General features: G+C 39.4%; 88 protein-coding genes, 8 tRNA genes and 1 pseudogene. 73 read left to right on the top strand and 24 right to left on the bottom strand.

What is annotated here, in order from left to right:
• Positions 1–609: 609 nt before the first annotated feature.
• Entirely contained in the window at positions 610–1755 is a 1146-nt protein-coding gene (locus A6E06_RS04945) for a Na/Pi symporter (RefSeq protein WP_065594265.1), read from the bottom strand.
• Between the two features lie 409 nt (positions 1756–2164).
• Between A6E06_RS04945 and nhaR the strand changes: the two genes are divergently transcribed.
• On the top strand, positions 2165–3064 hold the full coding sequence (nhaR, locus tag A6E06_RS04940) for a transcriptional activator NhaR (RefSeq protein WP_065594266.1): 900 nt from the start codon (positions 2165–2167) through the stop codon (positions 3062–3064).
• 48 nt (positions 3065–3112) lie between these two features.
• The gene (locus A6E06_RS04935; protein ID WP_065594267.1) at positions 3113–3409 is read left to right on the top strand and encodes a helix-turn-helix transcriptional regulator; all 297 of its coding nucleotides are present in this window, start codon (positions 3113–3115) and stop codon (positions 3407–3409) included.
• 112 nt (positions 3410–3521) lie between these two features.
• Here A6E06_RS04935 and rpsT read toward each other — a convergent pair whose 3' ends face one another.
• Positions 3522–3782, bottom strand: coding sequence for a 30S ribosomal protein S20 (gene rpsT / locus A6E06_RS04930; protein WP_065594268.1), 261 nt, complete (start codon positions 3780–3782; stop codon positions 3522–3524).
• A 221-nt stretch (positions 3783–4003) separates the two neighbouring features.
• Between rpsT and murJ the strand changes: the two genes are divergently transcribed.
• The 9 genes from murJ to carB all read left to right on the top strand — a co-directional run bounded on the left by murJ (position 4004) and on the right by carB (position 17328).
• Positions 4004–5563 (top strand): murein biosynthesis integral membrane protein MurJ, encoded by a 1560-nt coding sequence (murJ, locus tag A6E06_RS04925; protein WP_065594269.1) that lies wholly within the window; start codon positions 4004–4006, stop codon positions 5561–5563.
• A 90-nt stretch (positions 5564–5653) separates the two neighbouring features.
• Positions 5654–6586 (top strand): bifunctional riboflavin kinase/FAD synthetase, encoded by a 933-nt coding sequence (ribF, locus tag A6E06_RS04920; RefSeq protein ID WP_065594270.1) that lies wholly within the window; start codon positions 5654–5656, stop codon positions 6584–6586.
• Between the two features lie 36 nt (positions 6587–6622).
• Positions 6623–9487: an isoleucine--tRNA ligase gene (ileS, locus tag A6E06_RS04915; RefSeq protein WP_065594271.1), complete on the top strand. Its 2865-nt coding sequence runs from the start codon at positions 6623–6625 to the stop codon at positions 9485–9487.
• Complete coding sequence (gene lspA, locus A6E06_RS04910; RefSeq protein WP_065594272.1) at positions 9487–10002, top strand: signal peptidase II; 516 nt, start codon at positions 9487–9489, stop codon at positions 10000–10002. The genes ileS and lspA overlap by 1 nt, the downstream gene beginning before the upstream one ends.
• 96 nt (positions 10003–10098) lie before the next feature.
• Positions 10099–10530, top strand: a complete 432-nt coding sequence (fkpB, locus tag A6E06_RS04905) for an FKBP-type peptidyl-prolyl cis-trans isomerase (protein WP_065594273.1) — start codon at positions 10099–10101, stop codon at positions 10528–10530.
• Positions 10531–10554: 24 nt separating this feature from the next.
• Positions 10555–11499 (top strand): 4-hydroxy-3-methylbut-2-enyl diphosphate reductase, encoded by a 945-nt coding sequence (gene ispH, locus A6E06_RS04900; RefSeq protein WP_065594274.1) that lies wholly within the window; start codon positions 10555–10557, stop codon positions 11497–11499.
• 70 nt (positions 11500–11569) lie between these two features.
• Positions 11570–12379, top strand: a complete 810-nt coding sequence (dapB, locus tag A6E06_RS04895; RefSeq protein WP_065594275.1) for a 4-hydroxy-tetrahydrodipicolinate reductase — start codon at positions 11570–11572, stop codon at positions 12377–12379.
• Between the two features lie 546 nt (positions 12380–12925).
• A complete protein-coding gene (gene carA / locus A6E06_RS04890; RefSeq protein ID WP_023604107.1) occupies positions 12926–14080 on the top strand; it encodes a glutamine-hydrolyzing carbamoyl-phosphate synthase small subunit in 1155 nt (384 codons plus the stop codon).
• 17 nt (positions 14081–14097) lie between these two features.
• Positions 14098–17328: a carbamoyl-phosphate synthase large subunit gene (carB, locus tag A6E06_RS04885; protein ID WP_065594276.1), complete on the top strand. Its 3231-nt coding sequence runs from the start codon at positions 14098–14100 to the stop codon at positions 17326–17328.
• Between the two features lie 141 nt (positions 17329–17469).
• Here the strand turns inward: carB and dacB are convergent, their stop codons facing one another.
• Together dacB and A6E06_RS04875 are read right to left on the bottom strand one after the other, a co-directional pair.
• Entirely contained in the window at positions 17470–18876 is a 1407-nt protein-coding gene (dacB, locus tag A6E06_RS04880; protein WP_065594277.1) for a serine-type D-Ala-D-Ala carboxypeptidase, read from the bottom strand.
• Positions 18877–19020: 144 nt separating this feature from the next.
• Entirely contained in the window at positions 19021–20007 is a 987-nt protein-coding gene (locus tag A6E06_RS04875; RefSeq protein WP_176713273.1) for a porin, read from the bottom strand.
• Between the two features lie 592 nt (positions 20008–20599).
• Between A6E06_RS04875 and greA the strand changes: the two genes are divergently transcribed.
• Entirely contained in the window at positions 20600–21073 is a 474-nt protein-coding gene (greA, locus tag A6E06_RS04870) for a transcription elongation factor GreA (RefSeq protein WP_065594346.1), read from the top strand.
• Positions 21074–21168: 95 nt separating this feature from the next.
• Here the strand turns inward: greA and yhbY are convergent, their stop codons facing one another.
• On the bottom strand, positions 21169–21465 hold the full coding sequence (gene yhbY, locus A6E06_RS04865) for a ribosome assembly RNA-binding protein YhbY (protein WP_065594279.1): 297 nt from the start codon (positions 21463–21465) through the stop codon (positions 21169–21171).
• Between the two features lie 118 nt (positions 21466–21583).
• Here yhbY and rlmE point away from each other — a divergent pair, with 118 nt between their 5' ends.
• From rlmE to nlpI, 15 genes and pseudogenes are all read left to right on the top strand, one after another.
• Entirely contained in the window at positions 21584–22213 is a 630-nt protein-coding gene (rlmE, locus tag A6E06_RS04860) for a 23S rRNA (uridine(2552)-2'-O)-methyltransferase RlmE (RefSeq protein ID WP_065594280.1), read from the top strand.
• Between the two features lie 85 nt (positions 22214–22298).
• Complete coding sequence (gene ftsH / locus A6E06_RS04855; protein ID WP_065594281.1) at positions 22299–24281, top strand: ATP-dependent zinc metalloprotease FtsH; 1983 nt, start codon at positions 22299–22301, stop codon at positions 24279–24281.
• Between the two features lie 64 nt (positions 24282–24345).
• Positions 24346–25179: a dihydropteroate synthase gene (gene folP, locus A6E06_RS04850; RefSeq protein WP_065594282.1), complete on the top strand. Its 834-nt coding sequence runs from the start codon at positions 24346–24348 to the stop codon at positions 25177–25179.
• 56 nt (positions 25180–25235) lie between these two features.
• Positions 25236–26573, top strand: coding sequence for a phosphoglucosamine mutase (glmM, locus tag A6E06_RS04845; RefSeq protein WP_065594283.1), 1338 nt, complete (start codon positions 25236–25238; stop codon positions 26571–26573).
• 151 nt (positions 26574–26724) lie between these two features.
• Positions 26725–26961, top strand: a pseudogene (gene secG / locus A6E06_RS04840) (preprotein translocase subunit SecG); the annotation flags it as partial.
• A 105-nt stretch (positions 26962–27066) separates the two neighbouring features.
• Positions 27067–27151, top strand: a tRNA-Leu gene (locus A6E06_RS04835).
• Positions 27152–27220: 69 nt separating this feature from the next.
• A tRNA-Met gene (locus A6E06_RS04830) sits at positions 27221–27297 on the top strand.
• 166 nt (positions 27298–27463) lie between these two features.
• Positions 27464–27919: a ribosome maturation factor RimP gene (gene rimP / locus A6E06_RS04825; RefSeq protein WP_012549404.1), complete on the top strand. Its 456-nt coding sequence runs from the start codon at positions 27464–27466 to the stop codon at positions 27917–27919.
• 17 nt (positions 27920–27936) lie between these two features.
• Positions 27937–29424: a transcription termination factor NusA gene (gene nusA, locus A6E06_RS04820; protein ID WP_065594285.1), complete on the top strand. Its 1488-nt coding sequence runs from the start codon at positions 27937–27939 to the stop codon at positions 29422–29424.
• Positions 29425–29447: 23 nt separating this feature from the next.
• Positions 29448–32126, top strand: a complete 2679-nt coding sequence (gene infB, locus A6E06_RS04815) for a translation initiation factor IF-2 (protein WP_065594286.1) — start codon at positions 29448–29450, stop codon at positions 32124–32126.
• A 112-nt stretch (positions 32127–32238) separates the two neighbouring features.
• A complete protein-coding gene (gene rbfA, locus A6E06_RS04810; protein ID WP_065594287.1) occupies positions 32239–32646 on the top strand; it encodes a 30S ribosome-binding factor RbfA in 408 nt (135 codons plus the stop codon).
• On the top strand, positions 32646–33602 hold the full coding sequence (gene truB, locus A6E06_RS04805; RefSeq protein WP_065594288.1) for a tRNA pseudouridine(55) synthase TruB: 957 nt from the start codon (positions 32646–32648) through the stop codon (positions 33600–33602). The genes rbfA and truB overlap by 1 nt, the downstream gene beginning before the upstream one ends.
• Positions 33603–33764: 162 nt before the next feature.
• A complete protein-coding gene (gene rpsO / locus A6E06_RS04800; protein WP_065594289.1) occupies positions 33765–34034 on the top strand; it encodes a 30S ribosomal protein S15 in 270 nt (89 codons plus the stop codon).
• Between the two features lie 351 nt (positions 34035–34385).
• Entirely contained in the window at positions 34386–36515 is a 2130-nt protein-coding gene (pnp, locus tag A6E06_RS04795; protein ID WP_065594290.1) for a polyribonucleotide nucleotidyltransferase, read from the top strand.
• 110 nt (positions 36516–36625) lie between these two features.
• A complete protein-coding gene (nlpI, locus tag A6E06_RS04790; RefSeq protein ID WP_065594291.1) occupies positions 36626–37600 on the top strand; it encodes a lipoprotein NlpI in 975 nt (324 codons plus the stop codon).
• 76 nt (positions 37601–37676) lie between these two features.
• Here nlpI and A6E06_RS04785 read toward each other — a convergent pair whose 3' ends face one another.
• From A6E06_RS04785 to A6E06_RS04775, 3 genes are all read right to left on the bottom strand, one after another.
• Positions 37677–38555 carry a U32 family peptidase gene (locus A6E06_RS04785; protein ID WP_065594292.1) on the bottom strand — a complete coding sequence of 293 codons (879 nt, stop codon included), beginning with the start codon at positions 38553–38555 and terminating at the stop codon, positions 37677–37679.
• Between the two features lie 9 nt (positions 38556–38564).
• Complete coding sequence (locus tag A6E06_RS04780; protein WP_065594293.1) at positions 38565–39566, bottom strand: peptidase U32 family protein; 1002 nt, start codon at positions 39564–39566, stop codon at positions 38565–38567.
• A 218-nt stretch (positions 39567–39784) separates the two neighbouring features.
• Positions 39785–41812, bottom strand: a complete 2028-nt coding sequence (locus A6E06_RS04775) for a GGDEF and EAL domain-containing protein (protein ID WP_065594294.1) — start codon at positions 41810–41812, stop codon at positions 39785–39787.
• A gap of 206 nt (positions 41813–42018) precedes the next feature.
• Between A6E06_RS04775 and A6E06_RS04770 the strand changes: the two genes are divergently transcribed.
• The 12 genes from A6E06_RS04770 (at position 42019) to deoD (ending at position 53118) form a co-directional block, all read left to right on the top strand.
• Positions 42019–42537, top strand: coding sequence for an SCP2 domain-containing protein (locus A6E06_RS04770; RefSeq protein ID WP_065594295.1), 519 nt, complete (start codon positions 42019–42021; stop codon positions 42535–42537).
• Positions 42527–43030 carry a GNAT family N-acetyltransferase gene (locus tag A6E06_RS04765; RefSeq protein WP_065594296.1) on the top strand — a complete coding sequence of 168 codons (504 nt, stop codon included), beginning with the start codon at positions 42527–42529 and terminating at the stop codon, positions 43028–43030. The genes A6E06_RS04770 and A6E06_RS04765 overlap by 11 nt, the downstream gene beginning before the upstream one ends.
• A gap of 179 nt (positions 43031–43209) precedes the next feature.
• The gene (locus tag A6E06_RS04760) at positions 43210–43611 is read left to right on the top strand and encodes a DNA polymerase III subunit psi (RefSeq protein ID WP_065594297.1); all 402 of its coding nucleotides are present in this window, start codon (positions 43210–43212) and stop codon (positions 43609–43611) included.
• Positions 43601–44047 carry a ribosomal protein S18-alanine N-acetyltransferase gene (gene rimI, locus A6E06_RS04755; protein WP_065594298.1) on the top strand — a complete coding sequence of 149 codons (447 nt, stop codon included), beginning with the start codon at positions 43601–43603 and terminating at the stop codon, positions 44045–44047. The genes A6E06_RS04760 and rimI overlap by 11 nt, the downstream gene beginning before the upstream one ends.
• Before the next feature lie 84 nt (positions 44048–44131).
• Positions 44132–45712, top strand: coding sequence for a peptide chain release factor 3 (prfC, locus tag A6E06_RS04750; RefSeq protein ID WP_065594299.1), 1581 nt, complete (start codon positions 44132–44134; stop codon positions 45710–45712).
• A gap of 228 nt (positions 45713–45940) precedes the next feature.
• Positions 45941–46717, top strand: a complete 777-nt coding sequence (locus tag A6E06_RS04745) for a TatD family hydrolase (RefSeq protein ID WP_065594300.1) — start codon at positions 45941–45943, stop codon at positions 46715–46717.
• 199 nt (positions 46718–46916) lie between these two features.
• The gene (locus tag A6E06_RS04740) at positions 46917–48173 is read left to right on the top strand and encodes a NupC/NupG family nucleoside CNT transporter (RefSeq protein ID WP_065594301.1); all 1257 of its coding nucleotides are present in this window, start codon (positions 46917–46919) and stop codon (positions 48171–48173) included.
• Positions 48174–48444: 271 nt separating this feature from the next.
• Positions 48445–48615 (top strand): XapX domain-containing protein, encoded by a 171-nt coding sequence (locus tag A6E06_RS04735; RefSeq protein ID WP_065594347.1) that lies wholly within the window; start codon positions 48445–48447, stop codon positions 48613–48615.
• A gap of 260 nt (positions 48616–48875) precedes the next feature.
• Positions 48876–49652, top strand: a complete 777-nt coding sequence (gene deoC / locus A6E06_RS04730; RefSeq protein WP_065594302.1) for a deoxyribose-phosphate aldolase — start codon at positions 48876–48878, stop codon at positions 49650–49652.
• A 115-nt stretch (positions 49653–49767) separates the two neighbouring features.
• Entirely contained in the window at positions 49768–51099 is a 1332-nt protein-coding gene (gene deoA, locus A6E06_RS04725; protein WP_065594303.1) for a thymidine phosphorylase, read from the top strand.
• Between the two features lie 10 nt (positions 51100–51109).
• Complete coding sequence (gene deoB, locus A6E06_RS04720) at positions 51110–52330, top strand: phosphopentomutase (RefSeq protein WP_065594304.1); 1221 nt, start codon at positions 51110–51112, stop codon at positions 52328–52330.
• A 71-nt stretch (positions 52331–52401) separates the two neighbouring features.
• Positions 52402–53118, top strand: a complete 717-nt coding sequence (deoD, locus tag A6E06_RS04715) for a purine-nucleoside phosphorylase (protein ID WP_065594305.1) — start codon at positions 52402–52404, stop codon at positions 53116–53118.
• A gap of 64 nt (positions 53119–53182) precedes the next feature.
• Here deoD and A6E06_RS04710 read toward each other — a convergent pair whose 3' ends face one another.
• Positions 53183–53779: a YtjB family periplasmic protein gene (locus A6E06_RS04710; RefSeq protein ID WP_065594306.1), complete on the bottom strand. Its 597-nt coding sequence runs from the start codon at positions 53777–53779 to the stop codon at positions 53183–53185.
• Between the two features lie 133 nt (positions 53780–53912).
• Between A6E06_RS04710 and serB the strand changes: the two genes are divergently transcribed.
• The gene (gene serB, locus A6E06_RS04705; RefSeq protein ID WP_065594307.1) at positions 53913–54881 is read left to right on the top strand and encodes a phosphoserine phosphatase; all 969 of its coding nucleotides are present in this window, start codon (positions 53913–53915) and stop codon (positions 54879–54881) included.
• A 224-nt stretch (positions 54882–55105) separates the two neighbouring features.
• On the opposite strand, the gene A6E06_RS04700 is transcribed toward serB, so the two are convergent.
• Positions 55106–57451: a PilZ domain-containing protein gene (locus A6E06_RS04700; protein WP_065594308.1), complete on the bottom strand. Its 2346-nt coding sequence runs from the start codon at positions 57449–57451 to the stop codon at positions 55106–55108.
• A gap of 117 nt (positions 57452–57568) precedes the next feature.
• Here A6E06_RS04700 and radA point away from each other — a divergent pair, with 117 nt between their 5' ends.
• Both radA and fusA read left to right on the top strand, forming a co-directional pair.
• Positions 57569–58948 (top strand): DNA repair protein RadA, encoded by a 1380-nt coding sequence (gene radA / locus A6E06_RS04695; RefSeq protein WP_065594309.1) that lies wholly within the window; start codon positions 57569–57571, stop codon positions 58946–58948.
• Between the two features lie 193 nt (positions 58949–59141).
• Entirely contained in the window at positions 59142–61226 is a 2085-nt protein-coding gene (gene fusA, locus A6E06_RS04690; protein WP_065594310.1) for an elongation factor G, read from the top strand.
• Between the two features lie 98 nt (positions 61227–61324).
• On the opposite strand, the gene A6E06_RS04685 is transcribed toward fusA, so the two are convergent.
• From A6E06_RS04685 to mutS, 5 genes are all read right to left on the bottom strand, one after another.
• Positions 61325–61564 (bottom strand): VF530 family DNA-binding protein, encoded by a 240-nt coding sequence (locus A6E06_RS04685; protein WP_065594311.1) that lies wholly within the window; start codon positions 61562–61564, stop codon positions 61325–61327.
• Positions 61565–61674: 110 nt separating this feature from the next.
• Positions 61675–62952, bottom strand: coding sequence for a cytosine deaminase (locus A6E06_RS04680; RefSeq protein WP_065594312.1), 1278 nt, complete (start codon positions 62950–62952; stop codon positions 61675–61677).
• A gap of 10 nt (positions 62953–62962) precedes the next feature.
• Positions 62963–64204: a cytosine permease gene (codB, locus tag A6E06_RS04675; RefSeq protein WP_065594313.1), complete on the bottom strand. Its 1242-nt coding sequence runs from the start codon at positions 64202–64204 to the stop codon at positions 62963–62965.
• 437 nt (positions 64205–64641) lie between these two features.
• Positions 64642–66318, bottom strand: coding sequence for an AMP-binding protein (locus A6E06_RS04670; RefSeq protein WP_065594314.1), 1677 nt, complete (start codon positions 66316–66318; stop codon positions 64642–64644).
• Between the two features lie 244 nt (positions 66319–66562).
• Positions 66563–69124 carry a DNA mismatch repair protein MutS gene (gene mutS / locus A6E06_RS04665; protein WP_065594348.1) on the bottom strand — a complete coding sequence of 854 codons (2562 nt, stop codon included), beginning with the start codon at positions 69122–69124 and terminating at the stop codon, positions 66563–66565.
• A 113-nt stretch (positions 69125–69237) separates the two neighbouring features.
• On the opposite strand from mutS, the gene A6E06_RS04660 reads away from it, so the two are divergent.
• From A6E06_RS04660 to luxS, 19 genes are all read left to right on the top strand, one after another.
• Complete coding sequence (locus tag A6E06_RS04660; protein ID WP_065594315.1) at positions 69238–69747, top strand: CinA family protein; 510 nt, start codon at positions 69238–69240, stop codon at positions 69745–69747.
• Positions 69748–69873: 126 nt separating this feature from the next.
• The gene (recA, locus tag A6E06_RS04655) at positions 69874–70917 is read left to right on the top strand and encodes a recombinase RecA (protein ID WP_065594316.1); all 1044 of its coding nucleotides are present in this window, start codon (positions 69874–69876) and stop codon (positions 70915–70917) included.
• A 243-nt stretch (positions 70918–71160) separates the two neighbouring features.
• Positions 71161–73740 carry an alanine--tRNA ligase gene (alaS, locus tag A6E06_RS04650; protein WP_065594317.1) on the top strand — a complete coding sequence of 860 codons (2580 nt, stop codon included), beginning with the start codon at positions 71161–71163 and terminating at the stop codon, positions 73738–73740.
• Between the two features lie 12 nt (positions 73741–73752).
• Positions 73753–74922, top strand: coding sequence for an aspartate kinase (locus tag A6E06_RS04645; RefSeq protein WP_065594318.1), 1170 nt, complete (start codon positions 73753–73755; stop codon positions 74920–74922).
• Positions 74923–75003: 81 nt separating this feature from the next.
• Entirely contained in the window at positions 75004–75201 is a 198-nt protein-coding gene (csrA, locus tag A6E06_RS04640) for a carbon storage regulator CsrA (RefSeq protein ID WP_065594319.1), read from the top strand.
• 213 nt (positions 75202–75414) lie between these two features.
• Positions 75415–75507: transfer RNA gene (locus tag A6E06_RS04635), tRNA-Ser, on the top strand.
• A 53-nt stretch (positions 75508–75560) separates the two neighbouring features.
• Positions 75561–75637 (top strand) — tRNA-Arg (locus A6E06_RS04630).
• Positions 75638–75711: 74 nt separating this feature from the next.
• Positions 75712–75804 (top strand) — tRNA-Ser (locus A6E06_RS04625).
• 50 nt (positions 75805–75854) lie between these two features.
• Positions 75855–75931: transfer RNA gene (locus tag A6E06_RS04620), tRNA-Arg, on the top strand.
• A 66-nt stretch (positions 75932–75997) separates the two neighbouring features.
• A tRNA-Arg gene (locus A6E06_RS04615) sits at positions 75998–76074 on the top strand.
• Between the two features lie 65 nt (positions 76075–76139).
• Positions 76140–76216 (top strand) — tRNA-Arg (locus tag A6E06_RS04610).
• A 331-nt stretch (positions 76217–76547) separates the two neighbouring features.
• Complete coding sequence (locus A6E06_RS04605) at positions 76548–76799, top strand: oxaloacetate decarboxylase subunit gamma (protein ID WP_065594320.1); 252 nt, start codon at positions 76548–76550, stop codon at positions 76797–76799.
• Between the two features lie 37 nt (positions 76800–76836).
• Entirely contained in the window at positions 76837–78615 is a 1779-nt protein-coding gene (oadA, locus tag A6E06_RS04600) for a sodium-extruding oxaloacetate decarboxylase subunit alpha (RefSeq protein ID WP_065594321.1), read from the top strand.
• A gap of 11 nt (positions 78616–78626) precedes the next feature.
• Positions 78627–79757, top strand: coding sequence for a sodium ion-translocating decarboxylase subunit beta (locus A6E06_RS04595; protein ID WP_065594322.1), 1131 nt, complete (start codon positions 78627–78629; stop codon positions 79755–79757).
• Between the two features lie 96 nt (positions 79758–79853).
• The gene (locus A6E06_RS04590) at positions 79854–80285 is read left to right on the top strand and encodes a YqaA family protein (protein WP_065594323.1); all 432 of its coding nucleotides are present in this window, start codon (positions 79854–79856) and stop codon (positions 80283–80285) included.
• A gap of 8 nt (positions 80286–80293) precedes the next feature.
• Positions 80294–83146, top strand: a complete 2853-nt coding sequence (locus A6E06_RS04585) for a pitrilysin family protein (RefSeq protein ID WP_065594324.1) — start codon at positions 80294–80296, stop codon at positions 83144–83146.
• Between the two features lie 132 nt (positions 83147–83278).
• A complete protein-coding gene (gene gshA / locus A6E06_RS04580; protein ID WP_065594325.1) occupies positions 83279–84844 on the top strand; it encodes a glutamate--cysteine ligase in 1566 nt (521 codons plus the stop codon).
• Positions 84845–84911: 67 nt separating this feature from the next.
• Positions 84912–85511, top strand: coding sequence for a hypothetical protein (locus A6E06_RS04575; RefSeq protein ID WP_065594326.1), 600 nt, complete (start codon positions 84912–84914; stop codon positions 85509–85511).
• A gap of 30 nt (positions 85512–85541) precedes the next feature.
• Entirely contained in the window at positions 85542–86060 is a 519-nt protein-coding gene (gene luxS, locus A6E06_RS04570; protein ID WP_065594327.1) for an S-ribosylhomocysteine lyase, read from the top strand.
• A 70-nt stretch (positions 86061–86130) separates the two neighbouring features.
• Here luxS and A6E06_RS04565 read toward each other — a convergent pair whose 3' ends face one another.
• Positions 86131–87399, bottom strand: a complete 1269-nt coding sequence (locus A6E06_RS04565) for an HlyC/CorC family transporter (protein ID WP_065594328.1) — start codon at positions 87397–87399, stop codon at positions 86131–86133.
• Positions 87400–87500: 101 nt separating this feature from the next.
• On the bottom strand, positions 87501–88295 hold the full coding sequence (locus tag A6E06_RS04560) for an inner membrane protein YpjD (RefSeq protein WP_065594329.1): 795 nt from the start codon (positions 88293–88295) through the stop codon (positions 87501–87503).
• Between the two features lie 151 nt (positions 88296–88446).
• On the opposite strand from A6E06_RS04560, the gene ffh reads away from it, so the two are divergent.
• The 7 genes from ffh (at position 88447) to tyrA (ending at position 94479) form a co-directional block, all read left to right on the top strand.
• Complete coding sequence (ffh, locus tag A6E06_RS04555) at positions 88447–89823, top strand: signal recognition particle protein (protein WP_065594330.1); 1377 nt, start codon at positions 88447–88449, stop codon at positions 89821–89823.
• Between the two features lie 260 nt (positions 89824–90083).
• On the top strand, positions 90084–90332 hold the full coding sequence (gene rpsP, locus A6E06_RS04550; RefSeq protein ID WP_026025303.1) for a 30S ribosomal protein S16: 249 nt from the start codon (positions 90084–90086) through the stop codon (positions 90330–90332).
• Positions 90333–90358: 26 nt separating this feature from the next.
• The gene (gene rimM / locus A6E06_RS04545; RefSeq protein WP_065594331.1) at positions 90359–90886 is read left to right on the top strand and encodes a ribosome maturation factor RimM; all 528 of its coding nucleotides are present in this window, start codon (positions 90359–90361) and stop codon (positions 90884–90886) included.
• Between the two features lie 22 nt (positions 90887–90908).
• Positions 90909–91658: a tRNA (guanosine(37)-N1)-methyltransferase TrmD gene (gene trmD / locus A6E06_RS04540; RefSeq protein ID WP_065594332.1), complete on the top strand. Its 750-nt coding sequence runs from the start codon at positions 90909–90911 to the stop codon at positions 91656–91658.
• 40 nt (positions 91659–91698) lie between these two features.
• Positions 91699–92052 (top strand): 50S ribosomal protein L19, encoded by a 354-nt coding sequence (gene rplS, locus A6E06_RS04535; RefSeq protein WP_065594333.1) that lies wholly within the window; start codon positions 91699–91701, stop codon positions 92050–92052.
• 213 nt (positions 92053–92265) lie between these two features.
• Complete coding sequence (locus A6E06_RS04530) at positions 92266–93339, top strand: 3-deoxy-7-phosphoheptulonate synthase (RefSeq protein ID WP_065594334.1); 1074 nt, start codon at positions 92266–92268, stop codon at positions 93337–93339.
• Positions 93340–93345: 6 nt separating this feature from the next.
• Positions 93346–94479: a bifunctional chorismate mutase/prephenate dehydrogenase gene (tyrA, locus tag A6E06_RS04525; RefSeq protein WP_065594335.1), complete on the top strand. Its 1134-nt coding sequence runs from the start codon at positions 93346–93348 to the stop codon at positions 94477–94479.
• Between the two features lie 70 nt (positions 94480–94549).
• Here tyrA and A6E06_RS04520 read toward each other — a convergent pair whose 3' ends face one another.
• From A6E06_RS04520 to ettA, 3 genes are all read right to left on the bottom strand, one after another.
• Complete coding sequence (locus A6E06_RS04520) at positions 94550–95563, bottom strand: M23 family metallopeptidase (RefSeq protein WP_065594336.1); 1014 nt, start codon at positions 95561–95563, stop codon at positions 94550–94552.
• Between the two features lie 20 nt (positions 95564–95583).
• On the bottom strand, positions 95584–95946 hold the full coding sequence (locus A6E06_RS04515) for a PilZ domain-containing protein (RefSeq protein WP_065594337.1): 363 nt from the start codon (positions 95944–95946) through the stop codon (positions 95584–95586).
• A gap of 124 nt (positions 95947–96070) precedes the next feature.
• Positions 96071–97738 (bottom strand): energy-dependent translational throttle protein EttA, encoded by a 1668-nt coding sequence (gene ettA / locus A6E06_RS04510; RefSeq protein WP_065594338.1) that lies wholly within the window; start codon positions 97736–97738, stop codon positions 96071–96073.
• Positions 97739–97908: 170 nt separating this feature from the next.
• Here ettA and sltY point away from each other — a divergent pair, with 170 nt between their 5' ends.
• Both sltY and trpR read left to right on the top strand, forming a co-directional pair.
• The gene (gene sltY / locus A6E06_RS04505) at positions 97909–99858 is read left to right on the top strand and encodes a murein transglycosylase (protein WP_255312055.1); all 1950 of its coding nucleotides are present in this window, start codon (positions 97909–97911) and stop codon (positions 99856–99858) included.
• A 68-nt stretch (positions 99859–99926) separates the two neighbouring features.
• Positions 99927–100265 (top strand): trp operon repressor, encoded by a 339-nt coding sequence (trpR, locus tag A6E06_RS04500; RefSeq protein ID WP_065594339.1) that lies wholly within the window; start codon positions 99927–99929, stop codon positions 100263–100265.
• On the opposite strand, the gene yjjX is transcribed toward trpR, so the two are convergent.
• The 4 genes from yjjX to bamD all read right to left on the bottom strand — a co-directional run bounded on the left by yjjX (position 100222) and on the right by bamD (position 103571).
• Positions 100222–100740 carry an inosine/xanthosine triphosphatase gene (yjjX, locus tag A6E06_RS04495; RefSeq protein ID WP_065594340.1) on the bottom strand — a complete coding sequence of 173 codons (519 nt, stop codon included), beginning with the start codon at positions 100738–100740 and terminating at the stop codon, positions 100222–100224. The two genes, trpR and yjjX, sit on opposite strands and share 44 nt — an antisense overlap.
• Positions 100741–100814: 74 nt before the next feature.
• A complete protein-coding gene (pheA, locus tag A6E06_RS04490) occupies positions 100815–101993 on the bottom strand; it encodes a prephenate dehydratase (RefSeq protein WP_065594341.1) in 1179 nt (392 codons plus the stop codon).
• A 118-nt stretch (positions 101994–102111) separates the two neighbouring features.
• Positions 102112–102483, bottom strand: a complete 372-nt coding sequence (raiA, locus tag A6E06_RS04485) for a ribosome hibernation-promoting factor, HPF/YfiA family (RefSeq protein WP_065594342.1) — start codon at positions 102481–102483, stop codon at positions 102112–102114.
• Between the two features lie 362 nt (positions 102484–102845).
• Positions 102846–103571 carry an outer membrane protein assembly factor BamD gene (gene bamD, locus A6E06_RS04480; protein WP_065594350.1) on the bottom strand — a complete coding sequence of 242 codons (726 nt, stop codon included), beginning with the start codon at positions 103569–103571 and terminating at the stop codon, positions 102846–102848.
• 161 nt (positions 103572–103732) lie between these two features.
• On the opposite strand from bamD, the gene rluD reads away from it, so the two are divergent.
• From rluD to clpB, 3 genes are all read left to right on the top strand, one after another.
• Positions 103733–104707 carry a 23S rRNA pseudouridine(1911/1915/1917) synthase RluD gene (gene rluD / locus A6E06_RS04475; protein ID WP_065594343.1) on the top strand — a complete coding sequence of 325 codons (975 nt, stop codon included), beginning with the start codon at positions 103733–103735 and terminating at the stop codon, positions 104705–104707.
• Complete coding sequence (gene pgeF / locus A6E06_RS04470) at positions 104708–105439, top strand: peptidoglycan editing factor PgeF (RefSeq protein WP_065594344.1); 732 nt, start codon at positions 104708–104710, stop codon at positions 105437–105439.
• A 95-nt stretch (positions 105440–105534) separates the two neighbouring features.
• Complete coding sequence (clpB, locus tag A6E06_RS04465) at positions 105535–108120, top strand: ATP-dependent chaperone ClpB (RefSeq protein ID WP_065594345.1); 2586 nt, start codon at positions 105535–105537, stop codon at positions 108118–108120.
• Positions 108121–108461 lie beyond the last annotated feature (341 nt).

Genomic DNA, 108461 nt, shown 5'->3' with positions numbered 1-108461 from the left:
GCCCTAATCGAAAGATTAGGTTTTTTTACGCCTGTCTAAAAGTAAAATGATGCTGAATAGACACTGCGGAGTGGTAGTTCAGTTGGTTAGGCTTTTTATTGGAGAGCTTAGCGGCCAGTCACGCCGGGGGACGTGTCGCTCTTAATGTTGCTAGGGTAATCTAAGTACGCCTTAGGTGTTAGAAGGCTTAATTAAGCAAACTTTAGTTTCTTAATATACTTTCCTTACTTTAAGAAAAGGAATACTCAATCAATTACAACGATTCTAAAGTGATACTTAAATTATAGAAATTTATGTTGTATACATCCCTAACAGTATTGAATTAAAGGGTGTTGATTTATTTTTAAACCACAAAGATTAGCTTGTAATGAGCTTTGGGATTAAATAAGGATCGGACTTTAGCTGTAACATCACAGCAAGCTGAATATATTTGTTGATTTAGTCACATATGGAAGATGAGTTAGAGGTTCGGTCGGAACGTTGGTTTTATCATCAAAATGAAGGTTATTCTGTTTTTGAAATTCAATATAAATATTTAAAATTGATGTACAAAAAAAGCCCCAGAGTAATGTTTTCTCTGGGGCTTTTTTGTATGTGCTTATTTTACGATTAAACAGTTAATGCCAACACGCTACCAGGGAGTATGATAAAGACAAAGCTTAAATATCCAGCCACTACACCTTTGTTACGGTTAGCCATCTCAGCTATCCATTCAGCGCCTTTTAGCGGTATCTCACGTAAGAAAGGAGTGCCGTAAATAACCAAGGTAGCAATAACATTAAAGCATAGGTGAACTAATGCAATTTGTAGAGCAAAGACAGCGTATTCGCCAGATACCGCTGTTGCTGCAAGTAAGGCTGTAACACATGTACCAATGTTTGCACCAAGAGTAAAAGGATATACATCGCGAACTTTAAGAACCCCTGTACCTACAAGTGGAACCATTAAGCTAGTTGTTGTTGAAGATGATTGAACAAGAACGGTTACGACTGTACCTGATGCAATACCGTGTAGCGGTCCGCGGCCAATTGCGCTTTTAAGTATGTCACGAGCACGGCCAACCATTAAGCTCTTCATTAACTTACCCATTAATGTAATAGCAAGGACCAGAATAACAATGCCTAAAGCAATCATCATTAGGCCACCAGTCATGCTGCCAAAGTTAGATAGAGGCTCTTTGATTGCACTGATAACAGGTTTGGTTATTGGTTTTATGAAATCAAAGCCTTTAATGCTCATGTCACCAGCATTCATTAATGGAGATACTAACCATGCTGATAGTTTTTGGAAAATGCCAAACATCATCTCTAATGGTAGGAAGATAGCTACCGCAAGAAGGTTAAAGAAATCATGAACGGTTGCACAAGCAAATGCTCGTCTAAATTCAGTCTTACAACGAGCGTGACCAAGACTTACAAGCGTATTGGTTACTGTAGTACCAATGTTTGCACCCATAACCATAGGAATTGCGGTTTCTACCGGTAAACCACCAGCCACTAATCCAACAATAATAGAGGTTACTGTAGAAGATGATTGAATTAATGCTGTTGCAACTAGGCCGATCATTAAGCCTGCAACTGGATGAGAAGCGAATTCAAAAAGAACTTTAGCTTCTTCACCAACAGACCATTTAAAGCCTGTGCCAACCATAGCTACAGCTAAAAGAAGAAGATAAAGCATAAATGCTAAGTTTGCCCAACGCAGCATGCGCGAGGTATTGCTCATTGTTGCTGCAGAAATTGATTGGGTATTCATAGTAAAGCTCCGTACCGAGATAATATGTGTCGGTTTATTTAATCTGAAGCGATAGTAGATAAGGAATATTTCAGAAATATTACAGTGAGAGTTAAAACTGTAATAAATTCGTCATATTTACTTTTTGCGTTTTTTTATGTAATAAGTTGCATTCTAATTTATTGTTTTATAATGTTTTTTATTCTTTATTTGAAAGGGGAATATAAAAACTTTTTTTAAACTTTTTTGTTCTATATTGCGGATTAATGACATTAGTAATAATTTTAATTCGGAAAATTCGACATATAATCAAGTTTTCCAAGGTTTTTACGAAATGTTTGTTATTAGTGTAATAAATGACGTATCTTCTTTTTTGTATATTGAACATATGACTGTTCATGTAATAAACAGCTGAATTCTAAGGAGTGTTATGTCTCATTTAAACTATAACCATTTGTACTATTTTTGGATGGTGTGCAAACAAGGTTCTGTTACTAAGGGAGCAGAAGCATTATTCCTTACGCCTCAAACGGTGACAGGACAAATAAAGGCATTAGAAGAACGAGTAAATGGTAAGTTGACTAAACGTAATGGACGAAATGTAGAGCCAACAGAATTAGGTCAACTAATTTATAAATACGCCGATCGTATGTTTGGTTTAAGTTATGAGATGTTGGATATCGTAAATTATAGCCAGCAATCTAATGTGTTATTTGATGTTGGTGTTGCAGATGCTCTTTCTAAGCGATTAGTCAGTAAGGTTCTTTCGACTACGATCCCTGAAGATGCCTCAATTCATCTCCGCTGCTTTGAATCAACGCATGAGTTGCTACTTGAACAATTATCACAACATAAATTAGATATGATTTTATCAGACTGCCCTGTTGATTCTGGTCAGAATTCTGGTCTTTTCAGTAGAAAGTTAGGTGAATGCGGTATGAGCTTCTTCTATTCTAAAGAAATGACAGATATTCAGTTTCCTGAAATATTAGAGAAGAAAAAAGTACTCATTCCAGGCAGTAGAACATCAATGGGTAGAAAAGTAATTCAATGGTGTGATCAGCAAGGTATTACACCTAATATTTTAGGTGAGTTTGATGACGTTGCTTTAATGAAGGCTTTTGCTCGTGAAAATGATTCAGTGTTTTTGGCCCCGACTATATATATGAATGAGATAGATTCAGATCTTTCTTTACATAGGATTGCAGATGTTAAAGATTTAAAAGAAGAATATTACGTTATTTTTGCAGAACGGATGATCCAACACCCAGCGGTAAAAAGTATCTGTGCTGCTGACTTTTCAAATTTATTTGATTTTGATTTGCAATAGTGAGGTAGAATCAACTAAATTAGCACTGGCTAAATTAGAGGTTTTGTTATGAATTTACAAATGATGGAAGAAAACGCCCCTCAAGCGGTGGCATTATTAAAAGCGATGGCGAATGAACGTCGTTTATTTATTTTATGTTTATTGCTTGAAGGTGAGTTATCTGTAGGACAGATCGCACAAAAACTAGAACTGAGTCAATCCGCTTTATCCCAGCATCTTGGGTGGCTGCGTAAAGATGAGTTAGTTTCAACGAGAAAAGAATCTCAGACGGTGTTTTATTCATTAAATAGCGATGACGTAAAATCAGTTATCCAATTATTACATAATTTATATTGTTCGAAATAAATTGCCAATGAGGGCTGGGGATATTCTCTTTTTGTGTATTCTCAAATTACAGGCATAAAAAAACCGACCTAAGTCGGTTTTTTCTTATTTCTAACTGAGAATCAAATTTCTATTAAAGAGCTTTGATTGCTGCAGTGAAACGCGCTTTATGACGTGCAGCTTTATTCTTATGAATAAGGCCTTTAGTCGCCATGCGGTCTAGAAGTGGAGTTGCAATTGCTAGTGCAGCAGCTGCAGCTTCTTTATCACCAGCTTCAATAGCTGCGATAGTTTTTTTCATGTAAGTGCGCATCATTGAACGACGGCTAGCGTTGTGCTGGCGACGTCTTTCAGCTTGAGTTGCGCGCTTCTTAGCAGATTTACTATTTGCCAAGGGTCTAACTCCCAAAAACGTAGTTCGGTGACAATTTAAGGTCGGGAAATATGCACCCATTGAGCTTAAATGTCAAATGATTTGTGTAAAAACCAAGCTGTCTCAAACAAAAGTTTGATGAGAATGGCAAAACACGGTTAAGATGGCGTGCATTCTAACAGCATTTTTTCCAGTTAGTAAGCTCTTTATCGCCATCATTGGCATCTTTGTGAGGTTTTTTTGTGAGTAAACGACTTTTACGTTCTGGCTTAATCGTCAGTATCATGACTTTAGTGTCCAGAGTACTTGGTTTGGTCCGTGATGTAGTAGTAGCAAATTTAATGGGAGCCGGCGCATCAGCCGATGTTTTCTTCTTTGCTAATAAAATCCCCAACTTCCTGCGACGTTTATTTGCTGAAGGGGCTTTTTCACAAGCATTTGTCCCTGTATTGACTGAATATCATGCGAGTGGGGACGATAATAAGACAAGAGAATTAATAGCGAAAGCGTCGGGAACGCTTGGTGTTCTAGTGACCATTGTGACTTTTTTCGGAATTTTAGGCTCTGGTGTAGTCACGGCATTGTTTGGTGCCGGCTGGTTTATGGATTGGTTGAATGATGGGCCTAATGCGCCTAAATTTGAATTGGCTAGTTTCTTATTAAAAATAACCTTCCCCTATCTCTGGTTTATTACCTTTGTTGCTCTCTCTGGTGCAATTTTAAATACGTTAGGGAAATTTGCTGTTTCCTCTTTTACGCCTGTTTTTTTAAATATCGCTATTATTGCCTGTGCTTATTTTATTTCTCCAAATTTAGAACAGCCTGAAATTGGCTTAGCGATAGGTGTTTTCCTTGGTGGTTTAATTCAATTTATATTTCAGCTTCCATTTCTCTATAAAGCGAAAATGTTAGTTCGTCCACAGTGGGGATGGCATGATCCTGGTGTTGTGAAAATTAGAACCTTAATGATCCCTGCATTATTTGGGGTATCGGTAAGTCAAATTAACTTATTATTTGATACTTTTATCGCAAGTTTCTTAGCTACGGGATCTATTAGTTGGCTTTACTATTCGGATCGTTTATTAGAGTTTCCATTGGGGTTATTTGGGATTGCGATTGCTACTGTGATCCTACCGGCACTCTCTCGTCAGCATGTTGATGCAAAAGGGGCTGGGTTCTCTAATACGATGGATTGGGGCGTCAGAATGGTTATTTTACTTGGGATCCCTGCAATGTTAGGTTTAATGGTATTAGCAAAACCCATGCTAATGGTACTGTTCATGCGTGGTGAATTTTCGCCAAATGATGTCCATAACGCCTCATTGTCTTTACTTGCTTATGCGTCAGGTTTATTAAACTTTATGCTAATTAAGGTATTAGCTCCTGGTTACTACGCAAGACAAGATACGAAAACTCCGGTTCGTTATGGCATTATAGCGATGGTTACGAATATGTTTTTTAATGCTATTTTTGCCTATTTCTATGGGTATGTCGGTCTAGCGATGGCAACGGCATTGTCTGCATTCGTGAATATGGCATTATTATATCGCGGATTACATTTAGCGAATGTTTATAAACTATCGAAAGACACCATTATATTTATTGTGAAACTGGTTTTATCTGGTGCCATTATGGTTGGTGTTTTATTGTGGTTAATGCCAGCAATGAGCGTATGGCTTGAGTGGGATCTAGCAAAAAGAATGATCATGTTATTAAGCTTTATTGCTCTAGGTGCGATAAGTTATTTAATTCCTGCTGTGATATTGGGTTTGCGCCCACGTCAATTACGAGTTAATGCATAATCTTGTTATTCACTGAGTTGAGTGGTTTGGCTAGTAAGATTAGTATATAATTCGTCAGTTTTTTTGAGCAAATAAATTGATATTGAGATAATGGAATTAATCCGAGGCATTCATAATATTACGCCAAACCATCAAGGTTGCGTAATGACTATTGGTAATTTTGATGGTGTTCACTTAGGACATCAACAAGTATTACAACAAGTTAAGGTTAAAGCTAAGCAATTAGGTTTACCTTCTGTTGTAATGACATTTGATCCTCAACCAATGGAATTTTTTGCTAAAGAAAAAGCGCCAGCTCGACTGACTCGTTTACGAGATAAATTTGTTCAGCTTAATAAGTTGGACATAGATCGCCTGCTTTGTATTAATTTTAATCATAAATTTGCACAGCAAACGGCAGATGAATTTGTTGAACACTTGTTGGTTAAGCTATTGGGTGTTAAGTTTCTGGTTATTGGTGATGATTTTTGTTTTGGAAAACATCGCTTAGGCAATTTCGATATGCTACAAAAAGCAGGTAAGAAATACGGCTTTGAAGTAGTGAATACAAAAAGTTTTTGTATTGAGAAACAGAGAGTCAGCAGTACTGCAATTCGTAATGCGCTTGCTGAAAACAGATTAAAAAATGTCGCCACAATGTTGGGGCGTAATTACAGTATTACAGGTCGTGTATCACATGGTCGAAAATTAGGGAGAACAATTGGTTTCCCTACGGCTAATATCCCATTAAAGCGTTGTGTTTCTCCGGTGTCTGGCGTTTATGTTGTTCAAGCCAAAGACAGCAATGGTAAGCAATTAGGTGGAGTGGCCAATATTGGTCATCGCCCAACGGTAGATGGCGTTCGTCAACAACTTGAAGTTCACTTCTTTGACTATAAAGGTAATTTATATGGTCAACAATTGGATGTAGAGCTACTTTGTAAGTTGCGTAGCGAGCACAAATTTGAGTCATTTGACGCATTAAAACAACAAATAGAATTAGATTCTCAGGCAGCGCGGGTGTGGCTGTCTGAAAACAAATAACATTTCATTTCGCCCAAGTAACGGAATTAAGAATCGATGAGTGACTATAAAGAAACCTTGAACCTGCCTGAAACAGGATTCCCAATGCGTGGTAACTTGGCTAATCGTGAGCCAGAAATGCTGAAGCGTTGGTATGATGAAGATCTTTACGGTGAAATCCGTAAAGCAAAAAAAGGTAAGAAATCGTTCGTATTACACGACGGTCCTCCTTATGCAAATGGTGACATCCATATTGGTCACGCATTAAACAAGATTCTTAAAGACATTATTATTAAGTCAAAGACACTTTCTGGCTTTGATGCACCGTACATTCCTGGTTGGGACTGTCACGGTCTACCAATTGAATTAATGGTAGAAAAGAAAAAAGGCAAACCTGGCCAAAAAATCTCTGCGGCTGAATTCCGTGAAGAATGTCGTAAATACGCGGCGGTTCAAGTTGAAGGCCAAAAAGAAAGCTTTAAGCGTTTAGGTATCATGGGCGAGTGGGAAAAACCATATCGCACTATGGATTTTGGTACTGAAGCAAACATTATCCGTTCATTAGGTAAAATTGCAGACCAAGGTCACCTACTTAAAGGTTTTAAACCGGTTCACTGGTGTACGGATTGTGGTTCAGCACTTGCTGAAGCAGAAGTAGAATACCAAGATAAATTCTCTCCATCTATTGATGTGCGTTTTATTGCAGCAGACGAAATTGCAACATTAGCTAAATTCAGTACGCCTGAAGGTCATCAAGGTGAAGGTGAGGTATCTGTTGTTATCTGGACAACGACGCCTTGGACTCTTCCTGCTAACCGTGCGGTAGCATTGCATGCTGATCTTGAATACGTATTAGTTCAAGTTGAAGCACATGGCGAGCAAAAAGCAGAACGTTTAATTCTTGCATCTGAACTAGCAAAATCTGTAATGGATCGCGCAGGTATCGAACATTTCCATAACTTAGGTTTTGCGAAAGGGTCTGATTTAGAGCTTCTTCAATTTAACCATCCATTCTATGGTTTTACGGTTCCTGCTATTTTAGGTGAACACGTAACGGTTGATTCAGGTACGGGTATCGTTCATACGGCACCAGGCCACGGTCAAGAAGATTTCGTTGTTGGTAAAAAATACGATTTAGAAATTGCAAACCCAGTTGGTTCAAATGGTGTATACCTTCCTGATACTGAACTGTTTGCTGGTCAACACGTATTTAAAGCGAACGATTCAGTACTTGACGTATTGAAAGAAAAAGGTGCATTACTGCATCATCACGCGTTTGAGCACAGCTACCCACATTGTTGGAGACACAAAACGCCAATCATCTTCCGTGCAACACCGCAATGGTTCATCTCAATGGATCAAGCGGGTCTTCGTGCAAAAGCATTAGAAGAAGTGAAGAGTGTTGAGTGGATGCCAGAGTGGGGTCAAAACCGCATCGAAGGTATGATCGAAGGACGCCCAGAGTGGTGTATCTCTCGTCAACGTACGTGGGGTGTTCCAATTGCCTTATTCGTTCATAAAGAAACGTCTGAACTGCACCCTAATTCACTAGAGCTAATTGAAAAAGTAGCTAAGCTAGTTGAAGAGAAAGGCATTCAAGCGTGGTGGGATCTTGATGCTGCTGATCTTATGGGCGAAGAAGACGCGACTAAATACGAAAAAGTATTAGATACATTAGATGTATGGTTCGATTCAGGTGTTACTCACTTCTCTGTTGTTGACTCACGTGAAGAGTATGACTTCCCAGAAGAAAAAGAAGAAAGAACACACAGTGCTGACCTTTACTTAGAAGGTTCAGATCAACACCGTGGTTGGTTCCAATCATCACTGATCTCTTCTGTTGCAATGAAAGGTAAAGCTCCTTACCGCCAAGTACTAACACATGGTTTCGTAGTAGATGGTAATGGCCGTAAGATGTCTAAATCTATCGGTAACGTAGTTGCACCAAAAGATGTAACGAACAAGCTAGGCGCAGATATTCTTCGTCTATGGGTTGCTTCAACGGATTACACTAACGAAGTTGCGGTTTCTGATGAAATCCTAAAACGTTCAGCTGATGCATACCGTCGTATTCGTAACACAGCACGTTTCTTCTTAGCTAACTTAAACGGTTTTAATCCAGAAACGGACATCGTTCCTGCTGAAGAAATGGTTGCGCTGGATCGCTGGGCTGTTGGCCGTGCATTTGCTGCACAAGAAGAGATCATTAAGTCTTTTGATGAATATAATATTCATGAAGTTACTCAGCGTTTGATGCACTTCTGTTCAATTGAAATGGGTTCTTTCTACCTAGACGTAATTAAAGATCGCCAATACACTGCGAAGCAAAGTGGTCACGCTCAACGTAGCTGTCAAACTGCGCTTTACTACATTGTAGAAGCTCTTGTTCGTTGGATGGCACCAATCATGTCGTTCACTGCAGATGAAATCTGGAACGAAATGCCTGGTGAGCGCGAGAAATTCGTATTCACAGGTGAGTGGTACCAAGGTCTATTTGATCTTGCTGAAGGTGAAGAGTTCAATAATGAATTCTGGACTGAAATCCAATCAGTTCGTGCATCAGTAAACAAACTTCTAGAAATGGCACGTAGTGAGAAAGTTATCGGTGGTTCACTTCAAGCTGAAGTAACGTTATACGCAGATGATGCACTTGCTGCACAAATTAATAAACTTGAAGATGAATTACGTTTTGTTCTTCTAACATCAAGCGCAACAGTGAAACCGTTAAGCGAAAAACCAGAATCAGCAAAAGCTACAGAACTTGCTGGTCTGTTTGTTGATGTTGCAGCTTCTGAAGCGGCGAAGTGTGAGCGTTGTTGGCACCATGTTGCTGATGTAGGTACTATCGAAGGCCACGAAGAAGTATGTGGTCGTTGTGTATCTAACGTGAGCGGCGAAGGCGAAGAGCGTAAATTTGCATAATGACTAGCGATAATAAGACATTACCGCTGCTTAAAGAATCTGGACTTCGCTGGCTATGGCTAGCGGGGATCATCTTTATGGCAGACATTAGCATCAAGTTATTTGTGATGAAAGAGATGAGTTATGGTTGGGCAAACCGCATTGAGGTATTGCCATTCTTTAACTTTCTTTATGTTCACAACTATGGCGCTGCATTTAGTTTTTTAAGTGATCAAGCAGGTTGGCAACGTTGGTTCTTTACCGGTATTGCTATCGCTGTGTGTGGGTTGTTAGGATATTGGATGCGTAAAGCGCCTCAAACTGACAAACTAAACAACATGGCTTATGCACTGATCATTGGTGGTGCAATCGGTAATGTGTTTGATCGCTTAGTTCATGGGTTTGTAGTGGATTATCTTGATTTCTATTGGGGTAATTATCACTGGCCGGCTTTCAATTTAGCGGATGCTGCCATTTGTATTGGTGCGGGATTGATCATCTTGGATGGTTTCCGTTCTAATAAAAAAGAACAGTAAGCAAAAAGCAAAATAAATTAGCGCTGCCCGTGAATTCGAGGTGGCGTTTTTTTTAAATTCGATATTAAAAAAATTAGTATTATCTAAGGAAAGAAGATGTCTAAAATCGAAAATAACAGTGAAGTAACCCTACATTTTACCATTAAGTTAAAAGATGGTTCGGTGGCTGATAGCACTCATACTTCAGGTAAAGCAGCAAAATTTACTATGGGTGATGGTAGCCTTAGTGAAAACTTTGAAAAATGCTTATTGGGTTTAGAGTCTGAACAATCAAAAAGTATTGAGTTGAATGCAGTGGATGCATTTGGTTTACCAAACCCTGATAATATTCATCATATGGATCGTAATCGCTTCGTGGGTGATGCCGCTGCTGAAATTGGTACTATCATGGCGTTTAGTGGACCTGATGGTATGGATATCCCAGGTATTATTACAGAGATCGCTGGTGATTCAGTGACGGTTGATTTTAATCACCCATTAGCCGGTCAAGATGTTATCTTTGACGTAGAAATTGTAGCGGTTGGTTAAACCAACACTAAATAGAGATAAAAAATGAAAATAGTATTAGCGAACCCTCGTGGATTTTGTGCCGGTGTTGATCGTGCCATTAGCATTGTTGAACGAGCTCTTGAATTGTATGAAGCCCCTATTTATGTTCGCCATGAAGTGGTGCATAACCGTTTTGTTGTTGAGGGTTTAAAGCAGCGCGGTGCTATTTTTGTTGAAGAGTTAAGTGAAGTTCCTGACGATAATATCGTGATATTCTCAGCTCACGGAGTATCTCAAGCAGTACGTCTAGAGGCAAAAGAACGTGCATTAACCGTATTTGATGCCACTTGCCCATTAGTTACTAAAGTTCACATGGAAGTTGCTCGTGCAAGTAAGAAAAATATCGAAGTGGTATTGATCGGTCATGCAGGTCATCCAGAAGTTGAAGGGACAATGGGGCAATATGCAAGTGACGCTGGGGGGATGTATTTAGTTGAAACCCCTGCTGATGTTGAGAAACTAGCGGTTCGTGATTCAAGCAATTTGCATTATGTCAGTCAAACGACCTTATCGGTTGATGAAACCGCAGATGTTATTGACGAATTGCGCCGAGTATTCCCAGAGATCCAAGGGCCGCGTAAAGATGATATTTGCTATGCGACGCAAAATCGTCAAGATGCGGTGCGAGATATGGCAAGCCAAGTTGATGTGATGATAGTGGTTGGTTCTAAAAATTCATCTAACTCAAATAGACTTCGTGAATTATCAGAAAAATTAGGCACAACAAGTTACCTAATTGATTGCCCTGAAGAGTTAAAAGAAGAGTGGTTATCAAACCAAGCTAAAGTAGGTGTCACTGCTGGTGCTTCTGCACCAGAAGAGTTGGTAAATCAAATTATTGAGCAGGTTAAAGCTTTTGGTGGCACGACAGTTGATGAATTGTCTGGCCGTGAAGAAAACATGTTCTTTGAAGTTCCTAAAGAGTTACAAATTAAAACAGTGTCTTAAATCTTCACATAGCCGAAGTAAAAAAATTAAGATAGAGTGCAAGGATACGCATTTAAAGGAGTGATTTAATATGGTAAGAGTAGCAATTGCTGGCGCAGCAGGAAGAATGGGCCGTAATTTAATTAAAGCGGTAAATGGCTCTCAGTTTGCGGTACTAGCCGCGGCAAGTGAGCATCCTGAATCAAGCTTAATTGGTGTTGATGTTGGCGAGATGGCTGGTTTAGGTAAGTCTGGTATCTTAATTGTAGATGACCTAGCTAAAGCCGTTGATGACTTTGATGTCATTATCGATTTTACTCTTCCTATTTCGACGCTTAAAAATGTTGAACTTTGCCAAGAACATAAGAAAGCGATTGTTATTGGTACTACTGGGTTTAGTGAGCCTGGCAAAGAGTTAATTGATCAAGCTGCGAAAAGTATCCCTATCGTGATGGCTCCAAATTACAGTGTTGGCGTAAACGTAGTATTTAAATTACTAGAGAAAGCGGCAAAAGTGATGGGTGATTATTGTGATATTGAAATCATAGAAGCCCACCATCGTTATAAAGTCGATGCGCCTTCAGGCACTGCCATTGGGATGGGAGAAGCGATTGCAGGAGCTATGGGGAATAAATTAGATGATGTTGCCGTATATGCTCGAGAAGGCATTACTGGTGAAAGAACTAAGGATGAGATTGGATTCGCAACCATTCGTGCTGGAGACATTGTTGGTGAACATACTGCAATGTTTGCTGATATTGGTGAACGTGTCGAAATCACCCATAAAGCAACCGATCGAATGACGTTTGCAAATGGAGCGGTGAGGGCTTCTCATTGGCTACATCAAAAGTCCCCTGGATTTTATACCATGAATGATGTTTTAGAATTAGATAAGCTTTAATTTTTTAATTAAGCCCGAATCATTATTGATTTGGGCTTTTTTTTATAAGAAATAAGTCATTAATCATTTTTTATTCACTTACATTGTACTGTAAGTATGACTTTGAGACGGTTTTATAAATTATATTTGTTATGTTTATTGAGATTTAGATATTAGAATCGTGTTGTTTTTCCGGCTTATGGCTTGGTATTTGTTTTAGTTGTTCATTTTCATGTGTTTTCTTTGCGTTTTAACGTTTGCTTAATTTTAATATGTATTTTTTTTAAAATTAAAAAGTTTCAATATTAAATAAGTTACGCAAAGGTCAAATTCTAATCATATAAGCCTTATTAGTCTTTGTTATTGACTTTGAAAGTGCGTTTTAAGTATGAAGCGTCTAAAAAGGTTACTTATTGTTGTGTTTTTTGTTGACAGGTATCTCATAGATCTCTAAAATTTCGCCAATTTGTCAAAATTCGACCTTGAAATTCGAGTTTTGGGTTTAAAAAAAACAATTTTGCATTATCATGTTGTAAAGTTGAATATTTATTATGTTTGGAGGTTGTCTTGAGTAAATCAGCGCTGTTAGTCCTAGAAGATGGGACAGTGTTCCGCGGTCAATCGATTGGAGCAGATGGCTCGGCCGTTGGTGAAGTCGTTTTTAATACCTCGATGACGGGGTACCAAGAAATTCTCACTGATCCTTCCTATTCTCAACAAATCGTTACTCTTACTTATCCTCACATTGGCAACACCGGAATTAATTCCGAAGATGAAGAATCTTCTTCTATCCACGCTCAAGGCCTTGTGATTCGCGATCTTCCCCTCCTAGCTTCAAACTTCCGCAGTGAACAAACTCTTTCTGAATATCTTAAATCCCAAAATATTGTCGGCATTGCTGATATCGATACGCGTAAGCTGACTCGTATTTTGCGTGAGAAGGGTGCTCAAAACGGTTGTATCATTGCTTGCTCTTCTAAAAAAGAAAGCAACTTAGATGAAGCATTTGCTCTTGCTCAAGCAAAAGCATTCCCAGGACTGAAAGGGATGGATTTAGCGAAGGAAGTTACTACGTCTGAAGCTTACCAATGGAAGCAAGGTTCTTGGACACTGACTGGCGGTCTGCCAGAAGAAAAAGCGGACAGTGAATTACCATTCCACGTTGTCGCTTACGATTTCGGTGCCAAACGTAATATTCTACGTATGTTAGTAGACCGTGGTTGTCGTTTAACTGTTGTTCCTGCACAAACTTCAGCTGAAGAAGTGCTGGCAATGAACCCTGATGGCGTATTCCTATCGAATGGCCCTGGTGATCCGGCACCATGTACTTACGCAATCGAAGCAACGAAAGTGTTCCTAGAAAAAGGGTTACCAATCTTTGGTATCTGTCTTGGTCACCAGATTCTTGCTCTAGCATCAGGTGCACAAACAGTAAAAATGAAGTTTGGTCATCATGGCGCAAACCACCCAGTTAAAGACTTGGATCGTGATGTTGTAATGATTACTGCACAGAACCACGGTTTTGCGGCCGATGAAGAGACGCTACCTGAAAATCTTCGAGCAACACACAAATCACTGTTTGATGGCACGCTACAAGGTATTCATCGTACAGACAAACCAGCATTCAGCTTCCAAGGTCACCCAGAAGCAAGTCCTGGTCCACATGATGCAGCGCCATTATTTGACCATTTCATTGAATTGATTCAGCAGCATAAAGCTTAATTCGGAGTAGTAATAAGATGCCAAAACGTACTGACATTAAAAGCGTTCTAATTCTAGGTGCAGGCCCAATCGTAATCGGCCAAGCATGTGAATTTGACTACTCTGGTGCACAAGCGTGTAAAGCTCTTCGTGAAGAAGGCTATCGCGTTATTCTTGTGAACTCTAATCCTGCGACAATCATGACTGACCCAGACATGGCTGATGCAACTTACATTGAACCAATCCATTGGGAAGTGGTTCGTAACATCATCGAAAAAGAACGTCCAGATGCAGTACTGCCTACGATGGGTGGTCAAACGGCATTGAACTGTGCGCTTGATTTAGAGAGACACGGTGTTCTTGCTGAATTCGGTGTTGAGATGATTGGTGCAACGGCGGATGCGATTGATAAAGCAGAAGACCGTTCACGCTTTGATAAAGCAATGAAGTCGATTGGCCTTGAATGTCCAAACGCTGATACCGCAAAAACAATGGAAGAAGCTTACAAAGTTTTAGACATGGTTGGTTTCCCTTGTATCATTCGTCCATCATTTACGATGGGTGGTACCGGTGGTGGCATCGCGTATAACAAAGAAGAGTTTGAAGAAATTTGTCGTGGCGGTTTGGATCTTTCTCCAACCAACGAACTTCTAATCGATGAGTCATTAATTGGTTGGAAAGAGTACGAGATGGAAGTGGTTCGTGATAAAAACGACAACTGTATCATCGTATGTACAATTGAAAACTTTGATGCGATGGGCATTCATACGGGTGATTCAATCACCGTGGCTCCAGCGCAAACGCTAACAGATAAAGAATTTCAACTAATGCGTAACGCATCTCTAGCTGTACTGCGTGAGATTGGTGTTGAAACGGGCGGATCAAACGTACAGTTTGGTATCAACCCGAAAGACGGCCGCATGGTTGTTATTGAAATGAACCCACGTGTATCACGTTCATCAGCTCTAGCGTCTAAAGCGACTGGTTTCCCGATTGCTAAAATTGCAGCGAAACTTGCGATTGGTTATACGCTTGATGAGTTAATGAATGATATTACAGGTGGCGCAACACCAGCATCATTTGAACCAACAATTGATTATGTTGTTACTAAGATCCCTCGTTTCAACTTCGAAAAATTCGCAGGTGCTAACGATCGTCTGACAACACAGATGAAATCAGTTGGTGAAGTAATGGCGATTGGCCGTAACCAACAAGAATCACTGCAAAAAGCACTTCGTGGCTTAGAAGTTGGCGCGGATGGTTTTGATGAAATGGTTGATCTTGATGCACCTGATGCATTAACTAAGATCCGTCATGAATTAAAAGACGCAGGTGCTGAGCGTATTTGGTATATCGCCGATGCGTTCCGTGCTGGTATGTCTGTTGATGGTGTATTTAACCTAACAAATGTTGACCGTTGGTTCTTAGTTCAAATCGAAGATTTAGTTAAGATGGAAGCAGAAGTTAAAGCGGGCGGGTTCGCTAGCTTAACAGCGGATAGCCTTCGCCAACTTAAGCGTAAAGGTTTTGCAGATGCGCGTTTATCTAAATTATTAGGTGTGGCAGAAAGCGAGATCCGTCGTCTTCGTGACCAATATGATATTCATCCTGTCTACAAGCGTGTAGATACATGTGCGGCTGAGTTCTCTTCAGATACGGCTTATATGTACTCATCTTACGATGAAGAATGTGAAGCGAATCCAACCGATAATGATAAGATCATGATCTTAGGTGGCGGTCCAAACCGTATCGGCCAAGGTATTGAATTTGATTACTGTTGTGTACATGCCTCATTAGCACTTCGTGAGGATGGCTACGAAACTATCATGGTTAACTGTAACCCTGAGACCGTTTCTACTGATTACGATACGTCTGACCGCCTGTACTTTGAACCAGTAACTTTGGAAGATGTACTAGAAATCGTTCGTATTGAAAAACCAAAAGGCGTTATCGTTCAGTACGGTGGTCAAACACCACTTAAACTGGCTCGTGCGCTTGAAGCGGCTGGAGTTCCAATTATTGGTACAAGCCCAGATGCTATCGACCGTGCAGAAGATCGTGAACGTTTCCAAGTTGCAGTAGACCGTTTAGGCCTTTTACAACCAGAAAATGCAACCGTAACGGCAATGGAACAAGCGATTGAGAAATCAAGAGAAATTGGTTTTCCATTAGTTGTTCGTCCTTCTTATGTTCTTGGTGGCCGTGCGATGGAAATCGTATATGACGAGCAAGACTTACGTCGTTACTTCAACGAAGCGGTAAGCGTTTCAAATGAATCTCCAGTACTTCTTGATAGCTTCCTTGATGATGCAATCGAAGTCGATGTAGATGCTATCTGCGACGGTGAGCAAGTAGTTATCGCAGGTATCATGGAGCACATCGAGCAAGCAGGTGTTCACTCTGGTGACTCGGCATGTTCTCTTCCTGCTTATACTTTAAGCGAAGAAATCCAAGATGTAATGCGTGATCAAGTACGTAAACTAGCATTCGAGCTAGGTGTACGTGGTTTAATGAATACACAATTTGCTGTTAAAGATAACAAAGTGTATCTAATTGAAGTGAACCCTCGTGCCGCACGTACGATTCCATTCGTATCTAAAGCGACAGGTGCGCCAATCGCTAAGATTGCAGCGCGTGTAATGGCGGGTCAATCATTAGAATCTCAAGGCTTTACTAAAGAGATAATCCCACCTTATTTCTCTGTTAAAGAAGTGGTATTACCATTTAATAAATTCCCTGGTGTTGACCCACTGTTAGGCCCTGAAATGCGCTCAACAGGTGAAGTGATGGGTGTTGGTGCAACATTTGCTGAAGCATTCGCTAAGGCAGAATTAGGATGCAGCAAAGAATACCCAGAAGGCGGGCGAGCATTGCTTTCTGTTCGTGAAGGCGATAAGAAGCGTGTTGTTGATTTAGCAAAACACCTTATTAAAATCGGTTACCAACTTGATGCTACGCACGGTACTGCGGTTATTCTTGGCGAAGCGGGTATTAACCCACGTCTAGTAAACAAGGTACATGAAGGCCGCCCTCACATTCTTGACCGTATCAAGAATGGTGAATACACCTACATTGTAAATACAGCATCTGGTCGCCAAGCGATTGAAGACTCTAAACTTCTTCGTCGTGGTGCACTTGCCGCGAAAGTGAACTATACAACAACGCTAAATGCAGCATTTGCTAGCTGTCTAGCGCATGAAGCAGATGACCGTAACACGGTTAACTCTGTTCAAGAGCTACACGCTAAAGTGACCGCTAAATACGCTTAATAGCGAAACAGACTAAGTAACAATATTAGTTAAGTAATAATAAAAATCCCGAAGAATGAGAGTTCTTCGGGATTTTTTTATTTATCTTTTCTAGTTAACAAGCAAGAATGATCAAATACTTATGTAGATTGGTATAAGATCCTAATCTTTTGAGAGTTCAATTAACTCTTGGTAGAAGCTTTTCTCAAAGATATCAATAGGGCGTTCAATCGGTGTCGCTCCTTTCTTTGCTGCGACAGGGTGATAATCTGCAACAAATTGAACAAACAGTAGAGGCTCCTTGTTTTCTAAACCGACAAACCCCGCCATATTATAACTACCAAACAGTGAACCACTTTTAGATTTCATACCGCCTTTAACTGGCTCTTTACGCATGCTGTTACGATATTTTAATGTGCCATCAATACCTGATGTCGGTAATAGTTCGATCAGCCCTAATTCTTTATCGTATTTATAGAGATATTGCAGAATTGATTTCATTTGATTTGCGGTCATGCGGTTATTACGTGACAAACCGGAGCCATCAACCAGTACCGCATTACTCAAATCAATATTAGCTTGTTTTAATAAGATATCTTTAATTGCCGCAGTGCCATTAGTGAAGCTGCCTGCTTGTTGGTAATTCAAATGACCTAGCATCTTGGTCAAGTTATCAGCGTAATGGTTATCGGACTTTTTAAGCATGTGGTCCAACAATTCCATTAATTGCTTTGAGCTGTGTATTACTAATTTATTATCAGCAAGAAGAGGGGTATCTGGTTTTCCAAAGCGTACTTCGCCATTAAGTTTAATATTGTGTTCATTTAAAATCTTAAGCACCGTTTGCTCGGTGAAATCTTGTGTGTCTTGTACTGCAAACTTTAAAGGAAGCGGTTTATTACGCTTAACCAAACAGCCGTTCAGTTCATAGTGGTTGCCTTGAGTGGTTAGCTCTAGATCGCAGAAGGTCGATTCTTGTTCTTCTCTACTGACACTCTTAGCGTAGCTAGAAAAAGAAATGGGCTGATGAATAGGAACAAAGACACGTGTTGTGCCGTCATCATGGGTTGTGATCGATGCTTGCACGCAGTTTTCATCAATACTTAAGGCACTTGATGGTGCACTGTAGCACACACCTAGAATATCCCATGGCCAACCGACCGCTCGTTCATAACCTGTGAAAATAGTGCCATCTATCCATAAATCGCCTTGAATAGTTTTGATATCACTTTCATCGAACAGAGAAGAGAGCTGCTTACGTGATAGAGACGGATCACCAGTGAAAGTCAGCACGACATCGTTATCGGCTTTATATAAAGAGGTTGTAAAGGTGAACTCTTTACCAAGCGCGAGTCGAGCTGCTAATGCGGTAGCAATTTTTAAGGTACTCGCAGGGGGGAGAAGCTCATTTTGTTTTTGTTGATATTCAATATCCTGTGAAGATATCTCTTCAACCACAATTGCAGCTCGACTTCCAGCAGGGAGCACATTAAGCGTATGTTGAATGCTAGCAAAGCTTGAGCATGAAAATAGGGCAAGGCCCAATAGAGTAAAACGAGAAAAAGACATGATGCACTCATATAAAGATAATTGAGGGTATCTTAGCGTTTGCGGCGTGTGAAGTGTAATGAATAGGAAAAAATTAATGGAATGTCACAAATAAAAAACGCCCACCGAGGTGAGCGCTTTATTTAAGTAGGAGTTAGGACTGGATTAGAAGTCGTAACGCATACCTAGAGCTACAGAATCTTCAGTCATTGACTTAGTGATACCATTCTTAGCATCAGCATCAAGTAGGTTGAAGTTGTATGATGCGTAAGTACGGAAGTTAGCATTGAAGTAGTAAGTTGCATCAAACGCTAGGTTATCGGCACTTAAGTTATCAACACCAGCAACAGAACCAATAGCGTTTACATCATGATCAGCATTGTTGTACGTTGATGTAAATACTGTTTTACCCATTGTATATGCAGCTGCAACTTCGTAACCAGTGTAATCATAATCAGATACTTCACCAGTTGTTACTGTACCAGCAAAGTATAGGTCGCCCATTGCCATAGATGCAGCTAGCATTGCTTCGTTGCTGTCAGCTTGGTCTGCGTAACCGCCACCTAGTTTGAAGCCAGAATCGCCAAATGCGTAGATACCAGATAGAGCGTAACCATCGTTAGACTCAGTACCTTGAGCTGCATCATCAAAACGGTAGTTTACTTTAGCAGAGAAGTCACCAAATGTGCCTTTGTAGCCAAGGTTGTTGTTTGTACGGTCAGCTACAGAGATTTTAGTCGCTGCTGAGTTACCGTGGTATGCCATGATATCGGTAAAGTCAGTGATAACGCCTAGAGCACCATCGTTTTTACCGTAAGAAACTTCACCGAAGTTACCACCGATTCCAGCATATGCGTAACGGTTTTCAAGTCCATCAGTACCTGAATCAGTTACAAGACCATCGTCATTAGTTGTGAATTCGCCTTCCCAGAAACCAACACCGTATAGACCGTCAGAAATTTGAGTCGTACCTTTAAAGTTTAGACGGATACGAGAATTATCAGAAACATCACCATCTTGAGCGAATAGACGAGCTTCAGCACGGCCACCCATTTCTAGAGTTTGGTCTGCGCCTTTGTAGATTTCTGCTGCGTTTACTGCGCCAGCTGAAGTAATGGCTGCTACTGCTAAAGCTAATACTTTTTTGTTCATCATTATTCTAATTCCTATAAGGGTGGAAGAGATTATCTATATTTTTTGTGAATAATATTAAGGGTAACATCTTATATGGTCAGAATGATTACCGTCGCCTATCACTGTTTCAATAAGGTTATTTTCAGTGTTATTGCGGGTAAAAGGTTAGTAAAACAATCTAAAAATTACAATTGAACGCTGTTTTTAATTATTTTTTTGTGAACCTTATCATTAAAAAACAGATGTTTATAAAATATGACTAAAGTTTGTTTAATTTTTGAATTTAAGCTTGTTTTATGTTTTTTTTAGTTTTAACTATAAATATAATGTGATGGCTATCCCACTTTATATTTTCTTCTATGTTGTTTTATAGACTTGATTTTATTTTTGAGACGAACTTCTGACTTATATTGAAGTCATTACTTAAAAACAAATGCGAGAAACAAACAATAGATAGGTGATAAAAGGCACTTCTTTGTTTACACTAGAGCAAATTAAATTTAAACAGATACACTTAGGGCGTTTTTATTTAGCAAGGTTTGCTTTATAGGTACTCTAGGTGGGATTTTTATTTGCTGAATTTGTAATTTCAGCTTTAGAGGTAGAAAATATGGATAAGGTACCAATGACGGTACGTGGTGAGAAACTACTGCGTGATGAGCTAGACGTATTACTAAAGCGTCGTCCTGTGATTTCAAAAGCAATTGGCGAAGCGCGTGAGCTTGGCGATTTGAAAGAAAATGCGGAATATCATGCAGCTCGTGAAGAGCAAGGTATTTGTGAAGCACAGATCCGTGACATCGAATATAAACTATCAGTGGCGCAAGTTATTGATGTAACCAAAATGACTAATACTGGTAAGATTATTTTTGGTACAACAGTAACGTTGATCGATTCTAATACTGATCATGAAGTTAAATACCAAATCGTTGCTGATGATGAAGCCAGTATCAAAGAAGGTCGAATTTCAGTTACGTCACCTATTGCTCGTGGTTTAATTGGTAAAATGGCTGGGGATGAAGTGAATATTCAAACTCCAGGCGGTGTCAAAGAGTTTGAGATTGAAAAAGTAGAGTACATTTAATTGTAACTACGGTATAAAATATAAAGGCCGCGTAGTTATCTTTAAAAAGAGAACTAAGACGGCCTTTTTAGTTTCTTACAAAATAGATGCAGAAATTATTTTCTAGGGATCTCAATTTTACGAGCTTCGCTAGCGCGGTATAATACCAGTGTTTTCCCGATAACTTGTACTTTTTCAGCTTTAGTTTCGCGAATGATTGCGTCAACAATCAATTGCTTAGTATCACGATCTTCAGAAGCAATTTTAACTTTGATTAGCTCGTGGTGATTAAGCGCAATCTCAATTTCAGCTACTACAGCTTCAGTAAGACCATTTGAGCCCATCATAACAACGGGTTTTAAATTGTGAGCAAGGCCTTTAAGGTGTTGCTTCTGTTTTGTGCTTAGGTTCATATATACCCGATTATTTCTATATTAAGGGTTGAAAACAGCCTATTCTAACGCAATCTATCCCTGAAGACTATTTTTTGTTTCAGTCTTCTAATTTAAATTAAGTATTTTTAGGTAATGCATGAGTAAGAATAAACTTTCAGCAAGCTCTGGCCGCTGGTTAAAAGAACACTTTGATGATAAATACGTTCTTGAAGCGCAGAAAAGAGGCTATCGCTCTCGTGCTATTTTTAAGATTGAAGAAATTCAAAAGAAAGACAAGCTATTAAAGCCAGGAATGACAGTGGTCGACCTTGGTGCTGCTCCTGGTGGGTGGTCACAATACGCGGTTGAGCAAGTCGGTGATTCAGGGCAAGTTATTGCTTGTGATATTTTAGCAATGGATTCAATCGCTGGTGTAAGCTTTTTGCAGGGGGACTTTAGGGAAGAAGCAGTACTAGATGCATTGCTTGAACGCATACAACCAGATATGGTAGATGTAGTAATGTCTGATATGGCACCAAACATGAGCGGTAACCCAGCAGTTGATCAACCAAGAGCGATGTATCTTGTTGAGCTCGCGTTGGATATGTGCCGCCAAGTATTGGCTCCAAACGGTAGTTTTACAGTTAAAGTATTCCAAGGCGAAAGTTTTGATCAATACTTGCAAGAAGTTCGTAAAATTTTTAAAGTCGTTAAGATTAGAAAACCAGATTCATCACGTGCACGTTCTCGTGAAGTGTATATTGTAGCCACTGGTTACAAAGGTTAAGTCGTACGTAGTAGCTACAGGTTATAAACTGTAGTACTCTATCTTTCATCTATTTAGTTAACGCGGGGTTAACACCTTGAGTGACATGGCAAAAAATCTAATATTATGGCTTGTTATCGCAGTTGTTCTAATGTCGGTATTTCAAAGCTTTGGACCGAGTGATAGCTCTGGTCGTTCAATTGACTACACTACTTTTGTTAAAGAAGTTGGTAATAGTCAAGTTCAAGAAGCAACGTTTAATAATCGTGAAATAAAGGTAACAAAGCGTGACGGTAGCCGTTATGTGACGTACATGCCTGTATTCCAAGATCCTAAATTGCTTGATGATCTTATTAACCAAAATGTAATCGTTAAAGGTACACCACCTGAAGAACAGAGCTTACTTGAGTCTATCTTTATTTCGTGGTTCCCAATGATTCTTCTTATTGGTGTTTGGATCTTCTTTATGCGTCAAATGCAAGGCGGCGGCGGCAAAGGGGCTATGTCCTTTGGCAAGAGCAAAGCTAAGATGATGACGGAAGAACAGATCAACACAACATTTGACGATGTTGCTGGTTGTGATGAAGCAAAAGAAGACGTTAAAGAATTAGTTGATTACTTACGTGAGCCGAGTCGTTTCCAGAAATTAGGTGGTAAAATCCCAACAGGTGTTTTATTAGTTGGTCCTCCTGGTACTGGTAAAACGTTAATTGCAAAAGCAATTGCAGGTGAAGCAAAGGTACCATTCTTCTCAATTTCAGGTTCTGATTTCGTTGAAATGTTTGTCGGTGTTGGTGCTTCTCGTGTACGAGATATGTTTGAGCAAGCAAAAAAATCATCACCTTGTATCATCTTTATCGATGAAATCGATGCTGTAGGTCGTCAACGTGGCGCAGGTGTTGGTGGTGGTAATGATGAACGTGAGCAAACATTGAACCAAATGCTGGTTGAAATGGATGGTTTTGAAGGTAACGAAGGCGTCATCGTTGTTGCTGCAACTAACCGTCCAGATGTACTTGATGCTGCATTATTACGTCCGGGTCGTTTTGACCGCCAAGTTGTTGTTGGTTTACCTGACATCCGTGGGCGTGAGCAAATTCTTCAAGTACACATGCGTAAAGTGCCATTGGCTGGTGGTGTTGAACCATCATTAATTGCACGTGGTACACCAGGCTTCTCTGGTGCAGACCTTGCTAACTTAGTTAACGAAGCTGCATTATTTGCTGCTCGTACTAATAAGCGTGTTGTGTCAATGGTTGAGTTTGAGCTTGCTAAAGACAAAATAATGATGGGTGCAGAGCGCAAATCAATGGTAATGACGGAAGAGACTAAAACCTCAACGGCTTACCATGAAGCTGGTCACGCCATTGTTGGTCGTTTAGTGCCTGAACATGATCCTGTTTATAAGGTATCGATTATTCCACGTGGCCGTGCGCTAGGTGTAACAATGTATTTACCAGAACAAGATCGCGTAAGCATGAATCGTCAGCACTTAGAATCTATGATTTCAAGTTTGTATGGTGGTCGATTGGCTGAAGAGCTAATTTACGGTGTTGATAAAGTATCTACGGGTGCTTCAAACGACATTGAAAGAGCCACTGATATTGCACGTAAGATGGTAACTCAATGGGGCTTCTCTGAAGCGCTTGGGCCATTATTATACGCAGAAGATCAAGGTGACCCATTCTCAGGTCACGGCGGTTCTCACCAATCGAAACACGTATCACCTGAAACGTTGAAACTGATTGACGCAGAAATCCGTACTATCATTGATCGCAACTACGCTCGAGCTAGACAGATCCTTGAAGATAATATGGATGTGTTGCATTCAATGAAAGATGCATTGATGACGTTTGAAACCATTGATGCGGGTCAAATTGATGACTTGATGGAGCGTAAAACTGAAATTCGTGAACCTCAAGGGTGGGGAGATGATAATCAAACCAAACCTGAAGAGAAAAGCGAAAAATCAGCTGAAGCAGACGTTGAGAATAAAACTGAAGAATCTAAAGTAGAAGAAAGTACTGAGGAAGAAAAACCTCAAGTTGCTGAAGATACGAAAAAAGATTCAGATTCATCAGAAAAATAAGATGAGTTGAGTAAAAATAAACCCCGAGCTCTGCTCGGGGTTTTTGTATTTTAAGGGACTAGTCATGAAATTGAGAAGTAAAAATAAGACATTGATATTAGATCGATCTCATGTGATGGCTATTCTTAATGTTACGCCAGATTCTTTTTCTGATGGTGGTAAATTTACAAATTTAGACGTTGCCTTAAAGCAAGTTGAAAAAATGGTAAATGCCGGAGTTAGTATTATTGATGTTGGTGGTGAATCAACAAGGCCTGGCGCCCCTGAAGTTGCTCTTCAGCAAGAATTAGACCGTGTTATTCCAATTATAGAAGCGATACATCAACGATTTGATACCTGGATCTCTATTGATACAAGTAAAGCGACAGTAATGGATGAAGCCGTAAAGGTTGGCGCAGATTTAATTAACGATGTTCGCGCTCTACAAGAGCCAAATGCGCTTGAAGTTGCGGCTAAAGCTGATGTACCTATTTGTTTAATGCACATGCAAGGGCAGCCACGCACAATGCAATCGGATCCTACTTATAATGAACTGTTTGCAGACGTAACCGGTTTTTTAGAAGAAAGAATCTCAGCATGCCAATCGGTTGGTATCTCAAAAGATAAGTTAATTCTTGATCCAGGGTTTGGATTTGGTAAAACCTTAGCGCATAATTATCAGTTACTTGCAAAACTAGAACATTTTCATCAATTAGGCTTACCGATACTTGCTGGAATGTCTCGTAAATCAATGATTTTTAAATTACTTGATGTAGAGCCTCAATTAGCTACTTCTGGTAGCTTAGCGTGTGCGACTATTGCTGTTATGAAAGGTGCACAAATTATCCGAGTGCATGATTTTGAGCAAACGATGGATATAGTGAAAGTTTGCCAAGCAACATTGAATCAAACTTTTTAGTAGAAAGTGTGTTCATTTAAAAAATAAATTATTAAAAATAAAACATGGAGTAGAACATGGCTGAGCGTAAATATTTTGGAACCGATGGGGTTCGAGGCTTGGTAGGTCAAGCGCCTATTACCCCTGATTTTGTTATGAAATTAGGTTGGGCTGCTGGGCAAGTATTGGCTAAACAAGGTACAAAAAAAGTTATTATAGGTAAGGATACGCGTATTTCTGGTTATATGCTGGAGTCTGCACTAGAAGCTGGTTTAGCTGCTGCTGGTTTGCAAGCAAAATTCACCGGTCCAATGCCAACACCTGCCGTTGCCTATTTAACTCAAACTTTCCGTGCTGAAGCCGGAATCGTTATTTCAGCCTCTCATAATCCTTATTATGATAATGGTATTAAATTTTTCTCTTCAGAAGGCACAAAGCTTCCTGATGATATTGAAATGGCAATTGAAGCTGAATTAGATAAACCAATGACGTGTGTTGAATCAGCTCTGCTAGGTAAAGCATCTCGTTTAAACGATGCCGCTGGTCGCTATATTGAATTTTGCAAAAGTACCTTCCCTAAAGAACTGAGCCTAACTGGCGTTAAAATGGTGATCGATTGTGCTCATGGAGCAACGTATCATATAGCCCCTAATGTTTTTAAAGAACTTGGCGCAGAGATCGTTACTATCGGTTGTGAGCCAAATGGCACCAATATTAACCATGAAGTAGGGGCGACAGATGTTCGCGCTTTACAAGCTAAAGTACTAGAAGAAAAAGCGGATTTTGGTGTCGCTTTTGATGGCGATGGTGACCGTATTATTATGGTCGATGAGCTTGGAAATAAAGTAGATGGTGACCAAATTGCTTATATTATCGCCCGTGATGCATTGCGTCGTGGCGAGTTAAAAGGCGGTGTTGTTGGTACATTAATGACTAATATGGGCATGGAAGTTGCGTTACGTAACTTAGGTATTCCATTTGTTCGTTCTAATGTAGGTGACCGCTATGTTATGGAAAAATTATTAGAAAACAATTGGTTGATCGGTGCTGAAAATTCAGGTCATGTCATCCTTCTAGACAAAGTAACAACAGGTGATGCGATTGTTGCTGCATTGCAAGTGATAGCTTCTATTGTGGGTAGCAAAATGACATTACAAGAATTATGTAATGGCATGAGCATGTTCCCTCAAGTATTAGAAAATATTCGCTTTATTGGTGATAGCAATCCTCTTGACTCTGATGCAGTGAAGGCAGCTCAAGCTGATGTTGAATCAAAATTAGGTGATAACGGTCGAGTTTTATTACGTAAATCAGGAACTGAGCCATTAATTCGAGTTATGGTTGAAGGTGAGAATGCAGAGCTTGTTCAGCAATATGCGCTTCAAATCGCAGATGCTGTAAAAGAAAGCTGTTAATTTGAGCAATTAAATGAAATTGAACGTTTTTTGTTAATTTTAACTTGTCATAGTAGCCTAGTTTGGTTAATATCCCTCGGCCTCTTAATTGAGAGGGCGCTGGTGTTGCCAATAGGCTACCGGTACATTAATTAGATACATGGGTGACAGAATGCATACGATTCTACTTGTGATTTATCTGATTGCCGCAGTCGGTGTAATTGGCCTAGTATTGGTACAACACGGTAAAGGCGCAGATATGGGAGCCTCATTTGGGGCTGGAGCATCAAATACAGTATTTGGCTCTGGTGGCTCTGGAAACTTTTTAACTCGAATGACCGCACTTTGTGCAACAGTATTTTTTATTATCAGCCTAGCGTTAGGCAATATGTCTACGCATAAAACTGAAGGTTTTGATCTTAAATTAGATCAACAAGCGACAGAGCAAACAACTGATAATACGAGTGACGTTCCTGCTACTGAAAACAGCGACGTACCTCTTTAAACGACTTTAGCCGAGATGGTGAAATTGGTAGACACGCTAGCATGAGGTGCTAGTGCCTTAGGGTATGAGGGTTCAAGTCCCTCTCTCGGCACCATATTCAGACAAGAATCTGATTCTTGTAATAAAAGGATAAAGAAACTATACTTTCTTTGTTCTTTTCGGACGCGGGATGGAGCAGTTTGGTAGCTCGTCGGGCTCATAACCCGAAGGTCGTCGGTTCAAATCCGGCTCCCGCAACCAATTATCTAATAAAAGTAATTGCTCTTATTAGATAAGTCACGCAAGTGGCATTCAGGGTCCAGCAGTACTAAACCCCGCAATTATCGGGGTTTTTTGCTATCTGAAACAGACTGTTTTTTAAGAATTGGGCCTTTTAGTGCCCTTTTTTTGTTTTCAGGGGATATCAATGACAGGATTAGAAAGACAACTAACAGAAATGCTTGAGGCTCCTGTTGGTGCTTTAGGTTATGAATTGGTCGGTTTAGAGTTTATTCGTGCGGGTGAACATTCAACGTTACGTGTATTTATCGATCATGAAAATGGCATCTTTGTGGAGGACTGTGCGGAAGCCAGTCGTCAAATCAGTGCAGTAATGGATGTAGAAGATCCAATTACAGTAGCATATAACCTAGAGGTTTCGTCTCCAGGTCTTGAACGTCCACTGTTTAAAGCAGCACATTATCAACAATTTGTTGGTCATGAAGTCAGCCTTGTATTAAAGATGCCGATGAATAACCGTCGCAAATGGAAAGGAGATATCCTAGACATTAACGGTGAGATTGTTACGGTTACAGTTGATGGTAACAATGAAGAATTTGCGTTAAGCAACATTTCAAAGGCGAACTTAGTTCCTAAATTTTAAGGCTGATAGAGGCTAAAATGAACAAAGAAATCTTAGCTGTTGTAGAAGCAGTATCAAATGAAAAAGCTGTTCCTCGTGAGCGAATTTTTGAAGCATTAGAAATCGCGCTAGCAACGGCAACAAAGAAAAAATCTACGCTGGAAATTGAAGTACGTGTAGCGATTGATCGCAAAACAGGTGCAGTTGAAACTTTCCGTCGTTGGGTTGCGGTTGCTCAAGTTGAGCAACCTACATTAGAAATTTCTATTGAAGCGGCACAATTTGAAGATGAAACAATCGAAATCGGTGGTTTTATTGAAGATGATATCGAATCAGTAACGTTTGACCGTATTACGACACAAACAGCGAAGCAAGTTATCGTACAAAAAGTACGTGAAGCTGAACGTGCGATGATCGTTGAGCAGTTTATTGATAACGAAGGTGAGCTAATCACGGGTATCGTTAAAAAAGTAAACCGCGATGCAATTATCGTTGATTTAGGTAGCAATGCTGAAGCGGTTATTTTACGTGAAGATCAACTTCCACGTGAAAATTTCCGTCCAGGTGACCGTGTTCGTGGTCTGCTATATGCAGTTAAACCAGAAGCTCGCGGTTTCCAGTTATTCATGACTCGCTCAAAAGGCGTAATGTTAACTGAATTGTTCCGCGTTGAAGTGCCTGAAATTGGTGAAGAACTGATTGAAATTAAAGCGGCTGCTCGCGATCCAGGTTCTCGTGCTAAAATCGCTGTGAAAACAAACGATAAACGTATTGACCCTGTTGGTGCGTGTGTTGGTATGCGTGGCGCTCGTGTTCAAGCTGTATCAAATGATCTTGGTGGCGAACGCATTGATATCGTGCTTTGGGATGATAATCCTGCACAGTTTGTTATCAATTCTATGGCTCCAGCAGAAGTCGCTTCTATTATTGTAGATGAAGACAACAATACTATGGATATTGCTGTTGAAGCTGATAATCTAGCACAAGCAATTGGCCGTAGTGGTCAAAACGTACGTTTAGCATCTCAACTGACTGGTTGGGAACTAAATGTAATGACAGTTGCAGATCTTAACAAGAAGCACCAAGAAGAAGCTCAAGGTTCTATTGATGCATTTGTTAAGCATTTAGAAATCGATGAAGATTTTGCTCAACTATTAGTTGAAGAAGGCTTTACTACGCTTGAAGAAATCGCTTACGTTCCTGTAAACGAACTACTAGAAGTAGAAGCTTTGGACGAAGAAACAGTTGATCTTCTGCGTACTCGCGCTAAAGAAGCATTAACAACATTAGCACTAGCACAAGAAGAATCTCTTGATGGTATTGAGCCAGCAGAAGACCTACTTGCACTTGACGGTTTAGAGCGCGAACTAGCGTTTAAACTTGCAGCTAAAGGTGTTGTTACTCTTGAAGACCTTGCGGATCAAGGTGTTGATGAGTTGACTGATATTGAAGACCTAACAGAAGCTCGTGCTGGTGAGTTAATCATGGCAGCGCGTAATATTTGTTGGTTCAGCGACGAAGCATAATTATTTCAGCAAGGAGAAGCGGTATGACAAAGCTTACGGTAAAAGCACTTAGTGATGAAATTGGAACTCCAGTTGACCGCTTACTTCAGCAATTTTCGGATGCTGGTATTAATAAAAAAGATGGCGATTCTGTTTCTGAAGGTGAAAAGCAATCATTGCTAGTTCACCTAAAGAAAGAGCATGGTAGTGCTGATGAAGGTGCGTCACCAACCCGTCTCACTCTTCAACGCAAAACTCGCAGCACGTTAAGTGTTGCTGGTTCAGGCGGTAAAAGTAAAGATGTGCAAGTAGAAGTGCGTAAAAAACGTACTTATGTAAAAGCAAGCACACTTGAAGAAGAGAAAAAAACTGAGCAAATGAAAGTAGAGGCTGAAGACAAGGCCAAACGTGATGCAGAGGATGCTGCAATTCGCGAAATTGAACAGAAAGCACAACGTGAAGCGGAAGAAAAAGCTAAGCGTGATGCTGAAGCAGAAGTCAAAGTAAAGCGTGACGCAGAACAAAAAGCGAAACGTACTGAGACTGAAAAGGCTAAAAAACAAATGACTACTAAAAACGATCAAGCAAAAAAAGAAGCTGATGAACTAAAACTTCGTCAAGAACAAGAAGCGACTCGTAAAGCAGAAGCAGAAGCTGCAAAACTAGTTGAAGATGCTCGTAAACTAGCTGAAGAAAATGAAGCTCGTTGGAAAGAAGAAGAGCAGAAAAAATCAGCAGCTGAAAAAACTGCAGATTACCACGTGACAACTTCATCTCACGCTCGTGAAGCAGAAGATGCAGCTGACCGTAAAGATGAGCAACAGCCTCGTCGTCGTAAGAAGAAAGCAAAACCTGCAGAAGCAGCACCTCGCGGTGGTCGTAACCAACGTGGCGGTCGCAACAAGAAGCCTCAAGTAAACAAACCAACGTCTATGCAGCACGGCTTTGATAAGTCAGCAACTGTTGCTAAACAAGATGTTGCGATTGGTGAGACAATTGTTGTTTCTGAACTGGCAAGCAAAATGTCAGTAAAAGCAACTGAAGTAATTAAAGTTATGATGAAGATGGGCGCTATGGCGACTATCAACCAAGTTATCGACCAAGAAACAGCAGCACTAGTTGCTGAAGAAATGGGTCATAAAGTGGTTCTTCGTAAAGAAAACGAATTAGAAGAAGCAGTACTGTCTGATCGTGATAACAGCGCTGATGTTGAAGCTCGCGCACCTGTTGTTACTATCATGGGTCACGTTGACCACGGTAAAACTTCTACACTGGATTACATCCGTCGTGCACACGTTGCTGATGCGGAAGCTGGTGGTATTACACAACACATCGGTGCATACCACGTTGAAACTGACAACGGTATGATCACTTTCCTTGATACTCCTGGACACGCAGCGTTTACCGCTATGCGTGCTCGTGGTGCTCAAGCGACAGATATCGTTGTACTTGTTGTTGCTGCAGATGATGGCGTTATGCCACAAACAATCGAAGCTATCCAACACGCAAAAGCGGCTGGTGTACCTCTGATTGTTGCAGTAAACAAAATCGATAAAGAAGGCGCTAACCCAGATAACGTTAAAAATGAGCTTGCTCAATATGACGTTATTCCTGAGGAGTGGGGCGGCGAGAACATCTTCGTTCATATCTCTGCTAAGCAAGGTACGAACATCGAAGGTCTTCTAGAAGCTATCCTTCTTCAATCTGAAGTACTTGAATTAACTGCGGTTAAAGAAGGTATGGCGTCAGGTGTTGTTGTTGAATCTCGTCTAGATAAAGGCCGTGGCCCAGTAGCTACTGTTCTTGTTCAATCAGGTACTCTAAATAAAGGCGATATCGTTCTTTGTGGTCAAGAGTATGGCCGTGTTCGTGCAATGCGCGATGAAAACGGTAAAGACATCGAATCTGCGGGTCCATCTATTCCTGTAGAAATTCTAGGTCTTTCTGGCGTTCCTGCGTCAGGTGACGAAGCGACAGTTGTGCGTGATGAGCGTAAAGCTCGTGAAGTTGCTAACTACCGTCAAGGTAAATTCCGTGATGTTAAACTAGCTCGTCAACAAAAAGCGAAACTAGAAAACATGTTTGCAAACATGGAAGCTGGTGTTGTCGCTGAATGTAACGTAGTACTTAAAGCTGACGTTCAAGGTTCTGTTGAAGCAATCGCTGATTCACTCCTTAAACTGTCTACTGATGAAGTTAAAGTTAACATCATCGGTTCTGGTGTTGGTGGTATTACTGAAACTGATGCAACACTTGCAGCGGCGTCTAATGCAATCCTTCTTGGCTTCAACGTTCGTGCTGATACGACTGCTCGTCGTACCATCGAAAATGAAAACCTAGACCTTCGTTACTACTCGATCATCTACCAGTTGATTGACGAAGTTAAACAAGCGATGGGCGGTATGCTTGCACCTGAGTTCCGTCAAGAAATCATTGGTCTTGCACAAGTACGTGAAGTATTTAAGTCACCTAAACTTGGCGCTATCGCTGGTTGTATGGTAACTGAAGGTACTATCAAGCGTAATAACCCAATTCGTGTTCTACGTGACAACGTAGTTATTTACGAAGGTGAGTTAGAGTCACTACGTCGCTTTAAAGATGATATGCCAGAAGTTAAGAATGGCTACGAATGTGGTATCGGCGTTAAGAATTACAATGATGTTCGCGTTGGTGACCAAATCGAAGTATTCGAAATCATTGAGATTCAACGTACTCTTGATTAATTGACTATAATTACTCCTATTATTCAATACGGTAATAGGGTAATCGGTTGTTAAATACACCATGGGGGGCTGGTTATTACCACGCCCCCCATCTTTCTAAGTGAGAAATGATATGTCAAAAGAATTTAGCCGCGCACAACGTGTGTCGCAACAACTGCAAAAAGAATTAGCAGTAATCCTACAGCGTGAAGTTCGTGATTCACGTATTGGTATGGTTACTATTTCAGATGTTGAAGTATCGCGTGACCTTGCCTACGCAAAGGTATTCGTTACTTTCTTCTGTATCGGTGAGCAAACGCCTGAAACATGTCTAGCGGCATTGAAAGAACATGAAGTTCCTGTTCGTATGCTTCTTGGTAAGCGTATCCGTCACCGTTTGACTCCAGAAGTACGTTTTACTTACGACAACACATTAGTTGAAGGTATGCGTATGTCTAACCTAGTAACAGACGTGATGAATACCGATAAACGTAAAATGGCAGAATCTGGCCGTACTGAATCTGACGAAGGGGAAGAGTAATGGCTCGTCGTCGTAAGGGTCGTCCTATTGATGGTGTTATCTTAATTGATAAACCGGCAGGAATTACGTCGAACGATACATTGCAAAAAGTAAAACGCATCTACTTTGCAGAGAAAGCAGGCCATACTGGTGCGCTTGATCCTCTTGCTACAGGTATGTTGCCTCTTTGTTTTGGTGAAGCGACGAAGTTTTCTCAGTTCTTATTAGATTCTGATAAACGCTATCGTGTGGTTGCGAAGCTTGGTGAACGTACTAACACGTCAGATTCTGATGGTGAAGTGGTTCAAACTCGTGAAGTGAAGGTTGACCGTGGTCAGCTTGAGCGTTGTATTGCTAAATTTCGTGGCACAACAGATCAAATTCCATCAATGTTTTCAGCGTTAAAGCACGAAGGTCGCCCTTTGTATGAATACGCACGAGAAGGCATTGAAGTTCCTCGTAAGTCTCGTAAAATCACGGTTTATTCAATTGAATTAATTCGTTTTGAAGGCCATGAGGTTGAAATGGAAGTGCACTGCTCTAAAGGCACTTACATTCGTACAATTACTGATGATCTTGGTGAAATGCTAGGTTGTGGTGCTCACGTTACGTATTTACGTCGTACTGGTGTATCAAATTACCCATATGAAAATATGGTAACGATTGAACACCTTGAAGCACTACTAGAAAAAGCGCATCGTGAAGAAATTGCACCTCGTGAGTTACTTGATCCGTTACTAATGCCTATGGATTCTGCCGTTCAAGATTTACCTGAAGTAAATATGATCCCAGAATTGGCAGATCATGTTTTACATGGACAACCGGTTCAAGTATTTGGTGCTCCTCAAGAGGGTATCGTGCGAATGACTTCGGGTGAAGAGCGTTTATTTATTGGTATTGGACATATTGATAATGACGGTCGTGTTGCACCAAAGCGTTTAGTTGTATTTAGAGATGAAATCGAAGAAGACAAATAAGTCGCATTGAAGCAATATAATTAAGAAAGAGTAAAGGCCTTGGTGTTTTTACTCTTTTTTATTGCTTTATTATTGTTCATCCGTATAATTCGCTCTTCGCGTAGTGGCTGAATCAGAGATTGGCTGCTGCAAATATTAAACACTCTTACTCAGGAGAGATTTATGTCTCTGAATGCAGAAACTAAAGCAGCAATCGTTGCTGAATACGCACAATGTGAAAACGATACTGGTTCACCAGAAGTACAAGTAGCACTACTTACTGCTTCTATCAACCACCTTCAAGGTCACTTTGCTGATCACAAGCACGATCACCACAGCCGTCGTGGTCTATTACGTATGGTTTCAAGCCGTCGTAAGCTTCTTGATTACCTTAAAGGTAAAAACAGCGAGCGTTACCAAGATCTAATCAAACGTCTAGGCCTACGTCGCTAATTTGCGATGTCTGTAAAGACAGTTTGACAAAAAGGAGCGATTATCGCTCCTTTTTTTATGCCCGTCATATATGTAGCCTCGTATTACTCTCCTTTTTCATTTCTGAACCTCGCATCTTGTCCTAATTGGGGTATACTATGGCCGTTGAAATCGCAGTGTGCGCTTTTGATAATATAATCTTATTCACCGTATTACAGTCACCGAAGTCGGCCACTAGGTCGCGACTATTACAAGTTATCTTACACTGAGTAAACTTGTACTAGTCGCGACTGGTAATATGTTGAACCATCTATGTAAAGTGTTTTAATTTCAGATAGACATATCTTGTATATTGAGACCAAAGGAAAAAAAATGTTCGAGAAACCAGTCGTAAAATCATTTCAGTATGGTAACCATACTGTAACACTAGAAACAGGCGTAATGGCTCGTCAAGCAACTGCAGCAGTAATGGCAAGCATGGACGATACATCTGTATTCGTTTCTGTTGTTGCTAAAAAAGAAGCAGTAGCAGGTCAAGATTTCTTCCCACTAACAGTTAACTACCAAGAGCGTACATATGCTGCTGGTAAAATCCCAGGTGGTTTCTTTAAGCGTGAAGGTCGTCCTTCTGAAGGCGAAACACTAACGGCTCGTCTAATTGACCGTCCTATTCGTCCACTTTTCCCAAGTGCGTTTAAAAACGAAGTTCAAATTATCGCTACGGTTGTTTCTATCAATCCTGACGTAAACCCAGACATGATCACTATGATCGCAACGTCTGCAGCACTTTCTATCGCTGGTGTACCATTCAATGGCCCTATCGGTGCTGCACGTGTTGGTCACATCAATGGTGAGCTAGTTCTTAACCCATCAAACACTGAGCTTGAAAACTCTAAACTAGACCTAGTTGTGTCTGGTACAGAAGGCGCAGTATTAATGGTTGAATCAGAAGCAGATAACCTATCTGAAGAAGAAATGCTTTCTGCTGTTGTATTTGGTCACGACCAACAACAAGTAGTAATCAAAGCGATCAACGAATTCGCTGCTGAAGTTGCAACTCCGTCTTGGAACTGGGAAGCACCTGTAGTAAACGCAGAGCTTAAAGCTCAAGTCGCTGAACTTGCAGAAACTCGTCTTTCTGAAGCGTACCAAATTACTGAAAAAATGGCGCGTTACGAGCAAGTTGGCTCAATCAAAAACGAAGTTGTTGCCGTTCTTTTAGCTCAAAATGAAGCACTAGATGAACGCGAAATCCGTGGCATGCTTGGTTCTCTAGAGAAAAAAGTAGTACGTAGCCGCATTATTGCTGGTCACCCACGTATCGATGGTCGTGAAAAAGACATGGTTCGTGCGCTAGACGTACGTACTGGTGTTCTTCCTCGTACTCATGGTTCAGCTCTATTCACTCGTGGTGAAACTCAAGCACTTGTTACTGCAACGCTTGGTACACAACGTGACGCTCAAATCATCGACAGCCTAATGGGTGAGAAGAAAGATCACTTCCTTCTACACTACAACTTCCCTCCATACTGTGTAGGTGAAACTGGTTTTGTTGGTTCTCCTAAGCGTCGTGAAATCGGTCACGGTAAACTAGCTAAACGCGGTATTGCTGCAGTTATGCCTTCTGTTGAAGAATTCCCATACACAGTTCGTGTAGTATCGGAAATCACTGAATCTAACGGTTCATCTTCAATGGCTTCTGTATGTGGTACATCTCTAGCACTTATGGATGCTGGTGTTCCAATTAAAGCGTCTGTTGCTGGTATCGCAATGGGTCTTGTTAAAGAAGGCGACGATTTCGTTGTTCTTTCTGACATCCTTGGCGACGAAGATCACCTAGGCGACATGGACTTTAAAGTAGCGGGTACTAATGAAGGTATTACTGCGCTTCAAATGGACATCAAAATTGAAGGTATCACTAAAGAGATCATGCAGATCGCTCTAAACCAAGCACAAGGTGCGCGTAAGCACATCCTTACTGTTATGGATGAAGCAATCTCTGGCGCTCGTGAAGATATCTCACAATACGCTCCACGTATTCACACAATGAAAATCAGCTCTGATAAGATCAAAGATGTTATCGGTAAAGGCGGCGCAGTTATTCGTGCTCTTTGTGAAGAAACGGGTACAACTATCGAAATCGAAGATGACGGTACAATTAAAATCGCTGCGACTGAAGGTGCTGCTGCTAAAGAAGCTATCCGTCGTATCGAAGAAATTACTGCTGAAGTTGAAGTTGGTAAAATCTACCCAGGTAAAGTTATGCGTATCGTTGATTTCGGTGCATTCGTAACGGTTCTAGGTCCTAAAGAAGGTCTAGTTCATATTTCTCAAATCGCTGAAGAGCGTATTGAGAAAGTGGCAGATCACCTACAAGTTGGTCAAGAAGTGCAAACTAAAGTACTAGAGATAGACCGTCAAGGTCGTATCCGTCTAAGTATTAAAGAAGCAACTGCTGAGCTAAACCCAACAGCTTCTGCTGAAGTAAAAGACGCAGAATAATCTGATTGATTACAGTCTTTTAATATAAAGCATGTTATAAAGGGAGCAGAAATGCTCCCTTTTCTTTTAACTGTAGTTAGAAGAAGTCAGCTTATCATAGGAGAAAATGAGTGAATTGGATTCGAATAGCCTTAGTCGGCGCAGTTATGGTGTTATCAGGTTGTGCATCAACAAATAACACTTCAGGATGGGCCTCCCCTCCAATGGCTGTACCTTTACAATCAAGTATTCAGCAAGAGATACAGTTATCTCGTTTGAATCAATTGTTATTACGTCCAGATGTTGATAATGCAACTCGCGCAAAAATGTTTTATGAGCGTGGGTTAATTAATGACAGCTTGGGGCTACGTGATTTAGCTCGTGTAGATTTCACTCAGTCTCTTAATTTAAAGCCAGATCAAAGTGATGTATTTAATATTTTAGGTGTTTATTACACACAAAATACAGATTTTGATGGCGCCTATGAAGCACTGGATTCCGCACTAGAATTAGACCCTAATAATCAATTTGCAGAACGAAATTTAGCGATTGCTCTTTATTATGGTGAGCGTTATGACCAAGCGTACGAAATAGCAAAAAAGCATTATAACGATGCACCAATAGATCCTTATCGTGCGATTTGGCTATATTGGATTGGTCTTGAAGTTGATCCATTAGTGGCAACTGAAGAATTTAAAGTTCAATATCAGAAACGTACAGATGATGATTTTGGATGGGATCTCGCTGGTGTTATTTTAAAAGAAACAACAGAAGATGAGTTCTTTAAAAAAATACTAACTACCACTCGCAATAATGCAGCGCTAGCGCAAAAATTAACAGAAGGTTACTTTTATTTAGCGAAAGGCTATCAATATGAAGGTGATTATCCAAGTGCCATTGCTTTATATAAATTAGCAATGGCTGGTAACGTTTATGAATTTGTTGAGCATCGCTATTCGTTTGTTGAGCTAGGTAAGATTTACTTATCGTTACGAGAGCTACAAGAGCAAAAAATAAAAGAGCAGCAAACTTTAGAAATGAAGGAAACCCCAGTTTCTGATAATTCGGAAAAAGAAGCGTTAAAAGAAGAAGCGCTAGCTGAGTAAATGTAAATGCCTTACCCATGAAAAAGCCCTTACTTAGAAATAAGTAAGGGCTTTTTTATTGAACACTTAATATGAATTAGATTTGAACATCTAGCCCTGCAATATTGTGCCAATAGCCATTGCATTGGCGTGCATCTTTTAACGAAAACTTCTCTAATCCCATTTCATTTGCTTTAAATTTAGAGACTTCATCAAATGTTTCAACGCTTAATGGACTTAGGCGAACTACGTCAACCAAGTCATTCATACTTGCTAAGTCATTGATTAAATTATAGCAATAACCCGATTGAGTTTGAATGCCATTTAGAGTAAATACTTCTTGCCCTTCTTGGCTATTTACCGTGATGCCATTTGGGTACTTTATGCAACAGGTCTCACATTCATCTTTTGGTTTATTTTCTGCTCTCGCGGTAAAGCAGCGTGCAGAGTAAGCCAAAGGTAGATAACCGTAGCTAAATACTTCGGTTTCAAACTTATTACGAATACCAAGGTCATCGCATTGAAGCAGAACGTTCTGTAACCATTCACGTGACAATTCAACAGGCATACACCAACGAGTCATGCCTTGTTTTAAAAATAGATTAAGAGTTTGAGCGTTATAGCAGTTAACTGCGGGGCCAACAACAAAAGGAACGTTGCTTTCTGAAGCCAGTTGAATGGCAGATACATCGTTTGCTTCAATAATGAAGTCGCCATTATCAATGTATTTTTTCATCGCATTGACTTCACTTGGTGCTTCTAATAGCGCCATCGTTGACAGTACAACTTGTTTACCTGAATCCGATATTTCTTTAGCAATCGAAAACCAATCTTTCGGTTTCATTTCTCGGCGTTTTGAGCAAACACTCTCCCCCAAGTAAATGATATCAGTTTCGCTGCTTATCGCTTTTTGATAAAAAGATTCAACATTCTCTTTAGACCAAAAGTATAAAAGTGGACCTAATGCATACTTCATGATGTTCTCCTATTGCCACTTCTTATGATAAGCGCCAAGGGTAGTTTGAGTTCCCTCAGAAACGTTTGCTAATGCGGCGTCCCATTTTGGTTCAACTGAGTAACCTTCAGGGTTTGCTTTATAGTGATCAATCGCTGCGCGCCAAGTACGAGTCACTTGTTCAACATAAGCAGGACTGCGTTGACGGCCTTCAATTTTTACCGAGGCGACATTCGCTGCAAATAATTCAGGAACCAGAGATAAGGTATTCAGACTGGTAGGTTCTTCTAGTGCATGAAACGTTTTACCTTGAACATCAAAGCGACCTTTGCAAAGTGTTGGGTAACCTGCATTTTCTCCGTCGCCATAACGATCAATTAAAATGTTATTTAAACGAGATTCTAGACCATTTTCAGTTTCTTGCCAGCGAACGTACTTCGCCGGAGAGCAAGCGCCAACGGTATTTGGAGACTCACCAGTCATATAAGAAGATAAATAACAACGACCTTCAGACATAATGCATAAGCTACCAAAGGCGAATACTTCTAAATCTACATCAGAAGTTAAATTACGTGACAACTGTTTTACTTGGTGAATTGATAATACACGAGGCAATACAACACGTTTGATGTTGAAGTTTTTCTTATAGAAATCAATTGCCGCTACATTAGTTGCAGAGGCTTGAACGGATAAGTGCAGTTCTAAATCTGGGTATGTGTTTGCTGCGTATTCTAAAACGCCTATATCCGAAATAATCAGAGCATCAATTCCCATTGCTGCTGCATTATCAACCGCTTTTGTCCAGCGACTGAATCCATCAGGGTGAGCAAAGGTATTTAAAGCAACATGAATATGCTTATTGTTGTCATGAACGTATTGCACAGCCTTCTCAAGTTTTTTACCTGTGAAGTTTAAGCCTGCAAAGTGGCGTGCATTCGTATCGTCTTTAAAACCGATATAAACGGCATCGGCACCGCAATCAATAGCGGTTTTTAGAGCAGGCAAGTTACCGGCTGGGCAGAGGAGTTCCATAAGAATACCTAGTTACAAAAAATCTGATGCTCTATGATAATGATAAGATAATTTTGAAACTTGATTTAAGGCAGGTTTTTAGTTGTTTTGTTACCTAAATAAAGGTTTGGTATTAAATAACGAGAAAGGCGATTTTTTAGTGTTTATTTGTGTTTAAGAGGCTGTAATACCTAGAAAGTGGTGGGTTCTTTCTAGGGGTTAACCTCTTTGTTATTTGATTATCTTGAGCGTTTGTTTTGTACTAATAACGCTTCAATCTCATGTTTTGGCTGAGGTTTGTAGAAGTGAAAACCTTGAATAGAATCACAATTTAAACTAGAAAGAAGCATTGCTTGTTGTCTGGTTTCAACACCTTCAGCCACGATATCCATATTTAGATTTTTACCTAAATTAATGACATTTTCTATGATGGTAATTTGTTTAGGTAGAGTATCTATTTCGCTAATGAAACCACGATCAATTTTCAGTTCATCAAGTGGAAAACGAGCAAGGTAAGCTAGCGATGAATAACCAGTACCGAAATCATCAATAGAAAGGGTAAATCCTAATTTCTTTATCGCCTCAAGCATTTGAATTGCATGTTCTCCATCACTCATAACTGCGCTTTCAGTTAGCTCCAAGGTGATACAATTAGGATCAACTTGAGTTGTTTTGAGTAATCGTTCCATATAGTCAATGAGTTGTGGATTACCAAATTGTATAGGAGATAAATTAATTGCGATACGACCAGGTAAGATCCCTTGGTTTTTCCATTCTTTTACGGTTTGGAATACCTCACGCATAACCACTTTACCTAGCATTTCAATTAACCCTGAACGCTCAGCAACAGGAATGAAGCGAGCAGGGCTAATATAACCCTCTACAGGGTGTTTCCACCGAACAAGTGCTTCTGCACCATTAATTCTAAAATCACGAGCGCTCACCTTTGGTTGGTACCAAACTTCTAACCCATTGTTTTGCAATGCTTTTTGAAGTTCAATTTCTAACCATAATCGCATTCTTGCTTCTTTGTTCATTTGATCATGAAATTTAACCAAACGGTTTCGACCACGATCTTTCGCTTCATACATTGCTGTATCGGCATTTTGCAATAAACTGCGGGCATCAGTCCCATCGGTAGGGTATTGGACACTACCAATAGAACAGGCTAATCGTTTAGAGAAGTGGACTAAGTCAAAAGGTTGGTTGATTAGCTGTATGATTTTATCTGCGAGTTGGTCAAGAATTTGGTTATGTTCTGGTTTAGGAAATAATATACCAAACTCATCCCCCCCCAAATGCCCAACAATGGCATGTTTTGGTAATAACTTTTGTAACCGAGTTGAAATTTCTTTCAGTACTCGATCACCAATATGGTGCCCTAAAGAATCATTAATATTTTTGAAATTATCGATATCTAGATAGAGCATGAAAAAAGGAATATTTTCTTTAATCATTTTATCAATAACGTGAGTAAACCCATGACGGTTGTATATTCCAGTCAGTAAATCAACTTGAGATATGGCAATTTGGCTACTCGTTGCAAGTTGTTTTTTATTTTCTTTTAAAATAACAAGATGGGCTGGGCTTCCTAAAATAAACGTTTTTTCAACGGTTAGAATTAACTCAGAAAGAATACCGCAATTGACCGTCGTTTTAACCGTTAATTGCTGTCCTGAGATTAAGTTAGCAATGATGTCAGATAGGGAATGGGTTTTGTTGCTGGCGATTAATAATTGTTCAATGCTTTCACCAATAAACTCGGTTGGTTTGTTAAAACCGAGCATTTTTGCGGAAGCGGTGTTTGCTGAGACGATGATATCGCCTTCAACTAAAAAGACTGAATCATTAAGAAGTTCGGTGAGTTTTTCGTATTTAGATTCGCTTTCTTTTAATGAACTGAGTAATTGCTGTCGTTCAGATGTATCTACAGCATGAAAGACAATGTAGGTGTTATTGTCCTGCTCAATTGGAAATAAACTGAAATGAAAACTGGTATCAAAGCGATGGTCGTCGAGGGTTATTTCAGCTTCAATTTTTTCGCCATTTAATGCTCTAGAATAATAGGGCTTAAGAGAGGAGTAAAAATGAGTACCTAAAATCTCAGCGTCTGAACGACCAAACAACGCTTCACGGCTTAATCCACTAATTTCACAATAGCGGTTATTGACGGTGACGTAGTTATGATCCGTGTCTAAAATAGCAAACAGAAATGGACTGTTATCTGTTAGTAAAGGAAGCCAATGTTGTATTTGGTTAAGTGACATAGTGCTACCGCTTGTTAGTAAAGAAGACAAATAACGTCCAGAATTATTGATATTTATAATTTCAACAGCAAAATATACATTGAATGAAACCCTTATATCTACCTTAAATTGTAATAAGTGTTTTTTTTGATAAGAAACAGGTTAGATATCGCTCAATCAATTTATACTTAATTAAAGTTATCGACCAAATGTAGTGGAAATTAAGTGTGATTAATCAAATTCGTTCAAAATTAGTAGAAAATGCGGCATCAGTTCTCAAAGTGCCTGCAAAATTTGTCCCTATTTCAATGCAAAAAAAGATATTGCTCGAAGGTTTAAAGCAAGTATTTCATGAAGCACTTGAAGATGGTGATTTTGAGTTTTTGGAAGGTAAGTGGTTAAAAGTTTCAATTATTGATCTCGAATTGCACTGGTTTATCAGCTATAAAGATGAAAAACTGATAGTCTCGGACAAAGCAGAGAACGAAGATGTTAGCTTTAGCGGTCCGTTGAATGATTTAATTTTAATTGCTGGCCGTAAAGAAGATCCTGACACTCTATTTTTCCAACGTCGCTTGAAAATTGAAGGTGATACAGAACTTGGTCTAGAAGTGAAAAACTTAATGGACAGTGTTGATTTTGATTCATTACCAAAACATTTAAATCAAGCATTAATGACGTTGGCTAATTTTGTCCAACAAGGTTTGCAAAAACCTGAAGTGAAAGAGACGATAAATGCTTATTAGAACTGAAGCTCCAGCGGATATTTTAACGATTGACCGATTAGTTCACGAGACATTTGAGACTGAAGCTGAGGCTAAGTTAGTGATGTCTCTACGTGAAAACAGTCATCTAACATTATCATTAGTAGCATGTACTGATGAAGGTGAAGTGATAGGCCATTGTCTTTTTAGTCCAGTAACACTTGATGGCGATGATTTAAACTGGCAAGGGCTTGCGCCTTTGTGTGTAAAAAAAGAATTTGAAAAACAAGGTATTGCTCACTCTTTAGTTACTGAAGGGTTAGAAACCTTGGCTGAATTTGGTTACCCAGCCGTTGTTGTTCTTGGTGATCCTGCTTATTACCATCGCTTTGGTTTTGAGCCTGCAAATAAATACGATATGAAGTGCAAATGGGAAGTCCCTGAAGAGGCATTTATGATTAAAGCATGCTCTCCTGAATTTATTGACGGTAAATCGGGCTTAATCGAATATTGTCCAGAGTTTGACTTATTATAACCATTCAATAAAACACCCATGATATTAGTGGGTGTTCATTTCTTATATATGTCTATACGTACTATCTAAAGGTTGAATGTTTACGTTATATTCAATCTTAGTTATTTCAGGTACATCAAGTGGTATCCCTTCTAGAATATTGATAATATCCGTAACCTTAAATTGACAGGTGAATTGAGATGCCAAAGCAAGCGTTACAGTTTTTAAATGAAATGAATATTTCGGTTTGGCAAGTTCGACAACCAGAATACTTCTCTATGTTAGAAGCAAACACACTATCGTTACCTGAAACTTGTCAGTTATTATTTGTAGCTCCTGCTGTTCCAACTGAACGTGATGCTTTTCTTTTTGGGAAGGTACTTGCAAGCATGAAACTATTGCCAGAGCAGGCGTTATTTCTTCCTTCTGAGTCGTTAGAGTATTTGGCTGAACATCATTTAAAGTGGTGTTGGTTTTCTGGTGTTCTTATTACTGAATTAGAAGGAGTGCGAACATTGAGCTCTCCTCTTTTATCTGAAATGCATACCAATACTCAATCACGACGCGATCTATGGCGACAAATTTGTTCTTATGACCATTAATATCCAACTTATTTCTGAAACTCATCTTGATGATATTTGGCGAATAGAAAGAGCGGCACATTCACACCCTTGGGCTGAATCGATGATCCGAGACTTAAATAGTCGTTGTGCACAACATCGAGTAATGCTAGAAAATGATCAAGTTGTTGGTTATTTTTATGCGCAGAATGTTGTCGGTGAAGTGACGTTACTTAATGTTGCTATTGATCCTGCGTATCAAAGAAAAGGGTTTGGTCGTAAATTGACTGAGTTTTTTATTGATATGTGTATGGAACAAAGTGCTGATTCTGCTTGGCTTGAGGTGCGTGAAAGTAATGTTAAAGCGATCTCTTTGTATGAATCTGAAGGGTTTAATGAAGTTACTCGACGCCACGATTACTACCCAACAGCTAATGGTAAAGAAGACGCCATTATCATGAGTTATATATTCTTTTAATCGGCGCTTTAGATAATCAACGTCTTTGAGTATAATCTCGCCTAATTACATCCTTTCTGAAATCTTACAGGATTATCAACGCTTATGTCTTTTTTACAAGAAGTGGGTAAACGTAGAACGTTTGCCATCATTTCTCACCCGGATGCGGGTAAAACAACCATTACTGAAAAAGTATTATTATTCGGAAACGCGATTCAAAAAGCGGGTACGGTAAAAGGTCGTGGTTCAAACCAGCACGCAAAATCAGACTGGATGGAAATGGAAAAAGAACGTGGTATCTCGGTAACTACGTCAGTAATGCAATTTCCATTTAACGGTTGCCTAGTTAACCTTCTTGATACTCCTGGACACGAAGATTTCTCGGAAGATACCTACCGTACTTTAACTGCGGTAGATTCATGTCTAATGGTTATCGATGCCGCGAAAGGTGTCGAAGATCGTACTCGTAAATTGATGGAAGTAACGCGTTTACGTGATACGCCAATCGTAACCTTCATGAACAAAATGGACCGTGAAGTACGAGACCCAATGGAAGTGCTTGACGAAGTAGAAAGCGAGCTAGGTATGGCTTGTGCTCCTATTTCATGGCCTATCGGTTGTGGTAAAGAGTTTAAAGGTGTTTATCATATTCACCGTGATGAAACGATCTTGTATCAATCTGGTCATGGCCATGAGATCCAAGAAGTACGCACGATCAAAGGTCTTGATAACCCAGAGCTTGATGTTGCTATCGGTAACGAACTTGCGAGCAGTGTTCGTGAAGAGCTTGAATTGGTTATTGGCGCTGCGCACGAGTTTGATTTAGAGTTATTTCTTAAAGGAGAGCTAACACCAGTCTACTTTGGTACGGCACTAGGTAACTTTGGTGTTGACCATATGCTTGAAGGTTTGACTGAATGGGCTCCTGCACCACAAACGCGTGAAGCAGTAGAACGTGCAGTTGAAGCAACTGAAGAAAAATTCTCAGGATTTGTATTTAAGATCCAAGCAAACATGGATCCTAAGCACCGTGACCGTATTGCCTTCATGCGTATTGTATCGGGTACTTATACCCAAAGTATGAAAATGAACCATGTTCGTACAGGTAAAAACGTCAGTATTTCTGATGCGGTAACCTTTATGGCGGGTGATCGTTCTCGTGCTGAAACAGCCTATGCGGGTGACATCATTGGTTTGCATAACCACGGCACGATTCAAATAGGTGATACCTTCACGCAAGGTGAAAACTTGAAGTTCTCAGGTATTCCAAACTTTGCACCTGAATTATTCCGTCGTATTCGTCTAAAAGATCCGTTGAAGCAAAAACAACTATTGAAAGGTCTTGTCCAACTTTCTGAAGAAGGTGCGGTTCAGGTTTTCCGTCCGTTACAAAATAACGATCTTATCGTTGGTGCGGTTGGTGTTCTTCAGTTTGATGTGGTTGTTTCTCGTCTGAAATCAGAATATAACGTAGAAGCTATTTATGAAGGTATCAGTGTTGCAACCGCTCGTTGGGTTGAATGTACTGATGGTAAAATCATGGATGACTTCCAGCGTAAGAGCCAAGCTAACCTAGCATTAGATGGGGGCAATAATTTAACGTATATCGCGCCTACTATGGTTAATTTGAATTTAGCAGTAGAGCGTTTCCCTGAAGTTCAATTCAGAGCAACACGAGAGCATTAATTTGTTCTATTGCTAATAAATCTAAACGGAGTCTTAACGGACTCCGTTTTTGTATCTATTGTTTATACTTGTTCTGATTATTAAATTCGATATATCCGTGATAGGGGAAGCTTTAATGTGGAAGATAATTAAACAATGGATTAAAGGGTGTGGCGTATGGTGCTTATCTCTTGGTTTAACACCTGAAAATAAACGCAGTTGTGTGCCATATAAGAAAGAAGAAGAGTGATGTCATTTAAATTGATAGATACCCATTGTCACTTAGATTTTTCTCCTTTTTCAGAAAGTGAAACGTATTATCTTAATAAAGCCCAGGAGAGTGGTGTAACCAAGTTTATTGTGCCCAGTGTTAATCAATTAAATTGGGACAAGGTAAGCGAACTCGCTGAGAGAAATGAAGGGGTGTATTATGCGCTGGGTATTCACCCGTTATTTATATCTTCTGATTATGAACATGAAATTGAACGCCTGAAAGACAAATTTAAAGTTCAAGCTCAGGCTCGTATTGCTATTGGAGAGTGCGGGTTAGATTTTTGGGATCCTGAATGCAATCGCGATATCCAAATACATGTATTTCGAGAGCAATGCTTATTAGCCAAAACCCACCAACTTCCCTTAATTGTACACAGCCGAAAAAGTCACGATCATGTTTTAAAAGTACTGCGAGAAATAAAACCAGAGAAAGGCGGGGTTATCCATGGGTTTAGTGGCAGCTTACAACAAGCGAATCAATTTATTAATTTGGGCTTCTATATTGGTGTCGGTGGTGTGATTAGCTATGAGCGAGCGATTAAAACAAAACGCACAATTTCTGAGCTTTCTTTAGATCGTTTATTATTAGAAACAGACGCTCCTGACATGCCATTATCTGGTTTTCAGGGGGTACCTAACTCGCCAGATAAAGTACGACATATTCTAGAATGTTTGATTTTGTTGAGAAAAGAGTCAAGGGAAACGATTGCAAATGCTGTTTATAGAAATACTAATCATTTGTTCGGTATTTGAGTTGCCAGTCATTTCTTTAGATGTAATTGATGAATCTTTAGATACTCCTTAGTGATAAAGATCACACTAATGAATGAATGTATGATGTACGTTGACAGAATATGTGACAACGGCATTACTTTATTAGTGGTTCAGTGAGTATAATCGCCCCCGCTAATTTGAAACACGCCAACAATCAATTTTAGGGAAACTTTTAACTATGAGCCTGTTAATGAGCTTGGTTGGGATTGTAGCACTGCTTGCTTTTGCAGTACTTCTATCTGATAACCGCAAAGCAATCAATCTACGTACTGTCGGTGGCGCTTTTGCCATTCAATTTATTCTAGGTGCATTTATACTATACGTACCTGTGGGTCGTGATGTACTTTTAGGTGCATCTGAAGCGGTTGCGAATGTAATCAACTATGGTAACACTGGTATCGAATTCTTATTCGGTGGCTTAGTCTCGAATAAAATGTTTGAAGTATTTGGTGGTGGCGGTTTCGTATTCGCACTGCGCGTACTTCCTGTAATCGTATTCTTTGCATCATTAACTGCGGTACTTTATTACCTTGGTATCATGCAAATTGTGATTAACTTCTTAGGTGGTGCTCTTCAAAAAGCACTTGGTACTTCTCGTGCGGAATCTCTTTCTGCTACAGCGAATATTTTCGTTGGTCAAACAGAAGCACCTCTAGTTGTTCGTCCATTCATTCCAAAAATGACTCAATCAGAATTGTTTGCTGTTATGTGTGGTGGTCTAGCTTCTGTTGCTGGTGGTGTACTTGCGGGTTATGCGTCTATGGGCGTGCCTCTAGAATACCTAATCGCAGCTTCATTCATGGCAGCTCCTGGTGGTCTTTTATTTGCTAAAATTCTTAAACCAGAAACAGAAACTCCAGTTGACCAATTTGACGCACTTGATAACAAAGGCGATGACAAACCAGCTAACGTAATCGATGCTGCTGCTGCAGGTGCTGCAACAGGTATGCAACTTGCGTTAAACGTAGGTGCAATGCTTCTTGCTTTCATCGGTCTAATCGCACTAATCAACGGTATCTTAGGTGGTGTTGGTGGTTGGTTCGGTATGCCAGAAATTACACTAGAGCTTATTCTTGGTTACGTATTCGCTCCAGTTGCTTTCCTAATCGGTGTGCCGTGGGAAGAAGCGACAATTGCAGGTTCTTTCTTGGGTCAAAAATTAGTAGTTAACGAATTCGTTGCTTACTTAAACTTTGCACCATACCTAGCTGAAGGCGCTGAAGTTGTTCTTTCTGATAAAACGAAAGCAATCATTTCATTCGCACTATGTGGTTTTGCTAACCTTTCTTCTGTAGCAATCCTACTTGGTGGTTTAGGTAGCCTTGCTCCTGAACGTCGTCATGACATCGCTAAGATGGGTATGAAAGCCGTTGCTGCTGGTACATTATCTAACTTAATGTCAGCAACAATCGCAGGTCTATTCTTATCTCTATAATCGTTATAGAGTAAGTTAGATGCTAAAAAGCCCGCATTTATTGCGGGTTTTTTTATGCCTATAGAAAAGATAACGTTGTGATGAATAAATAATTATTTCCATTTTTTATGTAAAAAGAGTGAGATGCAAACCGATTGCGTTACCAGATAGAAACAGTGAGATGAATTAATCTTGATACAATACGAATCATAGCAAAGAGAAAGACAACTAGGTTTTGAAAATTAAACTACATTTAATGTATACACGATAAGTAACTTGAGAGTGAATTATGTTGAATGAAGTTTTGTTATCAGTCTTAGCTGGTTTGATTGTTGGTGTTGTTTTTTCAGCAATTAAATTACCAATTCCAGCACCTCCAGTATTATCTGGTGTTATGGGGATCGTCGGTGTTTATCTTGGAGCTGTGGGTTATCAATGGATTATTGAACGTTTCTTTTCGTAATCTAAGTGTCTTTATACGGAAACATGGTTTCACTAGTGCCTCAACCGAAGTATTGGTAAAATAAACCATGTTTCAACGGCGTCTCATGATGAGATGTTACACAGTCTGCTTGGTTACATGAAGCAAGCACTGGCGGCAAAATGGATATTGATTGAGCGTTATTTCGCTCAAGTCTTCAGGGAATCAAGTCCGCTCATTTGCTGTTGAACTTAATTATAAACAGCAAAACTATCAAAGAATTTATTCTATTGGAGATAACAATGAGCGATTTAAAAGCAGCAGCACTACGTGCATTAAAATTAATGGATTTAACGACTCTTAACGATAACGACACAGATGAAGTTGTGATTGCGTTATGTAAGAACGCGAAAACAGCAGTAGGTAATACAGCAGCAGTTTGTATTTACCCACGTTTCGTTCCTATCGCTAAGAAAACGCTGCGCGAGCAAGGCACACCAGAAGTACGCATTGCAACAGTAACTAACTTCCCACATGGTAACGACGATATTGCTATCGCTGTTGCAGAAACTAAAGCTGCTGTCGCTTACGGCGCTGATGAAGTTGATGTGGTATTCCCATACCGTGCATTGATTGCTGGTGACGAAACCGTAGGTTTTGAACTGGTTAAGCAATGTAAAGAAGCGTGTGGCGACATTCTGCTTAAAGTTATTATTGAAACTGGTGAGCTAAAAGAAGAAGCTCTTATTAAGAAAGCGTCTCAAATCTGTATTGAAGCTGGCGCTAACTTTATTAAAACCTCTACTGGTAAAGTGCCAGTTAACGCAACACCTGAATACGCACGCATGATGCTAGAAGTAATTCGTGATATGGGCGTAGCTAAAACAGTTGGCTTTAAGCCTGCTGGCGGCGTTCGTACTGCTGAAGATGCACAAGCATACCTAGCAATGGCTGATGAAATTTTAGGTGGCGATTGGGCTGATAACATGCACTACCGCTTTGGTGCATCAAGCTTACTAACTAATCTTTTAAATACATTAGAAGTAACAGAAGAAACAGCTGACCCATCAGCTTACTAGTTTCTCGTTACTTGATTTATAGCTAAAAAATAAATCGACTTAGGTGAGGCATTACCGTCTCACCTACCTCAACCCTACTTATATAAATTACCCAACCAAGATTGGGGAGGCACTAATGTATCTACCACAAGAGATTATTCGCAGAAAGCGTGACAATAAAGTACTAACAACAGAAGAAATTAACTTCTTTATTCAAGGAGTTGCAAAGAATACCGTATCTGAAGGTCAAATTGCAGCTTTTGCAATGGCGGTCTACTTTAATGAAATGACAATGCCAGAACGTATCGCATTAACGTGTGCAATGCGTGATTCAGGTATGGTGATTGATTGGAGCCACATGAACTTTGACGGACCTATTGTTGATAAACATTCAACAGGTGGCGTTGGTGATGTGACTTCATTAATGCTTGGTCCTATGGTGGCAGCGTGTGGTGGTTATGTTCCAATGATCTCTGGTCGTGGTTTAGGCCATACAGGCGGTACACTGGATAAACTAGAATCTATAGCTGGTTACAACATTATGCCAAGCAATGAGATTTTTGGAAAAGTAACCAAAGAAGCAGGTGTAGCGATTATTGGTCAAACAGGTGATTTAGCACCGGCTGATAAACGTGTATATGCGACTCGTGATGTAACAGCAACGGTTGATAATATTTCATTGATCACGGCCTCTATCTTATCTAAGAAATTAGCGGCAGGTTTAGATTCGTTAGTGATGGATGTTAAAGTGGGTTCTGGTGCATTCATGCCAACTTACGAAGCGTCTGAAGAGTTAGCAAAATCTATCGTAGCAGTTGCAAATGGTGCAGGTACTAAGACAACCGCATTGCTTACTGATATGAACCAAGTATTGGCATCAACTGCAGGTAACGCATTAGAAGTGCGTGAAGCGATTCGTTTCTTAACAGGTGAATACCGCAACCCTCGCTTATACGAAGTAACAATGGCGTTGTGTTCTGAAATGCTAGTGATTGCTAATTTAGCAAAAGATGAAAAAGAAGCACGAATTAAGCTACAAACTGTATTAGATAATGGTAAAGCAGCAGAATGTTTTGGTAAAATGGTCTTTGGTCTTGGCGGTCCAAGTGACATTATTGAAAATTATGACAACCACTTAGAAAGTGCACAAATTATTAAACCTGTATTTGCAGATAAAGCCGGTTTTGTTAATGCGATGGATACTCGTGATTTGGGTATGGCAGTGGTTGGTATGGGCGGTGGCCGTCGTGTTGCAACCGATACTATTGATTATGCGGTTGGTTTAAGTGATATGATCCGCCTTGGTCAAACTGCAGATACAGAACAACCATTAGCGATGATCCACGCGCGTAATGAAGAACAATGGCAGCAAGCCGCGGATGCTGTAAAAGCAGCAATCGTGATTAGTGATGAACAACCAGAAATGACTCCGGAAGTTTATCGCAAAATTCGCCCTGAAGATGTGTAAGGAAGAAAACATGAAACGTGCAATAATTTTAGTACTAGATTCATTTGGTATCGGTGCCGCAGGCGACGCTGAAAAATTTGGCGATGTCGGTTCAGACACCATGGGTCATATTGCTGAGCAGTGTGATAAAGGCCTAGCTGACAACAGCAACCGAAAAGGACCTTTAACTCTTCCAAACCTTTCTAAACTTGGTTTAGCGATGGCGGGTAAAGAATCAACAGGTCAATTTGCCGCTGGTTTAGACGCGAACGCAGAGATCATTGGTGCTTACGGTCATGCGGCTGAATTGTCTTCAGGTAAAGATACGCCTTCAGGTCACTGGGAAATCGCCGGTGTTCCAGTGTTGTTTGATTGGGGTTACTTTTCTGATAAAACAAACAGCTTCCCTAAAGAGCTGACTGATCGCATTCTTGCGCGTGCAAATCTTTCTGGTTACCTAGGTAACTGCCATGCATCAGGAACTCAAGTACTTGATGATTTGGGTGAAGAGCACATGAAAACAGGCATGCCTATTTTTTATACCTCTGCTGATTCAGTATTCCAAATTGCCTGTCATGAAGAGACATTTGGTTTAGATAATTTGCTAACGCTTTGTCAGATTGCTCGTGAAGAACTTGCTGATTACAACATTGGCCGTGTCATTGCGCGTCCATTTGTTGGTGAAGGCAAAGGTAAATTTGAGCGTACAGGTAATCGTCGTGATTTATCACTAGAGCCACCAGCAATAACGGTTCTGCAAAAATTAGTTGAAGAGAAAAACGGTCAAGTTCATTCAATTGGCAAGATCTCTGATATTTATGCTGGCTGTGGTATTACTAAAAAAACCAAAGCAACAGGCATTCCTGCGCTATTTGATGCGACGAAAGACGCGATTGAAACGGCGGGTGATAACACCATCGTATTTACTAACTTTGTCGATTTCGATTCAGCGTATGGCCATCGTCGTGACGTTGCTGGTTATGCTGCTGCGCTTGAATATTTTGATGGTCGTCTTCCAGAGATCATGAACATGCTAAAAGAAGATGACATTCTTATTCTAACGGCAGATCACGGTTGTGATCCAACATGGCCTGGTTCTGATCATACACGTGAACATATCCCTGTTATTGTTTATGGTCACAAGGTTCCTGCGGGTTCATTAGGACGCCGTGATACGTTTGCCGATATTGGTCAAACTTTAGCAGAGTATTTTGAAACCTCTGATATGGAATATGGAAAATCATTTCTGTAAAAAATAATAAGCAGTAGAGTTAGCTCTACTGCTTTTTTTCTATTTAAAAGTTAAAGAAAGGAATACAAATTATGGCTACTCCACATATTAATGCTGAAATGGGTGATTTTGCTGACGTTGTTCTAATGCCAGGAGACCCAATCCGTGCGAAATACATTGCAGAGACTTTTCTTGATGATGTAGTTCAAGTGTGTGACGTTCGTAATATGTTTGGCTACACTGGAACCTATAAAGGTCGTAAGATTTCGGTTATGGGGCATGGTATGGGGATCCCATCGTGCTCTATTTACATGACTGAATTAGTTAAAGATTTTGGCGTAAAAAAAGTGATCCGTGTAGGCAGCTGTGGTGCCGTAAACGATGGGATAAAACTGCGTGATGTTGTTATCGGTATGGGCGCATGTACTGATTCAAAAGTGAACCGCATCCGTTTTAAAGATCATGACTTTGCAGCGATTGCTGATTATGAAATGGTTCGTAACGCAGAGTTAGCAGCTCAAGCACGTGGTATCGATGTAAAAGTAGGTAACCTTTTCTCTGCTGAGTTGTTCTACACACCAGATCCAAGCATGTTTGATCTAATGGATAAATACGGCATTGTAGGCGTAGAGATGGAAGCCGCAGGCATGTACGGTGTGGCTGCTGAATACGGTGCAAAAGCATTAGCAATTTGTACAGTATCGGATCACATTAAGACCGGTGAGCAAACAACATCAGATGAGCGTGCAACGACGTTTGATGAAATGATGCTAATTGCACTAGATTCAGTATTGCTTGGCGACAAATAATACCGCTAAAGAAAACGTGTAGACATAAAAAAGGCGATGAGGGTAACTTCATCGCCTTTCTTTTTTATGATTTCCCACCGAATAAGGTAGTGATAGGTTCACTAGAGTTTTTTCGCTTTCGGAGTAGAGCCATAATTAACATACCAGAAATAAGGCTTATGGCTAGCATACTAAACATTAAGCGATCACTCTTACGGTAATGGTGATTCGCAAATCCAGTTAGTGTTGATTTCTCAAACGTAATTCTTAAAAAACCTAATAAATGACCATTTTTAACAATGGGTTCTATTAACTGCTGTCTTCCGATCCCATCAATTGACAGTGGTGTATTTAATCCTGTAATTTGAGATGCCGTAAGTGCATTATCACTTTTGGCTAAAATCCCACCTTCAGCATCATAAATAGTCGCATCAAAAACTAATGATTCTTTAGCTAAGTTATTCGTAAGTAATAACAGTCCTTCATGATTATCTTGTTTAATATTATCGACAGAGAAAAGGGCGGCTTGGCGAGTCATTGTCCGGCTCAAGTCTTGTAGTTGTTTATTTTGAATGACTTGGTTGCTGTCACTGATCACGGTACTGTTGATTAAAATAAAGTAACTGAAGGCCATAAGAGAAAGCAGCATCAGACCTTTAAAGACAAAATTTTGAGACAGCATTATTAGCACCAGAGAAATTAGAATGTCGGAATTATACCCAAATTAAAGAAAAATAGCAGTTTATGTCGTTTGACTCTTGCTCATCTGCTTAGCAATCGGTATTTTTGATAAAGGATTAGTAAGGATACGAATCATGGATAAGATAGCCCCATTTTTAATTAAGAAAAACATACCTCTGTTAACGCGTTTTTCATCGACGCTAGAAATAAGCCAACTTGATATTAAGCAGATAGGTTGGATAGTATATGGATACCATTTATCCCCAGAACATTTTCAAGATATCGACTTCTTTGTGGGTGATAATTCAAAAATTATAGCTACGTGGAAAGTGGGTCATTACGAAGTCGCAGCCATAGCAGGCACCATAACGCCTGAGCACAAAACAATACTAGATGCTTTAGAACTTGATTATGCGGAAGTAAAAGATATCCCTGATTTATCAAAACCGGGTGTTATCTTATTTGATATGGACTCTACGGCAATAGAAATTGAATGTATTGATGAAATCGCAAAACTTGCAGGTGTGGGAAAACAAGTTTCAGAAGTGACAGAGCGAGCAATGCAAGGTGAACTTGATTTTAAAGAGAGTTTAATCAAGCGGGTAGGAACATTAGCAGGAGCTGATGAATCTATACTGGCTAAAGTAAAGTCAGACCTTCCTTTTATGCCTGAAATTAAAGAGTTAGTTGCAACCATGCATAAGTATGGTTGGAAACCAGCGATCGCTTCAGGTGGTTTTACTTATTTCTCAGATTATCTAAAAGATGAATTGAACCTAATTCATTCTCAATCAAATCAACTTGAAATTATTGATGGAAAGCTTACCGGTAACGTTATTGGTGATATCGTAAGTGCAGAGACCAAAGCTGATATATTGATTGAATTAGCCGATAAATACGATATTGAAATGAGTAATACCGTCGCCGTTGGTGATGGGGCCAATGATCTGGTTATGATGGAGGCCGCAGGGTTAGGTATTGCCTATCATGCGAAGCCTAAGGTTCAGCAACAAGCTCAAGCAGCCATTCGTCATGCTGATTTAGGAGGGGTTGCCTGTATTCTATCTGCGTCTCTTCTACTTAATAAGAAACTGAGTTGGTAAAGTAAGACTTAATATAAAAGAAAAAGGGTTCACTGCTAGTGAACCCTTTTTTATATATCCTTTTAAATTTGTTAATTACATTTCATTCTGAATGGAGTCTGAATAAAATGTACATTCATGTCATAGGCTACGTCATTAAATGGACGCAATTTGGTTGAATATTATTCACCTTGTTTGATCGGACAGATACTAATTAACTTTATTAAAAATGAACCAACGTTTACTTACCCTAGCTCTAAGCGTATAAGCACTTCATCTGTGATATCGGCTATTTCTCCACAACCCACAATGCTTGAAAGTTCATCTTCTAAGGCCCTAGCGTAGTGGATCGCATATTGAGCTAATTGACTTAATTCTATTTCAGATGTCGTCGATAATGGATTTTTAACTGCAGTTGTTGTGACCCTTATCGCTAAAAATTCACCGTGTTCTTTCGCTTTTTTTATGAAGATTAAACGGTCATTATAAGATGAGAACTCTTGTAGCATGCGTGTGAATACTGATTTTATTTCCCCTTCTTTAATTACGACTGCAAGATAAATCTCATGGTGGTGAGATCGTTGGTTTGCAGGTGTTTTTAATGGATCAATCAGTAATTTTTGCACTCTTGATTTAAAAATAGGTTCAAGATTTAAGCTTTGTTCATCGCCTAAGTGCTGCCAAATTTTATTCAATCTATTGAGCGGGAAATTAACACCAATACATCGAGTTTTAATTTTGTGATTATCTCGTTCGATAAAAAATGGGGTTGTAGTCAGCTTAGTTAACAATAATTGATGCATTATTCTAAGCATATCCATTGATGGAAGTTGCTCATAATCCATTGGTAATCGCTCAATATTATGTTGGATTAAACGACCTAAGAACGCCTTACTCTTTTGTGTTTGTAAATTGTCTTCAATATGTAGTTGGATATTAAGGCCATCTGATGCCACTTTTAATACGTGATAACCAATGCGACTTAATGGGGTGTTCTTGTCTAGATTTTGTAAATCATTGAACGTTATTTTTACGTCTGATTTTTTAGTTAATAGTGCCGGTTTATCTAAACGAATAGATAAACCATTAGTTGAAATATCCAGTGTTCTTCCTGTTATTTCCCCTAAGCTAGGGTGAGATAACGTAATTAATGTTTGATAATTGAACCTTGGCTCTGCTCGGCGCGGGGCTGAATCAAAATATAATGCATGTGCCTGACAAAGTGGCGTCACAGGGTGGCGATATGGGTTTAGGGCTTTTGGCTCAAGGCTTGGCTTATCCGTTAATAGGTAATCTTTTTGTGTTTCTGGGAGATTGATTTCCGTTAAAATTCCCATGTGTGTCAACGTGGACAATACTTCTTCCATTTCAGGGGCCACGGTTAACAATCTTTCTTTATCCGCTTTTTCTAATTCAAATAGTGAAAGACGGATCACTTTCCAACTTTTTCTTTTTGCACCAATGTGCCAAAACAACTGACGTTCTTTTTGAGTGGCTTCTGATGACATCATTGAATAGAAAAGCTCTCTATCTTCATGATCGTGCTTAAAACTATAAAAATGCGTGCGACTGACTTTTAGTCCTGGTTTAGTTAAAAACTGCATCCGTTCTTTTTTAAAAAGATGATTAATGACGGGTTGATTTTTCTCATCATGCCAATGCTTCCAAAGAGGTTCATTGTGCTCAGTAATCACAGCGTACTTTAGGTTTTCACCAGAAAAGAATAATGGGATATTTGTGGTATGTTTTAAGAAGCAATGTTCATAGCCTTGAGTGCGAGCTCTTACGATTTGATCTTTTTGATCATGTTGAGTTCTGCGTTTGTTTTTATTTAATTTTTCATCAATGGCTGCGGCGATGACATCATGATTCGCTTCCATTTTTAAACGTAACCAGCGATAGCTATCATTCTCTTTACTGTCGTGAATGCCGAGAATACGATAAGGGAAGTCGCCATTAAGGTCTTTTATGCCTGTATCTTTAGCAAGGCAAGGGAAACTTACCTGGATAATTTGCCCTAAACCATACTCAAACGCGGTGGGTACTTTAATGCGAGCACCAGAAGAGGATAGATCACTACTTGTGCCATGAATATGGTTACCGTTGGGTAATAAAACGGAGACTTGAGTGGACATACGTAAACGATTTTCGCTACGAGTTAAATAGTGGCCAAAGCGAACTAATCTTGCTTTAAATAGGTTGGTGTCATTGTTTTCATCAACAGCAGCAATAAGTTCTTTGTTTTTATGTAGAACACGAAAGTTATTTCTTGTATTGGTTAGTGCGGCCCATACACCTTCAGTGTAGCTACCGTAACGCTCGATGGTTTTATGGTAGGTATTTATGGCAACATCATCTAGCCAATGAGTGTAACCATTTAATTCGTATTGATGGCATATCCCTTTAACTCGACCACGTAAGTCAATGTTCTTTTTGCAAGGCGCCATGATGCGCTTCAATTCAATCTTTACGATTAAATGAACTGAGGGGTGTTCATGTGCCATGACTTGGCTGCAAACCAATTCAAAATCAGGTTCGCCAAAGACTGGGATAAGTTGATCTACGTAGTTTTGATATTCTTCTTGCTGCATGATTTCTGGTACAGTAATAACAATCTAATGGGTTTATCGGCAGAATTGCTAAAATATTTAACATTATGAGTTAAATAGTAATACCCATCACTTTAATAATATTTATGTCGGTGATATATGGCAAAAGCAAAACGAGCCTACGTTTGTAATGATTGTGGAGCAGACTTTCCTCGTTGGCAAGGACAGTGTAGTGCTTGTGGGGCGTGGAATACGATAACAGAGGTAAGATTAGCCGCTTCTCCACAAGTCGCTCGAAATGAACGTTTGATTGGTTATGCTGGTTCTTCTTCTGCATCGGAAGTTCAAGCACTATCGAGTATCGATCTAACTGATGTTCCTCGCTTCAGTAGCAGCTTTAAAGAGTTTGACCGTGTTTTAGGCGGTGGAATTGTACCTGGCGCGGCCATTTTGATTGGTGGTAATCCGGGGGCTGGTAAATCAACATTATTATTGCAAACCATGTGTCGACTAGCGGCTGATATGTCAACGTTATATGTCACGGGTGAAGAGTCATTGCAACAAGTTGCCATGCGTGCATCACGTCTTGGTTTACCAAGAGATAATTTGAAAATGTTATCAGAGACGAGTATCGATAAAATTTGTCAAATTGCGGACAAAGAAAAACCTAAAATAATGGTTATTGATTCGATTCAAGTAATGCATGTTGATGATGTCCAATCATCCCCAGGCAGTGTGTCTCAAGTGAGAGAGTCTGCAACAATCTTAACTCGTTATGCTAAACAGAATAATGTCTCTATTTTCCTTGTTGGGCACGTAACAAAAGATGGAACTCTAGCGGGGCCCAAAGTATTAGAGCACATTGTCGATTGTTCAGTATTACTTGATGGCAGTGCCGACAGTCGATTTAGGACGTTACGTAGTCATAAAAACCGTTTTGGTGCAGTCAATGAACTCGGGGTTTTTGCAATGACAGGGCAGGGACTTAAAGAAGTCAGTAATCCTTCGGCTATTTTTTTATCTCGTGGTGAAGAGGAAACGTCAGGCAGTTCTGTGATGGTTATCTGGGAAGGTACTCGCCCTTTACTTGTTGAGATCCAAGCATTAGTTGATTATTCGCAATTATCAAATCCTCGACGAGTATCGGTAGGTTTAGATCAAAATCGATTATCAATGTTATTGGCTGTGCTGCATAAGCATGGTGGGTTACAAATGGCGGATCAAGATGTATTTGTGAACGTTGTTGGTGGTGTAAAGGTATCTGAAACCAGCGCTGACTTAGCATTAATAATGGCGTTACTATCGAGCTTTAAAGATCGCCCATTGCCAAAAGATGTGGTTGTTTTTGGTGAGGTAGGCCTTGCTGGTGAGATTCGTCCAGTACCTAGTGGTCAAGAGCGCCTTATGGAAGCGTATAAACATGGATTTAAACGTGCCATTGTCCCTGCTGCTAACATGCCTAAAGGAGGCATTGAAGGTATGCAAATTCATGGTGTAAAAAAATTATCAGAGGCAATTGATGCCTTTGATGAGTTATAATAAATAATAATTATGAATTTTCACTATTCTTTGTATTTGAAATTGTGTAAATTCGTCTATAATTTGCCATAGCAGAAAGTAAGCAGGGGCTAATTGGGCTAAATTCTATCCAAAAATAGAACAAAGCATATACCAATTGGCAGTTTATGTTATACTCTGCGCGCATTTTCTATCCTATTAATAGAGTAAAACAATGACTGATTTATCTAAATACAGAAATATTGGTATTTTCGCGCACGTTGATGCGGGTAAAACTACCACAACTGAACGTATCCTAAAACTTACTGGTCAGATCCACAAAACTGGTGAAGTACATGATGGCGAATCTACTACTGACTTCATGGAACAGGAAGCTGAGCGCGGAATTACTATCCAGTCAGCAGCTGTAAGTTGTTTCTGGAAAGATCACCGTTTTAACGTTATCGATACTCCTGGACACGTTGACTTCACAGTTGAAGTTTACCGTTCTCTTAAAGTACTTGACGGTGGTATCGGTGTATTCTGTGGTTCTGGTGGTGTTGAACCTCAATCAGAAACTAACTGGCGTTACGCGAACGAATCAGAAGTTGCACGTATCATCTTCGTTAACAAACTAGACCGTATGGGCGCTGACTTCTTCCGTGTTGTTAAGCAAACTGAAGACGTGCTAGGTGCTAACCCACTAGTTATGGTTTTACCAATCGGTATCGAAGAAGATTTCGTTGGTGTTGTTGACCTTCTAACTCGTCAAGCTTTCGTTTGGGATGACACTGGTCTTCCTGAAAACTACGAAATCACTGATATCCCAGCGGATATGGTTGATCAAGTAGAAGAATACCGTGAGATGCTAGTTGAGACTGCTGTAGAGCAAGACGACGACCTAATGGAAGCATACATGGAAGGCGAAGAGCCAACTATTGAGCAACTAAAAATGTGTATCCGTAAGGGTACTCGCACAATGGATTTCTTCCCTGCTTACTGTGGTTCTGCGTTTAAGAACAAAGGTATGCAACTAATCCTTGATGCTGTTGTTGATTACCTACCTTCTCCAACTGAAGTTGATCCTCAACCTCTAATGGATGAGAACGGCGAAGAAAATGGCGAGCACGCTATTGTTTCTGTTGATGAAACATTCAAAGCGCTAGCATTCAAAATCATGGATGACCGTTTTGGTGCCCTAACTTTCGTTCGTATTTACTCTGGTAAATTGAACAAAGGCGACACAATTCTTAACTCATTCACAGGTAAAACTGAGCGTGTTGGCCGTATGGTTGAGATGCAAGCGAATGACCGTAATGAATTAACTTACGCACAAGCTGGTGACATCATCGCTATCGTAGGTATGAAAAACGTGCAAACTGGTCACACTCTTTGTGATCCTAAGCATGCAGTAACACTTGAGCCAATGGTTTTCCCTGTACCAGTAATCTCAATCGCAGTAACGCCTAAAGATAAAGGCAGCACTGAGAAAATGGGTATTGCTATCGGTAAAATGGTTGCAGAAGATCCATCTTTCCAAGTTGAAACTGACGAAGAAACTGGCGAAACAATCCTTAAAGGTATGGGTGAACTTCACCTAGACATTAAAGTTGATATCCTTCGTCGTACATACGGTGTAGACCTTTCTGTTGGTCAGCCTCAAGTTGCTTACCGTGAAACTATTACTCAACTTGTTGAAGATAGCTACACGCATAAGAAACAATCTGGTGGTTCTGGTCAGTTCGGTAAGATCGACTACATCATGAAACCAGGCGAAGTTGGTTCAGGTTTTGCGTTTAAGTCTTCTGTTGTGGGCGGTAACGTTCCTAAAGAATTCTGGCCTGCAATCGAGAAAGGCTTCAAAGGCATGATGGATACTGGTGTTCTTGCTGGTTTCCCTGTTCTTGATGTTGAAATCGAACTTCTTGACGGTGGCTTCCACGCAGTCGATTCATCTGCAGTAGCATTTGAAATCGCAGCGAAAGGTGCATTCCGTCAATCTATGCCTAAAGCTGGTGCTCAACTTCTAGAACCAATCATGGCTGTAGACGTGTTCACTCCAGATGACCATGTTGGTGATGTAATCGGTGACCTTAACCGTCGTCGTGGCATGATCAAAGACCAAATGGCTGGCGTAACTGGTGTTCGTGTTAAAGCTGACATCCCTCTTTCAGAAATGTTTGGTTACATCGGCTCTCTACGTACAATGACTTCTGGTCGTGGTCAGTTCTCTATGGAGTTCTCACACTACGCACCTTGTCCAATGAACGTTGCTGAGAAAGTAATTGCTGATGTTAAAGAAGCTAACGCTAAGAAGTAATTCTGGCTAACGCTCTTTAATTAAAAAAGCCCCGCAAGTTTACTTGCGGGGCTTTTTGTTTTTAATCGATTGAATATTTAAGTTACGATTTATTCAGATTAATTTAATTTTTCTGCTTTTTCTTTATGACGTTGAAGTTTTAAATAGATATTCTCTACTCTAACTCGTGCCCATTCTGTTTTTCGTAAAAACTTTAAGCTCGACTTAATTGTTGGATCTGATTTAAAACAATTAATGTTAACCATGTGACTTAATTCTTCCCAACCGTAGTGTTCAACTAATTCTGTTAGGACTGCTTGTAGGGTTAAACCATGAAGCGGGTTATTTTGCTGTGTCATAATATCGCCATTTTTCTTGAATTAGGGTAAGTATAGCATTCACCCTTAAAGATATTCATAAAAAATGGGAGCATAAAGGCTCCCATTTGTATTTTAATAGCTAATTTCAACTAGCGTTTAAAGGTAACTTTTTCAGGCTTATCTAAAGTAATCGTTGTTAGTGCAGGCTGTGTTTCCGCAATAACATTACCTTGGCGAATAGAGTAACGCACAGGTACTTGGCGACGCAGTGCGTCAAAACCATTTTCTGCCGGTAAAATAATTAAGTTACCAGGCTTACCTTCTTCAATCCCATAGCGATCTTGAATATTTAGAGTTCTTGCTGATTTGTAGCTAATTAGGTCAAGACCTTGGTTAATTTGTTCATAACCCATGATTTGACATACATGCAGACCCATATGCAGTACTTGTAGCATATTCGCAGTACCTAGTGGGTACCATGGGTCAAACACATCATCATGACCAAAGCATACATTAATATCGCTTGCTAGCATCTCTTTCACACGGGTAATACCGCGACGCTTAGGGTAGTCATCAAAACGACCTTGCAAATGAATGTTTACTAATGGATTAGCAACAAAGTTGATGCCTGACATTTTTAATAGACGGAATAAACGAGAAGCATATGCCCCATTATAAGAGTGCATTGCCGTCGTATGGCTCGCTGTTACCTTTTCACCCATATTAAATTTATGAGCTAATGCAGCTAAGGTTTCTATAAAGCGAGATTGTTCATCATCAATTTCATCACAATGGACGTCAATTAAGCGGTCATATTTTTGTGCTAGTTCAAAAACGTAATGTAATGACTCAACCCCATATTCACGAGTAAATTCAAAGTGAGGAATTGCACCAATAACATCAGCACCAAGCTGAACTGCTTCTTCTAATAACTCTTTACCATTTGGGTAAGAAAGAATGCCTTCTTGAGGAAAGGCGACGATTTGGATATCAACCCACTCTTTCATCTCTTCTTTTACTTCAAGCATTGCTTTTAGTGCGATTAATGTTGGGTCAGACACATCTACATGGGTACGAACGTGTTGAATACCATTCGCGATTTGCCATTTTAGTGTTTGTTTTGCTCGGCTTTTAACGTCTTCAATAGTTAGAAGTTTTTTACGTTCAGACCAACGCTCAATGCCTTCAAAAAGAGTGCCAGAGATATTCCAGCTTGGCTCACCAGCAGTTTGAGTTGTATCTAAATGAACGTGAGGTTCACAGAATGGAGCGTTTGCTAACCCACCTTCGGCATCTAAAATGTCACCAGAAAAAGAAAGTTCCTCTTCATTTGAAGCGATTTTTTTGAATTGACCATCTTGGATCAAGATTTGAAAAAAACCTTCTTGATCTCGTAATGCCACATTTTTAATTAATAAATTAGTCATAAGAATTCTTCTATGCAGCTTCTGTTTTAGATGCTTTTTCTTTGTTTAAAAGAGGGTTAAGTAGTAGATAACTTAGTGCGCCACCAAAAACGGCGTTTACAGGAACAACACCAGGTAGGAAATTACCAGCGGCAACACCAATAGCAACAGCGATTATACCTGCCCAGTTAATCGTTTGAAATTTTGCGTTTTCAAAATCCATGTAACGCTTACGATTCATAAAGAAGTCAGCGATGATAACCCCTCCAATTGGTGGGATAGCTATTGATAGGAAAGTTAACCAGCCAACAAAGTTATTATATAACCATAATGCGCAAACAGTACCAATTAAACCATTAAGCATTGAAATATACTTACTTGGTAAGCCTGTGATATTTGAGAAGCCAAGGCCTGATGCATAAAGGGCATTATCGTTAGTCGTCCAGATATTTAAACCTAAAACGATGATTGCTGGGATCAGTAGGCCTTGAGCTATCATCACTTCCGAAATATCAGATTGACCAGTAGCGGCTGCACCAGCAGCACCAAAGATGAACATTAATGAGTTACCGATAAAGAAGGCAATCATGGTGATAGCAACTGCTCCCATCGGTTTTTTACCAAATCGAACAAAATCAGCGGTTAGTGTTCCTGCACTAATGAATGAACCAACAACCATAGCGAGAGCAACGGAAAAATCCATTGGTTCTGTCGGTTGAATGTTTTGAAGCTCAGTAATACCACCGACGCTATCAACGGCTGTTAATACGGAGTAACCACCAAGAATTGCAATGGCAGGTACCGCTATCATAGAAAGAGCCATTAACGCTGAGATACCAAAATAAACTGTAACCGTCATTAATAGACCTGAGATTACGATTAATGCGTTGGTATCAATGCCTGTCGCTTTGTGGACGGGGATAGCGAACATTGCAACACCGACGCCAAACCAACCGATTTGCGTACCACCAAGAAGTAAAGAGGGGATCCAAGAGCCTTTAGAGCCAAAAGAGAAGCGAGCAAGGAGGTGAGTTGAGAGACCAGTAGAAGCGCCGATATAGCCAAGAAATGAAGTGTAAATGCCGAGAATTAGATTACCAATGAGGACTGCGAGGAAGAAATCATCAAAAGAAAGACCGGTTCCAAGTGATCCTCCTGTCCACATACTGGCAGAGAAAAAGGTGAGCCCAAGCATAACTAAGGTAAGTGAAATAACGCCTTTTCTTGCGGATTTAGGGACAGGACCTAAACTGAAATCATTATCATGAGACATGTGAAACTCCGTTTTTCTGAATGTTTTTTGGTCAGTATTTTGATAAACGGACGGGAGTTTAATTGGATTAACAATAATGTCAATAACTGTAAGTTGAATGTGTTTTGAATAAGTCGTTTCTTTTATTGTAAGTATTTGATTTTTGTTGGTTTTATTTCTTATTGTTTATTATTTTTATTTCATAACAAACGGTTGCTTTGTTTATTGTGTCTTATAAATTGCCTTTTAATGCTCAATTTCACATTAGATTGGTTTATTTGTTTAAATTAAGGTTTTTTTGGTCTTTTTTTTTATTTGTTATTATCTAAGTGATTGGATCGTATGTTTATTTAATTATTTTTAAGATAAAAAGGCAGTAAGGTGCTAGTTATAGCCTCTTGCTGCCTTTTTTATGATTAGATCTGTTTTATTTAATGTTATTTGTGATTTTTTATCACTTATTCCCAGATTACTTTTTTATCTTTTGGCCATTTAGAGGCAAATTCATGGTATTTTTTCTCTAAAATATGACGCTTTATTTTTAATGTGGGCGTTAAAATACCATTCTCAATGCTCCAAGCGTCTTTGATCATTAATATACCTTTTAGCTTTTCATGAGACTCTAAACCGCTATTGATGGTTTCTAGATTTTTAAGTGCAGTTCGTTCATAGCGAGCTTGATCAAAATTAGTGTACGAATGAGGAACGGCGAGCAAGATAGGACCAGGAAGACCTGATCCAATAAGGCACATCATTTCTAAATTACTTAAGTCAAAAATGCGTTTCTCAATGGGTACAGGAGCAACAAATTTCCCTTTTGCTGTTTTAAATGTGTCTTTTTTACGGCCTTGAATAGTTAGGAAACCTTCGGCGTCTATAGAGCCAATATCCCCTGTATATAACCATCCTTCGTTATTAAAACTTTCAGCAGTGGCTTCGTCATTTTTATAGTAACCAGCAAAAAGACCATCACCTCGGACTAATATTTCTTCATCTTCAGCTATTTTTAATTCAACACCGGGTCCAGCAGAACCTACTGTCCCCACTTTATCTGAACGATAAGGGTGGTTTAGTGTGCTATAAGCAAAGGTTTCTGTCATCCCCCACGCTTCGGTAATATTTAAACCGATACTTTCATACCATTTTAATAGTCCTGCGGACACAGGTGCAGAGCCACAACCTAGAACACGAGCTTTATCTAAGCCTAAACCATCCGCCAACTTACGTTGAATTAAGCCGCTAACAAATGGGATTTTGAGTAATATATTGAGTTTTTTCTGAGGTAATTTATCTTGAATTCGTTGTTGGAAGACTGTCCATAATCGAGGGACGGATATAAATAAAGTAGGGCGGTGCATTTTTACATCATCTATAAAGGTATCTAAGGATTCAGGAAAGGCCGTTTGAATACCTCCGAAAAATGCAGAACCTAAGATGTATACACGCTCTGTAATATGAGCGAGAGGTAAGTAGGAAAATAAACGATCATCAGGTTGCATCCCAATATGATTAACTAAATGCTTGGACGAACGACTAAAGCCACCAAAGGTTAACATTGCTCCTTTTGGTAATCCTGATGTACCAGAGGTATATACAATAGACATTAATGTATTGTCGTTATGGTCAGGTCGAAATTCAGAAGGTGGATTATTTTGGATTAATTGTTCAAATTGATACTGACACGAGGCTGCGGAATCATAATCAAAAGCAATAGTAGAAAGTTGAGGCAGATTTTTTATCGCTTCTGCTGTCGCTTCATTATTGTCGAGTTTCCCTACAATGAGTGCCTTACTTCCACTGTGAGTTAGACAATGTTCTATCGTATCAAGACCTGCCGTTGGAAAAATAGGAACACTGACAAAATCACCAAGCATTAACGCTAAATCAGTAATAAACCATTCTGCACAATTTTTAGAGATTAGCGCGACTTTGTCTTTTGGTTGTATACCTAACTGCTGTAATGATGTAACTAAGCGTAACGCTTTATCTACGACTTCTGAGAAAGTGTAGTCAACAAAGTGTCGCTCTTTTATTTGACGAAGAAAAATAGCATTTGGTTTTTTCTCAGCCCATTCAAGCAGTGCTTCATGAGGGAGTTGAGGGTTCGTATTATGATCGAATAATGATTGGCTCATAGCGGCATCCTGCAATTTATTGTTCTTATTTATTGTTAAGATTATGTTAATTAAAAAGCCTTTTGAGTAAATAGTCAAATTCAGTTAAAAATAATGAGAGGTGATTTATTGTGATAGAACTAATTTATGAATACTTAGATTGTTCTATAAATAAGATAGGAAAGAATAAAGAAAAGAAAAGAATGAGTGTAAAAAAAGGCAATAACATGACGTTATTGCCTTAATTAAAGTAATAGTTAATAAACTATAAAAGTGCCTTTAGGCGATACAGTTCTTCTAGTGCTTGGCGTGGTGATAAATCATCAGGGTTAACTTTCGCTAACGCTTCTTCTACTTCACTAGGTTCAGGAATAAGAGATAATTGATGTTCTTGTTTCACTTGAGTATTAGTCAGAGGTTGATTTTTAGGTTGACTGCTTTCAAGTTGTTGAAGTTTTTGTTTTGCTTTTTTTATTACCGTTTTTGGAACGCCCGCAAGGGAGGCGACAGCAAGACCGTAAGATTTATTGGCTGCACCATCTTGAACTGCGTGCATAAAGGCAATTTCATCACCATGTTCTACCGCGTCTAAATGTACATTGGCTAAACCGTTAAATAGGTTTGGTAACTCAGTTAATTCAAAGTAGTGGGTAGCAAATAGTGTCATTGCGTTAATTTTTGTCGCTAGCCATTCAGCACTAGCCCAAGCGAGGGATAGACCATCATAAGTACTTGTACCACGACCAATTTCATCCATAAGGACTAAGCTGTATTTAGTGGCATTGTGTAAGATATTTGCCGTCTCAGTCATTTCAACCATGAAAGTCGAACGACCTGATGCTAAATCGTCAGATGCCCCAATACGAGTAAATATCCGATCTAATAGGCCAATTTTTGCTGAATCAGCGGGAACATAACAACCAACATGCGCCATTAAAGCGATCAATGCGGTTTGGCGCATGTAGGTTGATTTACCACCCATGTTTGGCCCGGTAATGATCAACATTTTTCGGTTATCATTTAAATTGATTGGGTTGGCAATAAACGGGTTACTCATCACTTGTTCAACAACAGGATGGCGACCACCTTCAATGTTCATTCCTATCTCTGATGATAAGGTAGGGCGGCAATAATTTAAGGTATCAGCACGCTCAGCAAGATTACTTAGAACATCGAGTTCAGAAATAGCGTTCGCCATTAACTGAAGCTGCTCTAAATGTGGGATAAGTTGATCAAACAATTCTTCCCACAGTCTCTTTTCTATCGCTAGAGCTTTTGATTTTGAGCTTAGCACTTTATCTTCATGCTCTTTAAGCTCTGGAATAATGTAACGCTCTGCATTTTTCAATGTTTGACGACGAACATAGTGAGCTGGCGCTTTGTGACTTTGACCTTTACTGATCTGAATATAAAAACCATGAACGTTGTTATAGCCGACTTTTAGGGTATCAATATCATGGCGTTCACGTTCTTCTTTTTCTAATTTGTCTAAGAATTGCGCAGCTCCATTAGCGAGATCTCGCCATTGGTCTAATTCTTCATTATAACCATCAGCTAAGACGCCACCGTCACGAATAACAACAGGCGGGTTTTCTTTCACTGCACGTTCTAATAGTTCACAAATGGAGTCAATAGGCTGTGCAAGTGAAGCAAGCTCTAATAGATGGTCCTGTTTAAATTCTTTTGTGCTTTGTGCTAATTCAGGTAATTGCTGTAATGCGTTACGTAAGCGAGCTAAGTCTCTTGGGCGAGCCGAGCGTAATGCTAATCGAGCAAGGATCCGCTCTACATCACCAATCTGTTTTAATTGTGGGTCAAGCTCTGTGAATAGACCACTTTCTTTTAATTCTCCAATCGCATCAAGACGCTGGTTTAAAACTTGATGAGTTCGAATTGGTTGATGTAACCAACGTTTTAAAAGACGACTACCCATTGCGGTTGATGTGTGATCGAGTACTTCTGATAACGTATGATTAAAGCCACCCGCTAAGTTTTGTGTGATCTCTAAATTTCGACGCGTTGCGGCATCTAAGATCACCGAGTCATCTTGATGATCCATCACAATAGAGCGAATGTGAGGTAAGGTTGTACGTTGTGTGTCTTTTACATATTGAATAAGACAACCAGCCGCGCATAAACCAAATTCTGCTTTTTCTACGCCAAAACCAATTAGGTCACGTGTACCAAATTGTTGGTTCAATTGTTGTTTAGCGGTTTCTAATTCAAATTCCCATACTGGGCGACGACGATTGCCACTGCGTTTCTCTAATAGATGAACGGGTTCAAAATCTTCACTAAACAAAAGCTCTGTAGGGGAGGTGCGTTGTAACTCAGCTAACATTGCTTCTTCAGTGCTTGGTTCTGAGACTTTGAATCGACCAGAAGTAATGTCTAATGTAGCGTAACCAAATTTACCTTTATGATGAAAAATAGCCGCAATTAGGTTATCAAAGCGTTCAGGAAGAAGGGCTTCATCCGTTACTGTTCCTGGAGTGACAATACGAACAACTTTACGCTCTACAGGACCTTTACTTGTTGCGGGATCGCCAATTTGCTCACAGATAGCAACTGATTCGCCTTGTTGAACTAATTTGGCTAAGTAACCCTCAACGGCATGGTAAGGGAGACCGGCCATTGGGATTGGTTCACCGGCAGAAGAACCTCGTTTAGTTAACGATATCTCAAGCAGTTGGGACGCTCGTTTGGCATCATCATAGAAAAGCTCATAAAAGTCGCCCATACGATAAAACAGTAAGATATCCGGGTTTTCAGATTTTAAACGCAAGTACTGTTGCATCATTGGGGTGTGTTTTTCAGTTGATTTTATTGCCACAACGAGACCTAATAGATGGAGAGAATATTTGCCGTTAAGAATACGTGAATCAAGACGGCAATCAAAGATAGAATGAATAAAATTCGAATCAAGATGGAAAGAATCTAATGGATATGACAAAAAATGCTCAACTCGCGCAAGAAGTTGGTGAGTTATTAATGCAGCAGGGCAAAATGATGGCTTGTTCAGAATCTTGTACTGGTGGTGGTGTCGCTTTTTGTGCGACAGAAAATGCAGGCAGTTCAGCATGGTTTGAAAGAGGTTTTGTTACTTATAGTAACCAAGCCAAACAAGACTCTTTAGGTGTTGATTTTGATATCTTGCAGAGTTTTGGTGCGGTAAGTGAGGAAGTAGTAAAAGAGATGGCTGTAGGCACTCTTGCGAATAGTAATGCCGATATTAGCGTATCAATTAGTGGTATTGCAGGACCCGGTGGAGCAACAGAAGATAAACCGGTAGGAACAGTATGTTTTGGCTTTGCTGATAAGAGTGATTGGCACCAAGAAACCACTGTGTATTTTACTGGTGGGCGTAGTGAAATAAGACAAAGTGCGATTGAATATGCATTTCTCACAATAAAGAATAGGTTGGAGAGTGTAGTTAATTCAAATGGTTAGTTTTTTTTGTAGTGACGTACATTCGAAAAAATAAGAAAAAACATCACTACCCTATAGACACTGTATGAATAGACAGTATACTACTGGTTATTAACTGATTAGCTATCTAGAGTTCTGGAGAATCAAATGGACGATAACAAGAAAAAAGCACTGGCCGCAGCATTAGGTCAAATTGAAAAACAATTTGGTAAAGGTTCAATCATGAAGTTGGGCGATAACCGCACAATGGATGTTGAAACTGTGTCTACTGGTTCTTTATCTCTTGATATTGCTCTAGGTGCTGGCGGTTTACCAATGGGACGTATCGTTGAAATTTACGGTCCTGAATCATCAGGTAAAACGACACTAACTTTGGAAGCGATTGCTCAAGCACAAAAAGCAGGAAAAACCTGTGCATTTATCGATGCTGAGCATGCTCTAGATCCTATTTACGCTCAAAAACTGGGTGTCGATATTGACCAACTATTATGTTCTCAACCAGATACTGGCGAGCAAGCATTAGAAATCGTTGATGCATTAGCTCGTTCTGGTGCTGTTGATGTCATTGTTGTCGATTCAGTTGCTGCACTAACGCCAAAAGCTGAGATTGAAGGTGAAATGGGCGATAGCCACATGGGTCTTCAAGCTCGTATGCTATCTCAAGCAATGCGTAAGCTCACGGGTAACCTAAAACAATCGAACTGTATGTGTATCTTCATTAACCAAATTCGTATGAAGATTGGTGTGATGTTTGGTAACCCAGAAACAACAACGGGTGGTAATGCACTTAAGTTTTACGCTTCAGTTCGTCTTGATATCCGTCGTACTGGCGCAGTAAAAGATGGCGATGAAGTCGTTGGTAACGAAACCCGTATTAAAGTTGTAAAAAACAAAATTGCTGCACCATTTAAGCAAGCTGAAACTCAAATATTATACGGTAAAGGTTTTAACCGCGAAGGTGAGTTGATTGACTTAGGTGTTAAACATAAGCTCGTAGACAAAGCTGGCGCTTGGTATAGCTACAATGGCGATAAGATCGGCCAAGGTAAAGCTAACGCATCTAAATTTATGCGCGAAAATCCAGAAATCGGCGCTGAATTGGATAAGAAACTACGCGAAATGTTATTAACGCCAACTGAAAATAAACCTGAAGTTGAGAATGAAATTGAAGAAGAAAACGAAGAGTTTTAATTCATTCGATTTTAATTAAAATAGCAGAAAGCCAAACCGTTGAGTTTGGCTTTTTTTTGTCTATAAAAAGAGACGCTACCTACCAAAAATAGAATTCTTTCTGTTTCCTCCTTTGATCGTTGCCGCTATCTATATTTCACTTTCATTTGCGTATACAATATCCGAAATTCTGTCTTAAAAACACTGCTTGGCTTAACTGAGTACAAGGGTGAGTTAAACTACGATTCAATCAGGAATATCCACATGTATATGAGCACTGACGAGATCCGCCGTGCGTTTCTTGCTTTTTTTGAAAGCAAAGGACACCAAATTGTTGAGAGTTCTTCTCTAGTTCCAGCAAATGATCCAACTCTTCTATTCACGAATGCCGGTATGAACCAATTTAAGGATTGCTTCCTTGGTTCAGAAAAGCGTAGCTACACTCGTGCGACGACTTCTCAACGTTGTGTTCGTGCTGGTGGTAAGCATAATGATTTAGAAAATGTAGGCTTTACTGCTCGCCATCATACTTTCTTTGAAATGCTTGGTAACTTCAGCTTTGGCGACTACTTTAAGCAAGATGCAATCAAATACGCATGGGAATTCCTGACTGAGCGTCTAGAGCTTCCTGCTGATCGTCTATTAGTGACTATTTATGAAACTGATGATGAAGCGTTTGAAATCTGGAATAAAGAAATGGGTATTCCAGCAGATCGCATCGTTCGCATCGGTGATAACAAAGGCGCACCTTATGCATCAGATAACTTCTGGCAAATGGGTGATACCGGTCCTTGTGGTCCATGTACTGAGATTTTCTATGATCACGGTGAGCACATTTGGGGCGGCCGTCCAGGTACACCAGAAGAAGATGGCGACCGTTTTATTGAAATTTGGAACAACGTTTTCATGCAATTCAACCGTCAAGCAGATGGCACAATGGAACCACTTCCTAAGCCATCAGTAGATACAGGTATGGGCATTGAACGTATTGCAGCTATCATGCAAGGCGTGCACTCAAACTATGAAATTGATATCTTCCAAACACTAATTAAAGAAACAGCAAAAGTGGTTGGTTATGATGATCTTTCAAACCAATCTTTACGTGTAGTTGCTGACCATATCCGTTCTTGTTCTTACTTAATCGTTGATGGTGTTATGCCGTCAAACGAAGGCCGTGGTTATGTATTACGTCGTATTATTCGTCGTGCAGTACGTCACGGGAATAAATTAGGCGCTAAAGGATCTTACTTCTATAAATTAGTTGGTCCATTAGCTGAAATCATGGGTACCGCTGGCGAAGAGCTTAAAAAGCAACAAGCACTAGTGGAAAAAGTACTTAAGATTGAAGAAGAAAACTTTGTTCGTACGCTTGAGCGCGGCATGGTAATTCTGAACGAAGCGTTAGATAACCTAGAAGGCACAGTTCTTGACGGTGAAACCGTATTTAAGCTTTATGATACTTACGGTTTCCCAGCAGATTTAACGAACGATGTTGCTCGTGAGCGTGAATTAACTATCGATGAAGATGGTTTTGAAAAAGCGATGGAAGAGCAACGTCAACGAGCTCGTGAAGCGGGTCAATTTGGTACTGATTATAATGCAGTGATCAAAGTTGAATCAGAAACAGAGTTTCATGGTTATAACTCAACTGAAGCAAAAGCAACAGTCTTAGAGATTTTCCGTGAAGGCGAAGCTGTTGAAGCTCTTTCTGCAGGCGATGACGCGATTCTAATTTTAGATGTGACTCCATTCTATGCTGAATCAGGTGGCCAATCTGGCGATGCTGGTATTATCACGGTAGAAGCGGGTAAATTTGTTGTCACTGATACTCAAAAAGTAGGCAATGCAATTGGTCACCACGGTAAGTTAGTTGAAGGTGTGTTATCAACTGCCGATAGTGCAATGGCTCAAGTTGATCAAGAGCGTCGTACTGCGATTACTCTAAATCACTCAGCGACGCATTTATTGCACGCAGCACTTCGTGAAGTGTTAGGTGAACACGTAACGCAAAAAGGGTCATTAGTTAAAGCGGAAAGCTTACGTTTTGATTTCTCTAACCTTGAAGGTGTTAAAGCTGAAGAGCTACGTAAAGTTGAACGTATTGTTAACCAACAAATTCGTTTAAACCATGAGATTGAAACAAACTTGATGGACATTGATGCCGCGAAAGAAAAAGGCGCAATGGCTCTATTTGGTGAAAAATACGACGATGAAGTTCGTGTTCTTTCTATGGGTCGATTCTCTACTGAACTATGTGGTGGTATTCACGCATCAAGCACCGGTGATATTGGTTTATTTAAAATCACTTCAGAAGGTGGTATTGCAGCGGGTATTCGTCGTATTGAAGCGGTTACCGGTGAAGCAGCATTAGATGCAATTGAAGCTCAACAGAAAGCGGCAGATAAAAAGCTGAGTGAAGCGGCATCAAAGGCTAAGCAACTTGAAAAAGAGATTCAATTACTTCAAGAAAAAATAGCGACTGCAGAAAGTGCAAATATCATGGGTAAATTGCAAGAAATTGCAGGTACTAAAGTGTTAATTGCTGCTCTAAATGATGCAGATAGCAAAAATTTACGCACAATGGTTGATAATGCTAAAAACCAAATTGGCAGCGGTGTTGTTCTATTAGCTAATGTTTCCGATGGTAAAGTAAGCTTGATTGCTGGTGTAACTAAAGATCTTATTGGTCAAGTTAAGGCTGGTGAATTGGTGAATATGGTTGCACAACAAGTTGGTGGTAAAGGTGGCGGTCGTCCTGATATGGCTCAAGCTGGCGGTACTGATGCGAATGCATTACCTGCAGCGCTTGCTTCTGTTGAAGCTTGGCTAACTGAGCGTCTGTAATAGGTCGTATCAGTGGCATTAATCGTACAAAAATACGGTGGTACATCAGTTGGATCCGTTGAACGGATCCAATCTGTTTCTGAGCGTATCATCTCAACGCAGCAACAAGGGCATGATGTCGTTGTTGCTGTTTCTGCTATGGCAGGTGAAACTAATCGTTTAATGAATTTGGCTACTCAAATGAGTGAGGTTCCAGAACCTCGAGAATTGGATATGCTACTTTCTGCCGGTGAACAAGTTTCTATTGCTTTATTAGCTATGTCTCTAATCCAAAAGGGCATCAAGGCAATTTCATTAACGGCTGATCAGGCTGGAATCCAAACAAATAGCGTATTTAATGACGCAACGATTGAGCATATTCAAACTGATTTAATCACGCAGTGGTTAAGTAAAGGGTATGTGGTGATAGTTGCAGGATTCCAAGGGCGTGATGCGGTTGGTAATATTACTACATTAGGTCGAGGTGGGTCTGATACTACTGCAGTAGCTTTAGCTGCTGCATTAAATGCAGATGAATGCCAAATTTTTACGGATGTAGATGGTGTTTATTCTTCAGATCCTCGTTTTGTATCGAATACGCGCCGTTTAAAAGAAGTGTCTTTTTCGGATATGCATATATTAGCAAAATCTGGAGCAAAGGTTCTTCAAGAGCATTCTGTCATTCATGCTTGGAATTCATCGGTAACACTAAGAGTATTATCTTCTTTTGAAGATGGTGAAGGGACGCTTATTTGTGAGAGTCCGAAAGACGTTTTAGGTGTTACTGGTTTAGCTTTAGAGCAGGACCTTTCTCTTGTTGAATGCGAAGGCATTTCGATTAAAGAACAGAAAGAGCTTTATAAACAATATAAAGTGTTAGCTGAAAGGGGCGATTGTTTTCAAATTGTTGTGCCAAAAGCAAATATTTTACAATTGAAACTGGCATTTAATACAAAAATACGCAATATTAGTAGCTTATCAATTCTGACGTTAGTCGGAGATAATGTTGAAGGGATGGCAGAATCTGCTTGCAATCAACTAGTGGCTAATAGTGTTGATATTTATCAATATGATATAGAGCCTAAAAGTGTGTCAGTTATCGTGAATCAAGCTGATTTACAACGAGCGGCAGAAATTTTACATAAAACGTTTGTTATTACAGAGCAATCACAAGATAATAACCTTATGATCGCTGTTTCTTGAGCAGAGACGTTTATGAAAATAAGCGATAACCGACAATACATACATTTATTATAATACTGAGATAACTCAAGGAGCATTCGAATGCTAATTTTGACTCGCCGTGTAGGTGAAACTTTAATGATTGGTGACGAAGTAACAGTTACTGTACTAGGCGTTAAAGGCAACCAAGTACGTATTGGTGTTAATGCACCGAAAGAAGTATCTGTACACCGTGAAGAGATTTACATGCGCATTCAAGCGGAAAAAGGAACACCTGTAGCTTCACAAGGTGACTTTTAATTCGTATGAATTAGGCTGACATTGTCAGCCTTGTTTTATTTTACCTATTTAGATTAGATAAAATAAACAGTAAATATAGGCATAAGCTACGTATAACGTTCTATTTTTGCTCATTTTGGTTGTTTCGTAGGCTGTTGAACAAAAAGCGTTATTTTTTACTTAAAAAGTCATTGACATATTTTTGGTAAACCGTAATATGTGCCTCCTCAAGACGGTGAGGTGGCCGAGAGGCTGAAGGCGCTCCCCTGCTAAGGGAGTATGCGGTTTATAGCCGCATCGAGGGTTCGAATCCCTCCTTCACCGCCATTATTGATTCCTGTTGATCTTTATGGTCAGCAAGAATAAAAAAGAATTATTGTGCGCTAGTAGCTCAGCTGGATAGAGTACTTGGCTACGAACCAGGCGGTCGGAGGTTCGAATCCTTCCTGGCGCACCATTCTTTTTATTGGTAATTCGTACCTACCAATAATAATCATTTTGCAAATGATTAAACAGAGTTCCAAAAAAAACGGTGAGGTGGCCGAGAGGCTGAAGGCGCTCCCCTGCTAAGGGAGTATGTGGTTTATAGCCGCATCGAGGGTTCGAATCCCTCCTTCACCACCATATTTAGTTGTGTTGATTTGTATAATCAACATGATGAAAAGAATTATTGTGCGCTAGTAGCTCAGCTGGATAGAGTACTTGGCTACGAACCAGGCGGTCGGAGGTTCGAATCCTTCCTGGCGCACCATTATTTACTGTCGTGACAATTTATCTAGAGGATAAGTTGGTGCGATAGACAATCAGAATTTATTGTGCGCTAGTAGCTCAGCTGGATAGAGTACTTGGCTACGAACCAGGCGGTCGGAGGTTCGAATCCTTCCTGGCGCACCATTTTTTCTTTTTGTAACTGTTTATTGGTTACAATAGTTAGTTACAAAGACAATTAGAATTACTGTGCGCTAGTAGCTCAGCTGGATAGAGTACTTGGCTACGAACCAGGCGGTCGGAGGTTCGAATCCTTCCTGGCGCACCATTCTTTAGAAGAACCCGATCTTTATGGTCGGGTTTTTTTATGCCTATAGAAAATTAAGTTAACCAATTGATAATATTATTAAGAAATATTAATTTAAGGTTATTATTGGGTAATTTGATTGTAATCAGTTTGCTTCAAGGTGAATAGTGGCAGTGTATGGATATATCTCGCCATAAAACACTTTTTTTAATAAAGTGTGATCGTTTCGCATTTGACAAATACATTGATGTCGAGATAATCATTCTTTCTTTTTAGAATAAAAGAACATAATTTGTTAGTAAGTTACATACTAAATTTTACATTGTCACTATCATCAAAAAAGGAATAAAAGATGACAGACATTGGAAGTCTACTAGGGGAAGCTGCAACGTTAATGCTAACTGGCATGAGCGTCGTATTCATATTCCTTACCATTCTTGTCTACCTCGTTCAGCTTATGTCTAAGCTATTGCCCGTGGAGTTACCTCCGAAGCAAGCATTAGCGATTCAAAAAGCTCAGAATCCCGATCAAACAACAGTCCAGCCTCAAATTATTGCTGCGATCTCTGCTGCGGTTAAATTACACCGTCAAAAGAATCGATAAACTGTTTTAGGAAAATTATTACAAGGAGTTTGTAAGTATGTCTAAACCACTTTCTATCACTGATGTGGTACTTCGTGACGCTCATCAATCATTATTCGCCACTCGTATGCGCGTTGAAGACATGCTGCCTATAGCAGAGCAGCTTGATAAAATTGGCTATTGGTCATTAGAGACTTGGGGTGGAGCAACATTTGATGCATGCATTCGCTATCTAGGTGAAGATCCGTGGGAGCGCTTGCGTCTATTAAAGAAAGCGATGCCAAATACACCGATGCAAATGTTATTACGTGGCCAAAATCTTTTAGGTTATCGCCATTACGCAGATGATGTGGTTGAAAAGTTTGTAGAGCGAGCGCATGCAAATGGTATGGACGTTTTCCGTATTTTTGATGCCATGAATGATGTGAGAAACTTTCAAACAGCAGTAAAAGCTACGATAGATGTCGGTGCTCATGCTCAAGGGACACTTTCTTACACAACAAGCCCAGTGCATAATTCAGATACATGGGTTGATCTTGCGAAGCGCCTTGAAGATCTAGGTTGTCATTCTTTATGTATCAAAGATATGTCTGGCTTGCTTAAACCCTATGAAGCTGAAGAATTAATTACACGAATTAAAGCATCATGTGATGTACCTCTTGCTTTACATAGCCACGCAACAACTGGTTTATCTACCGCTACAGCCTTAAAAGCGGCAGAAGCAGGCATTGATATTTTAGATACATCAATCTCTTCTATGAGCCAAACTTACGGACATACACCGACAGAAACTGTCGTGGCAATGCTCGAAGGTACAGGTCGTGATACCAATCTTAACCTTGAACAATTAGATCCTATCGCGGCCTACTTCCGTGAAGTTCGTAAAAAATATGCGAAATTTGAAGGTCAGATGAAAGGGGTTGATTCACGAATCCTGATTGCTCAGGTTCCTGGTGGAATGTTAACTAATATGGAAAGCCAACTTAAAGAGCAGGGTGCTGCTGATAGGATGGATGAAGTATTACTCGAGATACCTAAAGTACGTAAAGATCTTGGCTATATCCCTCTTGTGACCCCAACATCTCAAATTGTGGGTACTCAAGCGGTAATTAATGTTCTTACTGGTGAGCGCTATAAAAGCATCACTAAAGAAACAGCGGGTGTATTGAAGGGTGAGTACGGAGCAGCACCTGCTGCTGTTGATGCAGAGTTACAAGCGCGAGTATTGGATGGTGCAGAAGCAATTACTTGTCGTCCTGCGGATTTATTGAAAGCAGAGCTTCATACCTTGACTGATGAGCTTGTCGCTAAGGCAAAAGAAGACAATATTGAATTGGCAGAGCAGCAAGTGGATGATGTGCTGACTTATGCATTATTCCCACAAGTTGGTTTGAAATTCCTCAACAATCGCAATAACCCAGAGGCATTTGAACCCGCACCAGGAACAGAAAAAGAAGCAGATATTAAAGCGGCGCCAGCGAAAGGTGGTGTTGAAGCTTATAGCGTGAAAGTTGATGGACAAATTTATAATGTAGAAGTTGGGCCTCAAGGTGTAATCTCTTCAGTCTCTCCAGTATCAGCTCAAGCAGCACCTGTTCAGTCAGCTCAATTATCTGCTGTAGATGCAGAATCTGTTGATGCGCCACTTGCGGGGACTATTTTTAAAGTCTTAGTGCAACCGGGTGCTGAAGTAGAAGAAGGTGATGTGTTACTTATTCTTGAAGCTATGAAGATGGAAACTGAAATCAGAGCTTCACGTAATGGAACAGTGCAGGATATTTTAACTAAGGAAGGCGATGCGGTAACTGTTGGTACACCGTTGCTTTCTCTAGCGTAGGGTAATTAAACATGGATGGTTTATTAACACTGTGGAATGAAACCGCAATTGCCAATTTTAAGTTTGAACAGCTTATTATGATTTTAGTTGGCTGTGGACTTTTATTCTTAGCAATAAAAAAAGGATTTGAACCGTTATTATTATTACCAATTGGTTTTGGTGCGGTATTAGCGAATATTCCAAACGCAGGATTTACTGAGCCTGGTGGGTTATTGTATTACGTTTATTATGTAGGGATTGAGACTGGGGTATTCCCATTGCTCATCTTTATGGGCGTGGGAGCAATGACTGATTTTGGTGCCTTAATTGCAAATCCAAAAACGTTATGGTTAGGCGCTGCGGCTCAAGTTGGTATTTTTGCTACGCTGTTTGGTGCCATACTACTTAACTTTGTGCCGGGTATGGAATTTACGTTAGCAGATGCTTCTTCAATCGCCATTATTGGCGGTGCAGATGGGCCAACCGCGATTTTCTTAGCAAGTAAGCTTTCTCCTGATTTATTAGGGGCAATTGCAGTTGCGGCATACAGTTATATGGCACTGGTTCCAATTATCCAACCGCCGATAATGAAAGCGTTAACGACACCGGAAGAGCGTCAAATAAAGATGGCACAACTGCGTCATGTTAGTAAGGCTGAGAAAATTATTTTCCCACTTGCTGTTTTATTGATGACTATTTTGTTTTTACCTTCAGCAACACCACTCGTTGGCATGTTCTGTTTAGGTAATTTAATGAAAGAATCAGGTGTGGTTGATCGCTTATCGAATACTGCTCAGAATGAATTGATTAACATTGTGACGATCTTCTTAGGTTTAGGTGTTGGCTCAAAACTAAAAGCAGAAACGTTCCTTAATGTAGAAACGTTAGGTATTTTATTGTTAGGTGCAGTTGCCTTCAGTGTCGGTACTGCTGGTGGTGTAATTATGGCCAAGATATTGAACAAGTATTCAAAAGAAGACATTAACCCTTTAATTGGTGCAGCGGGGGTATCTGCAGTACCAATGGCAGCACGAGTTGTTAATAAAGTAGGACTTGAGGCTAACCCTCAAAACTTTTTATTAATGCATGCTATGGGGCCAAATGTCGCTGGAGTACTTGGTTCTGCTGTTGCGGCTGGTATTTTATTGGCATTAGTTGGTTAATGTTGAATAAAACGTAACAAAAAAAGGGTGCTGATGCGCCCTTTTTTATTTTATGCTTATTGATATATTAGTATTAGTACGGGAATAGATTCAATCATGTTTGATTGGTTTAATGCAGATTCTGCATTGTGGGTGTTATTTAGTTCTGGTTTTTTAAGTGCGACCTTGCTACCTGGCGCGTCAGAAGCGAGCTTGATTGCAACGTTAAAACTAGATAGCTTCTCCATGTGGACAGTGATAACCGTTGCAACATTGGGAAATACGTTAGGCGGGATTACAAATTATTGGATTGGTTTGTTATTACCTAATAAAACTTCTTCACAAAAATATGGTCATAAAGCGATTCAATGGATAAAAAAATACGGTTATTGGACGTTATTGTTCAGTTGGTTACCAGTTATAGGTGATCCTCTTTGTCTTGCTGCTGGATGGCTACGAATGAGATTCTGGCCATGCGTAATTTTAATTGGGATAGGAAAGGCTGCACGATACCTTCTGTTATCGCTCGCAGTAAATGGGATTTTATAGGAACTAAAATGAAAAAATTATTAAGCCTCTCGATAATTCTGGCTCTAGCGGGTTGCAGTAACTCTGAATTTGAAGCGCCAAAAACATCCGACTTACCGCAAGGTGTGACTTTAATTGAGCAAGTTTTGCCAAAGGAAGGGACAACGGTAATTCCCTATCAGAAATATACATTAGAGAATGGTTTAACCGTTATTCTTAGCCCAGATCATTCAGATCCATTAGTTCATGTTGATGTCACTTATCACGTAGGCTCGGCACGTGAAGATATTGGTAAATCAGGGTTTGCACACTTCTTTGAGCATATGATGTTCCAAGGCTCAGAAAATGTGGGTGACCAACAGCATTTTAAGATAATCACCGAAGCGGGTGGCACCTTAAATGGTACAACTAACCGCGACAGAACCAATTATTTTGAAACGGTTCCAGCTAATCAATTAGAGAAAATGCTCTGGCTAGAGTCTGATCGTATGGGCTTTTTAATTGATGCCGTTTCCCAAAAGAAATTTGAAATTCAGCGCAGTACTGTTAAGAATGAACGTGGTCAAAATTATGATAATCGACCTTATGGATTAATTTATGAGCGTATGGGAGAGGCTTTGTTTCCACAAGATCATCCTTACTCATGGCAAACCATTGGCTATGTTGAAGATTTAGACCGTGTAGACGTCAATGACCTTAAAGCATTCTTTTTACGTTGGTATGGCCCAAATAACGCAGTTATTACCATTGGTGGTGATTTAGACAGTAAACAGACGTTGGAATGGGTAAATAAATATTTCGGCTCAATCCCTCGTGGTCCTGAAGTTGAAGATGCCCCAAAACAGCCAGTAACGCTGACTGAAGATCGTTTTATTACTTTGGAAGATCGAATTCAACAACCAATGGTTATGATTGGTTGGCCAACAACTTATCGTGGTGAAAAAACGGAAGCTAGCCTTGATATGCTAGCAACCTTACTTGGTGATGGTAAAACGAGTTTGCTTTATCAAGATCTAGTTAAAACGGGTAAAGTCGTGGATGCAGGAGCATTTCATGATTGTGCTGAACTTTCTTGTACCATGTATGTGTATGCGATGACGGATTCTAGTGATAAGAATGACCTTGCTACCGCATATAAAGAAGTGATGGATGTTTTAGATAAATTTGAGAAAGAAGGTGTATCTCAAGAAGATCTAGCAGAAGTGCAAGGCAGTGCAGAAGCCGGTGCGATTTTTGGCTTGCAGTCAGTTTCAGGAAAAGTGTCTCAACTTGCTTCTAATGAAACTTTTTATGGCAATCCAGACCAATTAGAAAAGCAATTAGCAGAACTTAAAGCGGTGACTCCAGAGAAGGTTTCTCAAGCTTTTAATTCGTATATAGCGAATAAATACAAGGTGACGCTAAGTGTGGTACCAAAAGGGAAAACGCAACTGCAAGTTAAAGCGCCTAACTTTACGACGCCGAAACGAGACTTACCTGAATACGAGAAAATTGATGACACTAGTTTAGCTGTACGTAAAGCGGTTGATGATTTTGACCGCTCAATTATGCCATTACCATCAAAGGCGGTTACTGCTAAAACACCAGATATTTTCCGTGCGCAATTAGCTAACGGTATTGAAGTCTTAGGCTCTGAAGCAATTGAAACACCAACGGTTCAATTACAAATCTCAATTCCTGCTGGAAATCGTTATGTGCCACGAGGCCAAGAAGGCTTAGCATCATTAACGGCTGCAATGATGGAAGAAGGGACTACAACATCAAGTTCTGAAGCGCTGCAAAAACGTTTAGATAAATTAGGCAGTGGGATCTCGTTTAATTCAGGTAGCTATACTACCGGGGTATCAGTATCTTCATTAACAAAAAATTTAGATGAAACATTGTCTATAGTAAATGAAATGTTGTTTTCTCCTGCATTCAAGCAAGCAGATTTTGAACGCCTACAAAAACAAGCTGTAGAAGGTTTGGTTTATAGTCATCAAAAACCATCATGGTTAGCGTCTCAAGCAACGCGAGAAGTGTTGTTCAAAGGTACAATATTTGACCGCTCACCAGATGGAACGATTGCTTCAGTAAAAAATCTAACTCTGGATGATGTAAAACGTTTTTATAAAGAAAACTATACACCAGTAGGAACACAGGTTGTGTCTGTAGGTGATATTAATAAATCAGATTTGATATCAAAACTCTCTTTTCTTTCTCTATGGAAAGGTGAAACACCACAATTGTTAGCACCACAACAATTACCAAAATTAACCCAACAAAAAGTGTATTTAATTGATAAGCCTAATGCACCTCAAAGTGTGATTCGTTTTGTTCGACAAGGTATGCCTTTTGATGCAACTGGTGAATTATTTGAAACACAACTTGCAAACTTTAATTTAGGTGGGAACTTCAATAGCCGAATTAACCAAAATCTTCGTGAAGATAAGGGTTATACCTATGGCGCTGGTGGCTATCTAACCGGTAATAAAGAAGTTGGAATGTCGATTTTTTATGCTCAAGTACGTGCAGATGTGACGCTTGAATCAATAAAAGAATTTACAGCAGAAATGCAGAAGTTTGCTAATGATGGTATGACAATGGATGAGCTTAATTTTATGCGTTTGGCGGTTGGTCAACAAGATGCATTAAAGTATGAAACACCAAGTCAGAAAGCAAATTTATTGGGTAAAATATTAACGTACTCGTTAGACGCTGATTTTATTGACGAACAAAATGAAATAATTGCTACTTTAGGTCGTGATGAATTTAATGAGTTAGCAACGAAGTGGTTTGATCCGACAAAATATCAAATCATTGTTGTTGGGGATAAAAAAGCACTAACACCAAAACTAAAAACACTAGGATTACCCGTTGAGTTAATCACTCTTAAGGAGTAACTATTGTTAGAAAAACGGCAATATCAAGCGTATATTGCCGTTTTTTCGTATCCAATCGTTATTAAAATTTGCTAATATCCCATGATATAAATCAACATTATGTTGAACTTACCTCAATAGCGAGAATGTATTTTGACCGAATTTATCAACCGATTACAGAAAGTCGCTTCCAATCCCCAGGCATTTAGAAAATCAGGCCGGGGAATTGAAAGAGAGACCCTGAGATTTACTCTTGGCGGGTCGCTTTCTTCAAACCCACATCCTGTGGGCGTAGGTTCAGCGTTAACTCATAAATACATAACAACAGATTTTGCAGAGTCGTTGTTAGAATTTATTACGCCAGTATCAAATGATGTAGATACTGTGATTAATCAGCTTGAAGATGTGCATCATTACACTGTATCTCATATGGGTGAAGAGAAGCTTTGGCCATTATCTATGCCGTGTTTTGTTACTAAAGACGACGATATAACATTAGCTCAATATGGCGACTCAAATGTAGGGAAACTAAAAACCACTTATAGAGAAGGCTTAAAGCGTCGCTATGGCAGTGTAATGCAGGTTATTTCTGGAGTGCATTTTAATTTCTCTTTTTCTACTGAGTTTTGGGATGAATTGTTTGGTGAGCAGACGGAAAAAGAGAGACAGGATTCTGTCTCTGATGCTTATTTTGCTTTGATCCGTAATTATTATCGCTTTGGTTGGTTAATCCCTTATTTCTTTGGAGCCTCCCCTGCATTATGCAGTTCATTCATCCAAGGTCGTGAAACTGCAATGGAGTTTGAATCATTAGGGAATACACTGTATTTACCATATGCTACGTCTTTAAGATTGAGTGACCTTGGTTATACTAATGATGCGCAAAGTGATTTAAAGATCAGTTTAAATAGCGTGAATGAGTACGTTGAAGGTTTAAATAAAGCAATTAAGACCCCTTCGGAAGAATTCGCTAAGATTGGTTTAAAAGAAGGCGACAAACATATTCAATTAAATGCAAATGTACTTCAAATTGAAAATGAGTTGTATGCACCAATTAGACCTAAACGAGTGACTAAATCAGGTGAGAGACCATCAGAGGCATTAGAACGTTCAGGGGTTGAATATATCGAAGTTCGTTCGCTAGATGTCAATCCATTTAGTTCGGTTGGTGTTGATAAAGATCAGGTTCGCTTTCTTGATCTCTTTTTAGCATGGGCAGTATTAACTGATTCAGCGCCAATGAATGACAGTGAAATGGCATGTTGGAAAGATAATTGGAATAAAATTGTTGAGCAAGGTCGTAAGCCAGGTTTAGAGCTTCAAATTGGTTGCCAAGGGGAACGTTTAACTCAAAAAGCATGGGCTGAACGAGTTTTTGATGACTTGCTTATCATTGCTAAAGAAATGGATGCTGCAAATGGTAACGATGAATACCAACAAACACATCAACGTTTAACGGCAATGATTGAAGACCCTGAATTAACGATTTCAGGTCGACTACTTGCTGAAACTAAAAAGGGGGGAGGTATCGGTAAAATAGGCTGTGATCTTGCCGTTCAGCATCGAAAAACTCACCTTGAACATCAATATGGTTTTTATACAAAAGAAGAGTTGGATGCGGAAGTTTCTCGTTCTCTTCTTGCACAGAAAGAGATTGAATCGAAAGATACACAGTCATTCTCTGAATATTTAGAAGATTACTTTAGTTATTTGAAGTAATTAAAGTCAAATATTACAGCGCACTGTTATTCTATGGGTAGCAGTGCTTTTTTTTGAGTAAATTAAAATGAATTATAAATTTTCGATGTCAGTATTTGTATTATTACTGCTGTCAGGATGTGCAACAGCCCCACCAACTAAGCAAGATAATGTATGCGATATTTTTCGAGAAAAAAGCGGTTGGTACGATGATGCGAAAGACATGACAGAAGAGTACGGTACGCCAATCAATGTAGCGATGGCCATCATGAAGCAAGAAAGCAGTTTTCGCTCAGATGTTCGCCCGCCAAGGACTAAGTTATTAGGCTTTATTCCTTGGAGTCGCCCAAGCTCGGCTTATGGATATGCACAAGCTCAAGATCCAGTATGGGGTGAGTATGAGGATGATACGGGAGGAGGCTCTCGTAGTAGTTTTGATGATGCTATTATGTTTATTGGTTGGTATACCGATGGGTCACAAAAGCAACTAGGCATATCTAAGTGGGATCCTTACAACCAATACCTTGCTTATCATGAAGGTCGAGGTGGTTATAAACGCAAGAGCTATCAAAGTAAACCACAATTGATTAAGATAGCACGTAGAGTTGAATCTCAAGCTAAAACGTATGGCTGGCAATTAAAACAATGTAAAGCTGAGCTTGAAAGACAAAGTAGTTGGTGGTGGTAAACCATCATTCATAAATTAAAGGATTAAATTATGCCATTATTAGATAGCTTCACCGTTGATCATACTCGAATGGAAGCGCCTGCTGTTCGTATTGCAAAGAAAATGCAAACCCCAAAAGGCGATACAATTACCGTGTTTGATTTGCGTTTTACAGCCCCAAATAAAGATATCTTGTCAGAGAAAGGCATCCACACTTTAGAGCATCTATACGCTGGTTTTATGCGTAATCATCTAAATGGACCAGAAGTTGAGATTATTGACATATCACCAATGGGATGTCGCACTGGCTTTTATATGAGCTTGATTGGAACACCAATTGAAACAACAGTGGCAAATGCTTGGATTGCATCAATGGAAGATGTACTAAATGTTGAGGCTCAGAATAAAATCCCTGAATTGAATGAATATCAATGTGGTACTTATGCTATGCACTCTTTAGAAGAGGCGAAGGCAATTGCTACTGCTATCTTGGCTTTTGGTATTCGAGTGAATAAAAACGATGAACTCGCATTACCTGATTCAATGCTAAAAGAATTATCAGTCGATTAGTTTTTACGGTTTAATCGATGTAAAAAATCCCGTATTAGCTCGCTAATACGGGATTTTTTTAAGCGGTATTTTATTTTTTTGAACTTGGGAACACTTTAACTAAATTAATCTTGTTTTCTTCAACGGCAATGATTTTCATATTGTGCTGTTCAATTTCCAAATTAATGTTCGTTTTTGGTATTTCCTCCAAATGCTCAAGAATTAAGCCGTTTAATGTTCTTGGACCATCAGTTGGTAAATCCCATTTTAGCCCTTTATTTATATCTCTGATATTGGCGCTGCCTTCTATCATAAAGCTACCGTCAGGTTGAGGCATTATTTCTTCAGCTAAGCTTGGTGCCATTGATGTGGTAAACTCGCCCACGATCTCTTCTAAAATATCTTCAAGAGTCACTAAACCTTGGATGTCGCCATATTCATCTACAACAAGACCAATACGTTCTTTATTACGCTGAAATTTTAATAATTGGCTGTTTAATGGCGTCGCTTCAGGAATAAAGTAAATCTCATCAGCTGCTCTTAATAAGGTTTCTTTTGTCATCTCGTTTTTTTCAAGCATCAAACGGTATGATTCTCGTAAGCGAAGCATTCCGACAACTTCATCAATTTGATCTCTATACAGAACAATTCGACCATGAGGAGAATGCGCTAATTGGCGAGAAATTGATTTCCAGTCATCATTAATATCGATACCGGTGATTTCACTGCGAGGCACCATAATATCGTTTACAGTTACGTGTTCTAAATCTAAAATTGAAATAAGCATTTCTTGGTGTCGGCGAGGGATTAGTCCGCCAGCTTCATGTACAACGGTACGCAATTCTTCTGAACTTAAGTTATCTTTATTACCACTATGTGTACCAAGGCCGAGTATTTTTAAAAAACCGTTAGTAATTAAGTTCACTAAAATAACGAGAGGAGAAAGAAGCTTCATTAGAATGTTAAGTACAATACTACTGCTATAAGAGACTCGTTCAGGGTACATTGCGGCTAGTGTTTTTGGCGTAACCTCAGCAAAGACAAGGATAACAAGAGTTAAAATACCAGTGGCAATAGCAACACCATAATCACCATAAAGACGCATACCTAGTATGGTGGCAATAGCAGAGGCAAGGATATTAACAAGGTTATTTCCGATAAGGATCAGCCCAATAAGACGGTCAGGGCGACTTAATAATTTTTCTACACGTTTTGCACCTTTATGACCTTGATTCGATAGGTGCTTTAAGCGATAGCGGTTTAAGGACATCATGCCAGTTTCTGAACTGGAGAAGTAACCTGAGATAACAATAAGTACAGCAAGTAGAGTAAATAGGGCGCCGGTTGATATGTCGTCCAAGTGTCTAAGTCCTCAATTTTAAAATAATAGTAAAACGTATTTATCAATACTAATGGTAATGATGTCAATTTTGATCGTGAAAAATGAGCGGATTATCGTTATTAAGTAAGAATAACTTCTTGAACAAAACGGCTACCAAAATAGGCAAGAGTTAATAAAAAAGCCCCAGTAAGACTAAACCATAGTGCCTTTTGTCCACGCCAGCCTTGACGGTAATGTCCCCAAGTTAATACGGCATAGATAATCCAAGCTAAAAATGAAAGCACAGCCTTATGAGCTTTGCCTTGAGCAAACATATCTTGAATGAATGTGAGGCCTGTCAATAAAGTTAGAGTTAATAGCCCTAAACCCACAAGAATGATCTTGAAAAGTTGACGTTCCACCATCATTAATGGAGGAAGGTTAGGATTGAGTGTTAATGATTTTTTACTTTTTAGTTTATGATCAAGCCAAGCAAGCTGTAGAGCATAAAGAGTCGCTATCATTAGTGTAGAGTACGCGAATAATGCTAACGATATATGAATTAGTAGACTTGGGTGCGTTTCTAAATGGGTAATAAAAGCACCCGGTAAGAAAGTGGCAGCTAATAAATTAATAGCAGAGAAGCTATAAACAACAGGTAGAATAAACCACACTCTAAATTTAAGCATTGCAGCGCTCATTACCAAAGAGATAATAAAACTAATGAGAGACGCGACATTTAAAATACTTAGATTTTGTCCAAAACTGTTGAGAATTAGCTCTTTTAATTGCCAGGCATGAAGAAGTAACGCAAGAGATGCGCATATAAATACAACATTGGTTTGAATTTTATTTTGACCTGCTAAGCCTGGAACAATAAAAGCTAAAGCAAGAAAGTAAAAAAGTGCAGCACTAATTGCTGTAATGGCATCCATAATTAACAGTTCATCTAATTTATCAACAATTTGATTATACCCTCTAGAGGCCAATCTCGGTAGGTGTGATTCAGTTAGTATAAAAAATTTTAATTATAACGTCTCAGATTTAGGTATAATCGGAGATATGGTCGCAAAGTAGGCGCAGAATATGTTTGATAATTTAACGGATAGACTATCCAAGACCCTGAAAAATATCAGTGGTAAAGGTCGATTAACAGAAGACAACATTAAAGAAACGTTACGTGAAGTACGCATGGCTCTATTAGAAGCTGATGTTGCTTTGCCTGTTGTTCGTGATTTTGTTAAACGAATAAAAGAAAATGCTGTAGGGGTTGAGGTATCTAAAAGCTTAACTCCAGGTCAAGAATTCATTAAAATCGTTCAGTCGGAACTAGAAGCTATTATGGGAGACTCAAATGAGGCTCTTAATTTAGCGTGTCAGCCGCCTGCGGTTATTTTAATGGCAGGTTTACAAGGTGCGGGTAAAACGACCAGTACCGGTAAATTAGCGAAGCTATTAAAAGAAAGAGATAAAAAGAAAGTACTTGTTGTATCTGCCGATGTATATCGTCCAGCGGCAATTAAGCAATTAGAAACATTAGCGGCAGAAGTTGAAGTAGATTTCTTCCCATCAAGTGCAGATCAAAAGCCAATTGATATTGTTGATGGTGCAATTAGTCACGCTAAATTAAAGTTTTTTGATGTTGTTATCGTGGATACCGCTGGTCGTCTAGCTGTTGATACGGAAATGATGGAAGAAATTAAGCAGCTTCATGAGCATGTGAATCCAATTGAAACGTTATTTGTTGTTGATGCAATGACGGGTCAAGATGCTGCGAATACTGCAAAGGCTTTTGGTGATATTTTACCGCTTACAGGTGTGATTCTAACCAAAGTTGATGGTGATGCTCGTGGCGGTGCTGCGTTATCGGTTCGCCATATTACGGGTAAGCCAATTAAATTCTTGGGTGTTGGCGAAAAAACGGATGCACTAGAACCGTTCCATCCAGAACGTATAGCTTCTCGTATTTTAGGTATGGGTGATGTTCTTTCTTTAATTGAAGATCTAGAGAAGAACGTAGATAAAGAAAAAGCAGAACGATTAGCGAAAAAGTTCAAAGAGAAAAAAGGGTTTGATCTTGAAGATTTTCGTGAGCAGCTTGGTCAGATGACAAATATGGGCGGCATGATGGGCATGATGGATAAGCTCCCAGGAATGTCTCAGTTGCCCGATAATGTTAAAGATAAAGTGGATGATAAAATGTTCAATCAAATGGAAGCAATTATTAATTCCATGACAATGAAAGAACGTCAACGTCCAGAGCTAATTAAAGGTTCACGTAAAAAGCGTATTGCAGCAGGTTCTGGTACTCAAGTACAAGATGTAAATCGAATGCTGAAACAATTTACTCAAATGCAAAAAATGATGAAAAAAATGCAGAAGGGTGGAATGAAAGGCATGATGCGTAATATGCAAGGAATGATGGGTGGTGGAATGGGCGGTATGGGTGGTTTTGGTCGCTAACTGTTAATTCACATTCTCCAAATGTAAAAACCAGATAACAAGGTGCGACAAGTTAATTTATTGATAAATTTAACCTAGCGCACCTTTTTCACCTAATTTTTTCACTAATTACAGAAATAATTGGCGAAAAAGTAGCTAAAGCCCTTGCATTGAAAACTCATAAGAGTAAAATTCCGGGGCTTTATTTTGGCACGAGGGCTCAATAAAAATTATTTTTTTTGAGCCAATTTAATTTTTGTACGAAGCAAATAGAGGACGATATGGTTACCATTCGTTTGGCACGTCACGGCGCTAAGAAGCGTCCATTTTATCAAATCGTAGTAGCGGACAGCCGTTTTAAATCAACTGGTCGTTACATTGAGAAAGTAGGTTTCTTTAACCCTACAGCACAAGGTCAAGAAGAAGGTCTTCGTTTAGATCTTGATCGCGTTAACCATTGGGTTGGTTTAGGCGCTGGTCTTTCTGATCGTGTAGCTAAGCTAGTTAAAGACGCTAACAAAGCGGCTTAATTTAGTTGGTTAAAGGTAAAGATTTTATGAGTAAGCAAGACGAAGTAATTGTTGTAGGTAAGTTCGGAGCTTCCTATGGTATTCGTGGATGGTTGAAAGTAGTTTCTTTTACTGATCAACCTGAAAGTATTTTCGACTACAAACCTTTACTTATTAAAGTAAAAGATGAGTGGGTCGAGTTTTCAGTCGAAAGCTGGAAACGTCATAAAGGTTTGGTGTGCAAACTGGAAGGGTTAGAAGTTAGAGAAGAAGCTCAAGCTTATACTAACCTGGAAATTGCAGTTAAAGCAGATGTATTACCTGAACTGTCAGAAGATGAATTCTACTGGCGTGAATTGTTTGGTATGGAAGTGGTCACAACCCAAGGTTACGGCCTAGGTATTGTTGACGACATCTTTGAAACCGGATCAAACGATGTTCTTGTAGTCAAAGCAAACCTGAAAGATGCTTTTGGTAAAAAGGAACGTTTGATTCCTTTTATTGATGAGCAAGTGATCAAAATAATTGATCGTGAGGCTCAACGGATCGAAGTTGACTGGGATCCTGGGTTCTAAACCCTAGGTAAAGCGAGGGCACATGTGGGTTGGGGTTATAAGCCTATTTCCTGAAATGTTCCGTTCGGTTACCGATTTTGGGGTAACTAGCCAAGCTATTAAAAAAGGTATTTTATCTATAGAGACATGGAATCCTAGAGATTTCACTCAAGATAAACATCGCACTGTTGATGACCGACCTTATGGTGGTGGCCCTGGTATGCTTATGATGGTTCAGCCTTTGCGCGATGCCATTACTGCAGCCAGAGAAGCAGCACCAGGCAAAACGAAAGTTATTTACCTTTCACCTCAAGGCCGTACGTTAAATCAAGCGGGTGTCGAGGAGTTAGCCACGAACGAGAATTTAATTCTTATTTGTGGTCGATACGAAGGTGTAGATGAGCGCATAATACAATCTGAAGTTGACGAAGAATGGTCAATTGGGGATTTTGTGCTTACAGGCGGGGAACTCCCTGCTATGACGTTGATTGATTCTGTCTCTCGGTTTGTTCCGGGGGTACTAGGTGATTTCGCGTCCGCTGAAGAAGATTCTTTTGCTGACGGTTTGTTAGATTGTCCACACTATACAAGACCTGAGGTTTTGGATGGTAAGGAAGTACCTAGTGTACTTAAATCTGGAAATCATAAAGATATCGCTCGTTGGCGAATGAAACAATCGTTGGGCCGTACTTGGCTAAGAAGACCAGAGCTCCTGGGAAATCTAGCTCTGACTGACGAACAGGAATTATTACTGGCTGAATTTGTTCGTGAAGAACATCAGCAAAGTAAGTAATTAAGAAATTTAGTATCAGTTTATTCTAGGATATACAAAAATGAGCAACATCATTAAAGCTATTGAAGATGAGCAACTAAAGCAAGATCTACCTAAGTTTTCACCAGGTGATACTGTTATAGTTCAAGTTAAAGTTAAAGAAGGTGAGCGTGAGCGTCTACAGGCTTTCGAAGGCGTTGTTATCGCTATTCGTAACCGTGGTCTTCACTCTGCGTTTACTGTACGTAAAATTTCTAACGGTGAAGGTGTTGAGCGTACGTTCCAAACACATTCTCCAGTTGTAAACAGCATCGAAGTTAAACGTCGCGGTGCAGTACGTCGTGCCAAGTTGTACTACCTACGTGAGCGTTCTGGTAAATCAGCTCGTATCAAAGAGAAGCTGTCTAAAAAGTAACGCACACGAGAACGTTCTCAAATGTGCTATAAAGGTGCGCTGTTATCAGCGCACCTTTTTTTATGCTTAAATTTAATTGTAAATAATTCTTTACTATTTTATTGTTTTGTATTTATTTTATTACAATGGTTGATTTTCATCCCATAGCTGTTAAATTATTTATATTCGTCTTAAAAGACTCTTAATGGAAATAAAAGTTTACAGGTGTAGAATATGAAAAAAAGCGAACTAAGCAATATTAATATTAGTGATGAGCAAGTACTGATCACACCGCAAGAGTTAAAAAACAAAATTCCATTAAGTGATAACGCACGCCAGTTTATCCAACAATCTCGCCAAACTATTTCAAACATCATTCATAAAAGAGATCATCGTTTATTGATTGTTTGTGGTCCATGTTCAATTCATGATATTGATGCAGCAAAAGAATACGCTAAACGCCTGAAGGTGATCTCTGAAGATCTTAAAGATCAGCTGTATATTGTAATGCGCGTTTACTTTGAAAAACCAAGAACAACCGTTGGCTGGAAAGGATTAATTAATGATCCACATCTTGATGGGTCTTTTGATATAGAACATGGCTTGCACGCAGCAAGGCAGCTACTTGTTGATTTAGCTGAAATGGAAATTCCATTAGCTACGGAAGCGCTTGACCCAATTAGTCCGCAATATATTGGTGATACATTTAGTTGGGCGGCTATTGGTGCACGTACAACTGAATCTCAAACACATCGTGAAATGGCGAGTGGTTTATCTGTCCCTGTTGGTTTTAAAAATGGCACTGACGGGAGTCTGTCTACTTCAATCAATGCGATGCAAGCAGCGGCTTCAAGTCACCGTTTTATGGGTATTAATAGTGAAGGTCAGGTTGCATTATTAACCACACAAGGCAACCCCAATGGCCATGTAATTTTACGTGGTGGTAAGCAGACAAATTATGACTCAGTATCAGTCACTGAATGTGAAGAAGAGTTGGCTAAATATAATCTTGATGCGGCACTAATGATCGATTGTAGCCATGCAAATTCTCGTAAAGATTACCGTCGTCAACCATTGGTTGCTGAAGATGTTATTCATCAAATCCGTGAAGGGAATAAATCAATTATAGGTTTGATGATTGAAAGCCATTTAAATGAAGGAAATCAACCTTCTGACATTCCATTATCTGAAATGCAATATGGGGTTTCTATTACAGACGCATGTATCAATTGGGATTCAACTGAGGCACTATTACGTCATACTCATAAAGAATTAATTCCAGTATTGGAAGATCGTTTAAAAGGATAGAACGAGATGGCGGTAGAACTGAGTCATTTACGCGACCAAATTGATGCAGTAGATAAACAAATGTTGGATCTTTTATCTCAACGTCTGCATTTAGTTGAACAAGTGGGTGAAGTAAAAAGTGCACATGGATTGCCTATTTATGATCCAAGCAGAGAAGCTGCGATGCTTGCTTCAAGACGACAAGAAGCTGAAAGTAAAGGAGTTCCGCCATCCTTAATTGAAGATATTTTACGTCGAACAATGCGTGAATCTTATAGCAGTGAAAATGACTCAGGCTTTAAATGTTTAAAACCTGAATTACGCCCAATTGTAGTGGTTGGTGGTAATGGACAACTTGGTGGTTTATTTGCCAAAATGTTTCGACTATCTGGCTATGAAGTACGAATTCTTGGCAGTAAAGATTGGAATAATGCAGAGACAATTTTAGATGATGCTGGAATGGTGGTTGTAACCGTTCCTATTAATTTAACCGTTGACGTAATCAATAAGCTTTCGGACTTGCCTGAAGATTGTATTCTGTGTGATTTAACATCAATAAAGAAAAAGCCACTTCAAGCAATGATGGAGATTCATAAAGGCCCAGTTGTTGGTTTGCACCCAATGTTTGGCCCTGATATTCCAAGTTTAGCGAAACAAGTGATTGTTATGTGCGATGGCCGTAATAAAGAAAGTTACGCTTGGCTTAAAAATCAGTTTGAAATTTGGGGGGCAATTGTTCGAGATATCTCTGCAACAGAGCATGATCATGGAATGACATTAATTCAGGCTTTACGCCACTTTACTTCATTTGCGTATGGTCAGCATCTTGCTAAGGAAAACCCAGATATTGAACAGTTACTTAATTTAAGCTCACCAATATACCGCTTAGAGTTATTGATGGTAGGGCGATTGTTTGCACAAGACCCCAATCTATACGCTGATATTATTCTCTCTTCTGATGAGAATATTGAAATGATTAAGCGATTCCACCAACGTTTTGGCGATGCGATTTCATTATTAGAGAATCATAATCGAGCTGGTTTTATTGATAACTTTAGAGAAGTAGAGCATTGGTTTGGAGACTATGCAGAGCAATTTCTAATAGAAAGTAAGGGCTTACTTAGACAAGCTAATGATTCGATTCATCGTGAAAGAACGTAATATAGCAAAGAATATAAAGTAAAAAAGGTGAGCATGTGCTCACCTTTTTTATATGTTCGATAAAATTAACTTACTGAGTTATTGGCATCGGCACTTGTTGTTCTGCTTTTACTGTATTAATGGCTTCAATTTGCTCAACGGTTGGTTTTTGCGTTAATTTTAACTGCAGTTTTACCATGTTATTCATAATATCAACGAGCGGAGTCCATTTAACACTTCGTTCTTTTTCAAATAAACTCTCAAAGCGATCTGGTGTCCAATCGATAAAAGATTGAGGGTTCAATACTCTGCCTAGAAACCGTACTTCATAATGCAGGTGTGGCCCAGTAGAGTTACCCGAATTACCGCAGGTAGCGATTAATTCACCTTTCTTTACAAATTGTCCTGAGCGGACTTTAAATTTTTGTAGGTGAGCATACATGGTCATAAAACCAAACGAATGCTGAACTTTTAGTAAATTACCATAACCTTTATTACTTGGACGAGCGAGTTCAACGACGCCATCTGCAGGCGCATAAATTTCGGTACCACGCTTACAAGTGAGGTCTTGACCTAAATGGCGTTGTCTTTTTCCTGAAATAGGGTTGGTTCTTCTTCCAAAACTGGATGAGTTTCGAATAAAATCCATTGGTGTATCGTTTGGTATCAAACGAAACATGGTAGCCCTAACTGCCGAATCAATGGTTGCTACGTCTAGTCGTTGTTCTAATGTTTTTTCAGATAATTGAATATCTTCTTCAGAGATATCTTGTAATCCAAGCACGGACTCAACATCTTCAACTCTTTGACTAATAACTATAAATTCATTTTCTTTTGCTTCAAGCTGCTGAGTTAATTCATAATTGCTATTATTATTGTCAATAATGAGGTTATTGAGTTCACTATTTTGTACTTGAAGTTGAGAAATCGCCAACTCTGATGCTTGTTGTTTTTGATAAAAATAATGTAATCCAAAACCACTTAATGTGAATGAACCAAGCCCAAGTAAAAGAGATAAAATGACAAGGTTTTTCCGTTTAGGAGAAATAGCGAAGAAACGAGTTCCCTTATTATGAGAAACGGAAATACGAATTTTATCTGGCATAGAAATAACAACTTATTACTTTAGGTTAATGTGGTTAGCTCTGAGAGTTGACGTAATAACATATCGCTATTACCAACATTGAGTTCAATTAAGCGTTTAAGGTGGCTAATACTATCAATATCTATATGTTGAATACAGAGTCTTAGTATATTATTTGTTCTCTGAATAAGTTCACATTCAGCAATGATGTGAATATCACTCTCGTTGAGGGTAAATCTCACGTTCATCTTTGTATTTGGTTTCAGTTCATAATCATCGTCTAACACAACGAGTAAACCGTGTAGAGATAAATCAATTAAAGATCCATGCAATGATGTCCCATTATGTAAAAGAATGACATCAGTTTGATACACTACGCGTGAAAATTTACGACGTTCGATCATAATACGATCCTTATATTATAACTTAACTTGAAAGTATGACGTCTGGTTTGTTGTAAGTCTAATAAAAAGGCCGCAATAATGCGGCCCTTATGATAAGCATCAAGTTAATATATTAAATGATTAATTATTTTGTCATACGTTTATATTTAATACGATGAGGCTCAACGGCTTGGCCACCTAATGTTTTCTTCAACCACTCGCTATATTCAGTGTAGTTACCTTCGAAGAAGCTTACTTGGCCTTCATCACGGTAATCTAAGATGTGTGTAGCGATACGGTCTAAGAACCAACGGTCATGCGAGATAACCATTGCACAGCCAGGGAACTCAAGAAGCGCTTCTTCTAATGCTCGTAATGTTTCAACATCCAAGTCATTGGTTGGCTCATCGAGTAATAGTACGTTGCCGCCTGTCTTCAATAGTTTCGCTAAGTGAACTCGGTTACGTTCACCACCAGAAAGATCGCCGATGATTTTCTGTTGGTCGTTGCCGCGGAAGTTAAAACGAGAGCAGTATGCACGTGCCGGGATTTCGTAATTATTGATCTTGATGATTTCAGCACCTTCAGAGATCTCTTGGAAAACCGTTTTTGTATTGTCCATGCTGTCACGGAACTGATCAACAGAAGCAAGCTTAACTGTCTCACCCAATACAATAGAACCTGAATCGGCTTCTTCTGCACCACTTAGCATTTTAAATAGTGTTGATTTACCTGCACCATTGGCGCCGATAATACCGACGATAGCGCCTTTAGGCATACTGAATGATAAGTTATCAATTAATACACGATCCCCAAACGATTTCGTTAGGTTAGTCACTTCAAGAACTTTATCACCTAAGCGTTCACCTGGTGGGATAAACAGTTCATTGGTTTCATTACGTTTTTGATGATCTGTATTTTGAAGTTCTTCAAAGCGAGCCATACGCGCTTTTGATTTAGCTTGGCGGCCTTTAGGGTTTTGACGAACCCATTCAAGCTCTTTTTCTATCGTTTTTTGACGAGCATTTTCTTTCGAAGATTCTTGTTTTAGACGTTCATCTTTCTGTTCTAGCCAAGACGTATAGTTACCTTCCCATGGGATGCCTTCGCCACGGTCAAGTTCTAAGATCCAACCTGCAGCGTTATCTAAGAAATAACGGTCATGGGTAATGGCCACAACAGTACCTGAGTACTCAACAAGGAAATGCTCAAGCCAAGCAACAGATTCAGCATCAAGGTGGTTTGTTGGTTCATCAAGAAGCAACATGTCTGGTTTTTCAAGCAATAGACGACAAATCGCAACACGACGGCGTTCACCACCTGATAAAAATTCTATCTTTGCATCCCACTCAGGAAGACGTAGTGCATTCGCTGCACGCTCTAAAGCATTTTCAAGATTATGACCATCTTTTGCTTGAATAAGGGCTTCAAGTTCACCTTGTTCTTTTGCTAAGGCATCAAAATCAGCATCTTCTTCTGCATAAGCAGCATACACAGCATCTAATCGAGTTAGCGCACCAGCGACATCAGATACCGCTTCTTCGACAATTTCACGAACAGTTTTTGATTCATCTAAAACGGGTTCTTGTGGTAGATAGCCAATTTTCAATCCACTTTGTGGACGAGCTTCACCATCAATATCGGTATCAAGACCAGCCATAATGCGAAGTAGTGTTGATTTACCTGATCCATTTAGGCCAAGAACACCGATTTTTGCACCAGGGAAGAAGCTAAGAGAAATGTCTTTCAGGATTTGTCTTTTTGGAGGAACAATTTTGCTCACTCGTGACATTGTATATACGTATTCAGCCATAATCACTTATTAGAGTTGGTTAACGGAAATATTATTTTACTATTTATGATACATAGTTTAACACTCATTTTGGTAGTTACTAGGGTAATATAAGTAAACTCAAAGAAGAATTAGAGAGTTATTTAACTCTGTCTCATACTCAATGTGTTGATGAAAAGGTTGGAAATTAGGTGTTTAAAGTATCAATGAAATACACACAGCAGAAGTTAGGGATGATGGCCGTGTTGTGCATTGGAATGAGTGTGCATACCGTTGAGGCATTATCGATAGATGAATCACGAATTCAATACCAAGAAGCAAAGGAATTGCTTAATGAAAAGAAGTTTGATGAGTACATAAAAGTAAGAGCAAATTTAGAAGATTATCCACTTACCCCTTATTTAGATTATCGTGAATTACGAATGGATTTAGCCTCTAAGACGCCTGATGATATTCGACTATTTAGACACGCACATAAAACATTAGCGATTGGCAATTCTTTAGATTATCAATATTTAGTAGTACTTGGCTTAAATGAACGTTGGAAAGAATTTCTTGATTACTTTCCTAATGAACCAAGTAGCACAAATTTACAATGTTATTACTACCAAGCAAAAAATGAGCTTGGAGATAAAAAAACAGCATGGAAAGGCACTGAAAAATTATGGCTAACAGGGGGGTCTGTTACCTATGAATGTGATGATTTATTTAAAGCATGGTCTGATGACGGCAAGTTAACGGATAAGTTAATTATCGATCGAATGTTACTGGTGTATAAGGCTCGTAATAACAGTTTATTTTCTTATTTAGAAAAGATGCTAGTGTCAGATAAAGCAAAAGAACAGGCGAAAGATATTATTGCTTTATTTAATGATCCTGACTTACTGGTTTCGTTTTCGGCTAAAAATAAACCGTCTGAGTTTACGAAAAAATTAACTTTTATTTCCATGGAAAGAGAAGCAAGAAAAGATCCACGTAAAGCGATTGAAATTCTTCCTTCCATAGCAAAGAAACAGAAGTTCACAGAAAAAGAATCAATAAAAATCACGCATCGTATTGTGAGTAGCATAATGTCCACCGATTCAGATGAATTGGCTACTTGGCGAGATTCTCAGCTTGAAAAATATCCAGAAGATTCGTTTATTGAACGCCGTATACGTGTTGCTATTCGTGCTGCCGACTGGGACGATATGAGCCAATGGATAACGTATTTAACGCCTAAGGCTCAAGCTTCATTACGTTGGCAGTTCTGGCAAGCTCGCATTGAAAGTGAAAATGGCGAAGATGATAAAGCCAATGCTCGATTACAAAAGTTGCTTGGGAAGCGTAATTTTTACAGTGTTGCGGCTGCAAATATTTTAGGTGAGCCGATTCAATACCCAATGAATATTGCTCCAACTAATATTAAGCCAGTAAAAGAAAAATATAAGAGTGAGTTAGCTCGAATTAAGGAACTGATTACTATTGATGAAATATCAACAGCAAAAAGTGAGTGGGAATATTTACTTAATAGAGCATCAAAGAATGAAGTGAAAGAACTTGCGAGTTATGCAGCTCAACATCGTTGGCATCACTTTACTGTACTTGCCACTATTAAGGGGAGAATGTGGGGGTATTTGAGTTTACGTTTTCCTATTGCACATCAGTGGTGGTTTGGACATTACAGTAAAGAGTTAGATTTAGATAAGGTGACGCTAATGTCACTATCTCGCCAAGAGAGCGCGTTATATGCAGAAGCTAAATCACCTGTTGGCGCGCGTGGTTTAATGCAAATTATGCCAGCAACCGCGAAGTATACAGCCAAGAAAATTGATTATGATAAATACGAAGGTGTTAGTAGTTTAAATAATGTTGATGTAAACATTCATATTGGTTCGAATTATCTAAAAGGATTAATGGATGATTATGATGGGAATAGGATCTTTGCGTTAGCGGGTTATAATGCTGGACCTCACCGTGTAAAACGATGGAGAGCAGTTTCTGATGAAAAGCTCGATGTTTATGCGTTTATAGAAGCAATTCCCTTCAAAGAAACACGTGGCTACGTACAAAATATTTTAATGTTTGAAACGTACTACCGTAGTTTACTTGGTGAAAAAGGCTCTTTCTTGTCAGAGAAGGAACTGAATTTAGAGTATTAATTATTTTAAATTGATTATAAAGTAGGGGGCTTAAGTGCTCCCTTTTTTATTATGGTAATGAGGATTTTATGTCAGGTTCAGCAAAATATTCAGATTGGTCACAAGTGATGGCATTGATAGCGAATGCAGCAGAGCAAGGTAAACATCAATCTTTATTGACTATGTTGATGACTCCTGATGAACGTGATGCCTTAATAGCTCGAGTCAATATTTGTCATGAATTATTGCAAGGTGATTTAAGTCAACGACAAATAAGCCAATTACTTGGTGTTGGTGTTGCAACGATAACTCGAGGGTCTAATGAATTAAAAAGCCATACTCAGGATGAAAAAGAATGGCTAATGGCGTTACTTCAAAAAAGTGCTAAAAACGTTCAGGATGAAGAAAAGGGATTAGAGCAAGAGTAAGCGCTTGTTGGTAAACCGAACTTCTTGTTAATAGGTTATTGGTTAATAGACCAATAGCCCCACCTTTCTGCTTTATGTTTTCGGTTTTAAATTGTTCATCCATTACATCCCCAAGTTCCTTCCCTTCATTCACCGCGGCAATAACGCTAGGAGGAAGAGGTAAACTTGATGATCTCGATTCACCAACCATTAAACCATTATCTATTATCATCCAAGCAAAAGTTGCCGTATTTTCTATACCAGCTTCTAATCCAACGTAATAATTTGCTTTTGGATGTAAGGATTTAGCATTATTTACTCGGTTTAATGCCCCTTGTTTTGTTTCAATACAGCTCATTGGCTGGTCTGCAACGCCACTCTCAACGGCAATACCTTGAAAAACAAAATTAATATTAGGAAATGCTTGAGTGAATGCTGATTCTACAGCATGTATTTTTGCCGGGTTAAGTGACGCAATAATAACGTTATGTGCCATGTGGAAACGCAGTCCTTTATATTAATGAACCGATACAATGTTTGTGTCAGTTCATTTTATCATTACAGAGTTAACTATTTTATTTGAGGAATATCTGTAGGAGTTACATTCTCTATTGGGTAACAACCGAGAACTTTTAAATATTGAGTAATAGATGTTAACTCTTCAATAGCTGAGCTCATGGCTTTAGATTTCAAATGCGCTTGCAGATCAATATAAAACATCTCTTCCCAAGGATTGCCCATAATAGGACGAGATTCTAGTTTTGTCATATTAATACCGTATTTACGTAAAACCTGTAATGATTCAACTAATGAGCCGGCATCTTGTGAAGTAGACATAATCAAAGTTGTTTTTGCTGGTATTTGTTCTGATACATCAACTGGCTTTCTTGCAACAACAATGAATCGAGTTTGATTTTCTGTTTGGTTTGAAATGTTGGTAATTAATGATTGAAGACCGTAAAGTTTACCGCTATCAGAATTACCAATGGCTGCGACGTCTGGTGAGTTTAATTCTTTTACGGTAATCATTGCATCAGCAGTGCTCGCACAAGAGATCAGCTCTACGTTGTCTAAACGGTTTAAAAACTCACTGCATTGTTCATGTGGTTGGGGATGAGAGTATAATGTTTTAATCGATTCAAGAGACGTCTCTGTGGTGGTTAGTAAGCAATGGTCGATTTGCTGAGTAAGTTCACCAACAATGTATAAGCTAGTATGTTGAAGTAAATCATAAACTTGGTTGATAGAACCAGAGCTTGTGTTTTCTATTGGTAACACACCGTAGTCAGCATGCCCTGACTCAACTGTTTTTATTACTTCTCTGAAGTTTTCACAACCAAGTTCAGCTAGTTCAATATTTTTCTTACTGAAATAACGACGACTTGCTAGATTTGAATAAGAGCCTTTTGAGCCAAGATAAGCAACTCTTGCTACTGGTTTTCTACTTAATTCAGGATTTGCTAGATTTTGAAAATATTCTTGTTGAAGTAAAACAGAGTCTTCAATAATGGTATGAAATAATTGAGTTATGTAATAAGCATCAAGATCGAACGCCTTGCCGTTTTTAATTAATTTAACAAGTAGCTGTTGTTCGCGTTTTGGGTCACGGACAGGCTTGGCGGTTTGGACTTTGCTTTTAGCAACTTCAAGACTGAGCTTACGACGTTCAGAAAAAAGTTTTAATAATTCGTTATCAAGTTCATTGAGGCGTAAACGAATATCGTCGAGAGAATAGATGGGATCAGTCATGAATATGCAAACCTAGTAAATTAAGAATTAATTCACAATAAAGGAATTAGTCAGTTTGCGTCAAGAGAAAACAGCGCTCAAATGAGCGCTGTTTCAGAAAATTTTGAGTTGGCCGATTTTACTGTTGTTCGTATTCCTCTTCTTCTTCTAGGTCAACTTCTGGCTCTTCAGCAATAGGTGCTTGAGCATGAGTTGCTCTACGAGCTTCGCCTTTATGTTGTAACTTATCTAGTTGGCGTTCTAGTTTTTGGTACATCTCTCTAATTGCACCAAATAGGTCTTCTTGTTCTGCTGATGCAGCAACTTTGCCTCCGGCGATAGCGACTTGTGCCTCTACTTTATGCTTACCATTTGCGCGTTTCGTAACGCTAGCGTGACGGCCAATAATATCTAGATTTCTTTTTTCTTCTAATTTTTTAAATTTCCCTTCAATACGTTCACGGATGCCTGGAGTGATGTCGATGTTGTTACCAGTGATTTCTACTTTCATATGATTTTCCTCTCTCTTGCCCCGTTTGGCATGTATCCAGATTACGGATCCAGCAGTAAAATAAAGTGATCTAGATCACCATTTTAAATAGTATTCGTAATTAGGTATGTTGATGTGATCTCAAACAAACCCTGAGAATTTTTTTTGAAAAAAAACTTGATGAATTGCCTAAAATAGGTAGATTGAAAGGGTTGATTACTGAAAATTTTCGTTTTTAGGGACTAAGTTCAACCTACTGTTTTCAATGGTTATTTTTTAATCTTCCATGTTTTGTGAGTTTGAACATCCTTTATGTAAATATCAGATATAAAAAAGCCGTGCCTTAATGATAAGACACGGCTTTTATTGTTTTTACTGAAAATTTATTCTGGATTCAATGCAATAAGTTCTTCTGTTCGAGCAATAGCATCTTCTAATTTCAATTCTTTATATGCAGCTAACATAATCGTTAGTGATTTTCTTGCGGCTTCAGTATCTGGATACGTTCGTTGTAATTCTTGGCTACGATTGATGGCAGAAATCCATGCTTCTCTACGTAAGTAAAAATCTGCTGTGGCTAATTCATACTCAGCTAATCGATTTTTTAAAGAAAACATACGAGTTTGCGAATCTTCAGCGTATAAACTATTTGGGTAACGCTCTAATAAACGTTTAAAGTCTTTAAATGCTGCACGAGCTGGTTCGGGATCTCTATCTGAGCGGTCTATTCTAAAAAGATCGTGCATAAAGCTACGATCTTGAGCCATATGAGTTAGGCCACGCATATACAATACCCAATCAGCTTTCGGGTTTGTTGGGTTTAAACGAGTAAAGCGTTCGATAGTTGCTAAGCCCAAAGCTAAGTCATCATTTTTGTAATATACGTAAATTAAGTCTAATTGAACTTGTTCAGAGTAAGCGCCAAATGGGTAACGAGAATCGAGAGCTTCAAGACGTTCAATTGCACTTGTCCAATTACCTGCCTGTAAAGAGACTTGAGCCTGAGAATATAATTCTGATGGTGGGATATCAGGAATAACATCATCACTGCTTGAGCAGCCCATCAGTAAAGATACTGCTAATAATGAAGAAAGTGTTAAGCGTTTCATGCTTGAAAATGATCCTTGACTAAAAAAACTGAAGTTATCCATTACGAAATCCGTCGTTAACAGATACAATGGTCGATAGTTTATTTCACTTACAGTGTTGATGATACCAAATATGATGTATTTGTTTGGTATTAGTACCACTAATTTAAAAAAAGTTCGATATGGCACAACAAATAGAGTTAACAAGTACAGTAAAAGATAGCCAACTAGGCCAGCGTTTAGATCAAGCTGCAGCAGAGTTGTTTTCTGATTTCTCGCGTTCACGCATCAAAGAATGGGTGTTAGCTGGTAAAATTTCCGTAAACGGTGAAGTTATCACTAAAGCTCGTGTAAAAATGATGGGCGGTGAAGAAATTTTAGTTAAGGCGGAACTAGAAGATGAGCAACGTTGGTTAGCTCAAGATATTCCTCTGGATATTGTTTATGAAGATGATGATTTATTAGTAATTAATAAACCTCGTGATTTCGTAGTTCATCCAGGTGCTGGTACACCGGATAAAACGGTACTAAATGCATTATTATTCCATTACCCAAGTATTGCAGAGGTGCCTCGTGCAGGTATCGTGCACCGTCTAGATAAAGACACTACGGGTTTAATGGTAGTAGCGAAAACTGTACCAGCTCAAACACGTTTAGTTCGTGCGCTTCAAAAGCGTAAGATCACGCGTGAATATGAAGCGGTAGTATTAGGTCGTATGACGGCTGGCGGTATGATTGAAAAACCAATCGGACGTCACCCTCAAAAACGTACGCTAATGGCAGTACATGAATTAGGTAAAGATGCAGTTACACATTATCGTGTTGCTGAGCATTTCCGTATTCACACTCGTTTACGCTTACGTCTTGAAACTGGTCGTACTCACCAAATCCGTGTTCATATGTCATTCCTCCAACATCCATTAGTAGGTGATACAGCTTACGGTGGTCGTGCTCGTATCCCTAAAGGTGCGTCACAAGAATTAATTGACATGATCCGTGGCTTTAATCGTCAAGCGCTTCATGCTGCGATGTTACGTTTTGATCACCCAATTACAGGTGAAGTCATGGAATTCCATGCACCAATCCCTGATGATATGATTGCTCTATCTCAAGCTTTACGTGATGATGAACGTTTATTGCATGAGGAAGAGTATTAAATGTCGCTATTGTTACCAAAATGGTCGGCTCCTAAAAATATTAACGTAGTTAGTACAACTCGATTAAATGGTGTTTCTAAAGCCCCATTTTCGAGTTTGAATTTAGGTGATCATGTTGGTGACAATCATAATGATGTTGTGCTCAATCGTGAAAAACTGATTACGTTGGCGCAGTTACCGACTGCACCAACGTGGTTAAATCAGATTCATTCAACCGATGTTATCACTCTTCCTTATACCGATTCCGTTAACCCACCTTCTGTTGATGCTGCTTATACTAATCAAGCGAATCAAGTTTGCTGTGTAATGACTGCTGATTGTTTACCTGTGGTTATTTGTAATAAAGAAGGAACCGAAGTTGCAGCAGTTCATGCCGGCTGGCGTGGTCTTCTTGATGGTATCTTAGAAAATACAGTTAAGCATTTTTCTTCAAATGATCTTGTTGCGTGGTGTGGACCAGCCATTGGGCCTACTGCATTTGAAGTTGGTGATGAAGTAAAACTACAGTTTTGTGAACAAGATCTTCAAGCGATAAACGCTTTTACTCCGAGTCATAACCGAGATAAATGGTTAGCTAATTTAGAACTGCTTGCTACTCAACGCTTACAGAGTGTTGGTGTACAAGAAGTTTATTACTCAAGCCTTTGCACTTATTCAAATACAGATCAATTTTTCTCTTATCGAAAAGAGGGAGAGACTGGTCGTCAAGCAACTTTAATTTGGTTCGAATAATCCTTTTTATTTCCATTCTCATCAGTTGATTTATAAACAAATAAACCCCATTTAAGAAGTAATAGTTACTTACTTTTCTTCTGTAGGAGAGGGTTATGCGTTTAGAACGATTCACTAGTAAATTTCAAATCGCCATTTCAGATGCTCAATCATTAGCATTAGGTCAAGATCATCAATATATCGAGCCAACGCACTTAATGGTGGCTTTATTAAACCAAGATGGAAGTACAATCAGACCATTATTAATCTTACTTAATATTGATGCGACTCAACTTCGATCAAAGCTTTCTGAAATTCTCGATAAAATCCCAAAAGTTACAGGTATCGGTGGTGATGTTCAGCTGTCATCTAGTATGGGGATTATTTTTAATCTATGTGACAAAATAGCTCAAAAACGCAAAGACGCTTATATATCCTCAGAAATATTCATGCTTGCAGCTATTGAGGATAAAGGCCCATTAGGTAATTTATTTAGAAATCTTGGACTTACCGAAGCTAAAATATCAAAATCAATTGATGATATCCGTGGTGGAGAAAAGGTAAATGATCAAAATGCAGAAGAAAAACGTCAAGCATTAGAAAAGTTTACAGTAGATCTTACTGAGCGAGCAGAGCAAGGTAAGTTGGACCCTGTTATTGGGCGTGATGATGAAATACGTAGAACGATTCAGGTTCTTCAAAGACGAACTAAAAATAACCCCGTTATTATTGGGCAGCCAGGTGTCGGTAAAACAGCCATCGTTGAGGGGTTAGCTCAACGCATTATTAATGGTGAAGTACCTGAAGGCTTGAAACATAAAAGAGTGTTGTCTTTAGATATTGGTGCGTTGATTGCTGGGGCTAAATTTCGAGGTGAGTTTGAAGAGCGCTTAAAAGCGGTTTTAAATGAACTGGCAAAAGAAGAAGGTAATGTCATTCTCTTCATTGATGAAGTTCATACCATGGTTGGAGCAGGTAAAGGCGAAGGTTCTATGGATGCCGGTAATATGCTTAAACCTGCATTAGCTCGTGGTGATTTACATTGTGTTGGTGCCACGACATTAGATGAATATCGTCAATATATAGAAAAAGATCCTGCCTTAGAAAGGCGCTTTCAAAAAGTTATTGTTGATGAACCTACAGTAGAAGATACGATTGCAATATTACGTGGCTTGAAAGAGCGCTATGAAATCCATCATCATGTTGAAATTACCGACCCTGCTATTGTTGCAGCAGCGACATTATCTCATCGTTATATATCAGATAGACAACTTCCAGATAAGGCGATTGATTTAATTGATGAGGCAGCGTCAAGTATTCGAATGGAAATTGATTCTAAACCAGAATCTCTTGATAAGCTTGAACGTAAAATTATCCAATTAAAAATAGAGCAGCAAGCATTAGTTAAAGAGAGTGATGATGCCAGTTTAAAACGACTCGATTCGTTAAACCTGGAATTGAGAGAAAAAGAAAGAGACTACTCAGAGCTGGAAGAAGTTTGGAAAGCAGAAAAAGCGGCACTTTCTGGAACTCAGCATATAAAAACAGAACTGGATATAGCAAGAAGTAATATGGATATTGCCCGACGTGCGGGAGATTTAAACCGTATGTCAGAACTGCAATATGGCCGAATTCCAGAATTAGAAAAACAGTTAGATCTTGCAGCGCAAGCTGAAATGCAAGAAATGAGTTTATTAAAGAATAAAGTTACCGACAGTGAAATCGCTGAAGTTCTTTCTCGTCAAACAGGCATTCCAGTGAATAAAATGCTGGAAGGGGAAAGAGATAAATTGTTAAAGATGGAAAGTGAATTACATAAACGAGTTATAGGACAAGCAGAAGCGGTTGAAGCAGTATCGAATGCCATTCGACGCAGTAGAGCAGGGCTGTCTGATCCTAATCGCCCAATTGGTTCTTTTTTATTTTTGGGGCCAACAGGTGTTGGTAAAACGGAATTATGTAAATCTTTAGCAAACTTTATGTTTGACAGTGAAGATGCGATGGTTCGAATTGATATGTCTGAGTTTATGGAGAAACATTCAGTCGCTAGGTTAGTCGGTGCGCCTCCTGGTTACGTTGGTTATGAAGAGGGCGGTTACTTAACTGAAGCAGTTAGACGTAAGCCTTATTCTGTTCTATTGCTTGATGAAGTTGAAAAAGCACATCCAGATGTATTTAATATTCTTCTTCAGGTATTAGATGATGGCAGACTTACCGATGGTCAAGGCCGTACGGTTGATTTTAAAAATACCGTAATCATTATGACCTCTAATTTAGGTTCTGATAAAATTCAACAGCATTTTGGAGAACTTGATTATGAAGGGATTAAAGCCTTAGTTATGGACGTTGTAGGGCAACATTTTAGACCTGAATTTTTGAATAGGGTTGATGAAACCGTTGTTTTTCATCCATTAGGCCAAGATCATATTAAGAACATTGCTTCTATTCAGCTGCAACGTTTGGAAAAACGTTTGAATGACAAAGACTATCAGTTAGAAATAACGAGCGAAGCCTTAGATTTAATCGCGGAAGCAGGCTTTGATCCTGTTTATGGCGCAAGACCATTAAAACGAGCGATTCAGACTTATATAGAGAACCCGTTAGCCCAAGATATTTTAAGTGGAAAATTAAGAACAGGTGAAGTGATTAAGCTAAAGGTGAAAGATAATCAGCTAATTACCACTCAAAACGACGACTTTTGATGGGTAAATAAGCGAGTTGAGTTAATTTTAATCACTTAAACTGTTTTTTGGTTATTTTACTAAAAAACAGTTGCATGAAACTAAAGACTCTCTATAATGCCGCCTCACTGACACGGAACAGATGAGTCAAATCGAAGTTCAATGTTTAGTGAGGTTGTTTTAATTATTTATTAAGTTAAGTGCTTGACACTTAATATTAAGTGAGTATTATAACCATCCGCTTCAAGGGAAAGCCGAAAGGCTTCAAAACTTGAAGTTTGCTCTTTAACAATTTGAAACCTATTAATCTGTGTGGGCACTTGTGAGTTGATAATCACTAGTTTGCTTTTACTTCTCGAAGT

It is taken from the genome of Aliivibrio sp. 1S175 (genome assembly GCF_001690985.1).
Classification (GTDB): domain Bacteria; phylum Pseudomonadota; class Gammaproteobacteria; order Enterobacterales; family Vibrionaceae; genus Aliivibrio.
Note: the sequence above shows the minus strand (reverse complement) of the source record. Positions and strands in the feature narration are given on the sequence as shown.

What these genes read in the sequence shown, in the direction of transcription:
- deoA (WP_065594303.1), top strand. Translation starts at nt 49,768, where the DNA reads ATGTATCTACCACAAGAGATTATTCGCAGAAAGCGTGACAATAAAGTA.
- A6E06_RS04945 (WP_065594265.1), bottom strand. Translation starts at nt 1,755, where the DNA reads ATGAATACCCAATCAATTTCTGCAGCAACAATGAGCAATACCTCGCGC.
- deoD (WP_065594305.1), top strand. Translation starts at nt 52,402, where the DNA reads ATGGCTACTCCACATATTAATGCTGAAATGGGTGATTTTGCTGACGTT.
- A6E06_RS04605 (WP_065594320.1), top strand. Translation starts at nt 76,548, where the DNA reads ATGACAGACATTGGAAGTCTACTAGGGGAAGCTGCAACGTTAATGCTA.
- trmD (WP_065594332.1), top strand. Translation starts at nt 90,909, where the DNA reads ATGTGGGTTGGGGTTATAAGCCTATTTCCTGAAATGTTCCGTTCGGTT.
- A6E06_RS04935 (WP_065594267.1), top strand. Translation starts at nt 3,113, where the DNA reads ATGAATTTACAAATGATGGAAGAAAACGCCCCTCAAGCGGTGGCATTA.
- nhaR (WP_065594266.1), top strand. Translation starts at nt 2,165, where the DNA reads ATGTCTCATTTAAACTATAACCATTTGTACTATTTTTGGATGGTGTGC.
- A6E06_RS04520 (WP_065594336.1), bottom strand. Translation starts at nt 95,563, where the DNA reads ATGCCAGATAAAATTCGTATTTCCGTTTCTCATAATAAGGGAACTCGT.
- serB (WP_065594307.1), top strand. Translation starts at nt 53,913, where the DNA reads ATGGATAAGATAGCCCCATTTTTAATTAAGAAAAACATACCTCTGTTA.
- radA (WP_065594309.1), top strand. Translation starts at nt 57,569, where the DNA reads ATGGCAAAAGCAAAACGAGCCTACGTTTGTAATGATTGTGGAGCAGAC.
- A6E06_RS04560 (WP_065594329.1), bottom strand. Translation starts at nt 88,295, where the DNA reads ATGGATGCCATTACAGCAATTAGTGCTGCACTTTTTTACTTTCTTGCT.
- A6E06_RS04585 (WP_065594324.1), top strand. Translation starts at nt 80,294, where the DNA reads ATGAAAAAATTATTAAGCCTCTCGATAATTCTGGCTCTAGCGGGTTGC.
- carB (WP_065594276.1), top strand. Translation starts at nt 14,098, where the DNA reads ATGCCAAAACGTACTGACATTAAAAGCGTTCTAATTCTAGGTGCAGGC.
- A6E06_RS04590 (WP_065594323.1), top strand. Translation starts at nt 79,854, where the DNA reads ATGTTTGATTGGTTTAATGCAGATTCTGCATTGTGGGTGTTATTTAGT.
- A6E06_RS04875 (WP_176713273.1), bottom strand. Translation starts at nt 20,007, where the DNA reads ATGAACAAAAAAGTATTAGCTTTAGCAGTAGCAGCCATTACTTCAGCT.
- A6E06_RS04595 (WP_065594322.1), top strand. Translation starts at nt 78,627, where the DNA reads ATGGATGGTTTATTAACACTGTGGAATGAAACCGCAATTGCCAATTTT.
- dacB (WP_065594277.1), bottom strand. Translation starts at nt 18,876, where the DNA reads ATGTCTTTTTCTCGTTTTACTCTATTGGGCCTTGCCCTATTTTCATGC.
- rimI (WP_065594298.1), top strand. Translation starts at nt 43,601, where the DNA reads ATGACCATTAATATCCAACTTATTTCTGAAACTCATCTTGATGATATT.
- codB (WP_065594313.1), bottom strand. Translation starts at nt 64,204, where the DNA reads ATGTCTCATGATAATGATTTCAGTTTAGGTCCTGTCCCTAAATCCGCA.
- rlmE (WP_065594280.1), top strand. Translation starts at nt 21,584, where the DNA reads ATGAGTAAGAATAAACTTTCAGCAAGCTCTGGCCGCTGGTTAAAAGAA.
- recA (WP_065594316.1), top strand. Translation starts at nt 69,874, where the DNA reads ATGGACGATAACAAGAAAAAAGCACTGGCCGCAGCATTAGGTCAAATT.
- rplS (WP_065594333.1), top strand. Translation starts at nt 91,699, where the DNA reads ATGAGCAACATCATTAAAGCTATTGAAGATGAGCAACTAAAGCAAGAT.
- ettA (WP_065594338.1), bottom strand. Translation starts at nt 97,738, where the DNA reads ATGGCTGAATACGTATATACAATGTCACGAGTGAGCAAAATTGTTCCT.
- luxS (WP_065594327.1), top strand. Translation starts at nt 85,542, where the DNA reads ATGCCATTATTAGATAGCTTCACCGTTGATCATACTCGAATGGAAGCG.
- alaS (WP_065594317.1), top strand. Translation starts at nt 71,161, where the DNA reads ATGTATATGAGCACTGACGAGATCCGCCGTGCGTTTCTTGCTTTTTTT.
- A6E06_RS04660 (WP_065594315.1), top strand. Translation starts at nt 69,238, where the DNA reads ATGGATATGACAAAAAATGCTCAACTCGCGCAAGAAGTTGGTGAGTTA.
- rbfA (WP_065594287.1), top strand. Translation starts at nt 32,239, where the DNA reads ATGTCAAAAGAATTTAGCCGCGCACAACGTGTGTCGCAACAACTGCAA.
- A6E06_RS04710 (WP_065594306.1), bottom strand. Translation starts at nt 53,779, where the DNA reads ATGCTGTCTCAAAATTTTGTCTTTAAAGGTCTGATGCTGCTTTCTCTT.
- deoC (WP_065594302.1), top strand. Translation starts at nt 48,876, where the DNA reads ATGAGCGATTTAAAAGCAGCAGCACTACGTGCATTAAAATTAATGGAT.
- trpR (WP_065594339.1), top strand. Translation starts at nt 99,927, where the DNA reads ATGTCAGGTTCAGCAAAATATTCAGATTGGTCACAAGTGATGGCATTG.
- ribF (WP_065594270.1), top strand. Translation starts at nt 5,654, where the DNA reads ATGGAATTAATCCGAGGCATTCATAATATTACGCCAAACCATCAAGGT.
- A6E06_RS04780 (WP_065594293.1), bottom strand. Translation starts at nt 39,566, where the DNA reads ATGGAACTCCTCTGCCCAGCCGGTAACTTGCCTGCTCTAAAAACCGCT.
- rimM (WP_065594331.1), top strand. Translation starts at nt 90,359, where the DNA reads ATGAGTAAGCAAGACGAAGTAATTGTTGTAGGTAAGTTCGGAGCTTCC.
- csrA (WP_065594319.1), top strand. Translation starts at nt 75,004, where the DNA reads ATGCTAATTTTGACTCGCCGTGTAGGTGAAACTTTAATGATTGGTGAC.
- A6E06_RS04575 (WP_065594326.1), top strand. Translation starts at nt 84,912, where the DNA reads ATGAATTATAAATTTTCGATGTCAGTATTTGTATTATTACTGCTGTCA.
- ileS (WP_065594271.1), top strand. Translation starts at nt 6,623, where the DNA reads ATGAGTGACTATAAAGAAACCTTGAACCTGCCTGAAACAGGATTCCCA.
- A6E06_RS04685 (WP_065594311.1), bottom strand. Translation starts at nt 61,564, where the DNA reads ATGACACAGCAAAATAACCCGCTTCATGGTTTAACCCTACAAGCAGTC.
- folP (WP_065594282.1), top strand. Translation starts at nt 24,346, where the DNA reads ATGAAATTGAGAAGTAAAAATAAGACATTGATATTAGATCGATCTCAT.
- rpsO (WP_065594289.1), top strand. Translation starts at nt 33,765, where the DNA reads ATGTCTCTGAATGCAGAAACTAAAGCAGCAATCGTTGCTGAATACGCA.
- A6E06_RS04700 (WP_065594308.1), bottom strand. Translation starts at nt 57,451, where the DNA reads ATGCAGCAAGAAGAATATCAAAACTACGTAGATCAACTTATCCCAGTC.
- A6E06_RS04670 (WP_065594314.1), bottom strand. Translation starts at nt 66,318, where the DNA reads ATGAGCCAATCATTATTCGATCATAATACGAACCCTCAACTCCCTCAT.
- A6E06_RS04530 (WP_065594334.1), top strand. Translation starts at nt 92,266, where the DNA reads ATGAAAAAAAGCGAACTAAGCAATATTAATATTAGTGATGAGCAAGTA.
- glmM (WP_065594283.1), top strand. Translation starts at nt 25,236, where the DNA reads ATGGCTGAGCGTAAATATTTTGGAACCGATGGGGTTCGAGGCTTGGTA.
- rimP (WP_012549404.1), top strand. Translation starts at nt 27,464, where the DNA reads ATGACAGGATTAGAAAGACAACTAACAGAAATGCTTGAGGCTCCTGTT.
- A6E06_RS04785 (WP_065594292.1), bottom strand. Translation starts at nt 38,555, where the DNA reads ATGAAGTATGCATTAGGTCCACTTTTATACTTTTGGTCTAAAGAGAAT.
- yjjX (WP_065594340.1), bottom strand. Translation starts at nt 100,740, where the DNA reads ATGGCACATAACGTTATTATTGCGTCACTTAACCCGGCAAAAATACAT.
- truB (WP_065594288.1), top strand. Translation starts at nt 32,646, where the DNA reads ATGGCTCGTCGTCGTAAGGGTCGTCCTATTGATGGTGTTATCTTAATT.
- bamD (WP_065594350.1), bottom strand. Translation starts at nt 103,571, where the DNA reads ATGAAACGCTTAACACTTTCTTCATTATTAGCAGTATCTTTACTGATG.
- raiA (WP_065594342.1), bottom strand. Translation starts at nt 102,483, where the DNA reads ATGAAAGTAGAAATCACTGGTAACAACATCGACATCACTCCAGGCATC.
- nusA (WP_065594285.1), top strand. Translation starts at nt 27,937, where the DNA reads ATGAACAAAGAAATCTTAGCTGTTGTAGAAGCAGTATCAAATGAAAAA.
- pgeF (WP_065594344.1), top strand. Translation starts at nt 104,708, where the DNA reads ATGTCGCTATTGTTACCAAAATGGTCGGCTCCTAAAAATATTAACGTA.
- pnp (WP_065594290.1), top strand. Translation starts at nt 34,386, where the DNA reads ATGTTCGAGAAACCAGTCGTAAAATCATTTCAGTATGGTAACCATACT.
- rluD (WP_065594343.1), top strand. Translation starts at nt 103,733, where the DNA reads ATGGCACAACAAATAGAGTTAACAAGTACAGTAAAAGATAGCCAACTA.
- deoB (WP_065594304.1), top strand. Translation starts at nt 51,110, where the DNA reads ATGAAACGTGCAATAATTTTAGTACTAGATTCATTTGGTATCGGTGCC.
- A6E06_RS04745 (WP_065594300.1), top strand. Translation starts at nt 45,941, where the DNA reads ATGTCATTTAAATTGATAGATACCCATTGTCACTTAGATTTTTCTCCT.
- A6E06_RS04765 (WP_065594296.1), top strand. Translation starts at nt 42,527, where the DNA reads ATGCTTATTAGAACTGAAGCTCCAGCGGATATTTTAACGATTGACCGA.
- A6E06_RS04515 (WP_065594337.1), bottom strand. Translation starts at nt 95,946, where the DNA reads ATGATCGAACGTCGTAAATTTTCACGCGTAGTGTATCAAACTGATGTC.
- fkpB (WP_065594273.1), top strand. Translation starts at nt 10,099, where the DNA reads ATGTCTAAAATCGAAAATAACAGTGAAGTAACCCTACATTTTACCATT.
- prfC (WP_065594299.1), top strand. Translation starts at nt 44,132, where the DNA reads ATGTCTTTTTTACAAGAAGTGGGTAAACGTAGAACGTTTGCCATCATT.
- greA (WP_065594346.1), top strand. Translation starts at nt 20,600, where the DNA reads ATGGATAAGGTACCAATGACGGTACGTGGTGAGAAACTACTGCGTGAT.
- lspA (WP_065594272.1), top strand. Translation starts at nt 9,487, where the DNA reads ATGACTAGCGATAATAAGACATTACCGCTGCTTAAAGAATCTGGACTT.
- yhbY (WP_065594279.1), bottom strand. Translation starts at nt 21,465, where the DNA reads ATGAACCTAAGCACAAAACAGAAGCAACACCTTAAAGGCCTTGCTCAC.
- ffh (WP_065594330.1), top strand. Translation starts at nt 88,447, where the DNA reads ATGTTTGATAATTTAACGGATAGACTATCCAAGACCCTGAAAAATATC.
- A6E06_RS04680 (WP_065594312.1), bottom strand. Translation starts at nt 62,952, where the DNA reads ATGACTAATTTATTAATTAAAAATGTGGCATTACGAGATCAAGAAGGT.
- dapB (WP_065594275.1), top strand. Translation starts at nt 11,570, where the DNA reads ATGGTAAGAGTAGCAATTGCTGGCGCAGCAGGAAGAATGGGCCGTAAT.
- ftsH (WP_065594281.1), top strand. Translation starts at nt 22,299, where the DNA reads ATGGCAAAAAATCTAATATTATGGCTTGTTATCGCAGTTGTTCTAATG.
- infB (WP_065594286.1), top strand. Translation starts at nt 29,448, where the DNA reads ATGACAAAGCTTACGGTAAAAGCACTTAGTGATGAAATTGGAACTCCA.
- tyrA (WP_065594335.1), top strand. Translation starts at nt 93,346, where the DNA reads ATGGCGGTAGAACTGAGTCATTTACGCGACCAAATTGATGCAGTAGAT.
- A6E06_RS04760 (WP_065594297.1), top strand. Translation starts at nt 43,210, where the DNA reads ATGCCAAAGCAAGCGTTACAGTTTTTAAATGAAATGAATATTTCGGTT.
- rpsP (WP_026025303.1), top strand. Translation starts at nt 90,084, where the DNA reads ATGGTTACCATTCGTTTGGCACGTCACGGCGCTAAGAAGCGTCCATTT.
- A6E06_RS04775 (WP_065594294.1), bottom strand. Translation starts at nt 41,812, where the DNA reads ATGTCACTTAACCAAATACAACATTGGCTTCCTTTACTAACAGATAAC.
- A6E06_RS04740 (WP_065594301.1), top strand. Translation starts at nt 46,917, where the DNA reads ATGAGCCTGTTAATGAGCTTGGTTGGGATTGTAGCACTGCTTGCTTTT.
- clpB (WP_065594345.1), top strand. Translation starts at nt 105,535, where the DNA reads ATGCGTTTAGAACGATTCACTAGTAAATTTCAAATCGCCATTTCAGAT.
- pheA (WP_065594341.1), bottom strand. Translation starts at nt 101,993, where the DNA reads ATGACTGATCCCATCTATTCTCTCGACGATATTCGTTTACGCCTCAAT.
- ispH (WP_065594274.1), top strand. Translation starts at nt 10,555, where the DNA reads ATGAAAATAGTATTAGCGAACCCTCGTGGATTTTGTGCCGGTGTTGAT.
- fusA (WP_065594310.1), top strand. Translation starts at nt 59,142, where the DNA reads ATGACTGATTTATCTAAATACAGAAATATTGGTATTTTCGCGCACGTT.
- oadA (WP_065594321.1), top strand. Translation starts at nt 76,837, where the DNA reads ATGTCTAAACCACTTTCTATCACTGATGTGGTACTTCGTGACGCTCAT.